The following is a 115,343-nucleotide window of genomic DNA, read 5'->3' as shown; positions in this document are numbered from 1 at the left end:
ATTTAATTCTCTCCTGAGGATATTGTGTATCCACAGGTACATAAGCTCCGCCTGCTTTCAGAATACCCATTATTCCAATAATCATTTCAAGACCTCTGTCCAGATAGATGGGTACCAGTGAATCTTCTTTAACCCCTTTATCTCTCAGATAATGTCCGAGATGATTGGCCAGTTTATCCAGTTCAAGGTAAGTCAGTTTAGTATCCTTATACCATACTGCAACAGCATCCGGAGCAGCGGTAACTTTTTCCGAAAATATATCAAGAATCGTTCTGTTTCTGGCCAGTCTGTTAACCGGAGGATTAAACTGCAGCAGCAGCTGATCTTTATCTTCAGGAGTCAGCAGGGTAAGCTGAGCAATCTGTTGTGAAGGTGATGCGGCTATTGCTTCCAGTAACTGAACATAATGTCCAGCCATTCTGGCTATTGTATCTCTTTCAAAAAGGTCTGTGCAATATTCTATACTCAATGTTAGACCGTCTTTCTTTTCGGTAATAATGAAAGACAGATCATACTTGGCAATAGCATGTTCAACATTTTCTGTTTCCAGAGAAACCCCTTCTAACTGTAAACCAGATAAATCCAATGGATTCTGTAAAAGGAACATCACCTGAAATACCGGAGTTCTGCTGATATCCCAGTTTTCTCCCGAGACCTTCACGACTTCATCAAAAGGAAGATCCTGGTGCTCATAACCTTCAAGTAAGGTCTCTTTAATCTGCTGTAACAGTTCAGTGAAAGGAAGTGTACCGCTGATGTTACTACGTATAGCAAGCGTATTCACAAAAAATCCGATCATGTCTGCTACTTCCAGCTGTTTTCTTCCGGTCATTGGTGTACCTACACAGATATCTTCCTGACCGGTATAGCGATATAATAAAGTCTGGCATACCGACATCAGCGTCATAAACAGGGTAACCTGATGTTCCTTGTTAAAATGATAAAGTTTTTGCAGCAGATCTTCCGCTATCTCCAGTTCCAGGATACTTCCCTGTTTACTTTGAACAGGAGGTCTGGTATAATCTGTAGCCAGATTCAGTGGTTCTATTCCAGAAAGTTGCTTTTTCCAGTAAGCCTGTTGTGACTGAAGAACAGCTCCAGTCATATAATTCCGCTGCCAGATCGCATAATCCGCATATTGTATCGGGAGTACCGGCAATGATGTCTGCTGCTGTCCTGCATAGTTATTATACAATACAGATAACTCACTGATGATTACCGGAGCAGACCATCCGTCAGCAGCAATATGATGAATAACAATGGCCAGTATATAGTCATCTCCACTGCAATGAACAACACTTGCGCGTAACATAAAATCAGCGGAAAGATCAAATGGACGATAAATAAAGGCAGTGATGGCATCCTGCAGATTTCCATCAGTCTTAATTTCTTCAGTCTGCCAGTTATCTGCAGACAGAATTTGCTGATATCCAACTCCATCCTGCTGACCAATTACAGTCCTCAGGATCTCATGACGGCTCACAATATCTTTCAGGGCAAGTTTTAAAGCTTCGCTGTTGACTTTCCCTTTCAGTTTCAGGATCAGTGGAATATGATAATGACTGCTTCCTTCAAGCTGATCGATAAACCAAAGTCCTTCCTGACTGAAAGATAATGGCATTCCGTCAGTTCTTGGTTGCGGAACAATACTTAATGATGAACCTTTTTCCTGTTGCTCAATATAACCTGCCAGTGTAGCAACCGTTGGATAAAGGAATAGTTTCTTTACTGTTAAATCAACCTGCAGATCTTTTGTTATAGATGCAATCAAACGCATTGCCAGCAATGAATGCCCACCCAGTTCAAAGAAGTTATCATAAATACCAACTTGTGCTACCTGTAATAAATGTTGCCATTGTGTAGCCAGAATATCTTCTGTTTGATTACGGGGAGCAATATATTCATGTGCAACTGCAATCTCAGCAGTCACATCAGGCAGTGCTTTCTTATCTATTTTACCGTTTGAACTCAGTGGTAAAGCATCCAGCTCTACAATTGCCGGTATCATATAAGCCGGCAGTTTTTCCTTCAGATAACTGATGACAGTTTCCCTACTATAATTTTCAGCAGGCACGACATAACCCAGCAAACGTTTGCTACCTGCAGCATCCTCTTTTGCTACTACCACAGCCTGGTTCACCAATCCTGATTGCTGTAAAGCATGATCAATTTCTCCAAGTTCAATACGGTACCCCCTGATCTTAACCTGGTCATCAATTCGTCCAAGATATTCAACAGAGCCATCAGGCAGCCAGCGTCCCAAATCACCGGTACGGTACATCCGGCCAGTTGAATCTGCACTGAAAGGATCTTTAATAAACTTTTCGCTGGTCAGTTCAGGTCTGCCAAGATATCCTCTTGAAACACCAATCCCCGATACGCAGATTTCACCTGGTACACCAAGCGGACACAACTGCATGGTTTCATCAACGATATAAATATTCAGATTTCTGACAGGTTTACCCAGCGGCACATTAATATTAAGCGGCGTATCATACATAATATGATGCGTAATATCATCCGAGGCTTCTGTAGGACCATAGGCATTGACTACCGGAATAGTACTGTAATAATGATGATTAAACCATTGCTTAAGCACGTGTTGCGTTACTGCCTCTCCGGTTACCATCAGATAGCGCAGTTTTTCAAGTGGAATATCCATATCCTCCTGCAACACTGCACCAAGATAAGAAGGCACCAGTTCGAGTATAGTTATCTGATCATGAGCTACTGCACTGATCAGTGCTGACGGTTTATAAATCAGTTCATCTGTATAAATAACTGTACGGCCACCACATAAAATCGCAGCAAACATCTGCCATACAGAAATATCAAAGGTATAGGATGCAGTAAAGGCCAGTATAGTATCCGCATCCATTTGCAGATCTTCAATTTTTGCAAATAAGTGATTGAGCATACCACCGTGCTCCACCATAACCCCTTTGGGCTTTCCGGTAGATCCGGAAGTATAAATCACATAACACAAATCGTTGTATACCGGTATATCTGCCGGTTTATCAGCAGACTGTCCGGAAAATATTGCAGAACCTTCCTCTATAGTAATGGTTTTAACATTACCAGGGATCTGTCCTTTGGTTTCATTACTGCAGATCACAATTTCTGCAGCCGTGTCTTCCAATATATAACTTATTCTTTCTGCCGGATAAGAGGTATCTATCGGAACATAAGCAGCTCCCGCCTTCATAATACCTATTATCGCTACCAGCATATCGATAGAACGTTCTATACACAAAGGAATAATCGTATCTTTCTTTACACCAAGACTATACAGGTAGTTTGACAGTTGATTGGAACGCTGTTCCAGTTGTTTATAAGTCAACAATGTTCCTTCCAGCTCTACAGCTATGGCATCCGGCGTACGGGCAGCCTGCTCATCAATCAGCACAGTCAGCATTTTCGGGTCTTTCTGGAAAGAAGAGTCTGCAGAATAACTTAATTTCTTAAGCAAAGTCTTTTCTTCGTCCGGCATTATACTGATCTCAGCCACATCGCTATCCAGCATATGATCAAACTGATTTAACATAAAAAGAATACGCTCAGTTAATAAGGCAATCTCTTTTTTGTCAAAATACTGAACCTGGAAATCTATTCTCAGTTGTAATGGCTGCTGTTTTCCATAGTCATACCAGAACATTTCCATTGGAAAAGGTAAATGACCACTCGGAATATTATTTAACAGACCGCTAAGGTTATCTCCAAAATCCAGCTGAAAATCTACAGGAGCATAATTCACTACAATTTCAATCAATGCATCTTCAACTGCATTGATTTTAAAATGGCGGCTAAGATCTCCAATCAGATAGTTCTGATAACGGTAATCTTCCCGTTGTGAAACAGCAATCGTTTTTAAAAGATCTATAACTTTTGTTCCCTCAGCACAGTTTCCTAAAAATGGTATTACACCAGTAAACATTCCGGGAATAGTCCGAAGTTGTTTCGTCCTTCTTCTGTGCAGTGGTATACCAAAAACAAATTCAGACTGATGTTGTATTCTGCTAAAATAAATCATCAGCGCTGCAAGAGTCAGCTGCTGAATAGTAGCATTGGTTTTTGTTTGCAGAGCTTCCAGTACAGCTCTCTCCTTTTCGCCAAACTCCATGACAAAAGTGTCGCACTTTGTGTTCCATTTATCTTCTGTAAGATATCTGCTGCTTAATACCTGAGACGGTCTGTTTTCCAGTTTCTTTTTCCAGTAATCTCCTTCTGCGGTATATTCCTCGGAACTGTAATAAGAAGAAGCCCTTGCTGCTTCTTCGATGTAGGAAGGGTATTTAAAAACGACATCTTCACCGGTTACCAGTGCTTTATATTTTTTTGCAATATACTGATGCAGTCCTGAAGCACCATAACCATCTGTAATCAGGTGGTGCAGTTTGAAATAGTACCAATGCTCATCAGCTTCAACTCTGATCAGGTATTGCTCCGTAAGAATATTTTCTTTTTTAATTTCAAATGGTGTAGCCAGACGGTCTTTTATCCACTGCTCAATTTCCGCTCTCTTTTCTTTACCCTCTTTAAAAGAAAGCTCTGGCAATTCAAACTTAACATAAGTATCATCCACATAAATAGCAGGAACGGGATCACTGAGATCAAATCTCATTTTCAGCGCGTCAAAAACTTCTAATGCAGAATTAACAGCGATGATAAACTTTTCTTTATCAAGCGAGCCTGTTAATTTAATGTATCCTCCCATATTATAATATGGAGCTTCATTATTGATCAATTGATCTATATACACATCTTGTTGTGCAGGGTGTAGCGGAAAAGTATGCAGTGACATATTTATTTTTTAATATTTGGTAAATCTGTAAAGGAAATTAATCCCCCCCATGTTAGAATTATTCAAATACAGGAGAGCGATATTTAGGGTTGGGTCATAGACAAAATTGCTGTTCAGATATGCATAAACCATCCGTAATAGCAGGTAGGGTTGCGTTTAATTCATCTTTAGCAAATGCCGGAGGTAAATCCAGTTCTTCAATTGTAATTCTTGTTTTCATAGTATGCTTAAATTATCACTAATGTTTTAATAGATTGCCCCAAAGTAAATAGCTTACATTAATTAATTAACAACTATTGGTTAATATTAATATTAAATAATATGAACTTATTGTTAAAAATCCAGGAAATTATGCAGCTTAAACTTTGAAGAAGAGAGGTCATTATTTTTATTTTATTTGCTCAGGAGAGCTTCACGAAACAGGATGAGAATAATTTTATTTTTTCAGAGAATTGACCCGAAGGTTCTGAAGAACAGCTAACCAATCAACTGATATGCTTTAAGTTGAGGATTAATCAGTTTTAGAATTGTACAACAACAATAGGAATTCAGGCTGGTTTTGTATTCCCAAATCCAGGCTCTGGCTTCCTGAATGGGTATAGCTTCAATTTTAACATCAGCTATAAACTGATCTTTCGCACACGCTATGTAACATAAGCTGACACATGAAGTAATGAATATCATAAACAAATCCACAAGAAGTAATAGTTTTCCCATAAAAACACTGTAGTAATCTACAAGTATAATTTTTTAAAACTAAAATCATTTTTTTATTACGTGAATCGACATATTATCGTGGTTAATATTAAATTATTGGTTTATGATGTCTAAAATGGATTTTGACGAAATAATTAACAATAGTTAATAATTCTATCATTTACAATTTGCAAATTCTGTAAGCTATACCCACATCACGCAAATTCAGCATTCCGTGATTTTACGGTACATCTGAGAATATTCTGTCTGGAAGAGATAATAATGGGATACTGAGAGGGTCAGTTCTCAGTCTAAGGACATAACAGGTAATTCTATTTGGTTGTCTGACCACCCAACCTGGTTAAAACACTATCAACCGGCTCCCAAAGTTCAATTTTGTTGCCCTCCGGGTCCATAATATGTACAAATTTACCGTATTCATAAGTTTCTATTTTATCTAAAATAGTTACTTTGTTTTCTTTCAGCTTTTTCACCAGCCTCTCTAAATACAGAACCCTGTAGTTGATCATAAATTCTTTCTCTGAAGGTGCAAAAAAACCAGTCCCTGCTTTTGACGGACTCCACCTCAGGTAATTGATTTTTTCAGGTTCATTCGCATTTCTAAACTCGAAAGGAGAACCATATTCATCAATGGCCAATCCTAAATTTTTCCCATACCATTGTCTTGCCTCTTTCGGATTCTTTGAGCCAAAGAAGATCCCACCTATACCAGTAACTCTTGGAGTAGTATCACTGACTATCTTTTGTTTAGTTTTATCGTTAATATGATTATTTTTATTTATCGCAGTATCGCAGCCTGCCACTGATACTACTGCAAGAAAAAATAATATACCTGGATAATTCATTTTCATATACTGAATATACGTAACTGTTTTCTAATCTGCTTTACTTTAGCATAAAATGCAATGCTCTGTTTATCAACCAGAAAACCCATAGTCTGAATAAGCTCTTCCTTAATCCAGCTGTGCCGCTCAGTCAGGTTAGCTAATATATTTAAGCAATGAGATTTTACGGCTACCGGAACTTTTGTATCTATCAGCCAGCTAAAAACAACCTCAACTAATATCGCAGTATCATAATCGGCTAAAGCTTTTTTAAGCTCCGGGGATGCTCTCCTACCGGTCATCAACGCCAGTATTTTACTGTAATGCCGGCGTGCAGACAAGTTATTCTGCTGTGGAAATCTGATCAGAAAACATTCCGCAGCCGGCAGAAATCTTTCGGGATATAAAGTATATATGTTTTCCAATATCCATGCAGCTCTGAACCCTATCTGTTCATCCTGATGAAAAGTTAAATTGATTAACTCTTGTACAGAGAATGCTTCTTCAGATGCGATTGAAGCAAGCTTTTCTATCTTATTTTTTTGAAGTGTTGTTTTTAAAATCTCAAGCAAGAAATTATATGCCATCTTTTCAGAATAAAGCTATGAAGTGTTTTTACAGATCGGATCTGATTATTTGAACATAATTACAAAATAATCTATAAATATTTTTATGTTTGCTGTCTAATAAAAAGGATATGAAAGATAATACAATACCAGCCCTTTTAGGCTTTTTCTACATTGGAGTATGGGCATTCATCGTTTTGGGAGTTTTATTCTGTTCTTAATCAAATAAAATCCAATAGCTATACCATGCTTTCTGCTTAAACCCTGGGGATGATTCAATCATTCCAGGGACAGCCTCATCTATGGTGGAATCCGGCTTAAATAATTATCTTCGCCTCCAAAATCCCCATAATGATTAAGCTGCTACCCCTTTTATTAGTCTGTATTTTATTTAGTTCCTGCGTTAAAACGACTGACGGCCCCTATTCTGATTATAACTTTGAAGTTTCCTGTGATAATTGCATTATCACTATTAAAAGCGGATTTGATCTCCAGAATTATCGCGTGAGCGGATTCAGATCAATCCCATATAATCATACCCTTCCATTAATCACTGTATCATTATGGACAGATAATAACGCAGATTATACTCGTGTCAGATTTGTTGGCAGTGGTTATGACCGGATATTATTTAATGATGATCTTTATTATAATGACCCCGCGGTTATAGTTGACCTGCATTTATAAGTACAGGACTGATTACTTCAATAATTGCCAGCGGTTCAGTTCATCTTTGATTGCCCCAAGAACTGCTCTGGCAATCATTCCTCTCAGTAGAATCCGCGTTCCTATCCATAACAGGAATTTATGGACTGGCTTGTATTTTACCAGATTAAGAATAATAGCCTGTATTCTTTTTTTCAAAGCGCCATTGAATTCACTGATTGCCGACCAGTTCAATACAGGCCAGTTACTGCCAGAACTGAAAGTCAGCTGAGGAAAGGTATAGTCCACCTCACCTACTATCGGAATAATCTGCCAGTTATGATCTACCTGAGAACGATATTTAGCAGAATCAATCCCCTCATAGCCAGCTTTGAAAATCGGATTCTCGTTTTTAGCACTATCGGGAATAGTAAAATAATCCCGCAGAAATATTTTACAGTTATGTCTGCCCAGAAAATAATCGTGTACTCTGAACTCTTTATTGAGAAAGCCACTAAATCCACCCAGTGCTCCACAGGCAATAGCACGCTCCCCCTGAATAGGAACTTTTGTACCGTCAGCCTTTCTGAACTCTCTTGAAGGATCTATAAGATATTGTCCTGCACAGCTTTCATTCATTGCATCTACAACCTGAGCCGCCTTTGACCGCATCTGACTGATCATGGCCGACAAAGTCAAGCCCATCACATGCATCAACCTGTCAATCAATTTTATATCAACAGGTTTGCTTCCGGGAAAAGGCGCTATCATCAGCACCGTAGAATTAAAAGTATTATAATTATTGTATAAAGCCGGATCAGCTTGACCGCACGCTTCACTCAGCACCTCTCTAACTTTATCAAAAGGCTCATTATTAATCATCCCCCCATCAATATTTAAAGACTGATAAGGATTAGCAGTGATCTGAATCGCCTCAAGCATTTTTTTATCAAAAAGCGGATTATTATTTACGATGTCATTAGGCCGGGTAACCTTTCTGGCTCTGAAAGCTATCGGAAAAGCACCGGTAGCCATTGCTGCATCTATTGCTGTTTGCGCATTAATTCCTGTTTTAATATCAAGTGGCATCCAGCCAGGGGTACCGGCTCCTGCCTGCCCATCAGCTGTCAATTCAAAACAAGCATAATCCTGATGAACCTGCATATAATAGGGCCGTTTTGAGCCTTGCGCATTAAAATTCACATTATAAGTAAAACCACCTACATTACTCAGTGTAGTAAATAATTTCAGTTTTGACGAAAAAAAAGAAGGCAACGGTTTCCAGGAAATTGTTTCCGGATCTTTAGGTTTTAATACTCTTTCTGCTACCCTGTCGATAAATCCGCAATTCAATGCTGATACAACAATCCCTTCAATATCGTCTGTTTTAAGCATTTCTCCAAACATATCCCTGCCAGTGAGATCTACCCACGAATGATATAAAATATGATCTTTATGTTCTGCCAGCAGATCTGCATTGGGTTTATCAATAGCATGCATTTGCTGCTTTATAGCAGCAGCTGTCAGCATAGCAGTCATTCCTCCGGCCGAAGCACCACCCATAACCGGTATTTCAATCTTGTGTTTTGGTATTCCGGGCTGTCCTCTGACTTTTTCATAAGCCTCCAGTGCTTCCAGTAAATAATCCATAACTCCGGCAGTATAAGCACCGGCAGATACTGCTCCGGCCATGCAGATACCTATATGAAATTTCTCCGGTTCGTTTGTTACATCCCTTTTATCTTCCATAATTAAAATCAGATTTAAGGTAATTATAAATGATGATAAATCAACTGTAAGATAGCCAGCAAAAAACCTGTAAAGGACAGTCCCCATTTCGTAATCTCCAGCAAACGGTAAAAAATAAAAAACCTTGCCGAAGCAGGGATTGGTTTTTTTAGTTGTCCTAAAAGGTAAATATTTTCTATAATATCACAAAACCAGGCCAAAGGTTGCAACCATGCCAGAGCCTTAAACAAATCACTGATATATCCGCTGCTTTCGCAGGATGCGGTCAGACAAAGCAATAGAACACCCACATAGACTCCAGGCATAAAAAAGAAATCAGTATAAAGATGCCCGCGTAAAGCGCTGAAAACCATTTTCGATTCTATAACAGGCAGTTTTTTGATTTGTCTGATCAATATACTGATCGATGAACGGCTTGAGGGAAACTCCAGATTCAAAATTGAAAACCTTTTCTTTGTTCCATCCAGGTAAAAGAAATTTCTGCTCTGCCGGATCATAATAGCTGAGGTGATGATAAAAATCAACAGGCAGATGCAAAACAAAAGCAGATGCTGAGAGATGCAAATGTTCATTGGATTATAATTATATAGCACAAATATAATGAAGGTATCAGCTTCACTATCCCTAACAATCTTCAGAAAAAAATCACCAGCCTATTCCATAATCTTCTCCATGATTACTCGACCCACCCCATAAACTACCATGTTTCCAATCAAAATAAATGGCATTAACCGGGCCGCTGGTTCTGGCACCAAAACTTAAAGTATAGCCCATCTTTTTCAACTCACTTCTTACCTCTTCACTTGTATTATCATTTAACAATATCTGACCCGGTTTAGGCTGACGATCTGCTGTTTTAGTCCCCCCCAGTGAAAGCCAGAGCTGATTGGTATTAAAATTTGCTGCTTCTGTTGCCTGCTGCACGTTCATTCCGAATTCTGTAACGTTTAAAAAGAACTGTAAAAGATTCTGATCCTGTGTATCTCCCCCCTGAACGGCAGAGGATAAAAATAATTTTCCGTCTTTTAATGCCATAGAAGGAGATAAAGTAACCCTTGGTCTTTTTCCAGGAGCAAGTACATTAAATGGATTTAAAGCAGAATCCAAAACAAAACTCTGCATTCGCTGACTCATACCGACTCCCGTTTTTCCGGCAATACAAGCAGGCAGCCAGCCACCACTCGGAGTCATGGAAACTACCCATCCTTCTTTATCCGCAGCTTCTACCGAAGTTGTCCCTAACCAAAGTCTTTCCATATAAGCAGTATCTGGCAAATTACTTGTCATATCATGCACAGGAGCAAAATTTCTGGATGTAAAATCAAGATCATATCCCCGCTCTTTTAGTAAACCTATATATGGATTCTTTTTTCCTTCAAACGGATATGGATCACCAGGACCAATATTAGGATCATTCTTGTTGTACTGTATTAATCCGGCACGCTGTTTAGCATATGCTTTACTTAATAAACCTTTCATAGGTTCACGAGGTTCTGCATAAGAATCGCCATAATAAAAATCACGATCTGCAAATGCAAGGTTCATTGCCTGGTAAAGGGTATGAATATACTTAGGACTATTGTATCCCATGCTTTTGAGATCAAAATTTTCCAGGATATTCAATGCCTGTAACATCACCGGTCCCTGTGTCCATTGCTGTAGCTTATACACATCAATTCCCTTGTAATTCACCATGAGCGGTTCTTCTTCAAGAGGTTTCCATTTAGCAAGATCATCCATAGTGATCAGCCCCCCCTGTTCCTGGCTGCCACGTACAAACTCCCGGGCAATATCACCCTTATAAAAACGATCATATGCGGCCATTATAGCCTGTTTTCTGTTTTTACCTTGTTTCAGTGCCTGCTTTTCTGATGCCACCATTTTCTGAAGTGTTGATAGCAAGTCTTTCTGAACAAAGATCTCACCTGCTTCAGGTGCTTCTCTCTTTTCGCCTGGATGAGTCAGAAAAACCTTTTTACTGTATGGCCATTGTTCAATCTTTGATTTACCACGCTCAATGCTACCAGCAGCCTGCGCTTCAATAGGATAACCCGCAGCCATTTCCATAGCAGGTGCAAGAACCTGCTCAAGACTCAGTGTCCCATAGCTGGCTAGCATATATAACAGTCCGCCGGGTGTACCTGGTGTGGTAGCTGCCAGCGGGCCAAATTCAGGAGGAAAATTATATCCTTTACTCTTAAAGAAGTCAACAGTTGCACCACCAGGAGCAACTCCCATAGCATTAATAGCAATTACTTTTTTTGTTTTCGGATTATAGATGAGTGCCTGGGTTTCCCCTCCCCAGCTCAAAGTGTCCCACATTGTACAGGTAGCAGCCAGCATAGCACAAGCTGCATCTACAGCATTTCCACCTTTCTGAAATATCATTGCTCCTGCAGTAGCAGCTAAAGGCTTTCCGGTAATTGCCATCCAGTTACGGCCATGTAATACAGGTTTTTGAGTTTGCTGTGCAGCTAAGGGCAGTACAGAAACTGCAGATAGAAATAATGCTGATACCAATTGCTTCATCATAATCCAAAATAGGAAAAAAAAGCTGAATTAGCTTGCGTCACCTGTAAGTTACTCATTACAAGAACACAAAACCTATCTGTCTGCTGAAAAACCGGTAACACAAAGCCCGATAAGGATTACGACATAAAATAATTATCTTCGCAGATTACTATAAAGAAAGATATGAAATTGGAAGAACAACTGCTAAAAAGAAGCGAAAACAAATGTGAATTATGTGAATCCGCAGAAGCTCTTACCTTATATGAAGTGCCACCACAATCAACCAGTAACGAGGACAATTGCATTATTATCTGCGGAAAATGTCTTGCTCAAATTGACAAGAAAGAAACACTGGACAGCAAACACTGGAATTGTTTAACCACCAGCATGTGGAGTGAAATACCAGGGGTACAGGTAGTTTCATGGCGCATGCTTAACCGTTTAAGTAATGAAAGCTGGGCAATGGACAGCCTTGACATGATGTATCTTGATGAAGAGAGAATGGCCTGGGCTAAAGCTGCCGGCGGCCTTGATCATGATACTGACACTGTTGAATTTCACAAAGATAGCCTTGGAGCTTTACTTCAGACAGGTGATACGGTGGTTTTAATCAAATCATTAGATGTAAAAGGTTCTCAGCTAAATGCAAAGATGGGTACTGTTGTTAAAAACATCCGTTTAGTAGATAATAATACCGATCAGATTGAAGGTAAAATTGAAGGACAAGTTATCGTGATTCTTACCAAATATGTAAGAAAACAAGGGTAATCCCGCTTATTTAAATGAATCAGGAGGGATCTGGTTTCAGAACCTCCACTTCATATATCAATACTGATCCTGCTGGAATATCCTGATTTCCTGCAGCCCCAAAAGCCAGTGAAGCAGGGATATACAGTATCCATTTGGAGCCCTCTGGCATCATCAGCACGCCTTCTCTTAAACCAGCAAGCGCCTTATCCAGATGGTGCACCCATGGCTTTTTATCCTCATAGGTACTCCATATTTTCTTTCCGTTAATGAGCATAGCCGTATAATGAAGACTTACTCTATCTTCTGAAGATGGTTTAGGTCCTTTACCCTGTCTGATAATTTTATACTGCAATCCTGACGGCGTAACCATTACACCAGGCCTGGTTTTATTCTTTTCTAAAAACATAGCGCTTTCCTGGGCTTCCGTAGTTTTTTTAGAATCATCCATATTAAACGCATCACGATAAGCCTGATTAGGTTTCATATAAATCATTTGATGTTTATAATCGAGAATCACATTAAAACGTCTGATAATTTCAATACCCAAAATCCCCAGATAGCCATCTTTAGCTTCTGCTTTATCATTTATTGTCAGCCTGATTTTCATTTTTCCAAAATCGAACCCATTGAATGACATTGCCTGAATTGTAGCCAGCTGATCTTGTGTGGTTGAATTCATTCCTCTGCCTCCAAGAATAGTGGTCTGGCCCAGCTTACTATTAAAATCGTGAAATTTACTAAATGGAGTACTTACAATTAAAGTAAAAACATTACCCGTATCAAACATTACCCTACCTGTAAACTTTTCGCCATTGGCGAGTGTAATTGAAACCGGAAAACGTGGAATTAGTATATCTTTATTGAATTCAAAAGGTATACCTGTATAGCCGGTAGTATCCACTGATTTAATATCATCGTATAAAGACATCTTTTTACGGTCGAAATCCAGCTGAGTTACGTACTTATTCAGTAATTCATAACCTATGATGCCATCCATCTTTTCTCCTGTGGCGGTAAATAACGGAGCAAAATTGATCAGAACCATGTTTACATCTTTCAACTCAACATTTCCAAGTTTGATATTTTGATGTAAAACCATAGCATAATTACGGGATCCGCCCGATCCGGTAACTGACGCCAGTTGTTTAGTAGCTTTACTTATTCCTGTACGTTCAGCAATTAAAGAGTCTATCGACATACCGGTTGCACCAGTGTCAAACACAAAATTCAAAGAATCGTTTTGATTAGTTTGTGCCTTAATATATAAATGGGTCCCGCTGAACTTAAAAGGAAATTCAGTAACCTGAGCCTTTAATTCGGTTTTGCTTAAAAGTATGAATGAAACAAATAATAAACTTTGTAAAAATCTCATCTGGTTATTTTTATGTTACCGCGAAGGTATCAAAGGGATTACGAATCTCTGTCATCAACAGTCTGTAAGAAAATCTATGAAATGAGACTGACCTGAGAACTATATATCACTCCCCGGATTCTTTCTGAGATCTTTAGGGCTGACACCTATTCTGTTTTTCATAAATTTATTCAAATGACTCAAATCTGTAAAGCCAAACTCATTGCTGATTTCTTTCAGCATCAAACCGCTATATCTCAGCCGGTTTTCAATCAGCTTAAATTTATAATCGTCAATATATTTTTTAATAGAAGCCCCCATTTGTTGTTTAAACAAGCTGCTTAAATGGTTTGGAGAGAGGTTAAATTGTTTTGATAAGGAACTTAACCGCAGCTTTTCAGGAATTTGAATATTTACATGGATATAGTTCATTATATCAATAAATAAATTCCCATTTGATAAATTGCCAGGAATCATCTGATGAAGAGCATTTCTTTTAATCAGTGCAAAAACACTGCGGATTAAATAAAAAATAACCTCATTTGAAGTATTACTATCCTCCCACTCTCTTACAACCATCCGTATAATATGATCAATTTTATCCAGTTCATCTGCAGACTTAACCAGACAGGAATCATAGGCGTTGCTAATTACCAGCAAATGATCAATCAGCTTATTCCATTCATTTTTAACAGACTCATCTGTTGCTCCATCCAGATAAACATTACTGAATTTCAAAACACTGAACTCCGTTTTTTCCTGAATATTCAGGATATGATAATCGGCCGGAGCCAATAAAAACATACATCTGCCATTATAAGGGTTAACTTCTCCATTCAGTTCATGATAACCACTTCCCGAATGGATATACATCAGTTCAAAGTGATTATGATTATGCACCGGATATGGCCAGACTTCTGTGGTAAAATGTCTGATAAAAAGTGGCTCATGCTGAATAAATCGTTCCAATTAATATTTTTTTTTACAAATATACCGGTTAAATATACAATTTGTTAACGCCTTCAAATGGTATGTTTGTATCCAGATTAAAAAACACATGACATCAGAAAAATCAAACCTGCATCCGGCTATTATTCCATTAATGGCGGTATCTGCAGGAGTTATAGTTGCCAATATTTATTATAATCAGCCTATCTTAAATGAAATCGGACAAGCCTTACACGTAAGTGAAAGCCAGATAGGCAAAATCTCTATGCTTTCTCAATTGGGTTATGGTCTTGGAATGTTTTTTTTACTGCCATTAGGCGATAAATTAAACCGCAAAAATCTCATTCTGCTTCTTTCAGGTTTGCTGACGCTTACGCTGATTCTTTTTGCTTTTTCGTCCACACTTACTGTAATCTGCGTACTCAGTTTCCTGATTGGCCTTTTCTCTACTCCCGCTCAGATTATCTTACCTATGGCTGCAACTTTAGGAAAACATAACCGGGGTAAAAATGTAGGACAGGTTTTTAGCGGTATACTGGTAGGTATACTGGGCGCCAGGGTATTGAGTGGTTTGATTACCGAATGGCTTGGATGGAGATATGTATACGCTATATCTGCTTTAATGGTATTGACCATGGGTATTTTGCTAAAATTATACCTGCCAGAGGTAACTCCTAAATTTAAAGGCAGTTATATCAGTTTGCTAAAATCCACACTTGCCCTGGTCAAAGAATACAGAGTTTTAAGACAGGCAGCATTGTTAGGTGCTTTTACCTTTGGCGTATTCTGTTCTTTCTGGACTACGTTAACCTTCCACTTAAGCAGTGCGCCATTAAATTATCATACCGGAACCATTGGTATGTTCGGCCTGATTGCCATTGGGGGAGCATTGGTAGCACCTTACTTTGGTAAACTTGCAGATAAAGGCAATGTTTACAATTCTCTGCTACTAACGGTCTCTATGATCATAGGAAGTATCCTGCTCATTAAAATCTTCCCCTATTCCATACCAGTTTTAATTGTTAGTGTATTCTTTCTGGATATTGGTGTTCAGGCTACGCAAATTACCAATTTCACAAGAATTTACAGCCTTCATGAGGATGCACACAGCCGCCTGAATACCATCTACATGACTATGTACTTTATAGGTGCTGCTGTCGGCACCTATTTCGGCCTGTTAAGCTGGAAACTGGGACAATGGAGTCTTTCAACTTCTCAGATGCTGTTATGGGGTTGTATCGCTATGTTAATTGTAATTATCTCCAAACGGTATAAATCATGAGTCTGATTGCAATTTTCAGTGATGTTCATGGAAATCTGCCCGCTTTACAAGCTGTGCTGAATGATATTGAAAAACGGAAAGCTGACCAGATATATTGTCTGGGTGATCTGGTAGATTTTGCTCCATGGACTAATGAGGTTATTGAAATAGTCAAGGGGCTGCAAATTTCCTGTCTGATGGGTAATCATGATGAAAGAATTGCATTCAATCATGAAATTATCCCTCTTGGTAAACACACCAAGGAGGAAACCAAAGCCAGAATTACTGCGATTAATTATACCAAAAACACAATCAGAGAAGAAAACAGAAAATACCTGGCTGGCCTGCCTGCTCAGATCAGTATTACTTTTAAGCTCCGTAAAAATCAGATAACTATGCTTTTGGTACATGGCAGTACAAGAAGTAACGAGGAATATATTTATGAAGATCATGATCCTAATGATATTGACGAAATGCTAACTTCACATCAGGCAGATATACTGGTTATGGGTCATACCCATCTATCTTATATCAGAACAATTCCTTCAAAAAATAACGATTCTGATCAGGTGGTAATCAATTGTGGCTCCGTGGGCAGATCAAAAGAAGGAAAACCTCTGGCGACTTATCTTTTAATAGCTATAAGTGAAGATGGAATAAAACCTGAACTGATTAAACTGGAATATCCGGTTAATAAAGTAATCAGCGGGATTCAGGAAAGTGGTATCCCTGATTTTTACGCCTCCTTTTTAATGGATTAATATTATTTCGATCAACCTGCCATTTTATAGCAGCCTGATTAAAATAATATATTTACTTTAGGTCAGTTAAAATCAGTTATAACCAGATGGAGAGTAGTAATCTAATAAGTATTATCAGTGTAATTGCTGTTTTCGTCTCCTTACTTTTAGCATTCTTTCTCTTAACAGTTCCTACTAAAAACAAACTGGGCAATTTCCTGCTGGCAGCTTTTATCATTCTTAATGCAATTGATCTTAGCGGATGGTTTATCTACCATATTACGAAAAATCACCCAGATCTGGAGGTATTCAGATGGTCGGTTTCCTGGCTGATCAATCCGGTGTTTTTTTTATATGCCCTATCTGTATGTTTTTCTGATTTCCATTTAAAAATCAAACACCTGCTGCATGCTATTCCTTTTCTACTTTATAATCTATTCTTATTACCAAAGGTATATCTTGCAGATTTGACGGCAAAGACCCATTTCATTACATATTATGGAGATTCCGAAGCACGAAAAATATTTTCTGTACTGGGGCATCTTCAGTTTATATTTTATGTTATTGCCATTTTACTGGTATTAAAAAAGTACAGAAAGATATATCTGGAAAATTATGCAGATAATACAACTATTACTTATAAATGGCTGTTTCAGCTTACTGTTGTTATAATTATAGTGCATTCAATAGTCACACTTAAAGACTTGTTAATGTATATCAGCAGTCGTGATATTTTTAACGGGGCACAGATTATTGTCGGGGTTAATGCAGTATTTATTTTATGCTGGTTTGTATTAAAAGCGCTGTATAGCCCGGATCTGTTCAGAGGTATAGACTCTAAAACTGAGCCGGCAGAAAGCCTGACACCAATATCTCCGAACAAAAAACAGCAGCCTAAAGAAGCAGTAATCCCGGAGAATAATAAAGATATTCTGAAAATCAGAAACTATATGACTCTGCAGGAACCATATCTGGAGCCATCACTGACCATTCAGGATCTCGCAGATCAGCTGGAAATGCCCGTACGCGATTTATCTATACTCATCAACAATCAGCTGGATCAGCATTTTTTTGATTTTGTAAATGAGTACCGTATTGAAAAGGCAATGCGGATACTGAAAGATCCGGCCAGAAGTAACCTGACCATTCTTGAAATTTTATACGAAATAGGTTTTAATTCAAAATCATCGTTTAATGCTTCTTTCAGGAAATATACCAGCCTTACGCCTACTGAATACCGCAGAAAACATCAGCAGTAAACTGGCTTTTACAGGCAGTAACTGAAATACGAAGCCATATCATCCATTTTACCCTATGCTCAGACCCCTTCCAACATAAATCTCTTTGCGTCCACCGTGTCCTGTTGTCCGTATCCGTGAATAGTCCAATCATTGCCAGTTATATACTATTGTCAGCAGATTATCCATTTATAGTTTTGAAGGATAAAAAACAATAAAAATGACAGACTATAAATCACGTTTAAAAGAGATTTTTTCGGAGGTTCTGGAGAATCCGCTATATCAGGAAGAGCTGATAAAAAAGCACTTTAGCCCGGACTATGTTCAATACGTTGATGGCAAAACATTATATTTTGAAGAGTTTAATCAACATATGAAAGTCCTGAAAAAAGATATGCCGGAGATTAAGATTGATGTGCTGACCCTGGTACAGGAAGATCATACAGTTTTTTCCAATCATCTGGTAAGCGGAACAACAAAAGAGGAAAGAAAAGGTCTGGTTCAGGTAATTGGCGAGTTTCGTTTCAGCGGGAACCGGTTATGTTACTGTAATGAGCTTACCTGTCTGCTCAGCGGAGATCCCAAAGACCGTGATCTGGGATCAAGAGTCTGATGCGCGATACCAGTTGTTAACTTACAAAAATATATCATGCGTTTTTGTAAGTTAACCCGGTATCTGTTAGTTCTCTCTGATTAGACAAGCCATTTTGAGATCCGGATGAATCAAAAAATGATCTTCATTCATTTTGATAAAGCTGTGATCCTCAAAAAAAGATAATAGTGGACTATCATTTTGTTCATTAAACCATATTGCTTCATAACTTTTTCCAATGGACAGACATTTATCCATTAAAGATTGTCTGGCAGCACCGGATAAGTGGCTTTGTAAAACACCAAAATCGGCAATACAGATGGCTTTTTTATTCTCCAGTAGCCTGGGGCGTTTTCCCTGAGTAGTCAGAAAAGCATATCCTGCCGCTAATCCATCAGCATAAACAACTAACCATTGATTGCCAAAACTGTTCATTTCATCAATTAATTGTTTATCATGATATCTGTCAGCTATATAACGCTCAATGACATCGCTGGCAACAAAACCAGCGTATTTTTCTATAGTGATTGCTTTGGTAAGGTATAATAATTCGTTAATGGCGTCATCAGTTGCTACTTTGAATTTTGTGATTATCTTTTGATCCATGGTGTAAAATTTATGGGAGCAAAATTAATCATCGCTGCAGACCCGCACCGATACACATTTTCACAAAATAACCCATACAGATTTATACAGACAAATCCTTATCAGAGGCTCCGCCAGCCAGCTTCAGTGCTTCAATACGCTTTGCTGAATATTGATCAGCAAATACGATTCTGAAAAATCTTTTATAATCAGCAGAGAAAGAAAAGGTTTCTCCTGGTGTAAATTTCACGCCTACCTGTTCGCAATGTAGATAAAATTCAGTTATACTAACATAATCAGGCAGTTTTACCCATAAATTATATCCCCCCGCGGGCATGATCATCTGTGTTCCTTTAGGAAAAGATGTAGCGAGGATATTAACTGTATGATAAGCATTTCTTGATAACTGAGTTTTTAATGTTCTGATATGTCTGTCATAACTAGTTGAGTTCAAGAGCTTATTTACCGTCTCCTGATATACCGGCGAAACTGTACTGCCTGTAGAAAATTTAACCTGTTCAGCCTGCCGGAAAAATTTGCCGGCCGACAGCCAGCCTAGCCTTATACCGGCTGCCAGAGTTTTAGCATAGGATGAATAGGTCATCACCAGACCGCTGTCATCAAAAGATTTAATATTTGAAGGCCGGTTACCATTAAAATTCAGATCTCCATAAACATCATTTTCAATGAGCGCAATTTCGTGCAACTGTGCAACTGAAAGCAATTGTTTTTTCTGGTCATCAGTCAATAAAATACCTGTGGGATTATGAAAATTTGGTGTAATGATGATCGCTTTAATCTTTGTTCCCGCGCATACTTTTTTCAGATAATCTATATCAAATCCTGTACTGAAATCGACCGGAATCTCCACCACTTTTAATCTTAAAGTATTGATTACCTGAAGAACAGAGAATACACACGGGCTTTCTACGGCAACGGTATCTCCGGCAAGGCAAGTGGACATCAATGCAATATACAGCGCCTGCAGTGCGCCGTCAGTGATAATTAACTCATCGGCCAGTAAATTGGCATTATAATGTGCAGCTTGTTTGCAAATACTGTTTTTAAGTGCTGCAGATCCGGTTGAAGGATAATATCTGAGTAAACCTGCACCCTGTTCCCTGATCACCTGCTGCATCGTTCGCAGAATCAGTTTCTGAGGTATCAGCAGATCTCCGGGCGCAGCAACATTGAAACCGGTTAAAGTATTCTGTGTCCTGCCGGACGAAGTAATCAATGACAGTTTATGTTTAAATACAGCATCTCTTACCACAGGTTTCTTCTTTACCGGGCTTATAATAAGCTGATGTTGTGGCGAACTGGAAACATAATAACCTGATTTATGAATACTTTCTACCAGGCCCCTTATCATCAGATATTCATAGCCCTGCTGAACAGTTCCGGTACTGACTGAAAACTTCTTCATTAATGCTCTTACTGAGGGAAGTTTGTGACCAGGTTGATAAATTCCCTGACTGATCTGAGCTTCAATGATACTAGTGAATGTTTCGTACCGGTATTGTTTCATAGTCAAACTGTATCTGCAAATATTCAATAGTAAACGACTGTATTCAAATGTAACTATTTTATATAATTGAGAAAAATGAAGTTTTTTCTCAATTATATAAACAATACGGCACGGCATTTGGTTAAACAATATAAAAATCCTAAAATCTTCGCGTATAATGCAAAAAACAATTTACCTGTTCTTCTTCCTTTTTATTACTTATCATGCCAGTGCACAAAATGCAAGTGATGCAATTTCAGCAAATAATCAGGTTCGTGACACTTCAAATAAGCGGGATTTAATAGATATCGCCAAGGTATTATTTAAAATAAAACCAGGAACCAAAACCAGAGAAAACCCTAAAAAGATCTTCTTTTCATTGCTGCCGATAGGTGCCAATGTTCCCGGTGGAGGCAGGGCACTGATCACTTCCACCAGTGCCGGTTTTTATTTGGGAGACCGTAAAACAACAAATATCTCTAACGCAACTTTTACTCCATACTGGAATTTCAAAGGCCGTTTTGGATTGCCTTTAAGGTCAAATATATGGCTTAAAAACAACACATGGAATATACAGGGAGACACCCGTTTCCTTGTTTACCCGCAGTATACCTGGGGTTTAGGCTCAGGACACGAAGATCAGAAGATGCTGATTGATTATAAATATGTCAGATTTTACCAGAGCGCACTGAAACAAATCAGGCCGTATTTTTATGCTGGTTTCGGGTATAACCTTGACTATTTTGTTAATATAAAAACACCTGAACCAGGCTTGCAGAAATTTAGCGGTTATAACGTGGGCACTGAACAGGGAAGCAATTCTTTTTCATCAGGAATATCTTTCAGCTTACTTTATGATACCCGTAATAATTCTATCAATCCATTACCAGGAAGTTATCTGAATATGACTTTAAGAACCAATCCGGAATTTATGGGAAGTCAGACCAGCTGGAAGTCTCTTTATATAGATGCCAGAAAATATATCTCTTTAAATACCAGACCGCATCAGCAGAATACGCTCGCTTTCTGGTCTTATTTCTGGACAGGTCTCAATAGTGGCATCCCTTATCTTAATCTGCCTAGTATCGGATGGGATCCTTATAACAGATCTGGCAGAGGTATGGACCAGAACAGATACAGAGGAAAAGGTTTATTTTATATAGAAAGTGAATACAGAAGGGATATTACTGATAATGGCCTGTTTGGTTTTGTCGTTTTTGCCAACGCAACTTCAGTGACTGAGCCGGAGAATAATATGTTTAAAAAGATTCATCCGGCAATTGGGGCTGGTATGCGAATCAAATTCAATAAAGGTTCCAATACCAATATTGCAGTTGATTATGGGGTGAGTAAAGGATACTCCGGACTTTCAATTGGTCTTGGGGAAGCCTTTTAGAATTATGGCTGTTTATTGGGCATAACCATTACCGTATAGCTATCATTACCTGTTATCGTTTGAAAGATATAATCATTTGATATATAATAGGTACTGATCTGCTTATTATCAATATCCTGTGTATCTTTCTTCTCTGTACCGGCAAGCTTGATTTCCTTCAGAATCAGATTATATGGTTCAGGTCCGTTCAGCTGATAGTATAACTGATTAATCACTTCATCATCGGCATGAATCCTGAACCAGGATAGTGCTTTTGATTTTTCAGATTCATGATTTCCGTAAGAAAATGTTTTATACAACTGTTTCCCCTGTTCACCTGATAATTCTGGTCTAACCACCCATTGATGATGTGTTAAGCTGTCGGTAACCGACGAAACCGGCTGACCTATAAATGATTTGAGCTGACTGAGTTTCAGCTCCTGCCCACGGCTAAATAAACCTGACAGACAAAACAAGAAGATTATTGCATATTTCATGAAAGCAAAGGTAATAAAATGTAAAAAGTAGAACCTTTGTTAATTCTGCTTTGTACACCAATTGTGCCCTGATGATTTTTAATAATTTCCATAGAGATATAGAGCCCCATACCTAAACCACTGACCATAAAATCCTTATCATCCACACGGTAAAATCTTTGAAAGATTTTATCTTTCTGACTGGATGAAAGACCTATGCCATAATCTGTGACTGAAATCCTGACCTGAGTACCTTCTTTGACAAATGACAACACAATATCTTTGTGCAGCGGAGAGTATTTTACAGCATTATTAATCAGGTTCATCATCACCTGCTCCAGCCGTTCTGTATTTCCACTGATGTTTACATCCGGTCCCGGCTTAAAAATGATATTGTAATCAGGGAACATATAACTGGCATTTTCAGCACAGACAGAGATCAGTTCAGTGACGCTCAATGGATAACAATTGAAATACAGCTTACCGGCCTGTATTTTACTCACATCCAGTAAATCATTGACAAGGATCTGCAATCTGCTTATCGAACTTTCGGCCTTCACAATAAAAGTTTTTATCTGGTCTGGTACCGGTTCTTTTCTGTAGTTGGAAATCAGCTGCAGATAGGCTTTGAGACTAGTAAGCGGAGTTTTAAGCTCATGACTCGCTATACCGATAAATTCATCTTTCTTTTCAATAGACTTCCGCTGATCATCAATATCCGTTGCTGTGCCTACCCAGAATAAGATTTCTCCGCTTTCCTGTTTCAACGGAATACTTCTGTTCAGATGCCAGCGGTAAGTGCCGTCATTACGTTTATAACGGTTTTCAATTTCAAAAACCTCCCCTGTCTGCATACAGCGGATGAATTTCTCTCTGGTGGCAGGAAGATCTTCTGGGTGAATGATATTATCCCAGGACTCTTCAAAAGTTGCATCAAATGATAAACCTGTATAATCAAACCAGCGTTCATTAAAAAAATTAAACTGTCCTGATGGCAGATTCGTCCAGGTGATCTGAGGAATATTATTAGCCAGCAGCATAAAATGCTCTCTGCTGACAGAAAGATCCTTTGTCCTTTCTTCTACTGTATCCTCCAATGCATCGTTCACCTGCAACGCCTTGTTCCTCGCTTCTTCCAGCTCTTCATTTTTATCTCTTAAAGCCTGCTGTGCTATTTTTTGCGCCGTTAAATCAGTTAAAAGAATACTAAATGCAGTACCATCTTCCAGGTTAAGATTAGTTATTGACATTAACACCGGCATACTGGAAAGATCAGAACTGATTAATGTCTCTTCTGTTTTATAATCTGATACTTCACCACTAATTGTAATATCATTCAGTTTAGCATCATTGTAACGGTTAATAAACTGATCAAAACGTTTACCCATTACCTGATGCAAGGGCAGGTCTACCATTTTAGCGAAACGGGAATTGCAATACAGAATAACTCCGCCTTTATTCAGCGTAGCCGCCCCTTCTCCCATTTTTTCTATAAGTACCCTAAAGGTCTGATCGGCTGTTTTAAGTGCATATAACTGGTGCCCCTCCTGTCCTTTAACCACAAAAGCGTCTACGGTACCCGCTTTGACAGCTTCAATAGTGTCATTAGCCTCTTCCAATTGAAGGCGCAGTTCTTTTATTTCAGCCAATAGCTGTTCCTGTGTATGCTGAGCACTCATTCTTTATCCTTAAAATTAACACCGAGTCCTCGTAATACTGCCGGGATATCAGATAAATCGCCAACTAATCTTTTATAAGTTTCCGCCCCTCTTCTGATCAGTGTGGGTAATACTGTAAGCTGCTCCTTAAGAACTATTTCGGGTATCTGATAGACATCAATAATATCCAGCGCATAATTTCCCTGCAAATATTTTTCACAAATAAATTTAATATTGTTGATTGCCTTTACCGAATTGTACGAAGCACCGGTAATGAATAATGTAAGCTGATAGTCTGTTCTTTTACCCACGCTGTATAACAATTAATATCTTTTTTATAGCATTGGTAAATTATGCCTCTAACTCTTTAACAAAAAAACGACCAGAAATTATTTTGTTGAACTTTCAAATGATACTATCTGTTCCTCCTTTATTAACTATTGCCCTGTATAACAGCTAAAACAGTTTTTCGTTTGAAAATAAACTATAATTTAATACCTTATTAATATTAATAAGTCATATTTGAAACCCAAAACAATCACCAAATTTTATAATATGATTTTTAGAAGATTACTTATTTACAGCAGTCTTGCCCTGGTTTTAGCTGGCTGTTCAAAGAAAACTACAGAAGACACCATTATTACTGACCCGATCGTTCCACCGGCAGTATATTCAATAAATGAAGGATTTGAAAGTTCAAATAAAGCACCTTACGCTGTTGGAAATATCACTTCTCCAACAGGAAGCTGGACCTTAGACGACGCACTTGTAGGTGCTACGGATGCAGATTTAAAAAATGGAACCAGGAGTATCCGGCTAAGAACAGGAAAAGTATCTATGAACTTTGATATAAAAGGCATGACCATGCTGTATATCAAACATGGTAAATACGGAAAAGATGCAGCATCTGCCTGGCAGCTGATGATCTCTACTGACGCTGGTGTAACCTATACACAGGTGGGTACAGATGTTGTTGAGGATAATGCAGTTTTAAAACTGGATTCATTTAAGGTAACTGCCACTACACCTGTTCGTTTCCAGATCAAAAAATCAGGCACAGCAAGGATAAACATTGATGATATTACTTTTAAAGGAACAGGTGATTCAGGTATTATTATCGGTACACCGGATACCAATCCTGTAGATACAGCAAACAACATAACAGCTGCACCTCCTCGTGGTATCACAGTTGGTACGGATGCACAACCGGCATCTGGTGATAACAGCAATTTATTATTTGGTAACCCTTCTAATGCAACTATGGTTTCTGCAGATAACTTCCTGATCAATCAGTCTTATTATGTAGAATCTTATAACAGCACTAAAGGTACACCAAACTGGGTAAGCTGGCATCTGGATGTCAATGACTTCAATGGTACATCACCAAGACTAGACAACTTTGCCGGATTTACAGGCCTTCCTTCAGGTGCTTTTCAGGTTCAGAGCAATACTTATGTAGGTTCTGGATTTGATCGTGGTCATAATATCCCTTCAGCGGACCGTACAAGCTCTTCCAATGCAAACAGTGCTACTTTTCTGATGTCAAATATGATTCCTCAGGCTCCGCTTAATAATCAGAAAACCTGGGCTAACATGGAAAACTACCTGCGTACGCTGGCTTCACAGGGAAATGAGGTTTATATTATTATGGGTAGTTATGGTTCAGGTGGTGTAGGCAGCAAAGGACTGGCAAGTACGATTGCTAATGGTAAGGTAACCGTTCCTTCTAATGTATGGAAAATAGCAGTAGTTATTCCTGCTGGTAATGGTGATCTGGACAGGGTTACTGCAACAACAAGAGTAATCGCGGTGGATACTCCGAATATTCAGGATATCAAAGAAGACTGGAAAAATTACCGTGTTTCTGTAAGACAAATTGAAAAAGCAACCGGTTATGATTTATTATCATCATTACCAAAGAATATTCAGGACGCAATTGAAACCACAGTAGACAAAGCGAACTAGCTCTTTTGTATTGATATTAATGTATATATTGATAATTTTAACCAGAATTACATTTCTTAAAATTATTCAATGACTGCAATTATTCAATTCTTATTAAGATCCGGCGAAAAATGGTAAGTAAGAAGCGTAAATATGTATACCCTTCTGTACTTACCATTGCAGGGTCTGACAGTGGTGGCGGCGCAGGTATCCAGGCCGATCTGAAAACAATTTCAGCTCTGGGCTGCTACGGAACTTCTGCAATCACAGTAGTTACTGCTCAAAACACGCTTGGCGTAACCAACCTGCACTATTTACCTCCTGCTATAGTTAAAGATCAGATCACAGCTGTACTGGATGATATCAAAACGCACGCGATCAAAATCGGCATGATCGGTAAATCAGAATTATTACAGACTATCGCTGATGTTTTGAGTTTATACCCGGAAATCCCGGTCATCCTTGATCCGGTTATGGTGGCAACCAGCGGACGTCAGTTAACTGACGAAAACACCATTAATCTGATGAAAATGCTATTATTTCCTGTGACTACCCTGGTAACACCAAATCTGAATGAGGCATCTGTTTTAGCAGAAACCGGGATCTCTACAGTTGAGCAGATGAAAACCGCAGCACAAAAAATCCTGAGTTTTGGCAGTTATGCGGTGTTAATCAAAGGCGGACATTTAACAGGCAGTAAACTTTATGATGTATATCTGGATAAAACCGGCAGGGAGTTTATCTATGAAAACGATGCTATTCTGAGTCAGAATACCCATGGTACAGGCTGTACTTTATCATCGGCTATAGCTTCATTCCTGGCCAGAGGTTTTGACTTGCCAGCTGCTATAGAAAATGCAGAGTTTTATGTTAACCAGGCTATCAGTCACGGTGTTGATAGCACAACCGGAAAAGGGAAAGGTCCTTTAAATCATTTTTATGCTCCCGTTCCATTAATCAGGAACTGAAAATCAATATATTTGGCCCATGGCAGATTTAAAAACAGAGTTTTCAGTAGAATTTGAAGGTGAAACCATTCCTGTGATCATCACTGAAATTGAAAATGATGAAGATTCAATTTTCATGGTTAACATTCCGGGGCATCAGGGCTTTGAAATCTTTCTTTCAGAAGATGACATGTGGGTAACCAACGACGAGGTAGCTGTCGATGAGGACTTTATATTTCTGATAGGAGATAAATTTGAAAGTCTGCAGCCTTAGCTTTCCTTATCTTTTTTTCCTACAAGCTTAAATTTAATCTTACCGTCCTCCCCATCTGTGGCCAGGACATGAATGACAATACCTTTCATTCTCCTTTCTTTTATTTCCTGCTTATCGGTAATATCCTCATCTTTTTTCGGGTTTCTCAGGGGTACATCAAGCAGTATATTGGTTCCTTTTCCTGTAGTTGCGTAAACACCCGCTAAATCCATATTCAGTACACTCGAATTAATCATCATCGGCCTGATAGTAACCAGCCGGCCATTAATATCAAATTTACCGTTAAGATTATCAAAAGTAATATTATCAAGATTTCTGAACGGGAAAGCAAACCTGCCTATATTTTTCACCGCATCAAAACTAACGAGTGCCCCTTTTTTAATCACGAAACTAACATTCCCGTTCATAGAACCCGGAATAAGTTTGCCCGCACCATTAACACTACCGGTCACATTTGTTCTGGCCGAAAAATTACCTCTCAGATTTTTAGAGGTAGGACTTTGCAGTCCGAAGTTCTCAAATGAATAAAAGAAGTCTCTGATATTTACATTGGAAACAACTGTATTGAGTGCAAAACTATTTAGACGGCCATTCTGCTTTAACTTTCCATCTAATTTAATAGCTCCTCCCCCATGTTTCAGACTGACATTTTTTAAACTCAGACCATTATGAGACAGAAAAATATCTGCCGTTGCATTTGTTCCTGTAAACCTGCTGTAATGTACTTTATCAACTCTTAAATTGATTTCAGCACTTCCTTTATCCAGTATGGTGTTGATCTGTGTGGCAAAGCTGTTACTCTTGCTTTTGGATTTAACCGGAGGGCTGCTTTTTCTGTCCCCCAGAAAACCCAGAAACTCACCCAGATAGATTTCCGGGCTGTGCATCTTCCAGTTTACCAGAATTTTCTCAGGATCATTATAATAAAGATTGAGGAAATTCTTAATACTTCCGTCCATATATACAACACTCTTGCCGCTTTGTAGTCTGATGTCTCTGATCAGTAAATCAGGACCTTTAAAGTCCAGCATAATGGATGTATTCTTAAAGTCAACTCCTCTGGGAACATAACTTACATCAGCATTTTTCACACTGATCAATCCGGCCAGCATAGGTTTATTGAATCTGAAATCTACAATATCAGCACTGTACTGTAACTTTAAATCGGCTGTACCTTTGGTAAAATTCAACACATCTTTACCCAGAACGTTACTCAGTTTAGCAACGTCAAACCTGGATTTAAAAATACCGGTAGCAACAGGTTTATCCAGATTATGAATAAACACTGTATCTGCTGTAAAAGGGAGTTCTTTATAACTGCCTGAAAAATGATATAGTTTGATAGCTGAATTAGCATCTGTAAAGCCTTTTCCGTTAATGAAATTATTGGTATAAATGCCGGAGAAATTGCACTGCTCTACAATCCCGCCAAATCCGGTCAGTACATTATCATTTACCTTTGCTTTAACAAAAATAGATGGATCTCCGCCTGCACCCATATTACCTTCTATAACGGCCTTGGCATAAATTGGTTTATCCAGACTAAACATATCCAGCTTTGAGGTGATATTAGGAGCCAGCAGAGCTGATGCATTTTTCCATAAAATATGTGGTGCTTCTACACTGATAGAAAACTCAACAGGATCTTTTGATATTTTAAATTTTGCACCCAGGACAAAAGGGTCAGAACCGATATTCAGTACATTGGGTTTAACTTCAATCATACCGGCTTTTTCATTATAGGCGATATTCATTTTCCCTTCCAGCACTTTATCCTTGACGAAACTTCCTCTTTTGGTATTAAAAGCAAGGCTGCGTACTAAAGTCTTTAATTTAATATCAGCATTCCATCCTGATGACGGATAATCTACTTTACCATTAAAGTCCTGAATGGCAAATAAAAACAGCTTATTTCCTTTTCTGTTATCGAGTATAAAACGTACATCATTAAGTTCAAAACGTCTGATCTCAGCTGGTGTTGAGCTATCATCCTTTACCACAGGTGCTTTTTCAGGTTTCTTTTTGAAGACTGAAGTGTTGCTATAACCATTACTGTCAGTATACAAATAGACTTCAGCATCATTAATTGTCACTTTTCTGATTTCTATAGTTCCTTTTAGCAGGGCCATCGTATTTACTGCAATGTCAAAACCTGTTGCCGTAAGTAAAGAGTGATGATGTACATTCCATAAACTGTCTTTGATTTCTACCTTTTTTAATGCGACAGAAACATTCGGAAAACTCTTCAGAAAAGTAGGTTCCAGACTGCCAACGGTCAGACTGCCATTCAGATTTTTATTCAGCTGTTTTGTAATGGAAGCCTGTAATTCTTTTTTATGAGCACCGACATAAATAGCCAGACCTATGAAAATTACAATAATCAATAATATTAGCGAAGCGAGAATCTGAACTGAGCGTTTTAACCAAAGGGGCATAGATGATAATTTCGTAATAAACGTTTAAAATATAGAAATTGTTTAAAGGTAGTTTTGTTCTATTAAATTGATTATTTTTATACCGATAAATCCATACGACGATGAGCACCACAAAATCATTCCCTAAAAACGCTTTAAGGTTCATTTTTGGCTTAGGCTGCATTACTGCTGTTAGTTGTATTACCCCACAAAATTCCAATGCGCAGTCAACGGAAGTCACTAAGGTAACCTTTCAAAAGGATAAGTACAACCGGATCTTTATACCGGTAAAGATAGACAAAGACAGTATGTCCTTATTATTTGGCACTTATTCCAAACCTTTAAGACTTGCACCTTATTTTCAGAGCACCAGAGCATTGACACCCAGCTGGGATATACTTACGCTGACTGCTCCAAATGGTAAACCACATGACAGGCTGCTTTTCTATTCTCCAAAAATCACTGTCGGGAATCTTAAATTCAGAAGTGAGCAGGCTATTGTTAATTACGCTTTCCCTGATTCTTTGATTACCGGATCTACAGGAACTGAAATGGTTTACAGATATAACTGGAAAATCAACAACGATCATAATGAGATTTCGATCTCTAAACTTCCTTTTACACCAGCTGAGGCATTTACGACTATCAATTATAAGAATGACTCCTATCCTAAAGTAGCCGTCGAGATTGAAGGAGTTAAAACATTCTTCGCACTGGACTTTGGTTCAGGAGCCTGTTTTCAGCTCAACTCCAGATCTGATTTAGGCCGTCGGTTAATTGCCACATATAAACTGAAACCAGTTAAAAGAATTATATCTGATATCCATGCAAGGAAATTAGCGGATACAATTTATGAAGTAAAAATCCCTTCCCTGTTATTTAACGGAATTGAGTTAACTCAGCAAAAAGTTCAGTTAAGCTCAGCTTTCCCTCAGAACATAGTCGGGACAGGGTTCCTGGGCGACTATAATGTTATCCTTAATAATTCCAGAAAACGTAAAATTGGTAACACGGTTATCTTAGAAAAGAGACTTGCCAAATAGACCTTCTATTTTCATTTTTACACAAACAAGACATAGCAAATTCTTGTAAGTAATTCTTTTGCATACATTTGTACTGTAACAATTATCATTACAGATGAATAACGCAAAGTTCGCAACAGCAATTCACATACTTACCCTGCTTGATTTAAGTGAAGGTGAAAAGTTATCTTCAGAATGGATTGCAGGCAGCATTAACCTGAATCCTGCATTGGTTCGTAAAGAGATCAGTAACCTGCGTAAACTAGGATTCATATTCAGTAAAGAAGGTAACGGTGGCGGCTGTACACTCGCACGCCCCTCAGCAGATATTTTATTATCTGATATCTACAAAGCAGTTCGTCAGGCCCCCCTTCTTGGACGCACCAATACACCAAATCCTGCCTGTACAGTTGGCCGGCAGATTAATCAGCATCTTGACGAGCTTTATACTGAGGCTGAACTTTCACTGACCAGTAAGCTGGAAAAAAAGACATTAAGGGAATTTAGCAGAAAATTTCAGACAGAATTATAAAATAAATTAGAATCATATGAATATAGCATTAATTGGAGCTTCCGGATTTGTAGGCTCAGCAATACTAAAAGAAGCATTGAACAGAGGTCATGAAGTAACGGCAATTGTCAGAAACCCTGAAAAAATCACTTTACACCATGATCATCTGGTTATTGAAAAAGCTGATGTTCTTGATGCCGGTCAGGTAACGAAAGCAGTTACCGGAAAAGATGCTGTTATCAGCGCATATAATTCAGGATGGACTAATCCTGATATTTATGCAGATTTTATCAAAGGATCAAAATCTATCCAGGCTGGTATTAAGGCTTCGGATGTAAAAAGATATATCGTAATTGGTGGTGCAGGAAGTTTAGAGGTTGCTCCCGGAGTACAGGCTGTTGACACACCTGATTTTCCTGCTGCCTATAAACCAGGTGCAACTGCAGCAAGAGATTACCTGAACATTATTAAAGAAGAAAAAGATCTGGACTGGACTTTCTTCAGCCCTGCTTTTGAAATGGGACCTCATACTTCAGGAAAACGTAAAGGTACATACAGAACAAGCCTGGACACACCAGTATTCAATGCTGAAGGCAGAAGTATATTATCTGTTGAGGATTTAGCCGTTGCTATCATTGATGAGCTGGAAAACCCAAAACATATTAAACAACGTTTTACGGCAGGTTATTAATTAAAATAAAAATCCAGCAGTGTATGCACTTAAAAAAGATTGTCATTAGCCAATGACAGCATACACAGTTGGATTTTTATTTTTTAATCAACTATTTTTATACCCAGACTGTCCAAAAAGGAAATGGCAGCCGGAAGTTGAAAAACTGCTCCTTTAATTTTGTTGCCAGACGGATCAATCTGATAGTGCTGAGCTGCTTTGAAATTAGTCATCCTGAGATCAGTATCTGAAAAAGTCGATCCCATAAAATCCGTACCGCTTAAATCTGCACTGCTCAGATTACAGGAAGTAAAATCAACTTCTCTGGCCGTACAATTGATCAATTTTGTCTTTTTCAGATTCTTACCAAAAAAACTGGAATAACTTAGGATGCTGTTCTTTGCAACTATAGAAAAAGGATTCAGCGCATCATACCATAGTATACCAATAGCTTTGCAGCTTACCAGAGTAAGGTTATTGATAAAAGTATCTTTAAATTTGATTAATGAGATATCGCTATCTTCGAAAATACAATTATTAAAAGTACAGTCTTCAAATAAACATCCTTTGATTGTTGATTTATAAAAAGTACAGTTATCAAAATAACGGCCTGCAAGGTGTTTATCCTCATAGTTTATATTTTCAAAGCGTTTATTATAATGCGCTCTCTGTTCATCGGCATTACTCAAAACCTTACTCCTACTGAGAAAGTTACACCATGAGGATTCACCTCAAGGTCATTTGTACTCATGTGATAGCCTTTAAAACCTGCGGTAACATAAGGTGCAATATGTTTGGTTGCAGCATATCTCAATCCTAAACCACCATATACATAAAACCCGGTCTCATTTACGCGGGTAGTAATCAATGGCTGTTCATCAGTTGCCCTGTCATATTTAACAAATGAGATACCAAGAGAAGTTTCAGCAAAAGGCTCAAATTTTGATTTCGTTGGGATCTCATAGGTCAGATTTGCATATACAGGAAGTACTTTCATCTTATAAAGTACAAATCCGTTATCATGATGCTTTTCTGTAGTCGCATAAGCGATTCCTATTCCAGGTTTAAAACGTCCTTTAAAATTCCTGCTCACTTTCAGTGAAGGACCATTAAAGAAATTACTATGCGTTGAACGCAGGAATTCAAAAGCAGGTGAAAAGTTATATAAAGGTTCTTTATCTACAGTTTTAGTTCCTTCCTGTGCCTGTGCAGCAATTGAAAAACCGCATACCAGCAGGAATGCTAAGTTAAAAGTTCTGATTCGTTTCATATTATACCACAAATCTAATACATTTTGAAATGCAGAGATATATAATACCCGATTAAATTGTCTCTGATAGAGAGGATCTGTTTTCGCATAATTTTATATTATTAATTTTCAATCTGTTCCATTCCTTTTTAAAAGTATTATTGAGTTGAGCTAGTGTATCACTCTTTGGCTAAGCTCAAATCTAGATGTTCGCCTAATCAAAAATCTTATCATATCGTAAGAATTGAATATAAAATGATAGCATAAAAAGAGTTGATAAAATATTTGATGTTAAGATGAAAAAATTGTTGCTTTGCATAATCTTTAATCAGTCTAAATAATCAACATATTGACACTACCGGCCTTATCCCCGTTTATAAATTTCAATGACCAGATTTCGTAAAATAATAGGTCAGATACATCTCTGGCTTGGATTAATAACCGGGATAATTGTATTAATTGTAAGTATTACAGGTTGTCTGTTTGTTTTTCAGAAAGAAATATCAGACATCGTTCATCAGGAAACATTCTTTGTTAAACCTCCAGCATCGGTCGTTACATTACCTTACAGTACGCTTTTAAAGAAGGCAGAGCAGACACTGGGTAAAGATCATACGGTGAATTTCTCTACAACCTATAAGGATCCTGAACGCGCCTGGGAGTTTATGACCTATAAACCAGGTGATGAAAAAGCGCTTACTTATTTTGGAACTCTTGACTATTACGAGTCAGTTTTCATTAACCCCTATACCGGAACAGTTACGGGTAGATATGACTATAAATACGATTTTTTTAATATCGTAAAATTCATCCACTGGAGTTTATTGTTAAATGATACTTACGGACAACCCATAGTTGGTTATAGTACATTGATATTTGTCATCATGCTTATCACAGGTATGATCATGTGGTGGCCTAAAAAATGGAGTAAAACCAATATCAATAAAAGTTTTAAGATTAAATGGAACGCAGGATTTAAAAGGATAACCTATGACCTGCACAATGTTTCCGGATTTTATGTAATGCTGATTACCTTGGTATTAGCATTAACAGGCATGGTATTCGCATTAAAATGGTTTCAGACTACGGTTTACGTAGTTTCTTCCCGCTCAATCACGCAACCAGTAATCAAACAGGAGAAATCACATCCGGCTACTCCTGTATTCAGTCCGGTTGATCAAGCTTTTGAAACAGCAAAAAAACTGCTGCCAGCTTCGGATAGGATTGGCGTCTCTTCTGCTTCCGGTGCTGATGGAGTGATTTATATTTCCGGAATCATTGGTAAAGAAACATATTATCATGCTGATGCTTTACAATTTGATCAGTATTCAGGGAAGCTGCTTAACAGAAGAAATTACGAAGAACAAAATGCGGGCGAAAAGTTAATCGGTATGAATTATGATATTCATGTCGGGGCAATCCTGGGCTTACCAGGTAAGATCATAGCCTTTATAGCCAGTTTAGTTGCTGCCAGTCTTCCGGTAACGGGTTTTATGATCTGGCTGAACAGGAAAAAGAAAAAAAAGAAAAAATAGATTTGGTTTTGACTTTTTGTTTTCTATCTTTGCAGCCCCGCAAGGGAGAAACGGACCGGTAGTTCAGCTGGTTAGAATGCCGCCCTGTCACGGCGGAGGTCGCGGGTTCGAGTCCCGTCCGGTCCGCAAGTTTAATCTTGAATATATTAAAAAAGGCTTTTGTCAAATGACAAAAGCCTTTTTTAATATATATATTTTATGAAATATTCAATCCCTCTCAATAAATCAGAAGTAAAATCCCATCATCTAATGACCCATCCGTTTAAGTAAGATATTTCTGATTTTCATAAATGGTTTTTCGATTAGTATATTTAGTATATATGCTACTGATATAGTTGCAAACAGGCCAATCGTAAACATTACCCAACTATCTTTTTCCACAGAAAAATACCCGGACTGCTCTTGAGAAAGATGCAAAACTATTTTATGACAAAGATAAATGGCAAATGACAGGTCCGCAATTTTTCGCATAAAGCCAGATCTGAAATTATATAACAAACTACCCGGACAGATTGCTCCGAGCAGCAGCATGCCGTACCCCAAACTTATTAATGGAAAACCAAAAACAGAAGCAGAGAATGATTCTTCATTTTCACATAGATAATAAGCAGCTGTCAGAACCAGAACACTAATGATTAACAAACGATTCCCAAATGGCTCGATTCTGCTCCTGTACATTGGCATGAATTCAAATATTGCAGCAATTAGTATGCCGGTAATCAGACCATCTAACCTGCATAAGGTCAGATAATAAATCCATTTATACCAGTAGAATACAAAATCTTCTGTTCCTATAAAAGGACTTACAAAATTTGTCCAGGTATATAGACGGAAAATAAAGCCAGATAAAAACAAAATAAGCAACAGTGTAAATATTTTATCTATACGTTTGGAATAAACAAGTATCCAAAGCATCAAAGGGAATAATAAGTAAAACTGTTCTTCAATGCATAGAGACCATGCGTGAGAAAATGTGCCCTGACTACGTAGGTCAAGCCCTATATTTTGAGTGAATGTAAGATATTTCCATAGTGGTGCAAGCGCTTCCCGTTCTCTGAAAGACGGAAACAGGAAATAAAGCAACAATATAACAAGATAGACCGGAATGATCCTGAAAATACGTTTAGTATAAAAAACACGGAAATTAATTCCTTTTGTTAAAATCCCTTTAAACAGATGTGATGCAATCAGGTACCCACTTAACACAAAAAAAAGATCAACTCCTGTCCATCCAAATTTACCAATGGATATCAAAGGCTGTGGCGCATAAAAAAGCCTGCCATAATGAAAAATAAAGACGAAAATAATAGCGAAGGCTCTTAAATGATCAAGACCATGGAGCCTGTCGGTAATTGCAGGGAGTGTCATTACTTTTTTCATTGCTTATTTTTTAAGTATTCTACGAATGTATTTATCGAAATAAAATTAAAAGCGGGATGAAGACAGAAACAAACATCCAATGCCGGATATCATGATTTTACACATAAGCCTGTTGATACCTCTTTTTCTACTTTTTATCATTGAATCAGGTCTTTCGGTCTTTTTTGAGATTCTTACTCTTTCAATTTGGTACATTTGTTAGCAATGAATTTCCTAAATAACCTCTTTCTCTATTTTAAAGGACATCGCCTGCAAGCACATCTTTTTTTCTGGATAATCATTCTGCTGTTTTCAATTAGCAGGAACGATATGGGTAGCGAAGACTGGTCTTTCGGTTACACGCTGGTTAATGCCATAGCCTTGTTAATTACGCGAATTCCAGCAGCATACTTTTTAAGTTATGTAACTATCCCGCAGCTACTCTACACGAAAAAGTACTTTTTAACTATATTATTTTTTTTCATTTTTGCTTATTTGATCAGCGTGGCATCAAGGGTAATTATTATTTATGGAGCAGAGCCATTTCAGTTCGAACATCACATTGTTTGTTTTGAATGCCCTGAACAAGAATCTCTCATGGAGATCTCTACTGATCTTTATAAGTTATTTAAGGTATATTTTTATGAAAATTTCTCCATAGCATTCCTCTTTCTTGCACTGAAACTTTTACTCATGCAAAATGAAATCCAAAAGAAAACACTATCCCTGGAGAAGGATAAAGTAAAAAATGAACTTAAACAACTAAAGGCACAGTTAAACCCACATTTTCTATTTAATACGCTTAATAATATTTACGCTCTATCTTTAAAAAACTCGCCCAAAACATCAGATTCTATTGGTCGCTTATCAGCCATTCTGGATTACATTTTATATCGTGGCAATTCGATATCAGTACCAATTAAACAAGAAATTGACTTGCTTAAAGACTACATTGAGCTTGAAAAGCTCAGATATAATGACAGGCTAATACTCAATTTTAATACCCGCATTACCTCTAATGTTATGATTGCACCGCTAATATTAATCTCTCTGGTTGAAAATGCATTTAAGCATGGGGCAGGAAGTGCTATAGGAAATCCTGAAATTCATATCAGTATCGCATCAACAGAGCACTCTATTATGTTTGAAATAATTAATACCACCGGACACAATAAAACAAATAGTAAATTAGAAAAAATTGGCCTGGATAATATTTCAAAACAATTGGATCTCTTATATGGGAGTGACCATGTTTTAACAATAAAAAGAATGGAAAATCAATTTTTAGTAAAACTGGATATCAATTTATGAAGGTAAAATGCCTTTTAGTAGACGATGAACCACTGGCAATAGAGTTATTGGAAAGACATTTAGCACACTTCGACAATTTTGAAATAGTTGCCACTTGTTCAAATGCAATCGAAGCATTGTCTATATTATCAAACAACACTATAGATCTATTATTTTTGGATATTCAAATGCCCCAGCTTTCGGGGATCGATTTCTTAAAAACAATAAAAAAACCACCACAAACTATTTTTACTACAGCTTATCGGGAATTTGCACTCGAAAGCTATGATTTAGAGATTGTCGATTACCTTCTTAAACCCATTACTTTCGATCGGTTTTTCAAAGCGGTGGAACGTTATCTCAGACAAAAACACAAACCCGTTAATATTGCTGTAACCGCTCCGGAAGTACCTTTCATTATATTAAAATCTGGAATCAAAAATTATAAAATTAACGTTGCTGATATAGTATATATTGAAAGTATCAGAGATTATATTAAGGTCTTAACCACCGAAAGTGAATTGACAATTAAATATAAAATCAGTAATCTGGAAATTGAGCTACAAAATCAACGCTTTCTTCGCGTTCACCGTTCATTTATTGTTAATACAGAAAAGATAACCTCCTTTTCTCCATCCATCGTTGAGATAGGTAAAAAGCAATTCCCTATTGGGCCCATGTACAAGCAAAGTGTAGATGCAGCCTTAAGATAATTGCACTGTTTTGATTTCTTTCTCTCAAAACCAGGATTTTTGTATTGCATCTGTACAGGAGTTAACATCTGGATGTCAAAAACCTCCTAAGTATGGTCTGCAAAAGCTCTTCAAAAATTCTGGGGAGCTTTTTTGTTTTCAAATACGACTTAAATTTCCCCTTTCACAATCAATATCCTTTTTGTATCGAAACCAGGTTCCTCACCTCTTTTCCATCCTTCAGATTTCTATAATTTTGCACAACCTGATTGATTGCTGAGTTAATATTGGTCAGACTTGCAATATGTGGAGTAATGCCTATTTTTTTTTGCTCCCAGAAAGGATGGTCTTTCGGAAGAGGTTCTTCCCTGAAAACATCCAGTCTTGCAGCTGACAGATGTCCGGATGCAAGCAAATCCAACAAATCATCTTCAACTAAATGTTCACCGCGCGCTACATTAATAAGACCTGCACCTTTATTAAGCTTAAGAAGATTTTTTGTATTAAGTATATTCTCTGTTTCAGGAGTCAGTGGAAGAATATTAATAAGAATATCAGCTCCGGTAAGCGTCAGATCCAGTTGTTCATTGCCATAATAACAATTTACACCTTCTATCTCTTTCTTCGTTGCCGACCATCCCCTTACCGAAAACCCAAGAACAGACAGTTTCCGCGCCGTCGCTGCTCCGATTTTCCCCAGCCCCAATACAGCAATAGTTGTCTGACCGATAGTGCTATAAGACAGCTGTTCCCATCTTTTTTCTTCCTGATTACTTTCGTAAGTAGAAAAAGTCCTGATCATACTCATGCTACCTGCCAGCAAATATTCCCACATATCATTCGATAGATTTTCATCTACAATCCTTGCCAGAAGCATCGTTTCACGAAATGACTGTGTCCTTATCAGGTGATCGACAGCAGCACCGGCACTCTGTACCAGCCTCAGATTTGGAAATTCACTAAGTACTCCCGGGACTGGTTTCCAGCATATAGCTAAAAGTACAGATTGAGGATCAGGCACATTGGGATAAACAAACACCTTATCTTCTGGTAAAAATTTCTCAAGAGCCTCTGCCCACGGTTTAGGATCTTTATTGTTGAATATAATAACTATGCTCATGCGATTTCGAATATGGCCTTCGATACGAAGATATATTTTATTATCTGGAATCAGTTATTCACGGCGTTCCCCTTTCATAAGTAAAGAAGCCTGCTATCATATGATAACAGGCTTCTTTTTTATCAGTAATAAACAGGTCTTCAGAAGACATCTTTGTTAAAACCAGCATAAGAAAATACTGGAAATAATTTATAGAACCCTATTTTAACTTCCTATTCTAACAAGATAAAGGTTAACTTCTCCAAAATCATAATGAGTTTGCGTAATCACCCATGTTTTGTTCATAGTGGGCACTTGAACGGTTACTCCAGTTATAACATCTCCCACACTTATATCTAATGTTGTCGATCCCTCCGCATCAATTATACCCCATTCACCAGTAGTTACATTTTGAATACTCGCCCATTTTAGCCATCCTCTAATACCATTAATCCAAATACAAGACCTGACTTTCATAGGTTTACTAACCCTCATGGGTATGGCTACAGTTTCATTTTTTCTTTCTTTGAGTAGATTTCCAACTGTTACCGGACTGGCATTTGTTAAAAATGCTGAAATAATTAAGAGGCTAAAAATAGATAGTGTTTTCATTCTTTGAAATTTACAGATAAATAATTGTTAACTAAACATTCATCCAAACAAAAGTTTGCTATCAGAAGACAGCAGGCTTCCGGAATAGTCATCTTAAAAGACTAATTCTTAAAACGATCAGACAATAAGCTAAGTTTATTGTCTGATCGTTTTACCACCTTCCATCCTGCTTAAGATGATGTTGCTTTTAGATTTGGGCTCTTACTATAACCTGATATTGAGCCTGAGCATATATTTCAGGTGTTACAACTACGTTCAGATTATTGTTTATACCCTTGGGATCATATGAACCTACAACATCTCCGACATTTACATTTAGCACTGCATCTCCTGCTGCATTTGCAACTGCCGTTTGCCCTGTTGTTTCATTTTTAAAAATTGCACCGGCAACCGGAATTCTGTGCCCCTTAAATGTCATCACTGCTCTCCAGATCTGAGTCTTGCTGACTCTTGCCGAAACTGTTAAAACTTCATTTTTTGCACCGCTTTTAACTCTTACGGATTCGGCGGTCGCTAAAAATACCGGAATAGTCATTAGGGTAAAAATAGATAGTGTTTTCATGTTATTAAGTTGTTTTTATAAGTAGATGATTAATTGTTCAGATTGTAGCTAATTTCAAGCCGGCACAACATGATATTTCCGGCCTTATCGAACCCAGAGGCTACCACTTCCGCGCTCATAATAATCTGCAGTAATAGTAAGATTACCCTTAAGCTGTCTGCCATCCTGATAATTATATTCCCCGCTTACGACATCTCCAATGTTTACATTGATCAGCAGAGGCGAAGATCCGTCACCCCCAACAATCTCTCCGGTATTCAGATTTTTAAGCACTCCGCCTGGTAATGGCATTCCTGTAGGAAGACTGGAAAGCCTGCGCATAAGAACCAATCTTATCGCCTTACTGTACCTCACTGGTACAGCAGCAACTTCATTCATTCTTTCTTTTACTGGATTCGCTAATTTGCGTGGTACAGCACTGGTTAAAACTGCTGAGAGAATTAAGAGACTAAAAACTGATAGTGTTTTCATGTTTTTCATTTATAGGTAAATAAGGTATTATGTTTTACGGTCTGTTATAAACGTAGATATTAGAGCGCCCCCGATCATAAGCTTGCTGAGTAACCTCCAATCTGTTTTTATAACCATTTGGAGCCAATGCATTAATGATATCCCCTACAGCTGTATCCAGTACTGCATTTCCTGATCCGTCAGTGACAACTACCTGACCAGTAGTTTCATTGTGAAGCGTTACATTAGCAACCGGAAGTATAACAGGCCCGATTAAACGTACTGACTGCCACGGCATTGGTTTACTGATTCTCTGTACAGCTACAACTTTATTTACTTTTTCTTTTACCGGATTTTCAACTGCAACCGGTTTAGCATTTGTTAAAGCCGCCGAAATAACCAGCGGCAGCAAAATAGATAGTGTTTTCATGTTTTTAATTTGTTTTTATAAGTAGATGATTGTAAACAGCATAAATCCAGAAAAAGATAACAGGCATTAACGAACCCAGAGATTACCACTGCCACGCTCGTAATATGCTTCTGTAATCACGACATACCCCTTTAACTTTCTGCCATCTGCATAATAAGGAACTTCCGCACTGATGACATCGCCTATACTTGCATTTATTGCGATCCGCGATCCACTTCCTCCTGCAATTTCTCCTGTATTTTCATTTTTAAGCCATCCCCCGGATACCGGAACTCCCAGTGGAGAAGTAGACGAACTGCGCACAACAACCAATGACATTGTTTTACTTAATCTCACCGGTGCTACCGCAACCTCATTGACTCTTTCTTTTACCGGATTTCCAAATTTCAACGGCTTGGCATTGGCTAAAGTCGCTGAAACAATCAGGCAACTAAACATAGATAGTGTTTTCATTTTTTTTGATTTATAATTAATAAGTAGACGATTAATTGCAAACTATAAACAAATGTGAACAAGTATTAAAACACAGATAAAATTCATATATTTCAATATGCAACAGCATGTTACGTAAATGTAAAACAAATATTTTTGTTTTACATTAATTAATTTTAATAAAAAAGTTAATTTATTCATAAAAAAACAAACATTATCATTTAATAGATTCAATCTATGTAATTATATTTTTAATAAAAACACAAAAATACTTTATAAGGAAAAATTACGATAAACATTTTATAAAAACTGAACATATCAAAACTAAGTAAGATAAAATTGCATCGCCGTTAAACCATTTCCTTTGATCATTGTTTTAGCCCTCAATAAATTTAAACCATGAAAAGAAAAAGGAATTTTATTGTTTCCGGGATTTTAATTTTGATTGCAGGCTTATTCGCCCACGTTGCTGCAATAAATTTCCTGGACACATTCGGCATTTTCGCGATCATTATGGGCGCAATTTTATTTATTGTGGGCACAATTGTTTTCGCTCTCAATTTCAGGGAATAATCAAATCCAATTCCGGGAGACGGTTAAATCAGCTCATTCCATTTAGGGAAACAACTGAATTATTTTTATGACAAACCATTTATAAAAGAGCTTGTTATAGCCAAAAAATCAAACCATAATTTATCAGATTATGAAAACAAAAATCAAAGCAAAAGACAAATTTGACCCGATCAAAACCTATTCTTATCGCAAACGCGGATACTATTTTCACGCAGACGAAGATTTTAGAGAAGATTGGAACTGGGGTAAACCCAAATCAGAAGAGCTGCATAAAAACCATCTTCCCAGGAAAAAAACTCCTGACAGTTTTATTTCTTAGAGATTACTAACCTTATATAGCCCGCAACAAAACAATCTATCAAACAAATGAGCAATTAATTTAAACATTATGACTACTGCATTCTCACCCGGTATTGATCCGCTAACAGGATTACCAGATAGCTATACTGATCATTCCATCTCACGGGAACAATCAGATAAAACAAAAAAAACGACCCAGTTTCATCAGCTCTTTGTTGAAGAATTGCAGGATATGCTGTGGGCTGATGAACATTTATTAAAATTACTCAGGGAGCTGGAAAAAGCAGCTGAAAATAGCTCGCTAAAAACAATGCTTAACAAGCATCTCACTCAAACTGTAATTCATGTGCAAAGACTCAGAGAGATGTTTGAAAAACTAAAACAGCAACCCAAACTGGAAAAATGCCAGGGTATGGCCGGATTAATCGCTGAAGCCGAATTACTGGTTGAACATACCGACAGGAACCCATTGGTCAGAGATGCTGCTATCATCATGGCCATGCAAAAAATAAATCAATATGAAATGGCCAGCTATGAAACTATGGTCACATTTGCAGAACAATGGGGCCACTTCTCCATCAAAGAGTTATTACTGGCCACACTTAAAGAAAAATGGCAGACGGATACAGAACTCGCAAATATTGCTGTTATAGTCATGGCTCCTTAATTATGTTCATAATTAATCGTGATGATCATGGAAAAGAAAAGAAAAAACATAAAAGAAAGTGACACTGACAAAGCTCTTGCAAAAGCAGGACGCACAAGACCGGAAAGACCAGCAACAGATCTGCCACTTGCCGAAAAAGATGAAGTAAAACAGGCAGAAGAAAAATTGCGGAAACGAACAAATAATAAGTTATCAAATAATAAAAAGGAGGAATGAATATGACCTTAATAAAATTCAATGAAAAAAGAGACAAAGACGTATTAAACCCGGGGTTTAATACCATCTTCGAATCATTCTTTAATGATTCATTTATTTCAGACCGGATGACTTCAAGAGTACCAGCAGTGAATATCTGTGAAACAGATGACCATTATCATATAGAACTGGCTGCCCCTGGTCTGAAAAAAGAAGACTTCAAGATCAGTCAGGAAGGGAATATGCTGAACATATCAGTCGAGAAAAAAACAGAGCAAACAGAGGACAATAAAAAGTATAACCGCAGGGAATACAGCTATAGTTCATTTGTACGTTCTTTCTCACTACCGGAATCTGCTGATGACGGAAATATCGAAGCAGCATATACAGATGGCGTATTGAAAATCGACGTAGCAAAAAAAGAAGAGGCAAAAATGCTGAGCCGGGAAATAACTATAAAATAACAGGTGAAATAGTTATCAGATAAGAGCTGCTCTTATTAACCTATCTCCATCAGACTATAATTAGGAGATAGGTTGATTCCCCTGTCCCCTAATTCTCTGTATGACCAGGATATTTATCAAACAGAATTTTCATTTCCCTCGCTATTTCAGGGTTTTCTTCAATGACATTACTTCTCTCGCCCGGATCATAGGAAAGATTGAATAATTCGATTCTATCTTCTACTGTTTTCTCTGATATCCCATTGGTGGATTTCCCTCCTTTAACTTCCCTGTATTTCCAGCTATCTTTTCTTACAGCTTCACAGATTCCACTGTTAACGATGTAAATTTCCCGATGGGCAGGATGTTTAGCTCCCTTTTGCAATAAAACATCCGCAATAACCTGTCCGTCGAGCGTACGGCCAGCCGGCAAAGGCGCACCGGACCATTTGGCTAAAGTAGGTAGCACATCAACGTTACTCATCATACTGGTAACCGTTGCCCCTACAGGAGTATGATTTTTCCAGTAGACAATAAAAGGTTCACGAATCCCCCCTTCATAACTCTGCCCCTTACTGCCGCGAAAAACACCAGCAGTTCCTGCATGCCAGCGTTTGGTAGCCCCATCAGCAGACATCCGGTCCGGGAAGTCTATCCACGGCCCGTTATCACTGGAAAACATAAAAATGGTATTATCGGCCAGCCCCTGTTTCTCTACTTCGGCCCAGACCTCAGCAAGACTTGCATCCAGCTCAGTAACCACATCACCAAGCGGCCCTCCTTCAGAAAGACCTTTATGCTTAGCAGGAGAACCAAATGCTACAGGTAAATGCGGCATATTATGAGCCAGATATAAGAAAAACGGCTTATCTTTTTTCTGTTTACTGATATATTTTACAGCTTCATTCTTATACAATTCTGTAAGAGATGAATCCGCTGGCCTGACTACCTCTGCTTTACGGTTTCTGAATATTTTCAAGGTAGTATCCGTTTTTACATAAGGCGCATGATAATCATGACTGTACAACATCCCATAATAAGAATCAAACCCCTGAGCATTAGGATGATTATAGAGCTCATGATCGCCAAGATGCCATTTGCCGATCATTGCCGTATTATACCCAACCTTTTTCAGCATTTCTGCAATCGTAACCTCCTGATCGTGCAATCCCTGAGATGATCCCGGGCCAATTACTACAGGTAAATCCATCCTCGTCGCATATCTTCCTGTAAGCAAAGAAGCTCTGGAAGGTGTACAAGACGGACTGGTAACCACATAATTTGTAGCCTTTACCCCTTTTTGAGCCATTTTATCAAGAAAAGGAGTCATGATCACCGGGTTACCATAACAACTCAGGTCGGAATACCCCATATCATCAGCCAGTACAAAAATAATATTGGGCCGCTGCTGTCCCTGTGCATAAATCTGCAGCGAAAAGAAAAGAGAAAAACAAATAAGAGTATAACTGACAGCGCGGATTTTATATTTCATATCAGAATCGGATTATATAGCATGTACTAATATAGCATTATAACATGAGCTGTCTTAATCACCCCCTTAAATTGCCTTATTTACCCCCGCATTCTTTAAACAAAAGACCATAAATTTAACTAACAAAATTAAATTCAAACCTCTAAAATCTTAAACAAGATGAATCCAGTTAGCAACAAAATGTATTCAATCATAGTATTATATGATATGCATACCACATTTTTCGCCAGAGCTCTTGAAGACATTTCAGAAAAAGACGCACATAGCAGATTAGACACCAGGGCAAATCACATCGCCTGGATTACCGGCAGTCTGGTAGAAGGAAGATACGAAATGGCGGCCATTCTGGGCAACAAACAGCAACAAGCTGCACATGAGCTCTTCAAAGACCATAAAGGTATCCAGGATGACGTCAGTTATCCATCACTGGAATCCTTTAAGCAGGACTGGATAAAAATCAGTGCAATCTTAAAAGATCTGCTACTCCAGATCACTGATGAAAAACTTGATACAGCCTTTGAAATGATGCCAGGCCATACCTTTTCTATTTACGAGCTGATTACCTTCACCACCTACCGCGAGGCCAGCTGTATCGGACAGATTGCTTTATGGAGAAGACTGCTGAACTATCCGGCAATGAAATATGATTAATTACCAGAACCGGGCATAAATAGCAATTAACAGCATCAGAATAGACACAATCAATATAATTGAAGACGGCTTCAGTTTAAACATATCTGTGTCCAGTTCAAAAGCTTTCGGATTGATTTTAGGCCCGGCTAAACTTGTTCCTGCCATAACTAATACCGTAATGATAAATGACCAGCTCAGACAGATGAAAAACGGAATCTCATAAATACCGTCCATATTTGGAAAAGCGGTATATAAAAGCGTTTCCGGGCCAAATACCCTGACAGCAAATTCATTAAAGAAAACTGAGATTACAAAACCAAAAATAATCCCTGTAAAAGCAGCCAGACTATTGGTTCGTTTCCAGAACATTCCTAAAATGAAAGTCGCAAAAACGCCCGGGCTGATATAGCTGGTATATTTCTGAACAAAGGTATAGCCCCCCGATCTGCCTATACCCAACAGGTCATTCCAGGTAAAGAGTACGGCAACCACCATTGAAATCACAATAGCTATACGCCCTATCCAGACCATCCGTTTTTCATCTGATAACTGATTGATATGTTTTTTATAGATATCCAGGGTAAAAATGGTAGAGATACTATTACATTTACCCGCCAGTGAGGCTACTATAGCTGCTGTTAAAGCCGCAGCAGCTAAACCTTTTAGTTCTGGTGGTAAAAGACCAAGAATTGCAGAATAAGCACTGTCTTTTCCTCCTGTTAACTGCAAATGTCCGCCTTTATACAACACATAAGCTATAATTCCGGGCAGCATGACAATTACCGGCATTAATATTTTAAGCAAACTGGCAAATAGAATTCCTGTACGCGCGGTTTGCAGATCTGCACCTAAGGCACGCTGTGTGATATACTGATTACAGCCCCAGTAGTTCAGGTTACTGATCCACTGACCGGCAGCATACATACCTACTGCTGGCAGAATAAGATATTTATTGATATCAGCCTGCGCTGCCCCTGCTTTTGGTTTTGCCAGCATCAGATGAAAGTGTTCCGGTGCCTCTTTAAGTAATACTTTAAAACCGGCGATAGCTTCACTTCCTACACCAAATCTTTCTCCGACAATAGTTAGTGCCATATAAGTTGTGGCAAGCCCGCCGATGATTAAAACGCCTACCTGAATCACATCTGTATAACCGATTACCCGCATTCCTCCAAGTGTAATTATAATTGCAAATACAGCCAGACAGACCATAACCACATGAAAATAATCACCACCAATTAATCCATTAATCGCTAACGCACCCAGATATAAAATGGACGTTAAATTGATAAAAACATAGAGAAAAATCCAGAATATACTCATAATAAGCGCGACACTCCCATTATATCTGTTTTTCAGAAACTGAGGCATGGTATATATCTTATTTTTAATATATACGGGCATAAAAAACACAGCGACAATAATCAGTACTGCTGCGCCCAGCCATTCATATACCGATACAGCGATCCCGGCAAAAAAGCCATCGCCGCTCATACCAATAAATTGTTCTGCCGAAATATTAGAAGCTATAATTGAGGCACCTATGGCCCACCAGGTCAGTGATCCTTCAGCTAAAAAGAAACTTTTGGAGTCATTAACTTTACTTTTCTTTCTGTAAACGTAGTATCCATATAAAGCAACTATGATAAAATAAATTATAAAGACGCTTATACCCCCTATGGAGAGTTTCGGGTTCATATCTGATAGTTAAGGGTTGAAGGCGATCAGATTCATTACATTTACAAACAAGACCGTCATCGATAAATGTAATAAATCTAAAATAAATTTGCTGCAGTAATTGTCTAAAACCGCAATTTAGCAGGCAGATATTTAGCCACCAGATTTTCATAATAAGGCTTCAGCTCTTTCCAGTTGGGAGGAACAGGGCTTTTGGAATACAGATCAAACGGATTAAACAGGTTTACCCATTTAAACATCTCTTTATCATGACTGTTCATCAAATGATCATAGGCATTTTCACGATGCTGAGGATAAAATGAATGATAACGAAGCATATATAAACCCTCTTCTGGCAGATAATCTTTTAGTAGATGATAAACATATTCATCATGTCCCCAGGTCATAATCACTTTATCCAGACCACAATTAGGTTCATAAATACCATATTTTGTACTGTATAACGGATGATGCACATCCGGATTTTTAGCAAAAAATTCAGAAAAAACTATCCGGTCAGAAAAAGCGCAGCCTACAGGATAACTATCTCCAACTACAGCCCATTGCGGCTCACCAAACAGACATAATACTTTGCCCATATCATGGAAAAGACCAACCAGAACCATCCAGTCAGGATGTCCCTGAAGCCGGATTGCTTCACTGGTTTGCAGCAAATGCTGAAACTGATCAAGGTCAGTATCAGGATCTGAATCATCCACCAGCTTATTCAGAAAATCGAAAGCTTCCCATACAGACATTTCCATTTGATCAAACTTCAGATAATCAGCCCTTTTCCTGCTGACAAAATCAAAAGTCTGATTGATATGCTGCAATCTGTAAAATTCCTTTACAGATGCTTTTTCAGAAGATTCATAATTTCGGAATTCTTCCGTGTCTTTTTCCTGATTAATTGTTTTCGGGTCCGGATAACGCGCTAATAAATCGTCTTCCCACTGGTCAAGCGAACTTAACGGATTTTGCTGATCTGATCTGATTACTTCTTTCATTTTTTTCTAAATAAATATGAAAACAAACGTTACGGACAACCAAGCTGATTACTAATTAATTACAACCATCTCTTTCATTCTAATTTAATTAAAAATCAGCAAATTATCTACAAAAATTATAAATCTTTAATCACACTATACCTTGGCACCAATGACTTCATAACCATCCAGGCAACCACATAAGTTACCGCGCAAATTGTAAACATGATGGTATAACCCGTCTGAATATGGCCCAGTGATTTATAATAATCGAACAGCCCACCACCTAGTTTAGACATAAATACGCCCCCTAAACCACCAGCCATACTTCCGATACCAATTACAGAACCAATACATTTTTTCGGAAACATGTCAGAAACAGTGGTAAATATATTTGCTGACCAGGCCTGATGAGCCGATGCGCCAATTCCGATTAAAATCACCGGAACCCAAACGCTGATATGCCCCAGTGGCTGCGCAAGCAATACCACAAGCGGGAAAAGTGCGATAATCAACATCGCCTTCATTCTTCCGTCATAAGGAGTATAACCCTTTTTCATAAAGTACATAGGGAACCAGCCTCCGCCTATGCTACCAATCATGGTCATGCTATACAACACCGCCAATGGCACCATAATATCCGTATTATCCATACCATACTGCACTTTAAGATAAGAAGGCAGCCAGAACAGGAAAAACCACCAGACACCATCGGTCATAAATTTTCCAAAGGTAAATGCCCAGGTCTGTTTATAGCCCAAAAGCTTAAACCAGGATACTTTTTCCGGTAAAACATCATGAACTGGCACAGCCGATGCTTCATCAGGCTCAAACTGAATATATTCCAGTTCAGTTTGACTTAAACGCTGCTGTTTTTCAGGCTTCTCATAAAATATAAACCAGAAAAACAACCAGATAAAGCCCACTGCACCAATAATCATAAATGCAGACTCCCATCCCCATTTTTCAGCGATCCAGGGAACCGTTAACGGAGCCAGAATTGCCCCAACATTAGCCCCTGAATTAAAAACCCCTGTTGCCAGTGATCGTTCTTTTTTAGGAAAATATTCGGCTGTAGCTTTAATTGCAGCCGGAAAATTTCCAGATTCCCCAAAACCCAGTACAGCTCTGGCACAAATAAATCCCAATACCGAAACGGAAATACCTGTAATTCCAAATACCGCCAGCATAGCCGAAAGTCCCTCTCCTAAAAAAATAGCTTTAGCATGCAGGATCGCTCCCAGACACCAGATGATTAAAGCTACCGCATAACCCCATTTTGTCCCTAACCGGTCCACTATCCGACCAGCAAAAAGCATCGAAACTGCATAGACCAACTGAAAAGCAGAAGTAATATTTGCATAATCACTGTTTGTCCAGTTAAACTCTGCTTCGAGCCTGGTATGCAAAAGACTAAGAACCTGTCTGTCAAGATAGTTAACCGTTGTAGCAAAAAACAACAACGCACAGATTGTCCAGCGGTAGTTACCCACTTTTTTTTCGTTCATTATATTTGGTTTGGTTTAGGTTTGGTTTGTGGTTGATTATATAGATCAGACTCCTCCAAAAACAGAGAATCCTCCGTCTACGCAGATCATTGCCCCGGTAACAAATTGAGAAGCATCACTTAACAACCATACCAGTGTACCTTTTAATTCATCAGGGTGACCAAAACGTTTAAAAGGAGTTTGTGTGATCACTAAACTACCCCTATCGGTATATCCACCATCAGGTTTAGTCAGTAAATCACGATTTTGTTCTGTAAGAAAAAATCCTGGTGCAATAGCGTTCATTCGGAGACGATCCCCATATCGGTTAGCCATTTCAACAGCGAACCACTGGTTATAATAGTCCACAGCAGCTTTACCCATATTATAACCCAGAACTTTGGTAATTGCTCTTTTGGAATTCATTGAAGAGATATTTACGATACTGCCTTTCCCTGTCTCTGCGATAGCAGCCCCAAATATTTGTGAAGGAATAATCGTCCCCCATAAATTCAGATCCATTACTTTTCTCATTCCGTCCAGGTTCATTTTAAAGATATCCTCTTCAGGTTTTAAAACACCTTCAGGCTGATTACCACCTGCCGCATTGACCAGTCCGTCAATCTTTCCAAAATGATCAAGCACCTGTGTTCTGCAATCCAGCAATTGCTTTTCATCCAGCACATCTGCTACCAGGGCCAGCGCATTCCCTCCCGCCTGATTAATGGCATCCGCACGTTCGGAGGCTACCTGAGCATTACGCCCTAAAATACCTACCGAAGCTCCGGCTTCTACTACTGCATTCACAAATGCACCGCCCAAAATACCCGTTCCCCCGGTTACTACAATGATCTTATCTTTTAATGAAAATGAATTCTCTGCTGACATATAATTTAATTTTGTGGATTTAAGCCGAAATAGTTTTTAGCGTTATGATAACAGATGTCACTGATCATCCCTCCCACCCATTTTTCATCATCAGGCAACAAACCCGTTTCCATTTCTGAACCTAAAAGATTACATAATATTCTTCTGAAATACTCATGACGGGAATAAGATAAAAAGCTTCTGGAATCAGTCAGCATTCCAATAAATGAACTGACAATCCCCATATTGGACAAGGCATTCAATTGCTTTTCTATCCCATCTTTCTGGTCTAAAAACCACCAGCCAGAGCCAAACTGCATTTTACCTTTTACCCTGCCATCGGCGAAATTGCCAAGCATGGTGGCTATCATCTCATTATCAGCCGGATTCAGGTTATAAACGACAGTGCGGGTTAACTGATCCGTTAAATTCAGATAGCTTAAAAACGCAGTCAGGTTCTCGGCATGCTTATAATCACCGATAGAGTCAAAACCTGTATCTGGCCCCAGTTTATGCAACATACCTATATTATTATTTCTGATTGCACCGATATGAAACTGCTGCACCCAGCCTCTTTGATGATACATTTTACAAAGTTCAGTCAAGATCAGACCTGTAAAAGCATCCGGATTGGAAAACACAGCCTGATCAGATTTCAGGAACACTTTAAACTCCTGCTCCTCTGCCGGACTCAATGTAAACCGGGATGGCAAAATGCTTAAACCATGATCAGAAATCGAGCAGTGGTGTAAGTCAAAGAAATCAACTCTGTTTTTTAAAGCATCCAGCAAAGAGCTAAGATCTGTAATGGCTATACCCGATTTTTCGGACAGTAATTTAAGATAATGCTTAAATGAATCCGGCTTGCTGATCGCAAAAACTTTGTCCGGCCGGAATGACGGTTTTACCCTGATTTCAAATCCCTCATTGTTTAACTGCTGATGATAGGTCAGATCGTCACAAGGATCATCGGTAGTACTGAGCATTTCAACCTTAAATTTTTTCAGCAAACTACGGGATGTAAACCCATCCTGACTTAAAAGCTCATTGGTACGCTGATAAATACTATCCGCAGAGCCCGCATTTAAATATTCATGAATACCAAATGGGTTTTTGAGTTCCATATGTGTCCAGTGGAACAGCGGATTTCTCAAAGTCGCTGGTACAATATCAGCCCATGCCTTAAATTTATCATAGTCGCTGGCATTACCGGTAATCAGCCGCTCATCAACTCCCAGAGCCCGCATTGCCCTCCATTTGTAATGATCACCTTTTAACCAGATTTCTGTCAGGTTGGCAAATTTCTTATTTTCTGCAATTTGCGATGGAGCTAAATGATTATGAAAATCGATAACAGGCAGGTTTTTAGCATATTCATGATAAAGCAAAACAGCCTTTTTGTTAGTTAATAAAAAGTCATCAGTAATGAGAGTACCTTCCGTCATATCTTTTTTTCTGTTTAATATTTATTCTTCAGTAAATATTCATTAAGGATGCCAAATTCAAGCCCTCTGAGTTCTGCCAGACCTTTCAATCTACCAATTGCAGAATAGCCCGGATTCGTTTTTTTATGCAGGTCATCCAGCATCTGATGTCCATGATCAGGACGTACCGGAATACTGATTTTTCTATCCTGCTGCAGCTTAAAGATCTCTTTAACTACCTGATACATATCAACGTCGCCTTCCAGATGATTATCTTCAAAAAAATCGCCGTCCTGATTCCTTTTGGTACTGCGCAAATGGATAAAATTAATCCGTTCAGCAAACTCACTAACCATTGCCGGTAAATCATTATCTGCACGGACCCCGAATGAGCCGGTACAAAAGCATAAACCATTACTTAAAGACGGAACAGCTGAAAAGACTCTTCTGAGCTGTCCCGCAGTGCTGACCACACGCGGCAAACCAAAAATCGGATAGGGCGGATCATCAGGATGCACCACCATTTTAATACCATTAGCATCAGCTACAGGTATAATTTCAGCAAGGAAATGGATCAGATGGTCACTTAGTTTTTCTTCATCAATACCCTGATACTGATCCAGAGCCAGTTGAAACTGTTCCAGTGTAAAACTTTCTTCGCTGCCGGGTAAACCAGCTATGACATTCCGTTGTAATAAAGATTTTGCAGCTTCATCAGCCTGATCAAACCAGGCTTTTCCCCGCAGAACTTCCTGCCCGGTATAGGCTGCCTGAGCATTGGGTCTTTTCAGTATAAAAACATCAAAGGCACAAACAGCAGCCTTTTCAAACTTCAATGCCTTAGCCCCATTCGGTAATTCAAAAGCCAGATTGGTACGTGTCCAGTCCAGCACAGGCATAAAATTATAAGTGACAGTTGTGATGCCACAAATAGCAAGGTTTGCTAAAGATTTTTTATAATTTTCAATATAGTGTTCAAAATTCCCGGTCTGTGTTTTAATTGCTTCATGTACCGGCAGGCTTTCAACCACATCCCAGGTCAAACCTGCCGCTGCGATCAGCTGTTTGTGCTTCCTGATCTCCTCAACTTCCCAAATTACCCCATTGGGGATATGGTGCAAAGCGCTCACCACACCACTACAGCCTGCCTGTAAAATAGCGGTCAGACTCACCGGATCATTCGGACCAAACCAGCGCATAGTCTGAATCATTATATATATATCTGATTTCTCTGCTGAACTCATTATTCAAATTCTTTCTATAAAATTATTCTTAAATTCTTTCCTTATGTTATCGCAATTTATAAAAGGCATGATGCATATTAGTTATGAAATCTGTCGCAATAGTCTGTCAAACGTTTGATTCTCCATTTCAAACGTTTGAAATAAAACTGCTTTTTGCCCTATTTTAACTGCTTCTGATATATTATTCAATATCACATTTATTTAACAATTAAAATCTGCAGATGGGGCGTAATTATTAAATTCCCGGCGATAAACTCCTTAATCATGCAAATCAAACGTTTGATATGATTATTATATTTATATTTAGAGGATCGTTAACTAACCTAATGAGTACAAAAACACCAGTCACGCTGAAACTTCTGGCACAAAAGCTGAAAATTTCTATATCCACAGTATCCAAAGCACTTAACGACTATCCTACTATTAATGCTTATACCAAAGAAAGGGTAAAGCAAATGGCTGCAGAACTGCATTTCACGCCAAATAAATCAGCACTTAATCTCCAGATTCAAAAGTCCTATACCATTGGTATTATCCTGCCCGATCTGATGGATCACTACTTTACCAGGAGTATTTTTGGAATTGAACAGCATGCCCGGCAGTATGGCTATAATGTAATTATTGGTCAGTCTTATGATGACCTGAAAAAGGAAGTCGATCTGGCTAACATGTTATTAAAAAGCCGCATAGATGGTTTAATAATTGCCATTTCCAAAAACACCCAGAATTTTGACCATCTGGATATGTTTGAAAATCTGGGTTTACCCATAATCTATTACGGCAGAAATCCCAGTTTTAACTTAAGCTGTCACAAAGTGTTGAGCAATACCTATCAGGGATGTTATAAAGCGACTGATTTTTTAATTAAACGCGGACATCAGCGGGTTGCCTACCTGGGAGGCCCAAAAATGATCAGCTTTACACACGACAGGTTCAAGGGCTATATTAATGCACTGAATGACAATCACATTCCTTTTGACGCCAGTCTGGTAGCCTATACTGATTTTGATCAGACCAATACCAATAATGCCATCAAAGAACTATTCTATCATAGCGAAAATCCGCCTACTGCACTGGTAGCCTTCAAAGAACAGATCTTATTTGATGCGATGAAATATCTTCGTGCCAATAAATATGAAAAAGTTGAACAAACCGAATTTATTGGGTTTGGAAATATGCCATTTATCAGATATCTGGATAACCCTCCTCTTGCTTCTATTGAAGAAAACCCCGAGTCAATTGGTGAAAATGCAATCAGACTGCTCTTAAAATTAATTGACCAGAAAACAGAGACAACCGAGTACCAGGAAGTCATGGTTGACTGCGAGCTTGTCTTACATTAACAGGCTTCAGGCATACTAACTACCTCTCTGAGTAAACCCATTGCTTTTTCTTTGACTGCAACAGCATTTGCCTGTGTCAGGAAATGTTCATCAGATGTGATGATGAAATCGAGCTGCCCTCTGAAAGTGGAGGCGATTAATGTGGATGGGTTCCCAAAAGGAAATATGGTTACAGGAGAATACAGTTTCTCCACTTCAATAACACCATAATTTTCTTTAATACAGGTCTTTCCAATATTTGAAAAGGTGAAATCATGAGCTCCGGAGTCTGCCCTGGCTAATTTGGTAATCCTGGACAGAGAAGGTAACAGCTGCTCACTTAGCAAAAATGCTTTATTGACATTGGTTTTATTTATCTTCAGGAGAAGCTCATCCCTGAACAAATGCACCTGATTCCAGAAGCTAATAGCCCCTCCTCCTTTAAGGCTTAATCCAACCATTTCCGGAAAAGCAAATAACATATCATTTTTTATACTGGTAAGGAATGTGCGCATATCTACCGCACAAAAAAGTTTGTTATATGATTTGATACTTTCAACACTATTAAAAGCCTTTAAAAATATAACTGCCAGTACCGCATTTGGAGAGACCCCTTCTTTTTTACACTTGTCCAGGATCAATGCAGATTCTTCATTATCCAGTTTCCAGTGCATCAGATAAGGTTTTACCCGCTTAATCTCCTTTTTTGAAGACGCTGCAAGCAAGGCCAGTTTAACCACATTTTTGGCCAGAAAAACCATCAGCAGATTGAGCTTGCTTTTTCTTACTGACTCCGGAATAAAATCATTCAGTGAACTGAATGATTCATAACTAGCCAGCTCTTTCTGAGGGTGCCCCAGCAGAGATAAAGTTTCATCCAGCAAATTGATAATAGCTCTTCCATCACATATACAATGATGACATACCACAATTAAATCTGAAGCTGTTGGCGATTTCAAATATACAACCCGCATTAACGGATCATTATTGATAACAAATGGGGTCTGGCATTCATAACTCGCTTCTTTTTTCCAGTCTTCATCAGTATAACGGTTAGCCATCCGGACAGGTATTTCAGCAATATACTCCCGGGTCACAAAATGCGGTATACCTGCCTCATCTTCCATCACATTAACACTCAGTAAAGGATGCCTGCCCTGAATCTTTATCAGGGCAGCGTGCAGTTCCAGCACATCAATACAGCCCCTGATTTTTACTGCAGCAACTACATTCACTGCCATACTCCCTCCACCATACATAGTCCCTTCAACTAATGTTAGCTTTCTATTCATAATATTTATACCTGGTTATGATAAAAATACTATTTGTGCCAGCAGACAAACAAGCGTGCTAATACGCAATAATTGTAACAATTATCTAAGTAAAAACCCCTCCTGTTACGCTTAATTTAATTTAAGTTCATGATATACAATTAGATTTGCTAGATTGTATTTGATTTAATCAATCAATTAAAACCCTCTTTAACAATAAATTAACCTTTAACCAAACCACATGAAATTTCAATTATTACTTCTGGCGGGATTAACCAGTCTTGCCGCCTGCAAAGATCAATCAGAAAAGACAGCTTTATCTTCAACAGCATTAACTAATCAGTCCATTAACGGTACATGGAAACTCATTTCCAGCAAAGTTACCACAGGTACAAAAACAGAGGTTACCTATCCGGTAAAAGGTCAGGAAATGATTAAATCTTTTAATGGCACTCACTTTTCTTTTTTCAACCATGATTTAGCAAAAGGTAAAGTACCAAATCCTGTTTATAACAGTGGTGCAGGAACTTACATATTAAAAGGTGACCAATACCAGGAACACCTGGAATATTGTAACCACCGTGACTGGGAGAACAGGGATTTCAAATTTACGCTGACTTTAAAGAATGATACTATTATTCAAAAAGGCATTGAAAAGATTGATAGCCTGAATATCAATCAGGAAATCGTGGAAATCTATTCCAGGTTAAAATAGGTTCAGTTCCCTTCCATTTCCGTTTAGCTGAACACTCCGAAAAAAATAATTAAACAACATACATAATTTTCCTATGTATATAGGAAAATTATATATTTGTACTATGAGTACAGCAAACGGAATGTTAAAAGGCAGTCTTCAAACTATCATTTTGAAACTCCTTCAGGAAAATGATAAGATGTATGGTTATGAAATCACACAGAAAGTAAAAGAAATCACGAGCGGTGAAATTAAACTTACTGAAGGTGCAATGTATCCCAGTCTGCATAAAATGGAGGCCGAAGGGATGTTGTCTACCAGTACCGAACTGGTAGATAACAGGGTACGCAAATACTATACACTCACTACCGCAGGAAAAAAAGAAGTAGAAAACAAACTCCAGGAAGCGGAGAGTTTTATCGGGAATCTGCAATTACTGCTTAACCTAAAATCCAAACTCTCATGAAGCTAACTGCCCAACAGCATTTGGAAATTCGTCAGCATCTTCTGGGCTTATCGCTGACAGAAAATATATTTGATGAATTATATGATCATCTGATTACTTCCCTGGAGCAAAAACCATCATCAGCCAAATTCAATATGACTGATGTACGTGAGCTGATTGATACAGAATTCAGTGATCTTATAAATACCCCGGAAGAAAAGAAGAAATACAACCGCATCAATGTCATTGCTGGTTTTATACTTTTTAGTATTGCTCTGCTTACCTACTGGTTAACCATGGAGCCTACCGCCAGTTTTTACGACTGCGGGGAGTTTATCGCTACTGCCAACAGATTACAGGTTGGACACCAGCCAGGCGCACCACTTTTTCTGATGATCGGTAAGTTATTCAGTCTGCTTGCTATGGGTAACACTGCAAATATTGCCTACTGGATCAATTTCAGTGCTGTTCTGGCCAGTGCGACTACGATCATGTTTTTATTCTGGACCATAACCGCACTGGCTGCAAAAGTTTACAGAAGAGAAAAAATCGGCAAAAAGACTTACAGTATTATAGCTGCCGGCGCAATAGGTGCCCTGGCCTATACCTTTTCTGATACTTTCTGGTTTTCGGCCGTAGAATCAGAAGTTTATGCGCTTTCCTCGTTATTTACCGCAGTTACCTTCTGGGCTATACTCCGGTGGGAAAGCGACACCAATAACCGTTGGCTGGTTTTTATATCTTTTATCGTAGGTCTTTCCATTGGCGTGCATTTACTGAGTTTACTGACCATCCCTGCGGTAACTTTAGTTTACTACTTTAAAAAAACAGAGAAACCAGGACTTATTGGTATCACCAAAGCTTTTCTGACAGGTTGTGTGATTGTTGGAATAGTACAGTTTGTACTGATCCAGTATTTTGTGCTTTTTGCTGCCAGAACCGACCTCCTGTTTGTCAATACTTTCGGCCTGTTTTTTGGCTCCGGAGCGCTATTCTTTGTCCTGATGTTTGCCATACTCATGTACCTGGCCATCCACTACTCAGTGCGCAGACAAAAATACAATCTGAATATGGGGCTGCTGTGTCTGGTATTTATTCTCTTTGGTTTCAGTTCCTATTTGATGATCCTGATCAGAGCTGATGCAAAAACCAACATTAACCTGAGTAACCCGGATCAGCCTTTCTCTCTTTACGAGTATCTGGGCAGAGTGAACTATGGGTCAACCCCACTGGTTTACGGGAATACTTTTGATGCTAAGGTAGTGGAGAATAAAGAAACTGGAAATACTTATCGCAAAGGGACTTCAAAGTATGAGATATCCGGCAAAACCTATAAGACCACTTATGACAAAAACATGTTGTTTCCGAGAACTTTCAGTCAGAAACCCGGACATGATAAATATTATCAGCAATGGCTGAACCTCAGCGAAGGACAAACGCCAACATTTACTCAGAACCTTACTTTTTTCACGTCATGGCAGCTTAACTATATGTACTGGCGTTATTTCTTATGGAATTTTGTGGGCAGACAGAACGATATACAGGGCCATGGAGGAATAGAAAATGGCAACTGGATATCCGGCATTAAAACACTGGATGCTATACGTCTGGGCAATCAGTCTGACCTGCCTGCAACTGTGACCACCAATGCCGCACATAATGTTTATTACGGTTTCCCGCTGATTCTTGGAATTGCCGGCCTGATCTGGTTATACCGCAGAAACAAAACTGATGTCATTGTAATTCTTACTTTGTTTTTCTTTACCGGAATAGCGATTATACTTTATCTTAACCAGGATCCTTTGCAGCCCAGAGAAAGAGATTATGCTTATGTGGGTTCTTTTTATGCCTTTGCCATCTTTATTGGTTTTGGTGTCCTCGCAGTCAAAGAAATCCTTTCCAGGGTTACCAGACAAAGACTGAGCCTGATTATGGCTACTGGTATATGTTTACTGACAGTTCCTGTATTAATGGGCATACAGGGATGGGACGACCATGACCGCTCGCATAAAAGTACTGCAACCGACTGGGCTAAAAACTATTTAAATTCCTGTGCTCCGAATGCTATACTTTTCACCAATGCAGATAATGATACTTTCCCGCTCTGGTACGCGCAGGAAGTTGAAGGATTCAGAACAGATGTAAGAGTAATCTGTATGCAGTTCCTTCCTGATGCTTCTTTTATTAATCAATTGAAGAAAAGGGTGAATAACTCCGCCCCTCTTCCTATCAGTATGGGAGAAGAAAAATATGTTTCCGGTGTCAGGGATTATCTTCCTTATGTAGATTATGGATTAACTGATAGTGTAGAACTCAAAGATCTGTTCTCTGTAATGACTTCCGATAATAAAGAAGATCAGGTACAGATGACTGACGGATCATTCATGAATTTCCTGCCGGCCAGAAAACTCAAACTGACAGTAGATGCGGAACAACTGGTTAAAACACATACCATCACTCCTGCCCAGAAAGCCAATGTCGCAAAAACGATGGAATGGAGCTTTAACAAATCATATGTAAGCAAAGGTGATTTAGCCTTGTTTGATATCCTGGTCCATAACAATTGGGAACGCCCGATATATTTTGCGACTTCAGTATCAGAAGATACTTATGCCGGGCTGGATAAATATCTTTACCTGGAAGGTTATGCCTACCGTCTGTTACCTTTTAAAAGCGAAACAAACGATCTCCGTGATAAAAGTGACAAAACAAATTCTGATGTCATGTATAGCAATGTCATGAACAAAATAGATTATTCAGGATTTCATAAAGCCTCGTATCTGGATCAGGAATCTAAAAGAATCGTATTTTCCACCTGGGGATTTAACAATACACTGGCTGCTAATCTGATTATGGAAGGAAAGCCAGCTCAGGCAACCCGATTGCTGCAGAAATGTTTAAAAGATTTACCATTAAACAATTATACGGTCAGAGATACGATTAACAGAATTTATACTATTCAGAATTTATATGCACTGAATCACCAGAAGGAGGCTAATCTGCTAACTAAACAAACTACTGATTTCCTGGCTCACGAATTCAATTATGTCTGTACACTTTCACCAGAATTTCAACAGGGCTATTTGCAAAATACAAGAATAAGTCTGTATGTGCTGGGTGAACTTGATAAATTGACTGCCGGCTACAAACAACAGGAGCTTAACAAAACGATTAAAAGTATATATAGTCAAATGATAGATCAGTCGGGTATCAGCAGGAGCTGATCTGTTAATGGATTACAAAATGAACATTGTTTTTTCAGACCATTCTGCTATAACAATAATTTTTGGTAAATAGATTTATGATTAGTAAGTCCTTCTAAAATCATCACTTTTTTCAAACATGCCGCTTGCAAACTTCTTCTGTTTTGCAAGTGGCAGATGAGTCCAGGAAAATAAAAACCGAGTCTGCTTTTCATAATTTCCTAACCTCATATATTAATTGCGAGCCTTCATGCCTTAAGCTTGAATCTTCAAGTTTTAGAACTCCGTTTTTTACCTGCTCAAAGTCATAACTCCATTTATACCCTAACGTTTTCCTTATAACCGATCCAATCATGGTTTCAGGAGAAGTAGTGAGGGAACCGGGATGCCTTCTCCGGATATATAAGAACTCATTTATATTCTTTATACTTTTCAAAATAAAAAAACTGTTGAACAAAAACTTGGTGTCATTCCCAAAAATTCTCACTTCTGATAGTTTCCCGCACTCATTGAATGCTTTTCTTGTGATTGCAGAAGTTGGATGAAGCAGTGAATGCCAGGGACCTGATTTTAATGCGGCAGTTACATCTGTCAGAAATCGAACTGCTTGAACAGTTCTATTATAATAATCCAATCTGAGTTCGTGAGAGCCACATAACTGGCAATCATGCTTTCTCATATAATCTGATATTCTTTCAAATCGATCTGAACAAGGCATATCATCCGAATCTTGAAAAAAGATAAGTTCATTGTCACTCAAATTGATCAGCCTATTTCTGATTACGTAAGGGCCAACCGGATTAGGTGTGAAATTATAAAAAGAGACGTTAGCATAGTCATTTTTGAGTTGAAATAGGTCTTCTGTTAATCCCTGGTCAATACCGACATATATTTCTTCTTCACTTATATGCGGTAAAAAAGAGAGGACATTTCTCAAATATTGATTATCTCCCCGATGAGGAATTATTACATCATAATCACTTATGGATGTAGCACTATTTATTTCAAAAGGGATTTGCCTGATTAAAATTCCTTTGTAATCGAAATTGTGTAAAATAGAAATGCCACATAAAATGGATAATTTGCTAATAGACTACTGTCAACCGCATCTATATACACCCCGAATTTTTGATTAAAATAATTATTTAACCAAGCGCAGATTATTGATCCATAATGATGATCATCAACATAACCCGTTGTTTGGAATCCGGTGCGGTACTCTGGATGAAATCCTGTAAAATTGGCCTCAATAACATAATATTGATCATCTTTTGTGAGTGCAATATCCCATGCGATCATCGTTCCCTGCAAAATCACATCAGGCAATTTTCGCAAAACCTCATTTACAAATCTCTCTACCTCAGTACGTTTGTCTGATGGTATTTGTCCTTGCATGACATAAACAAGACCGGGAATAATATCTTTAGAAAATGTATGTACCCTAAATTCGCATTTAAGGTCTAGTTTCTTTTGAAGCATATAGCTTTCATATTCAACACTACGTTCATTGTGGAGTTTTGCAATAGAATCAAATTCTGCTGTTTTATCCCAATTTTTATTAGAAAAGGACGCGTCACCTAAAGTTGCTTTAAGAAAGAACCCATTAGCAAATAACTCTTTGATTTGCCAAACCCCATTAGGTTGATTTAGTAGCTTAGAGAAACTAAGTGTTTTGGGCATACAGTCAGGAAAATAATAATTTAGGATTTGATACTGCCTAAATTTGTTTTCTAATCTCCATTTAAACACATGATGTTCATTGATATTTAATTTATGCAGTATAGATCTGACGATAAATGCTCCGTAATTTCCTGACAAATTTGACAATAAACTTGAATTAGCCTTTAGTTCAAAAGTTCCGGTTTCAGAGTTTCTTTTTACCTCAGGTAAATCATACCTTTCAATTCATAAATCACATTCCGTAAATCATCTGGTGCTATCATCGTAATAATCTGGTAGATAAATTTACGGACAATAGGATATAGAATTGGAGACACTAGTCCCAATGTTCTATTCACCGAATTCCAAATAAACATGATCGATTTTAATTTTAAAGTTTCAGACCAACACAGTATGTCATTTAAAAGCAATGTTAATCTATTTCTTAATATCTCGAATTCTATAATTTTCAGTATAAATCAATTTAGTAATAAGCACTTTCAAGAATGAGACAAATGACTTCGCTTAGAGAAGTCCAATATTATACATTTGAGATACAATCACTTAGTTCTTTTTTAAAAGCACAAGAATGAAGCTCCTGGATTAAATAAGGATATGGAATTGGCAAGCATGGATAAATAATGTATACCCCAATTTAAATTATCATGAAAAAGAAACAAATAAATTCGGAAAAGGCTAAAACATATTTAATTTTATTTGGATCTATTACTGATCCTGGAGGTGGTGGTGGAGATCCTGGTGGTGGTGGTGGAAATCCAGGCGGCGGCACCCAAAATTGTATTGACGAAATGGAAGCTGCGCTTGCAGGTCAAGCAGTTAATATTTCTGTATCAAGTGTGACTACTGATATAGATTCAGCTAACAGGTATATAATATATACGTGGACAGCTTATAGAGGCTTATTTAATTCTTATCAATTTAACAGCGTAGATGTAGGTTATCAGCAATTGGTAAGTGGGGCCTGGCAATTTACATCTATCGCACACCAAAACGTATATTTAACAGGGTCAACTGGTGGTTTTACAGTAGCTTATACTGATATATTACCTCCAAATGGTGTTGTCGTTGGTTCACATTTAGCAACGATGACATTAAACTTTAAAATAAGGGGAACTACTTATTGTTTTGGTTTACCTATTGAAGGAGATATTGATTAGCGGAGTTGCAAGCAAGTCATTCACAGTATAATTGATTAAAAATGAAGTTCTTTCTTAAAATAGCCTTAATAGTCCCTTTTGTCTTTGTTTATATAGGTTTTAACAGTTTTACCCTGAATGAAGATTTAAAAGACTTTAAGGCTATTCACATCACGAATACCTGGGAAGTCCCACAAAAAACTGGGGAACATATTACATTTACACGCTCTCCTGATCTTATTTATTCAAATAATTACACAATATTAAGAGAGCCTTACAAGGTTACTAATACTTATGTAAAAATAAACAATTCAGGACAAGAAGTTCCTGATCCAATGAGGCCGGCAACACTTGAAATTCGTTATCGATATTTCATTTCTAAAAAGGGTGAAAAATATGGCGTTTGTTATAATTCGATCTCTGATTCAACAGGTAAAATTTATCCATTAGATTCATTAATCAAAGACTTTTTACATTTCCCATCTCTTTTTTACTATGGAAGGGGTAAAGGAAAAGATTCTATTAAATTCATAAAAGATTATAAAAATGGTTATCTGACTGAAATAATTACAAACAGAAAGATGTCAGAGAGAGATCCTGATTCCTCCTATTTTTACTTTAGAAAAAAACCTCTTGATTATTCCTTTCTGATCAAAGATAAGCGGTCAGACAATATGTATCTCTATAAAGCCGTCATAATTTTCAATCATATTCCAAAGGCTGATCTTATCAATAATGTTAGCGAAGAAAAAACAAAATTTAAGCATTCATTTGAACTTAAAGAAGTCGATGTACCAGATAAAGAAAACCTAAAAATTCTTATTAAAAAATTCAAAAGATCATCCGAAGGTAAATGATACCATAACTGCCTCTGATCATCTCCTTCTTTTATTTTTAATTTAACCTGTAAATTATCATTACTATTTTAGTCTTTTGGTTCTTTTTTAAGGTGGTTTATTGATAAATAAATCGATAAATCCCTCTTAACTTCATCTTAGAAATCTAATAGCAGGCTGGTATAACACCTTTTTCTTATGATAACATCTAATACTATTAATGAGGATCATCACTCCATTGATTACATAAAATACAGGCATAATCATAATTATTTCCATTATCCCATTACTGTGTTCACTGAGATTTGGAAGTGGGATTGACACATTGAACATCACACTAATTAAAACGAGGGCATATAACAAGAATACAACTAAACACCATGTAATTTGAAAATTCACAAGACGTTTTCCAGTTTCGTTAATATTTCTAACCTTGTCTTTCTTTAACATCCAGATAACAAGCGGAACGATAATTCCTAACAAAGGAAATACAATAAAACACAGTGCAGATATATTTAGAAACACTAAAAATCCCTTGTCATCCTGTTCAGCCCGGTCTATCAATTCATCAGGGGCAACGTTTAGCGCATTTGCTATTCTTTTCAATGTATCACCCCTTGGTTCAGTTTCACCGGCTTCGATTCTCTGAACCGTTCTCAGATTAATATTAGCAGTCTCAGCCAATTGCTCCTGACTAAAACCTTTACGGTTACGCAGTTCCTTAATTTTTTGAGATATCTCTGTATTTTTCATACTTTATTATTTGGTATTATAAAGATAGGCTAAGACTCCATTTTTCCTTACGACTTGTTTACGGCATAATTACGACATGTTTGTCCAATCCTATTTAATAAGGTAAAATCAACTAAACTACATCCCTAACATGGAAATTCCAGTGATTTTGATCAGCTGATTCCCGTTTAAATATAATCATCAGTTTCTTGAATATGATGACCGTGCAGAGCGAACAATTCAAGCTAAAAAACACGCCAAAAACCATCGTTATAATCTATTGATAATAAGCATACTAGCCATACTTTGTTCAGACATCATTCAGACATTGTTCAGAGGTTATACAAACAAGGTTCAGCTTCCTTCGAATAAAGCTTGAATAAGGTCTTAATAATTAATTATTTAAACACTTATAGCTATAATTCTACAATACCATTTCCCCTATATTGTAACATCAATCAGATCGATTATGGCAATTATACAGGAAGGCACCGTACTGGCAGGTATCAGAGGAAGAATCGGAAACGTCGTTATTTATACCTGGAAGAACAAGGTATGCGCACGGTCATTACCTGCCAAACCCCGTAAAAAAAGACCTAGAACTATCCCTCAGCAGGCTCAGGCCAATAAAATGAAGGTATTAAGTCCGTTTTTAAATGCTGTTACTCCATTTTTGAGAACCGGCTTCAAACAAATAGCCGAAGAGCGGAACATTACGGCAAACAATGCAGCCAAATCCGTGAATATGCTGACAGGCGTTAAAGGTGAATTTCCTAACCAGGAGATCAATTGGGATACGATTCTGGTAGCCGATGGCCCACTCCAAAAACCAGAAAATGTAACCGTTCAGGTAGCAGAAAATGCCTTTCATTTCAAATGGGATAAGGATAAAACCGAAACGGGTAATCCGGGTGACAGGGCTATCATTCTGTTATACAGTAAAACCTACAGGCGCCCCCATATCAATTACAGTGGTGCCCGCAGAGACGAGTTAAAAGACACCTTTTACCTCGATCCTTTTTACCTGAAAAAGAATACCTACGAAGTATTTATAGCCTTTAAAGATGTCATGAGCGACGAAGTGTCCAAAAGCGTCTATTGCGGCAGATTCATAACCTGATCAGCTATATCCTGTCAAAAAAAATGGCTGAATAACTTATTTCCTGAGAAATGAGTCATTCAACCATTCATTTAAGGCAATGCAGTAACCATCAGCGACAAGTTAATTTGTCACTCTGGTCACCTCAACCCTGGAGCAGATTAAAACTCTGCTGCTAACAATTCTGCTTTTTCAACATCAGGAGCTGCTTCCGGTTTCTTTTTAGTCAGTTTGTTTACTCTGTACATCAGAAAAATACTGATTAAAGTAACCGCAACGACAACAAAACCAACAGTATCATAATGTTCTATCGGGCTGAATTTAGTTTGCTGAACAACTATCATTCCTGATGCTGCTGCAGCAATACCTCCGGCAATCTGCTGCATAGAAGAGTTAATACTCATAAATGCACCTCTGTCTGCCATGTCAGGAATTGCACTGGTTAAGGCCGAAGACGGAACCATCCTGCTCATTATTCCTATCATCATCAGCACATTCAGACCTATCACAATCCAAAATGGTGTTGCAGATAAATTGGTATAGGCCACACAGATAATCATCGTCCAGATTGAAGCAATACTGAAAATTCTAAATTTACTTACTGTATCACTTAAACGGCCGATCAGCGGCATAATGACCAGTGAACTTACTCCTGATACCATAAATAATAAGGGTAATTCTTCGGGAGTAACACGTAAATTGTTTACTGCAAACACACTACCAAAAGGCATCATCATAAAACCACCTATAGAAAGCGCTGCTGTTGCAGCAAAACCAATTCTGTAATTCTTCTTTGAAACCGTATGCCAGAGATGTTTGAATGCAGATTGATCACGCTGTAAACCAAGATGTTTGTTAATTGGCTTTAACACTGTTACAATTAGAACAGCTATAATGACTGCAACTATTGCAACCATAACAAATGGAGACTCCCATCCCCATTTATTGGCAATATATAAACCGATTGGAATACCCAGTACCTGGCTTGCACCAAAACCCATCTGTATAAATCCCATCACTCTTCCTCTCTGCTGTAAACTGAAAAGATCTGTAATAATAGCCATAGAGATAGAACTGATTACACCGCCAAATAAGCCTGTGATAATACGTGCAGCTACCAGCAGTTCAAAAGAATTGGCCAGACTGCATAAAAAGGTTCCTACAATAAAACCTGTGTAAAAAAATAAAAGCAGTTTTTTACGATCAAAACGATCCGCAAAACCTGCGGTTAATAAACCTGAAATCCCTGCGCTGAAAGCATAAGCAGAAACTGCAATCCCGAAAGATGAAGGTTTCATACTTAATGACTTAATCAGCATATCTCCTAAAGGAGACATCACCATAAAGTCAAGTATAACAGTAAATTGAGTCATTGCTAAAATAAAGATGACGATCTTTTGATAGCCTGAAAAAGGTATAGTTCCTTTAGTTTCCATAAAATTAAGTTAACTCACAGCAGCTATAGCCGTGATCCTGGACCATTTCTATGATGTCATCATGCTTTAAGCTGTAAGAAACAATTCTTAAAACATAATCTTCATCATCGAGATCCACATTCCATTGTTCGATATTTTTGTTTTTATCCAGTAAAGGCTGCAAAGCCTGTTTATCCTCTTCAGATTTTATATCTGTTCTAAAAAGCAGGATATGGTTGAAATTTTCCATTTTTTGTCATTTTAGGTTCTGTTTAAATTCGTTGTTAAAAAACTATTTACAGTTTATTCTCTCAATCCTCTCACAACAAGATGAAAAGCCTCCCATAACATAGCATCTGTCATTTTGAATGGTCTTCCTCCGAGACTTTGCCCCTCGTTGTTAAATTTGATTAGTGCATACAGCGGAGCAAATGCAACCGACCAGAAAACCTCAAAAGGCATTTCCTTTACTTCTCCCCTGGCTACTATATTCTCATTAAACTTTTTAAAAGGCACCAAAGCATTTTCCATCAAAGCTGAAAGAAATTGTTCCTGGTAAACAGAGGCTCTCATTTGTTCATTGAAACGAATCAGTGTAGGATTATTGATCAGGTAACGGTAACGATTCTCCCACTGCAGGCGCAATCCGTCTTCAAATGAGGCTTCCGTATCAAAATTGTAGAGCATTGATTCTCCCATTAGTTTACCATGTTCAAGTGCAAGCTGAGAAAGAAGATCATCTTTGTCTTTGTAATAAATGTAAAGTGTGGCTACGGAAATACCACAGGCTTTGGCAAGCTTATTCATACTAAAACTTTCAAAACCGCCTTCTGCAATAGTTTCTACAGCGATTTTTTTGACCAGATTCTCTTTCTCTATATCTCTTGTTCTCATAATAATCCAATGATAGTACAAATATAAGTGAATATTCATTCATTAATGAAATAATAAATAAAATATATCTTTGTACCCACACACATCTTAATCATCTACCAGATTGAAAAAAGTACTGAAAATCACCGGAATAAGTATTGTCTCCTTAATTCTGCTGATCCTGTTAGTCCCCTATCTCATACCGGGCACTATATCAAAAGAGATAGAGACACGCATAAATGATAATATTAATGGAAAAGTTGAATTTGAAAGCACGAGTTTATCTTTCTTCAAACACTTTCCTTCGCTAACACTCAGCCTCAATAATTTTACTTTAAAGGGCTCAGCCCCATTTGAAAAAGAGACGCTGATTCAGGCTAAGCAATTATCCTTCCGTCTAAATCTGAGTACTATTTTCTCCAAACAGGTCAGGATTGATCAGGTATTTCTGGATCAGGCTAATATCAATATTCAGGTAGACGAGAAAGGAAATGCCAATTACAATGTCTACAAAAGCAGTAACAGCCCTAAAAGCTCTCCCGACAGCAGCTCCGCAGCCATAAAGATTGAAGGAATTTTCATCAATAAAAGTAACCTGGTTTATAATGATAAATCAATTCCGATGAAAGTTAGTGCAAAAGGATTAAATTATACAGGTAACGGCGATCTGAGCAAAGCAATTTTCGACCTGAAAAGTAATGCCAGAATAGATTCACTGGATTTATATTATGATAATGCACCTTACCTGCTGCACAAAAAGATAGATGCAAAACTGCTGACCAAGATCAATACAAACTCACTTGACCTGATGTTCAATGAAAATGATCTGAGAATAAATACGCTGCCCATCCTTTTTGTAGGTAAATTTTCATTCCTGAAAGACGGATATGATATTAATTTCAGGACAGCTGCTAAAGAAACTGATCTTCATAACATTTTCAATGTATTGCCGCCATCAATTGCCAACCGGCTGCAAAAGACAACGGTTAAAGGTTATGCTGAGCTTAATGCGTCTTTAATAGGTAAGTACATTGCAAAACGCAGGATCATGCCTACATTATCTTTTAATATCAAAGTACGGGAGGGTGAGATCGCCAATGCAAAAGCACCGGAAGCCATCACTAAGCTGTATCTGAATTTGCAGATGAAGCTGCCCAGCTTAAATCCTGACAGTTTATATATTGATATGGACAGCCTGTATTTTAACATGGGCAAAGATTATGTAAAATCAGTGTTTAAACTAAACGGCTTAAAAAAACCTAAAGTCCATATTGATACCAGAGGATCAATAGACTTAACCAAATGGGGGAAAATATTTGAGGTAAGCAACTTAAGAGGCACTTACACTATAAATCTTAAAGCTGACGGACAGTTTACCAGAAGAATAGTCAGAAGTGGTATCAGACAGATAGATACGGTCAGTGTGATCCCAAAATTCACCCTGAAATCATCCCTGCGTAACGGATATTTCAAATATCCTTCGCTGCATGCTTCAATTGATCAGATCAACTTCAATATTGACGGGCATAACAACGACGGGAACTATAAACATACAGAATTGAATATCAGCGATATTAATGTGCAGGCATTAAGCAATTATATCAGAGGATCGGCCAGTATATTACCTGGTCAGATGGCTATAGATGTCAAGTTAAAATCGATGATCAATCTGGCCCAGATCAAAGAGTTTTATCCGCTGAAAGACCTTGAATTGAATGGTGAGCTGAACATGGATCTGCAAAGCAAGGGTGTTTACAATAAAAAAAGAAAAACTTTCCCGGTCACAAAAGCATTTTTCAAACTGTCAAACGGAAGAATTAAAACTGCTCATTTTGCGCAGCCTATGGAGCAGATTGTAGTTGATGGAACACTGATTAACAGGGATGGCACTTTAAGAGGTACTCAGGTCAATATCAAACCTGTCTCCTTTATCATGACCGGCCAGCCATTCCAGTTGAAAGCAGCAGTCAGAAACTTTGAAAATGTATCTTATAATATCACTTCAAAAGGCACCATAGATATCGGAAAAATGTATCAGTTTTTTGCTGTCAAAGGATATAATGTCAACGGAACGGTATTTACTGACCTGTCCTTAAAAGGGCTTCAGAGTGATGCAATGGCTGGAAATTATCAAAAACTTAATAACAAAGGCCGCCTGATCGTGAATAATATCAATCTTCAGTCTGATCTCTTTCCAAAATCATTCCTGATCAAAAATGGTGTCTTTTCTTTCGCGCAGGATAACATGAAATTTGAGAAATTCAAAGCCAGTTATGGAAAGTCAGATTTTACGATGGATGGTCAGCTGGGCAATATCATTAACTATGTACTGACGCCAAATGCAAAGCTGACAGGGAATTTCAATTTTCAGAGTAATCGCATTTTTGCTGATGAGTTAATGGTGTATAATACACCTCAGCCTATCCCGGGCACACCTGCAGGAAGCAATGGGGTAATCCTTATTCCTTCCAATCTGGATGTTACTTTATCTGCTGATGCGGGTACGGTATTCTATAATGATCTCCAAATCAAAAATGCAAAAGGCAGTCTGGTTTTAAAGGATGGGACATTAGCCTTAAACCAAACCAGCTTTAACCTGATAGATGCTGCAGTTAATATGGATGCTACTTATAAAAGTATAACACCTAAATCTGCAGTTTTTGACTATCATATTTCGGCCAAAGAATTTGATATTGCAAGAGCTTATAAGGAGATTAAAATCTTCAGAACGCTCGCCACTTCGGCTTCAAAGGTAAAAGGTGTGGTTGGTCTGGACTATCAATTATCAGGAAAACTGAATCAGGATATGATGCCGGTATATCCTTCACTTAAAGGAGCTGGTGTATTATCCTTAAAGAAAGTTAGCTTAAGCGGTTTTAAAATGATGAATGCAGTGAGTAAAGCAACACGCAGAGATAGTTTAAATAATCCTGATTTACGTGATGTACAGATTAAATCTGCTATCAATAAGAATATCATTACTATAGAAAGATTTAAGATGCGCATTGCTGGTTTCAGACCACGTTTTGAGGGACAGGTTAGTTTTGACGGCCGCTTAAATATGAGCGGAAGAATAGGCTTACCTCCTTTCGGCCTGATTGGTATTCCCCTGACAATTACCGGAACACAGGATAAACCAGTTATCACTTTAAAAAGAAACAAAGAGGCTAAACTCGAAGAAAAAGAGGAAGAATAGTATGCTTTGGCCAAAAGCTTCAAATAGAATAAGGGTGTCCAGGTAAACTGAACACCCTTATCTGGTTAAATTCCTCATTGGTATTTTTATAATTAATGAAACTGGGCAGTTTCGGTACTGTCTTTCATCGCTATAGTAGAAGCAGTCCCCTGCTGCACCGTGTTCTGCACACAATCAAAATAACCGGTACCTACAAAACTCTGGTGTTTTACTGCCTTAAATCCATGTTCCTGTAAGGCAAATTCCCTTTGCTGTAATTGTGAAAACCCCGCCATTCCTTTTTGTCTGTAGGCGTTTGATAATTCAAACATAGAAGTATTCAGTGCATGGAATCCTGCCAGTGTGATAAACTGAAACTTATAACCCAGCGCAGCCAGATCTTCTCTGAAAGTTCCAATTTGTTCTTCAGTCAAATGTTTACTCCAGTTAAATGAAGGTGAACAGTTATAGGCTAACAGTTTATCCGGGTATACAGCATGAATCGCCTCTGCAAATTCCCTGGCAATATTCAGATCGGGATTAGAAGTTTCCATCCAGATCATATCTGCATAGGGCGCATAAGATAAACCACGGGAAATACATTGTTCCAGGCCATTTCTTACCGTGTAAAACCCTTCGTTTGTTCTTTCACCGGTAATAAATTCACGATCCCTGATATCCACATCAGAAGTAATCAGGTTGGCAGCTTCGCCATCTGTACGGGCAATAATCAAAGTAGAAACATTCATTACATCTGCAGCCAGCCTGGCTGCAACTAATTTATTGATCGCTTCCTGAGTAGGCACCAATACCTTTCCGCCCAGATGCCCGCATTTCTTAGCAGATGATAACTGATCTTCAAAATGAACACCTGCAGCACCTGCTTCAATCATAGCTTTCATCAGTTCAAAAGCGTTTAGATTGCCACCAAAGCCTGCCTCAGCATCAGCAACTATCGGAGCCATCCAGTCTTTGGTATTATCGCCATTTACAGAGTCTATCTGCTCACAGCGTAAAAAAGCGTTATTGATACGTTTCACTACATCTGGCACAGAATTAACCGGATAAAGTGACTGATCAGGATACATCGTTCCCGATGAATTAGCGTCAGCTGCTACCTGCCAGCCACTTAAATAAATAGCTTCCAGTCCTGCTGCCACCTCCTGAACTGCCTGATTGCCGGTTAAAGCACCCAGTGCAGCCACATAAGCTTGTGAATTAAGTTTCACCCATAGTTTTTCTGCTCCTTTTCTGGCAAGGGAATATTCAATTTCCACTTTGCTGCGCAGTTTTAAAACCTCTTCTGCGGTATAAGGACGATTGATACCTGCCCATCTCGGGTTGGTCTGCCATTCGGTAATGAGCTGTACTGCTTTTGCTTCTGTTGCCATGATGATTGTTCTTTTAGGTTTACATTGGTTTTATAGCTGGTTGTTTATTTTTATAATTGAATTATCTTTCACTGCTCCGTTTGCCGGATTTTATCGTTCTGCGGATACAGATTCCGGCGGTGCCTGCTGCAACTCCGGCTCCTCTTCTTTACATATTTTTTTTTCATCATTCGAGAGGATAAGGTCATAAGCCGGCAGCGTAAGAAAATCAACCCACTTATTCTGTACGACCATTCTGTTAAAAATGCAGATGGCCTGAACGTAAGCACCTTCCTGATAAGCTTTAGCCCCTACCATATTTCTGATCTCCCAGATTTCATCATCGCGTAAGTCTTCATACAAACGATGGGTGATTTCCCTGCCATCATCTAATCTGGCTTTGTTATGTATCCACTGCCAAACCTGTGTACGGCAAATTTCTGCTGTAGCTGCATCTTCCATTAAATTATAGATAGCCGCTGCTCCATTTCCCCGTAGCCAGTTTTCCAGATATAAAATACCTACATTGATATTCTGTCTTAATCCTTCTTCTGTAATCGTACCTTCAGGTAATTCCAGTAAATCATTTTTAGTACAAGCAAAGTCCTCACGGCTTACATGGAGCTGGTTAGGTGTTTTCATCCCCTGGTCAAATATTTCTTTCGCTATAGCAACCAGCCCGGGATGAGCAACCCAGGTACCATCATGCCCGTCTGTTACTTCACGCAGTTTATCAGCTTTTACTTTTTTGATAGCGGCTTCATTAGCAGCTTCATTATTTTTAATAGGTATCTGTGCTGCCATTCCACCAATCGCATGTGCACCGCGTTTGTGACAGGTTTTGATTACTAACTGGGTATAAGCGCGCATAAAAGGCACCGTCATATTTACCTGTGCACGATCCGGAAAAACATAACCCGGAACATTCCTGAATTTTTTGATAAAAGAAAAGATATAATCCCAGCGTCCGCAGTTCATTCCTGCAGAGTGATCTCTCAGTTCATATAAAATTTCATTCAGCTGAAAAGGAGCAAGAATAGTTTCTACCAGCACGGTTGCTTTAATACTTTGCTGAGCGATACCACAATAATCCTGTGCAAAAACAAACACATCATTCCATAATCTGGCTTCCTGATAGCTTTCCAGTTTTGGCAGATAGAAATAAGGTCCCTTCCCATCTTGAATTAATGTTTTTGCATTATGAAAAAAGTAAAGTCCAAAATCAAGCAGGCTTCCGCTGATAGGTTCACCATCAATTTCTATATGTTTTTCTTCCAGATGCCAGCCTCTCGGGCGTACAAATAAGGTTGCAGTGGTTTCATTTAAGCGGTATATTTTACCATTATCCGGATTGGTAAAACTGATTGTCCTGTTAATTGCATCACGCAGATTAAGCTGACCACCAACTACATTATCCCAGTTAGGAGAATTACTGTCTTCAAAATCTGCCATAAATACATTGGCACCTGAATTCATCGCATTGATAATCATTTTACGTTCAACAGGTCCTGTGATTTCAACCCGGCGATCTTGAATATCATCAGAAACCGGAGCAATCTGCCAGTCACCTTCCCTGATTGATGCGGTTTCAGAAAGAAAATGAGGCTTCCACCCGCCATCAATTTTCTGCTGCACGACATCTCTCTCCCCTAACAGCGCTTTGCGCTGTATATTAAATTGCAGATGCAATGCCTTAATAAATTCAAGTGCTTCTGCTGAAAGCACTTCTTTGTAAGTTGCCCGGAACGGGGCATTTATGGTCATTCCCTCTGGGGTAGTGTACCATGTTTCTGTGTGATTCATATTTGACGTCATGGTTGTAAATTTTATACAATATACGGATTATTCTCAATTAGCGAATATTTCGCTAATATTTTTTTTTTCGTTGATTGACTCCTTTTAACTACTTTAGTGATATGATAACCAATAATGATAGTGTACGCCTCATTTTAGGCCTTAAAGTAAAATCCCTGCGTCAGGAAAAAGGACTGTCTTATCAGCAGCTTGCTGAACAAACAGGGATGTCACTTTCTTATGTACATGATATTGAGACGGGTAAGAAGTTCCCGAAGGCTGATAAAATACTATCACTGGCAAAAATACTGGGTGTGGATTATGATTACCTGGTATCCTTAAGAGCCAATAAAAAGCTTCAGCCTATTATAGATCTGATCAATTCCGACTTTATTAATGCTATTCCCTGGGAACATTTTGGTCTGACTCCGGCTGCTTTACTTGACTTATTTTCCAACACACCTGATAAAGTAACAGCCTTTATCAGCACACTGCTCAAAATTTCAAGAAGTTATCAGCTATCAAAAGAGAACTTTTATAATGCAGCGCTGCGTTCTTATCAGGATCTGCAGGACAATTATTTTGAAGCTATTGAAGACGCAGTAAGAAAGTTCAGAGAAGAATACGGTTGGGAAGAAATTTTACAGATTGACATTCCTTTACTGGAAACTATATTAACAGGAATCAGTATACAGGTAAACCGTAAACGGATGAATACAATGGACGCCCTGCATGGTCTGCGTTCTTTTTATTCTGCTGCCAATAAGATATTTTATATCAATAAAGGGATGACCGCAGCACAGGAAAAGTTTCTGCTGGCCAGAGAAATAGCTTTTCAATACCTTTCCATTACAGAAAGACCTTATGAGACTATCATTCAGCAGAGCGATTCATTTGATATGATGCTGAATAATTTTAAAGCTTCTTATTTTGCCGTCGCGCTGCTCATGCAGGAAGAAAGATTTGTTGAAGACGTGAAAAGCATCATGATACAGACAAAATGGGATGATAAAGCCTGGCTTAATCTCTGCAATGTATATGATGTAACTCCCGAAATGATGATACAGCGTCTGACTAACATCTTACCCAAACATTTCGGCATAGATCAGCTTTTCTTTTTGCGTATATCAGGTAATGTAAAAAAAGACGCTTATGAGATTACCAAAGAGCTGCATCTTTCTCAGCTGCATAATCCTTATGCCAATGCTACACATGAACATTATTGCCGCAGATGGGTTTCTATCACCTCTTTAAAACATACGGCAGATCTGGTAGACAGCAAAAAATACAAATATCCAGTTGTGGAAGCACAGATATCTCAGTACTGGCAAACGCATAACAGGTATTTATGTATTTCTATTTCTAAACCAGCACGTAAAAAAGACGAAATGATCAGTGTAACGATCGGGCTGTTAATAGATCAGAAACTGCTTCAGGCCATGTCTTTTGTCAATGACATGAGTATTCCTGTAAAAACTGTTCACACCACCTGTGAACGTTGTGGTATTATGGACTGTATGGAAAGGGCTGCACCTCCTGTGGAAATATTAAGAGAGCAGCAGCAGGAACAGATCAATAAGGCTTTAAAACAATTGGAATAAGGCTGTACCTGCTTAAAAACAGCACCAGTTTTCTTAAACACAAAGATGCCGTCATAACTGGTAACCAGCAGACGGCTTTTTTTATAAAATTAATTTATTAAATACTAATTAAGTGTATTGAAATCATAAAAAAAGCCGCCCTTTTAATGGCGGCTTCTTCAAGAATATTATATTTTATATACTTATAATTTAAACCCGTAAGCGATACGCAATGCGATCTGTCCTACGCTTTTGTTATCATAGTTATTCGCATAACGTAAGGCATCACCTTTACCAGTATTTTCATATCTGATACCCAGGTCTAAACCATTACTCCATGAGTAACCTAAAGTTGGTGCGTAAAGGAAAGTAGTTTTTGAATTTTTAGATACACCAAAAGCTGCACCTACTTCACCCATTGCATATATACCTGAACCAGTTGGGTCAAAGAAATACTTTAAACCAGTTTTTACCGGAATATAGGCATAGTCAGGAACTTTAATATTGTTTACTGCACCTGCACTATAAACACGGTCTTTTGCAAAATAGTGGTTATAACCTGTTGCAATTGGAACTGATAGCTGTTTAGTTACATCAAATTGCGCACGCACATCAATCCCTGCAGCAACACTATAATTATTGTTTGTAGGAACACCGATACTTGCACCAACACCTATTTTCTGAGCATTAACATTCGTTGTAAAGAATATTGCCACAGCAGCTACTGCCGAAGCAAGATATTTAGTAGAATTTTTCATTATTTATTATATTTATTCATGTGTTTCACGGCTGACAATCATTATCAGCCTTTCAAAGGGGTAAATACAAAAGGCATGCCATTACAGGAATCTCCGGCACTGCCCCCCCTTAAACGGGCATGAAACCGGTATAGATGGTGTTTTTCCAGAGACTGAAATATCTCCGTACTATAGCACCGGTTCAAATGCTGCGGAATAAAGTATAAAACGGCTGATATGCTTATCTGACAGACATTTATAGCTCAAAAGCCTGCTGATATAATTTGATAACCTCACGGGTTAAATGGGCAGGTTCCAGAGCAGAGTCCAGCCAGTTTATCATAATACCGTCTTTTTCCATCTTTCTGAAAAAAGTCATCTGTCTTTTGGCAAACTGACGTATAGCAATGTATAATTTTTCTTTCAATTCTGGCAAACTGAGCTTATTTTGAAGGTACTCAGTAATGAATTTATACTCCAGGCCATAAAACAGCAGCATTTCTGCACTTACTCCACGCTTTAAAAGCCCTTCTACTTCTTCTATAAGGCCATGAGCAAAACGCTCGTTCAATCTTTTATAGATCCGCTCTCTGCGCAGTCCAACCTCTCCATCTAAACCGATAACCAATGGCTGAACCCCGGGACGGTTTTCCTCCGTTAAAGTATGATGTTGTAAATATTCTGCAATTTCAATAGCCCTGACCAGTCTTTTAGCAGAGGAAAGATCTGCGTGTTCAGTTACAGCAGCTGGATAACCTGCAAGTAATTCCCTTAATAAATGAATATCATGTATGGGAAGACTATCTCTAAGGTCCTGATTTACCGGAACTGCCGTATACTCGTGATTTTGTAACAGACTATGAATATACATACCGGTACCACCACATAATACCGGGAGTTTGCCTTGCCGGGTCAATTGTTCGAATACTTTATAAAAGTCATCTTTAAAAGCATTAACATTATAGTTTTCTCCTGCTTCCCTGATATTGATCAGATGATAAGGAATTGCTTTTCCATTAATCATATACTCATGCAGATCTTTTCCGGTACCGATATCCATATCTTTAAATACCTGCCTGCTGTCCGCACTGATCACCTCTCCGTTTAATTCGCCGGCAACACTGACAGCCAGTCTCGTTTTTCCGGAGGCTGTGGGCCCTAATATAATTAAAAGAGGTTTTTTATCTATTTGCATGTTAAAATATACTTCAGGTTTCCCATATTAAAAACACTGATATAATGTAAGGAATTTAAATAAACTATTCTTTCAGCCTCAGTAAGCTGAGCTGCAGCTGTACTGATTTCATCAGGTAAACGATGTGGAAAATATCTTGTATTTGCAGCCTGGTCCAGCCATATTGCCGAAGGCGGTGTTTGTTCAACCAGCTCAAAGCCCAGTTTAGTATACCCTTTTCCATAAGACCAATCCAGATCTGCATAAGTCATTACATCATTTGGAAGAATGGTTTTGATTAAATGTTTAAGCAATTTGCTCAATCCGCCCTGCACGGTGAAACCATCGGCAGTAGCAAACCTGATCAATTCAACTGAAGTATAATCTGCGTGTCTCCTGGTCATTTTCCGCTTACCGCTGAAAGTAGCCACAGCAACATATTTATCTTCCACAACAAGCGCATACCTGTGTCTTGCCTTAGCTGAACCCTGAAGATGATGCTGATTTAGAAAAGTATCTGCCTGTGGCTGGGTTATACTGATTATCGCAGTTTTTCTGCCATGAATTCTTTTATTTTTACCGAGCAATGCATTAATACGACTTAGAATTTGCGCGGATCTGGTATACCAGATATCTTCCCAAAGCTGAATCAGCTGTTTGCCGGTTTGACTATATTGCTGTTGCAGCGCCAGTGTTTCTGCTGAATCAGGATGATCACCGGCACTTAACAGATTAAGGTATAACTCCTGATTATCCTTAAATCCGAGCAAAAGAAAAGAGTCAGAAATAATCCATTCTGACTCGATTCCAATATTTTGTAACTCTTGTTTAAGCTCTTGCTGCCAGCCCGTTTTTTTTATACTCACTCTTATTTTTTATTTATAGCAATTCCTGCTCTTTATCATCTCTCCTCACCTGGTTTTAGCCTGATTAAACCCATCCCCGCTCTTTGCATACCTTAAAACCAGCAGCTACTTTATCTTCTATCAGGTTCAAAGTTACATCATCAAGCTCTTTAATATATAGTGTTCGTTCATGTTGCGGGACAGACTCAGGAAGCAAATCAAATGCGACATGGTCATCCTTAATTTCCAAACTCAGGAAAAACACTTCCGGCTTTTCTTTGCCGTCAGCTCCGGCAGGTGGAATTGCCCAGAGATCATATTTCTGATCACTGTTAGTACCATCATTAAAACCTAAGGTAGTATAAGGTTGTAAAGCTGCTCTGATAGTCTGAAAAATTTCTATAAGATCCGTTTTCATATATTTGATTTTTTGAATGCATAGATATAACAAGCATTAAAACCTATTGTTTCTTATTCTCCATATTTAACCACCATTTAGTATCCGGATAGTTCGACCCTATCTGAAACGTTTCACCAGGCAAAGGTGTGGTAATAGGCTGATTGAATTCTTCAGCACTTTTTGTCACCCGCAAAACCGGATCATTCCAGTCATGCAAAGCTAAGGTAAACTTTGCCCAGTGTACAGGTAAAAGTACTTTTGCCTGTAAATCTTTTGCTGCTGTTACGGTTTGCTCAGGAAACATATGAATCAAAGGCCATAATACATTGTACTGACCACATTCCAGGATAGCCAGATCAAAAGGTCCGTGCGCATCACCAATAGTCTTAAAATGACTGTCATAGCCAGAGTCACCACCCAAAAACAATTTATGTTCAGGTGTCTCCAGAACAAATGAAGACCATAGGGTACGGTTACGCTTAAACTTCCTGCCGGTAAAATGTCTTGCAGGCTGGGCGGTAAATTGAAGTCCGCATAAAACTGCCTTTTCTTCCCATGCCAGCTCAGTAATTTTCTCTGCCGGAATTCCCCAGCGTAATAAATGTGAACCTGCTCCTGCTGAAGTTAAAAAATGCTTTACCCGGTCTTTTAGCTTTAATATAGTTTGATAGTCCATATGATCATAGTGATCATGTGAAATCAACAGGATATCAATTGCAGGAAAATCCTCGGCACTGATAAAATCAGTACCTGCATAGTTTTTTTTACCGATAAAAGAAAATGGTGAAGGTGTCCTGCTAAAAACCGGATCTACCAGTACTTTTAAAGATTCAATTTGTAATAAATAAGAAGAATGCCCAAACCAGGTCACTTTTGTACCGGATACAGAATCCAGTTCGGGTTTGACATGGGGTAAAACTGCCTTGGGTCTGCTATTTGGGTTACCTTTCAGCATGGCCTTTACAATAGCCCAATAGCCTTCATCCGGCACCATGGAGGTTGGAGACTGATTCTGCAGGACATCATCTTTCACGTTGGGCAATTGCCTGATACGTTCCAGACTGGCACCTTCCGGTAAACGGCCAAATACAGGCAGGTTTAAAATAATATAAACCAGTAAAACTAAAGCGCAGGTAATAAACAGTAAAATATACATATACAGGATAGCTAAGGATAACAGGTATGCAAAAGGTGATAATATCAGGTATTAAATGATAATAACCGCAATTCTGCAACGAATATAACAATTGCATGAAGGATAGGAACGAGGAATTTTATTAATATTGCAGCTTCTGATTAAATTAAGGGGTTCAGGTTATTTACGGCTTAATTTTAAAGGAACGAATCAGATCAAATGCACTGCAATTAGTTTCAGACCTCAAAAAAGACAAATAATGAGTACAAATACTGTTTTTTTAAATGATACTTTCATCGGGACCGATCAGGCTTCCTTATTAATTACAGATCTTTCTATACAAAGAGGGTATGGAATATTTGATTTCTTTAAAACAGTAAATGGTCAGCCTATTTTTCTGGATGATCATATAGAACGTTTTTATAACTCTGCAAAAAATATGCATCTGCATGTCAGTCAGAGCCCTGCGGAACTGAAAAAAATTATTGGTGAACTGATGCAAAGGAATAACCTGCCTGATTCGGGAATTAAAATAACCTTAACCGGAGGGTATTCTGAAGATGCTTACGCCCTTCCTCCTACGCAAAACCTCATTATTACCCAGGTACCTTTAATTATCCCACAGGGTCTTCAGGCTGAAGGCATAACCTTAGCAACTTACGTCTATCAGAGACAGTTATCTGCAATGAAAACACTGGATTATTCAATGGCGATCTGGCTACAACCTTTTATTGAAGAAAATAAAGCTGATGATGTATTATATCATTTTAATGGTTTAGTTAAAGAAACCCCGAGAGCTAATTTATTCATTGTGACTCATGAAGGGGAAGTTATAACTGCTAAAAGCGATATCCTGAGTGGGGTAATCCGCAAAAACATACTGAACCTTGAAGATTCAGGTTTCCAGATCTCAGCACGTGATTTTACTTTAGCAGAACTTTATAATGCAAGCGAGGCTTTTCTTACCAGTACAACAAAAAACATCCTTCCTGTCTTAAAAGTAGATGGAAAAGAAATTGGTAATGGAAAAGCCGGAAGAATTACGGCACAACTTTATACTTTGCTTCTGGACAAAATCCGCTAGTTGAATTTTATACTACCGCCGGGTCTTCTTTCTTTGGCACGAGTTTCTCCGCAAGACCAGCTCCTGCCGCAAGCAGTTCATGAGTAATTGATTTGGTATATTCAGATATTTCCGCTTTAAAGTCCGCAACTGAAGCACCGGATCTGATCTCTTCCAGTCTTTTTTCCCACGAACCGGTCAGTTCTGCCTGTGCAATCTTCTGATCTTTAACAACATCATAAACTGCCAGTCCTTTAAAAGTAGGTACCAGGTTACGTTTTTCCCGCATGATATAATCTCTGGTAATCAGCGTTTCAATAATTGCCGCTCTGGTGGCCGGAGTTCCCAGACCACTGTCTTTCATAGCATAGCGCAATTCTTCATCTTCGATCTCTTTACCTGAAGTTTCCAGCGCCTTTAATAAAGAAGCTTCATTATATAAAGGTTTAGGCTTGGTTTGTTTTTCCAGTAAAGCTTTTTCTACGATCGGCAGCATCTCCCCTTTTTTAACCTTTGGAAGAGATGGATTATCCTCATCTTTTTTATCTTCTTCCTTATCATTTAATACCGATCGCCATCCTGCAGAACGGATAACTGTTCCGTTAGCAATAAAAAGAGAACCGGATTCTATCGTTATTTTAGTTACTTCTTTAACACATTCCTGATGAAAAGCTTCCAGCATACGTCCGACAACCATATCATAAACAGCCTGTTTATCTGCACTCAGTTGATAAGGTACCTCACCGGTTGGTAAAATAGCATGGTGATCGGTCACTTTCTTTGCATTCACACTTCTTTTATTCAAAGGCACAGTCATCAGAAATTCGGCCTGTTTCCCGAAATCAGGATGTGTAGTCAGTTGAGTAATCAGCTGAGGAACACCGGCAAATACATCATCACCAATATAGCGGCTACCGGTACGTGGATATGAAACCAGTTTACTTTCATATAGATTTTGCAGTAAATTCAATGTCTGATCTGCAGTATAACCTTTCCGCTTATTTGCTTCCTGCTGTAAACTACTCAGATCATGCAATAAAGGTGGTGGTTCTTTTCTTGGCTTTGCTTCAACATCCAGAATCTTTCCTCCGTTCGGAAATCCGGAGCCCACATCTTCAATTTTATCAAATAAAACCTGTGCTTCTTCTTTTACATTAAAATTGACTGTAGAAACCGCTTTGAACAGTTGCCCGTCCTTATCCAGTTGTATACCGAGCTGATAGTATAACTGTGGTACGAAATTCTTTGTTTCAATATACCTGGAACAGATCATTGCCAGCGTCGGTGTTTGTACCCTGCCAAGAGACAGTACTGATCTTGCTCCTGCCGAGATGCTCAGTGCCTGTGTGGCATTCATTCCAACCAGCCAGTCTGATTCTGACCTGCAATGCGCAGAATTAAACAAAGTATCATAATCAGTACCTGGTTTGAGGTTTCTGAAACCTTCTTTAATAGCCTCATCAGTCTGAGAGGATATCCAGAGTCTTTTAAAAGGTTTTTTACACTTCAGAAAATAATAGATATAACGGAAAATAAGCTCGCCTTCCCTCCCGGCATCCGTCGCTACGATAATCTCGGTAGATTCATCAAAAAGCTTTTTAATAATATCGAGCTGCTTCCTTACTCCGGGATCTTCTACCAGACCATCTTTGGTTTTGATCTTTCTGATAGCCAGCTTAAATTTAGCGGGAAGCATTGGCAGATGCTGTCTTCTCCAGCCTATAAAGCCATATTCCTGTGGAGGTGCCAATTGCAGCAGATGTCCGAATGCCCAGGTAAATGAATACCCTTTACCTTCGATGTATCCGTCTTTCTTACCTGTTGCGCCAAACACTTTAGCTAATTCACGTGCAACGGAAGGCTTTTCTGCAATTACAATCTTCATCTATGATCCTTTTTTAAAGACCCTAAATTTCATCAAAATACTTCACATTAAAAAACCAGCTTGCCTTTTCCGGCTCGTAATTACCAGTCTGAAAGGGTATAACCTCGTCATGATACAAAATTGAAGGTTGATTTTTCACTGCTTATTCATTACAGGATTCTTTGCGTTACAAAGTGATAACTCCTAACTGTACAGCACATTAAGAAAAACATCAGGCTTTGGCACACTGAGACAGACAGGGTGGTTCCTGAAGCGTTCTGTTTTTTTATCCACAACTCTGATTTTATAGGTAACCGGCCTCTCTTACTCCTGCTGATTCCTGTGAAGATATTTATAAATTAAAAATGAACCGGACAAAAAAAACAAACGGAGATCAACACTCTTGCTATTATGGGAGAAACAATAGGGCCAGCCCGGCACTGAACAGATCAGGAATTATGAACAGCCGGTTAAAGACTCAGGACAACAAATCAATACCGGTTTTAAAGGTATTGCAATGCGCTTCAACAATGTCTTTAATTGCAGGAGAATACCCTCCGCCCATGCTTACCTGTACTGGCAGGCCATGTTTCCTGCAAAACTGAAAAACCAGACTGTCTCTTTCTTTACATCCGGCCTTGCTCATAGCGAGTTTGCCTAATTTATCAGTTGATAAAACATCTACACCGGATAAATAAAAAACAAAATCGGGCTGATGTTTTTGATACAATTCAGGGAGTGTTTCGGCCAGTAATGAAAGATAGGCATCATCGCCTGTATCTGCATCAAGGCCAATATCAAGATCAGAGATCTCTTTTCTAAAAGGGAAATTCTTCTCTCCATGCATAGAGAAAGTAAATACCCTTGGTTCATTCTCTAAAATCTGAGCGGTCCCGTTACCCTGATGCACATCTAAATCTATAATCAGTATGCGCTTAAACAGCCCTTTGTTCAAAAGATAATTGGCAGCGATTGCCTGATCATTCAACAGACAAAATCCCTCTCCCCAGTTAGAACCTGCATGATGTGTACCGCCAGCTACATTAAAAGCCAAACCGTATTCTTTGGCAAATAAAGCACCGTCAATAGTTCCCTGAGCAATCCTGAGCTCCCTTTCCACAAGTTGTGCATTCAGCGGAAAACCAATGCGCCGCTGTTCTCTTGGCGGCAGGGTAAAATCTCTCAGCTGAGCCCAGTAAGCCGGGTCATGTGATAATAAGACAATATCTTCACTCAGAGGCTCAGGCTCAAAAAGGTGATCAGGAGTAATTATGCCTTCATGCAGTAATTGCCCGGGTATCAGTTCATACTTTAGCATAGGGAAACGATGTCCCTCCGGTAAAGGATGCGCATATAAAGAATGATAAGCTATTTTTATCATTTAATTCAAAATCTCCCCTACGTGTTTTTCTATATTATTACAGATCTCATCTACTGGTAAATCATTGGCATCTTCTCCAAATGGGTTCTCTATTTCTTCAGCAATCAGTTCCAGACTGGCCAGCACATAAAGAATAAAAGGAACTATCGGAACCACAAAATAACCAAGACTGAATACCCATCCAAAAGGGAGTGTGATCACATAGATAAAAAGGAACTTTTTAATAAAAGCGCTATAAGAAAAAGGAATAGGTGTTTTTTTTATCCGTTCACATCCGCCACAGATATCTGTAAAGCGATTCAGGTCTCCACTGAGTACAATCAGCTGTTCACCTGAAATCTTACCCGCTACTTCCAGTTCAAAAACCCGGGAAGAAAGACTGGCTGCAACCTGGTTGGGAATATGTTTACCCCCATCTACCTCAACCAGAAAGCTGTTTTTACCAAAATACTGTTTTTCTCTCAAATGTTCTTTCAAAGCGAAAGCATATTTAGGAATAGCATAGCTGAAATACTCATACTCTTCTTTACCCAGTTTAAGCGATTTAATCTTGATCGCCAGGTTCCGGCTTATATTGGTCAGCTCTCCCAACAGCCTCCTGCCTTCCCACCAGCGGTCATAAGACGTATTGGTTCGAAATACCAGCAACATAGATATCACAAAACCCAGTAAACTATGCATCATCCCTATATTTTTAACTGTTGCAGTCTGGGACAATTTCAGAAAATGAAGTTCCATAAAAGCAATCACACCAGAAAAAACAGCTACGCTAAGCATTAGCGGCCATAATTTTCTAAAAGTATCTGCCTTATGGATATGGAAAATAAAAGTGAACCAATCTTTGGGATTGTAATTTATCATATAGCGATTTCTTTGCTTATTTTTAACAATAACTCACCAGTCAGGAAAACATCCTCAAAAGAGTTGTATAAAGGAACCGGACTCAAACGGATTACATTAGGCTCTCTCCAGTCGCCCAGTACATTATGCGCCACCAGTTTATCAAAAACACCCTTCGCATTTCCTGAGGCAATAATAGAAACCTGTGTACCCCGGTCATTTTCATGTTCAGGTGTAATCACTTTATACTGCTGATAACCAACAGCCAGATTTACCTGATCGATGATATAAATAAGATAAGCCGTTAATATTTTACTTTTTTCTCTCAGCGGTCCCATAAACCCGGCAGACTCAAAGATTTGCAGTGAAGCATGATATAAGGCCATTGGCATTACCTGCGAACAGCTGATCTGCCAGCCATCTGCTCCGGGCTCCGCAACAAAGCCTTTTTCCATTTTAAAACGGGTAGATTCTTTATAACCCCACCATCCTGCAAAACGGTTCAGCTGATCATTCTTGAAATGTTTCTCGTGGACAAAGATACCACCAATTCCCCCTGGTCCGCTGTTCTGATATTTATAAGAACACCAACAGGCAAAATCAATGTCCCAGTCGTGTAATTGTACGGGTACATTTCCTGCTGCATGTGCCAGATCAAAGCCTACGATTGCTCCCGCAGCGTGTCCTGCTTTGGTAATAGCCTGCATATCAAACCACTGTCCGGTAAAATAATTTATACCGCCGAACAATACCAGTGCCAGTTCAGCAGCATTTTCAGCAATACAAGCTTCAATATCTTCTGTTCTTAAAATATATTCTCCTGGTCTGGGTGCCACTTCAATAATAGCTGTCTGCGGGTCGTAGCCATGAAAACGTACCTGGCTTTCCAGTGCATACTGATCAGATGGAAAAGCACCCGCTTCCATAATGATTTTAAATCTCTTTTGATCAGGGCGATAAAAGCTAACCATCAGTAAATGAAGATTAACAGTCAGCGTATTCATTGGACAAACTTCGGCAGGAAGCGCCCCTACAACCGGAGCCATTAACTGCTTTAGTTCTTTATGATAAAACATCCAGGGACTATCTCCTTCAAACCAGCCATCTACAGCCAGGTTTTGCCAGTTATCCAGTTGTTTTCCAAGCACATTACGTGCTGATTTTGGCTGCAGCCCCAGCGAATTCCCACACAGATATATAAAAGGTTTACCATTTTGCTGTGGAAACAGGAATTCTTCACGGAATTCTCGCAGCGGATCCTGCTTATCCATTGTCCTTGCAAATGATAATGTATTCTCAAAGTTCATATTTTTGTAATTATGCTAATCAGGATAACTATTTTTACAATTTTAGCAAAAAAAAGCAGAATCAGACAATCTTATACCTGTTCTCTTCAGCTATTTCGTGCATCTCAAATCTCCTGATAAAAAGCACAATTAAGGCAATGATTACGGCCGCAATAGCCATAAATAAAGATACCTCTCTTAAAGTCAGTAACATTGCCTGTAATTCAATCTTTTTAGCAATCATTACCACAGCCGCACTATTAGCATGAATACTATCCATTCCATGAGATAAAAATCCTGCTTTGAACTGTTGTATTTCTGATGAATAAATGGAATTATTAAAAGTAATCCCTTCTGAAAGATAGCTATCATGCCTGGTGGTCCCCCGGAATAACCAGTTACTGAAAAGAGAATATCCGGCATAAGAACCAAGAATATAGCGAAATGATAAACTTCCCATAACCCGGTCTCCATTGGATTCCCGTGGAATATTTGTGGCCGTAAAAGTAGAAAGCGTAGTCAGCATTACACCATAAGCCATTCCCTGCATTAAATAAGCAGCAATCAGGTTATGCATAGAATTATAAGTCTGTACATCGAGGAAAAAGATAAACAGTGATGCGGCATAAAGTAAAAAAGCAATGCTGAGCATAATCCTTACTGGCATCCTCTTATATAATAAAATACCTGCAAGAGGAAAACTGATGGCATAGGCACATAAAGTAATCAATGCAATTACCGACAGATATCTTTCTTCTCCATGAAAAGTATAAGCAGCATATTTATTAAATAATAAACTGGTACTGTAAAAGGCATACATTAATACCATAAATGTAATACCCAGAGGAATCTGCTTATAATCCTTAAAAACCCGCAGATCCCAGAAAGGACGTTTAACATGATACTGTCTGAAAATAAACAAAAAGGTTAGCCCGCAAAAACCGGTAAATGCAGCCACAATCTGCTGATTATTAAACCAGTCTCTGGTTTGCCCGTAAGTCAGTACATAACAAAATAACAAAGACGCTCCGGTAAAAAACAGCATACTGGCCCAGTCAACCTGGTACAGCGGAACTTTTCTATGCATTCTTTCCCGGTGAAACAGCAGTAAACAGATCACGATACAAAGACCAGCTGCAATAGTAGCAATCAGATAAATAGCCTGCCATTCATGTTCTTCGATAGTTGGATTAACAAAAATGTCGGCAAGTTCTCCTCCTACCCTTGCGATAGTATAATATATACCATAAAATAAGGCTCTGTGACGCATCACAGGAAAACGATCTGTCAGCAATGATATAAAATCAAGCAGACAGATAAGTTTAAGGATACTTATAAAGAAATTACTGACTAATAATAACGGAGCATAACTGATCAGATAACAGCAGAGAGATAGTATCACCTGGCAAATCAGTGCGCCTGTTAACAAGTCAGATTTTTTAAAATACAGCTTTAACCTGTAATATATAGGTATCGCAGAAACCAGCCCCACGGTACCAATCTGTGAAAACCAGGTTACTGTTTCAGGCTCTACACCATAAAAGGCAGATAACCTTGAAGCAGTTGTACTGGTGATAGCCAGAACAAATGACTGTAAAAGAAGAAGCAATATAATGGCAGGTCCCTTAATCCAATCACTGATGTTTTTTCGGTATGGAGATAATTCGTACATCATATGTTTTAGCTTAACTTTTCAATCAGCTGCCCCAGCACTTTTCTGGCGATTTCCAGTTCATCCTTTTCTATATCGGCCGTAATGCCGGATAAGAAAGTGTCCAGTAAAGGCAGAACGGTCTTTTCCAGTTGCCGCCCACTCTGCGTAAGCATAATATTCTTATTTCTGGCATCTGAGGTATCACTGATTCGCTCTACCAGTTTTCTCTTTTCCAGATTATCAATAATCTTGGTAATTGATCCCTTATCCTTAAATAACTGATCTGCCAGATCCTTTTGCTTCTGCCCTTCTTTTTTCCAGATCAGGCGGAGTACGGCAAACATTTCGGATGTGAGATCTATATCATGCTGTATCAATAAAGAATTGATTCTTAAGCGGTAAAGACCTAAAGCCTGTGAAATTAACAAACTAATTCTGGTACGATCTTCCATAGCTAATTCTATTACAGAACAAAGTTAGTGTAAATTAGTTGAATATTCAACTAATTTACACTAACAAAGAGCTCTGACGCAATCACCCCTGTATAAAGTCATGAACAACACCTGCTGTCACCGGATAACTGAATTAAATTTGTATAGTAAATAACTCTAAAGACATGAGCACTTTAAACAAACAATTTACAGCTACTCTGCTGAAAAGTCCGGACAAAGGCGGATGGACCTATGTCATATGGCCAGACTCCGTTTCATTTTTCAAAACCCGTGGTCTGGTAAAAGTTAAGGGCACCATTGAGGGGCACCCTTTTCAGAGTTCATTTATGGCATTGGGTAATGGGACTCATAAACTTCCCATCAAAGCCGAGATAAGGAAACTTATCCATAAAGAAGAAGGCGACAGCGTCAGCATCTGTCTGGAAGAAAGGATCGAAAATAAGGTTTAACCCTATTTTTTAGTAAACTGATCTATGATTTCCATTACCGTCAGCCCATCTTCACCAATGCAGGGATTAAGCCCTTCATTTGAAAAATAGCGTACAGTAGCCCCGATCATAGGTTCCTGCACATGCTGTAGTGCATCAAAATCAAATACTTCAGTTACCCCTTTCACGGTAAGCTCAATTTTACCGGGGCCAAAAACAGGAAAAGTTAATGTTCCTGCCGATCCGGTAAGGATGCACAGATCTTTTTGTGCTCCCTCTGGCATATCAAAACACCAGGTTCCATTAAAAAATACATTGTTTTTAAATTTAAGCATTCCGGTCACCAGATCATCTGCCAGGTATAAACCGCCCTGATTTGCTGAAATTCCTGCAGCTTTTTCAATGGGTCCGAAAAAATACAACATCAGATCGAGCTGGTGCGGAGCGATATCATGAAAAAGACCACCACCAGCAATAGCAGGATCCAGACGCCATTGAATTTTTGGATCAGCCAGTTCCTTCTCTGTCAGTGAGGGCTGTAAATAGGTTAATGTAACTAGTTTAACATCGCCAATGGCACGCTCATCGATCAATGCTTTTATTTTCTTAAACACGGGCTGTTCGCGGCGATAATGTGCTATAGTCAGCTTTCCTTTGTAAGCTGCTGCTGCTTCAACCATTCTTTTTCCGGAATCTGCATTTACCGCCATTGGTTTTTCAACATAAACTGACTTACCTGCTTTTAGTGCCGCAATGGTCAGCTCTTCGTGCGATAAAGGCGGTGTAGCAATATATATCGCATTAACTTCAGGATCATCGATCAATTCCTGCGTATTGCTGTACCATTTTGATACCTGGTGTCTTCTGGCATAATCCTCTGCTTTGTCAGGATTCCTGCTCATTACAGCTACCAGTTTTGAACCCGGAACCTTGCTAAAGGCCGGCCCGCTTTTCACCTCTGTTACATCTCCGCAACCAATCATCCCCCATTTTATTGTATTCTGCATTTTATTCAGTTTAACTGGTAAATATGGTAAAAATCTGTCTGCTGTAAAGGTCTAAAAAACATAAAGCGTATAGCAGCTGTCAATATTGAACAGCCACTATACGCTTTTTTGCAGATCGCCTTCCGGCAAAAATTAAATGGTTTGCGCTGTATCCTGCACCGCTAAAGCAGCTGGATTAACCAAAGTTCCGATCACTTCCGGAACTGGTACATCAGTACTTTCACTATAGCCATGGGTCAGTAAACGTACACGGTTAATACAAACACGTGCAAATTCAGGCACAAACAGGTCAAATTTTGCAAATTTAGCAGCCAGTTCAGGATTCTCATCCTGGAATTCCAAAATAGTATTGGCAACATTTTTCCAGAAATATTCTTCTTCCAGACCGACATAAGAATGGAAAATATTACTCAGATATCTGAATACCGCATCAAAAATTCCGGAAAGAATAAATAACGGAGCCAGTTCATCATCAATTTCTCTTAAGACATTAACCAGGTCTTCAGGTAATTTTGCTTTTGATTCTTCAGTAAGTACAATTTCCTCAACAAAATCTTTAATAATGATGCGCTGTGGTACATAATCCTTCATGACCAGAATTGTGTTTTCTCCATGCGGGCTGAAGAAAAAAGCGTGCTTATAGAAAATTCTTAATATCGGCTTAAGATAGGCATCCAGATAAGCTTTAAGCCATTCACCAGGTGTAATACCCGATTTTTCAATCATCGCTCCTACTAAACTATTACCTTCATCATCAACATACAGCAGACTCGCCATCGTCATAATCTTTTCTCCTGGCTGCAGATAGTTCTCTGCACTTTCTCTCCAGATTACCCCTAAGAATTCCTGATACTGATAAGGAGATTGCGGAATCGCACTATATTGCGGATGCGTATAAGCAGCAGTAGCTACCTCTCCCAATAAAACAACCTTAGTTTCTTTCAGATAAACATCTCCATCGAGCATATCTTTTGCCCATTGTGTTACTCTTGGCGCAATAGCCAGTTTTTTAGGAGATAAGCCTCTGAAAATTGACGTATTTAAAATAGAAATAGCCGTTTTAACATAATGTTTACGCGGATTACTGATATTGAAGAAAGTACGGATACTTTGCTGACACATATACTGATCATTTCCTAAAGCCAGCGGCACTACATACTGACTGGCAATATCATGAGCCAGCTGCAAAACAATTTTATTGTTCCATTGCCATTCATGTACCGGGATAAAAAGGTAATCATCCGGATTCAGATTTTTACCGCTTAATATTTCATTAAACTGGCTAATCTGTTCAAAACCCAGCTCATCTTCATAAAATGCGGCCATATCAATAGATGCCAGAGATTTAAAGTCTGCACGTAATTTATGAACCGCCAGCCAGGCCAGCTGAGTGGACTGTCCTGCTTCAGGAGCATATTTTCCCTGATCACTATGATTAAACCCGATGCGGCCTTTATTAATTGTTGCCCATGGATGTCCGTCCATCTGATGCTCTATAGTCTGATAATCAGCATCAGCAAGCTGATCAGCAGTTAAACGTCCTTTTTCATGAATATAAGCATCAGCATATAAGGTGTTTAATGTTTCTTCTACGAAATGAGCAAGTGTAAACGATTTCACACCGAAAGTCTCCTGTGTTTCCGTAAAAAATGCAGGAGCATTGTTTAAAGGAACGGCTACACCGTCTGCAAACTTACGCAAAGACTCTTTCTGGATATGCCAGTAGTCCAGCATGCGGTGACTTGCAGAAAAAACATAATAGATATTTTCATGATCAGTATTTAAACGAAAATGAGTCAAACCGGATTCATCAGTACCTGTAATTTCAGGTTCAGCCAGCTTTTCGTGCATTAGCTCCACTATGGCTTTAGCTATATAATTTAGATTAACTTTATCCCAAACCGCTTTTTTAAGCGGTTTTATTTGGTCAAAATGATTGTAATTCATGTCAGGTTTTTAAATATTGATCGTTGCTGATAATGTGTTTGTTCCGGTCTCAAGAATATCTTTAAGTGGATTGCAGGGCTCATCAGTTGCTGCAAAACCAAAAGACTGGAAGGCAATTTTTTTCTCCACGATATAAGCTTCTCTGCCTAATACCGTATTAATGATTGAAGAATTCCGGTAAGCCCCCATTCCCAAATCGGGTGTAACAAAACCATGGGTATGCAATTCTGCATTCTGCACAAAAATTTCGTTGCCATTGCCATCGATAGAATAATTACGGCCTACAGCATATAAGTTATCTTCATTCCGGGAAATACGATGATTGATTCCTTTTAAGAAATGAGGTTCTTTGTATTTATATCCTGTTGCCAATACGACAAAGTCTGTTTGCTGAACAAATTCTTTTTCTACTTCTGTATGGTAAAAATGAAGATTGGAGCGTCCGTCTGCCGTAGTTGTAATGTCGTTCAACTGGCAGTTCGGGCTCAATTTCACGTTAGGCTCTTCCCCACCTACACTCAATTCATAGAGTTTATCAAAAATCTGATTAATCAAATCATAATTAATCCCTTTGAACAATGAATTCTGCTTACTCAAAACCTGTCTGCGTTTTTCATCCGGTAAATTATAGAAATGATCTACATATTCGGGAGAAGTTAACTCGAGTGTAAGTTTCGAATATTCCATAGGGAAGAAACGATCCGGACGGGTAAACCAATTTAATTGTAATCCGTTTTCTGTTTCCGGTAAAAGGTCATAGAAAATTTCTGCGGCACTTTGTCCCGATCCGATAATACTTATATTTTGCTGGTTTAATAGTTCACGTTTATAATTCAGATATGCAGAAGTATGAATAACCTGAGGATTTTTGCCAGGCTCAACAAAATCCGGCATCTTTGGTATTGTTCCCGTACCTAAAACCAGTTTACGGGTATAATAAGTCTGTTTTTCTAAACTCCGCTGATCTTCTACGATTAGTTTATAATATTGTTCTGCCTCATCATAGTCCGTACTGAGTACTTTCTGATTAAACTGGCAGGAAGGTAACTGCTCAATTACCCATTTGCAATACGCATTATACTCTTTACGTAAGATATAGAAATCTTCCCTGATATAGAATTTGTACAAACGGTCAGTTTGCTTCATAAAGTTCAGGAAGCTATATGGACTTGTAGGATCTGCAAGTGTAACCAGGTCAGCCATGAAAGGCACCTGTAAAGTTGCATCACTCAGCATCATACCAGGATGCCAGTTAAAAACTGACGCCTGATCGAAAAATATAACCGACAAATCTTCTAAAGGTGCTGCCAGAGCGGCCATTCCCAAGTTAAAGGGTCCGATACCAATACCTATAATGTCGTAAATCTTTTGTGTTTTCATTTATTCTCAGAATTTATATTCCGGCCACCTGGCCCAATAATGCGACATCTTTACTCTCAGGGAACTTTTCCCAATACCATTCACGATAACAAAATGTAAGATTTGCATCTTTAGTTGGCATTTTTATAATACGCTGGAACCTGAATCCCAATCTGGTTACGAAAATATGCATGGCTCTGGACTCCACAGCCGCCTCACCAATACACTTTCCTACCACAGGATTCATAAATACCAGATCCATGATCATCTGTCCGATACAGAAGCTGAATTTTTTGTTTTTATCTGTCGGTGCAATTAATAAATGTGCACCATAATCTGTTGCCAGAGCTTCATAATAGGCCCCTACTGTATCACGCATAGGCCAGTACGGTTCTATGGTAAAAGTTGGTTCTCCATTAATTTCTCCAATAATACTATGGGAGTGATCGCTTGGTATCAGCGTGCGGTAAAAGGTTTCCAGATCTCTGATCGGGCCATCCATTTTCCAGATAGGTTTGGCATGTTCCTGATTAAACCAGTCATGTACCATTTCCAGATCTCTGTCCACATCAAATGAACGTAAAGAAATAGTAATGTCCTCTTTAGGGAAATATCTGCTGTATATCACCTCACCAACCTTAGGTTTGATCAGATTATCACAGAAGAAATACTTATTCAGCGGATTAGGATAGTCCCTATAGATTGCCGGATTATCAATCGGCGCACTGGCTTCATCAATATTATACAGATTCGTTAACAGGTTTCCTTTCACTTCCCAGCTTCTGCTGTTGATTACATAATCAACAAAACCAGTAGTATCTGATTCTTCAAACTGCTTAAACTCAAGGTATATCAGATCGATCAATGTTCTTTCATCTGCCAGTCCGTTACAGCCCAGTGCATTGACAATACCTAATAAATTGTTAATCAACAGATAGTAAGTATATTTTGGAAAAATATAAGCTTCAGGAACAATAGACCCGCTTTCATCAGCTATACCAGGCAGATACTTTGCAAGCTCTTCTGCCTTACCTTCTCTGAAAAAGAAGCCCTGATTATCTCTGAAATACAGTTTTGCAGGAAAATTCTGACTATCCAGCTCAACCATAACGTTCTGCTGATGAAATTCAAAAGCCATTCCATACTTATTGAAAATCCCTATAACAGGCCCTACGCAGATATGAAGATATTGTTTGAACCAGTTAATAGCTACCTGATCTACCGGTTTATTTTTATGTTTTGCTGCCTGTCTGATAATATTTGCCATTCTGGGATTTTCACCCAGCAAACCATCCTGACAAAGCGCAGCAAGTAACGTTACGTTTTTATCTGCAGCTTCACCTTTAAATTTATTGTGACGGATGCTCGTATTAAAACCATCAATCACTTTTCCCTTATAACTTACCGCAAAAAATGCAGGATCTGTTATAAATTCAATTTCAGGAAACTCCTTTTTCAGAGATTTGCCCAGATCTGTTTTTAACAAACGACTTACGTCATAGCCGCGATGCAGCTCTCTGACTAAATTAACACGCTCCGAATTAGTAATTTTCACATGCAGCGAAAATTTATACATCCAGTCACTTTCGCGGTTATATACTGTACGAACAGAAGAAGTAGGTGTATATAGAGGTCCCCAGTTACCCAGGCTATACAGTAAACCTTCTTTTTCCATCTCTTTCACTTCAGGCTGATTCAGCAGATAGCCGGCTTCCCATGGATGCATGGGCAGTACTTTCCATCCCGGATGACGATCCAGTAATTCCCTCACCTGATGAGTTTCAGGAACAGCATTCAGCAATTCCTTTTTAAAAGTGCCGGTAATCTCAAATCCCTCTGCATTTTTCTCTGTCACCTGATCTGGTGCCACCAGAAAATACGCCAGCTGGAATTCTCCTGCAGTTTCAGGAGAATATTTCAATAACTCTTCATCATTCTTAAATCCCATCCTGCCTTTTGTCAGCGGATGTGAATTGTGTCCAAGAGCCAGAGATTGTTCTGCCTCAATGAAGCTCATGTATTCTTTATTAACGAGCTTTCCTGTACGATTAAAGTATTCCTGATATTTGGTCAAATTATCTATACTGTTCAGTAAACGTGATTTGACGAGTTCAGCATTAATTCCTGAAAATTCATCCTTAGCAGATAAAACAATCAGTTCCATAAAACGCAGCGCATCTATAGGCCTGATTTCATCAGTATTCAGATTACGCTCTATGACCGGAAAATTAAAGACGTGTCTTCCGCTTTCTGCATAATGTTTTAATGGAGCAAATACTTCAAATCCAAATTCAGAAAAGTCGAAGCGTAAATGTAACTCGTGACCTGTCAGTTTCAAATAGTCTGCCAGAGGCTGATCATACCGGGGAATTCCCTGATAGCGGCTCCAATTACTAAACTCCCGGCAATAACTATTTAAGAGAGAATTGAAGTTAATTTCTCCAGAATTCTTTTGTAGTTTTATTAAACTGTAGGTATTCGTTTCCATGTTGTTTGATGATGTTGAAGATGTTTTTAACGTGGTCAATTGTAGTCAGGGGGTTAAGCAAAGTAAATTTGAGATAGAATTGTTTATTAATTTTAGTGCCTGCAACCAGTGCTTCTCCTCCGTTGAACATACTTTTTTTGATAAACTGGTTCATTGCACAAAGGTCTGCCTGCCCGTCTCTCGGGTTGTAGCGGAAAACCAGTGCACTGATATCAGATTCGTTCATCAGTTCAAAAGAAGGATCTGCCTGGATCATAGCAGCTATCTGTGCTGCTGTATGAATGATTGTTTCAAAATAACTTCCTAATTTTTCTTTCCCCATCATTCTCAGTGTAAACCAGAGTTTCAATGCGTCAAAACGACGGGTAGTCTGAATAGATTTATTTACCTGGTTTGGTAAACCGTCATGATCATGATCCTTAGGATTCAGATAATCAGCATGATGGGTAATCAGGCCAAAAAATTTCTTGTCTTTAATTAAAAAGGCGCCACTACTTACCGGCTGGAAGAATGATTTATGATAATCAACTGTTACAGAATGTGCCAGTTCAATACCATTGATTAATTTACGGGACTTACTGGTTAACAGTAAACCGCAGCCATAAGCTGCATCCACATGGAACCAAAGGTCATATTTAGCACTTAAACGTCCTATTTCCTTTAATGGGTCAATATTACCAAAATCGGTAGTTCCTGCTGTACCTACTATAGCAATCGGGATATTTCCCTGTGCAATTTCTTCTTTGATTGCATCTTCCAGCAAGATAGAGTTCATTCTGAAACTGCGGTCAGTTTTAATTTTAACCACTGCTTTTTCTCCCAGTCCTAACAGAGATGCATTTTTCTGAATACTGAAATGAGCCATTTCAGAGACAAATATTCTGAAACGGGAAGCCTCGGCTGGTAAACCATCTTCCTTGATATTGTGATTTAAGAGTTTAAAGGCATAATGATCTCTGGCAAGTAATAAACCCATCAGGTTACTTTGTGTACCGCCACTGGTAAAGATTCCATCAGATAATGGACCAAAGCCAATCTCTTTACAGGTCCACTCAATCAGTTTCTGTTCCATTAAAGTTCCGCCGGCACTCTGATCCCAGGTATCCAGGGATGAATTGATAGAAGAAATCATAACTTCTGCTGCAATCGCCGGAATAACAAGCGGACAGTTTAAATGAGCAATATATTCCGGATGGTGGAATGCTACCGCATGGTTTGTATATAAATTCTCTACTTCGTTCAGTAAACTATCATAATCCTGCAGGGGTGTATCAAAATCTACCTTAGCAAATAAAGGGCGAAGCTCTGCCGGGCTTACACCACTGAATGGTTTTTTATTATTGTCAAGGAAACGCTTAACGGCCATACTCACCTTTCCTATAGCATCCAGATATTCTTCCTGATTGTCATGATGAAAAATATCCCTTTGGATATTACTTTCCAATAATGTTGTTAATTGTTCTTCTTGTAGGTTGATTGTAAGCATATCGATCTTAATTATTCACGGTTTTTATATAATTGAGGTTATTAACAAGCGTGTTTACGTGCTGCACAAATAGATTAGCAGGATGCACATTTAAATCAGAAAAAGAGGAACCAATAAGAGCGAAAACAGGTTTTAGAATCCTCTTCTTCATTACAGTTTAAATTTCTCCGCTAAGTAAGATGTTATTTAGAACAATTACAAATTATATTTAGACTAATTACCGATAATGTTGCAATTAACTGAAATTCAACTACATTCTAATATTAAATTTTAAGACAAATCATTAATACTTTTTTAACATAGCTATTCTGACCAACAGGATTAAGCCTGATCAGTAATAAAATACAAAAACACACCCGTAGCCTTCAGACTTTATCAGCCAGAGCTTTTCTTTTGTCCTTTCTCTTCCCTCTCCAGAATAGAAAACCGGTTACAGGTAGTGTTGTGCAGATCAGGCTGGACAGGAAAGCAATAATTTTTCCGGGCAATCCTAAAATCTGTCCGGTATGGAGATCATAAGACATTTCATTTAATTTTAGTCCATTACTTTTATGGCGATGAGCCAGTTCTTTTACCAATTCCCCATTATTGCCATTAAAGTAATAACGATCACTTTTATAATAGAACAATGCCTTCTGATAAACAGTTATATTCAATAAGCCTGATCCTTTTTCGACCGGTGCGATCAGAAACATATCAGATCCGGGAGAACGTTTTACACTTTCCAGGAATGAAATGTCCATTAGTTTAGCAGAATCCAGTGCTTTGGTAACTTTAATTGCCGGAAGTTTCTCTTCAAATTCATAGCTGGTACCCAGATTAACAGTTCTGTTCACGCCCTTTTTTAACCAGTCATAGCTGATGGATAGTCCGGTAAATGCGACAATAAAGGCGATTAAAAATGCATAAACTCCTAAAACACTATGCAAATCATAATTGACTCTGCGCCACTTTCCATTGAGTTTGATAGTCAGCGCGCGTTTCATCTGTGTTTTTCTTTTCGGCCACCAGATAAACACTCCGGTAATCAATAAAGCTAAAAATATAAAAACAGAGACACCAACGACCATTTTACCGATTGGTCCGGGTAATAAAAGATAGATATGGATAAACTGAACAATTGTAAAAAAATCCTTGCGCAGATTTTGATCATGGAGCACAGCTCCGGAATACGGATTGATATAAACCGTATAAAACTGTCCCTTCCCTGTTAAAAAGATCACCGCTGACCGGTCCTTACTGACATAGACTATTCTGCCTATCTGGAGTTCAGGATGAACTTTTTGTGCGATTGCACTCAGTGCAGAAGGCAATAGTACCGCCTTTTGCTGTACTTCTATTTTACGCCATGGTTCTGTTGCATCTCTTATTTCATCCTGAAACACATACATACAACCAGTAATACTTACAATAAAAACGACCAGCCCGGAGGTTAAACCTAACCACCTGTGTGCAAGACGAGCAATTTCTTTAATGTTCATTTTTAAAATTTGATCAAAAATATAAAAATATAACATTGTTTGGAATTAATCCAAATAAATCTTTGCTTTGCGCAATCAAACAATAAAAAAACACACATGAGAAAAAATCTATACTTAATTTTACTTCTTTTAATTGCCTTTGCAGCAGGTGCTAATGCACAAACTGTAAGCGGAATTATCAGTAATAATACCGAACCGCTAAGCGGTGCAAATGTCAAAATTGAAGGCAAAAAACTGGAAACCAGTACTGATAAGGACGGTCATTTCGAATTAAAACTTGAAGCAGGTTCTTACAACCTGATCGTCAGCTACATTGGCTATAACCCAACCATTCAGAAAATAACACTGGCTAAAGATCAGAACCTAAGTCTGAATCTGTCCCTTAATCCAAGTAACACTATGGATGAAGTTGTTGTTGTTTCTTCCCGTAAACCAAGTAAAGTGAGTGAAATTCCAGGAACTGTCTGGATTATTGATAATCAGCGTTTACAGGAGCAAATCAGAGGAGGTATAAGTCTGAAAGAAGCTCTGGCAAGACTTATTCCAGGTCTGGATGCCGGTCCTGAAGGCCGTACTAATTTTGGTCAGAACCTGAGAGGCAGAAATGTACTGGTCATGGTAGATGGCGTTTCTTTAAACAGTACCAGATCAGTTAGCAGACAATTTGACTCGGTTGATCCATTCAATATTGAACGTATTGAAGTACTATCAGGAGCAAGCTCAATCTATGGTGGTGGTGCAACTGGCGGTATCATCAATATTATCACTAAAAAAGGACAGGCAGGTCCTCCTGCTTTTACGACAGAAGCAGGTGTACGCAGTGGTTTACAGCAAAAATCAGATCATGATGTTCGTTTCGCCCAATCTATTTCAGGTGGAAATGAAAACTTCAAAGGAAGAATCGGAATCGCTTATCAGAAAAACAATGCTGCTTTTGATGCAAATAACAAGCAGATTTTTAGTGATATCACACAAACAGATTTACAATACAACCAGTCTTTTGACATTTTCGCCAATACAGAATTCAAATTAAGTCCTAAACAGACTTTAAAAGTAAATGCACAATATTATAATTCAGGTTATACCGGTGATAAAGACCTGTACCTGGGCAATAATTATGAAGCTTTATTTACCAAACCAGGATTACTGGAAATGAGAAATGGCTTTACTTCTTCAGTAACGCCAAAAACCACACGTGCATCTATCAATGCTGACTATCATGCCGCTGATATTCTGGGTGGTCAGGATCTGTATATCCAGGCATCTAGCAGAAATGAGAAATTCAGCTTCCACCCTTTCCCTGCACAGGTTGTCAATAAAGCAATACCTGGCGGTGGTTTCCTTTACAGTGGTTCTACTGTTCAGAGTACCCGCTACAGTGCAGCAAAATTAGTGTTGTCAAAACAATGGTCAGCATTCAACTTAACTTACGGTGTTGATGCGGATAACGAAGCATTTGTAGGTAATCAGACTATCTTTGACAGAGCACTGGCAGCATCAAGTGGTGGAATGATCAATAACGGAATAGCTACCGTTCGCCGTTATCCGGGTGTTAACATCAACAGCCTTTCAGGTTTTATGCAGGCACAATGGAACCTGACCAGCAAACTGACTTTATCAGGAGGTGTCAGACAACAGAGACTGTATGTAAAAGTTGATGATTTTGTTGGTATTAATGCTCAGGCCCCTATCATTTTTGGTATTGGTAAAACGGCTACACCAATTCCTGGCGGCAAAAGTCATTACGATGTAAACCTGTTAAATGGTGCATTAATCTATAAAATATCTTCTCCTGAGCAGGTATGGGTTAACTTTGCTCAGGGTTTCAACCTGGCTGACCCGGCTAAATACTATGGACAGGGTACTTATGCCTTAAATGGAACAAACTGGGATCTGGTTCAGGGAAGCAGTGTAGCCACTACTCCATTGACAGGATTAAAAACAAACCAGCTGGAAACAGGATGGCGTCACCGTGGTAAAGTAGTAAATGCACAGGTATCAGCATTTTATTCATGGTCAGATAAAGACATGAAAACATCTACTACCTTTGCTGTAGAATTAATCGACCGTAAACAACGTAATTATGGTGCCGAAGCTTCCGTGTCAGTTAATCTTCCAAGTGGATTTGAAATTGGCGGTAATGGTTTATATATCAAATCTCAGTTCAAACAGGATGATTCCTGGAAAGCTCAGGACATTGCCAATGCAAGTCCGTCAAAAGCTACTGCATTCATAGGATGGAGTAACAAAGCAATAGGATTCAAAGCACTGGGCTTCCGTTCATTTGATGTAAAAGACAATGCTGATAATAAACTGAAAGGATATACCACTTTAGATCTGTTGGGTCATGTTAAATTACCTCTTGGAACATTATCATTTGGCGTACAGAATTTACTGAACAAAGAATACCAGACTATCTGGAGTCAGCGTGCACAGGTTTTATACAAACCATTAAGAGTTGCTCCTGAATCATTAAATTACTTAGGCAGAGGACGTACCTACAATTTAAGTTACACCATTAACTATTAACAGCTAACTGCCCCGGTCTGAAAAAAGATCCCGGCAATAGTGATTAATTATAGAATTAAGTTTAAAAGGCTGGCCGATCAATTGATCGGCCAGCCTTTTTTTTATGATTTTCCTGAGATAAAACTGAATATTCGCTATCAAATTATAGCAACCGGATATATTATTCTTTAAAATTTTCGTTGTTAATGATAAAATCTCTACTCAATCCGGTAGCTTAGTCAGGGTTAATAAAATCAGCAGTTTTAAATCAAAAAAATGAAGTTTTACCAGCATTCCATCGTCCTTAAAGAAAGAAAAAGAGGCTTTCATCTGATTACCACTGATATTCTTGATGCCTTTCCCGAAATACGTGAACTAAAAACCGGTATCTGCCAGGTCTTTATTCAGCATACCTCTGCTTCACTTACGATTAATGAAAATGCTGATCCGACTGTCAGACATGATTTCGAAATATTTTTCAATAAGGCAGTCCCGGAGAATGATCCGGATTATCTGCATGATGAGGAAGGATCTGACGATATGCCTGCCCATTTAAAAACAGCTCTGCTGGATACTTCCCTGATGATCCCGATCCGGAACGGAAGATTAGCCCTGGGTACCTGGCAGGGAATTTATTTATGTGAGCATCGCAATTACGGTGGCTCCAGAGCAGTTATGCTGACTGCCTGGGGAGAATGATCTGATCAAAATACTGATGAATTATACAAGCTATTATGCATTTGAATATATTTGGAGACCGAAATACAAAATCGGATTATAAACAGGTATAAACCTCTCCATTCAAATTGTTCATATGAAAAAAATAATTGCGGTAAAATCAAAAAAAGAACTAAAAACATTTATTGATTTTCCACATGAGCTATACCAGCATGATCCAAACTACGTCCCGGAACTGTTTATTGCACAAAAAGATTTATTAACCACACACCCGTTTCACAAACATTCTTCCCTTCAGACCTTTTTGCTTTATGACGGGGATAAAGTTACCGGACGTATTGCCGCTATCTTAAATAATAACCACAATATCGCCAACCAGGCCAATGATGGTTTTTTTGGCTTTTTTGATTGTATCAATGATAACGAAAGTGCTTCATTGCTGATCGCAGAAGCGGAGAAATGGTTAAAAGAAAAAGGAGTGGAAACCATTATCGGCCCTGTCAATTTTTCTACCAACGAATCCTGCGGATTGCTGATTGAGGGTTTTGATTCTCCACCAGTAGTGATGATGCCATACAATGCCTCTTATTACCCGGCATTACTCGAACAAACCGGACTTTCCAAAAAAGTAGATCTGATTGCATGGAAATGGGATGGAGATAATTATGATGACCGTTCAGTACAATTACTTGAAAAACTACAGGATCGGTTAAAACGAAGTAATATCACGATCCGTAAGATCAATATGAAAAAATTCAAGGAGGAAGCAGAAAACCTTCGTGAAGTTTATAACAAAGCCTGGGATAAAAACATGGGTTTTGTACCATTGAATGATGAGGAATATGATTACCAGGCAAAAGATCTGAAAATGATTTTAGATCCTGATTTTTGTCTTGTTGCAGAACAGGATGGAAAGATTGTCGGCTTCGGTGCGGCCATACCAGATATCAACGAAATTCTGATCAAAATCAAAAAAGGAAGATTATTTCCTACCGGTCTGTTTAAATTGCTGATGAACAAAAAGAAAGTATCCGGAATCAGAATTTTACTGCTGGGCGTTATAGAAGGTTACCGTAAACTGGGTATCGAAGCTTGTTTATACGGCAATATTATCAAAGCCTATAAAGCTAAAGGATTAAAGTATGCAGAAGCATCCTGGACACTGGAACACAATGACTTAGTAAACAACGCAATCAAGGCAATCAAAGGTGATCCCTATAAAAAATACAGAATTTACGAAAAACGTATTCAAACCACAAAGGTATAAATGAAGATCAGCAGCTCTTTTTCAATTGCGCAGCGTCCGGGATTTTTAATCCTGCTGATGGTGCTGTTTTTTAATAGCACACAAATTTTAGCGCAGCAGAAAAAAGCTGTTAAAAGTACCAGTGATCTCTCCTACCTGACCGACTCAACTGTACTCAACCGAAGCGATTATCTGCTTCGCCTGGGTAAGGTATTTGAGACAATTAACCAGGTTGAGGTAACCACTTCTTCATTTTATCTGCTGGAACCCATAGCAGGACACCTGAAACAGGACGAAGCGGCAATTGCCCTTTTAAAAAAGCGTCTCAGTCAGGGTGACAGAACACTTAATGTCCAAAACCTGCAGATGTATCAGACGCTGCTGGATGAACTCGAGACTAACAACGTACGTTGTCTGGCAGATCTGCAGGATTATGAAAAAAAATTAAACGGACTTAAAACGCAGATTCTTAATCTGCGAAAAGATACTGTACTGATGAAAATATTCAGAACAGATTCTTTAAAGAGAAGTTTTAAAACAGAGTTTGCAGAGCTGGGCAAAAAACGGATAATTATGGATAGCCTGATTAAATCCAATACCAGCTTAATCAACAGTCTTCAGGCAAGAACATCCGCCAACATCATTAATATCAGAGAATTAACCTATACTGCAGACAACCAGCTCGAATCTGTAAGTATCAAAGCATTCAGCAAAGAAAGACGGTATCTCTGGGAATCTGTAGATAAAGCAGCCAATAAAAAAGTAGACTTTCAGCGCTTTATGGAAAGTGAGCAGCAGGTTTCCGGCTATTACTTTGAATATACCCGGGGCAGCCGTTTTTTACTGATAGTTTTAGGCGCCGCTTTTTTCTTCTGGTTGTATTTTAATTTTAAAAGTCTGAAACAAAGAAATAGACTGGACTCTGTAAACCACCTCAATTTCACATTTGTAAGACCTAAACCTTATCTGATCAGCCTGATTTTCATACTCACGCTGGCTCCTGTTTTTGACCTCTTAGCACCTGCACTCTATATAGAAACCATCCATGTATTACTGGCATTCAGTATCACAGCACTGTTTTTCAAAAGACTGCCAAGGGATATTTTTTACAAATGGTGTATTTTTGTTGTACTGCTGGTTTTTCCGATAATCCTGCGTTCACTGGGAATGCCTGCACGTTACCAACGCTGGTTACTGCTGATATTTGGTATAGCTTCACTGGTTTATGGCTTATACAGTTACAAGATTTTAAAAGAAAAAGCAGTAAAATACAGATTACTTAAAAGTGTTGGAATCATTTACATCATTTTTAACTTCCTGGCTATTATCTGTAATTTATTTGGTCGTTTTACGCTAACCCAGATTTTTTACAGCAGTGCTGTCAACTCTGCATTACATGCTATATCATTGATTATCCTTGCCGGAATGATCACAGAAGCCTTTTTACTGCAGATCAAAAGCAGCAGGGTCAGAAAAGACTATCCTGAGCATTTTGACTGGGAGCCTGTTGTCAAAAGTCTGCGTGGCTTATTAGGTATTGCAGTATTTCTGATCTGGCTGACGCTGTTACTGGTTAACCTGAACATCTTTGATAGTTTGTATACTTCGCTGATCGCCTTTCTGAATGAAAAACGCCAGATAGGAACCCTTATATTCACTTTCTGGGGTATAGGCCTGTTTCTGATTATTATCTGGATAGCCAACTTTCTGCAAAAATACATTGCTTACTTTTTTGGTGACACAGGTGATGACTCTCTTGATGACAATAAAAGCGAGCGTTCTAAACTGATAGTAACCAAATTAATTTTGCTCATAGGCGGCTTTTTAATCGCTGTAGCAGCTTCTGGACTTCCGCTTGACAAGATCACCGTCGTGCTGGGCGCACTGGGCGTAGGGATCGGCTTAGGGCTTCAGAACATCGTAAGTAATTTTGTTTCCGGTATTATCCTTATTTTTGATAAAACCGTACGTATTGGTGACGTAGTTGAGATCAGTGATAAAAAAGGCAAGGTAAAAGAAATCGGATTACGTGCAAGTACCTTACTGACAGATGACGGAGCAGAAATCATCATCCCAAATGGTGCAATTTTATCCAATAACATTATCAACTGGACACTGACCAATAACCAGATGCGTGTGGTCATAGAGTTTTCTGTGAGCAACCCTTTTCAGCGGGAAGAAGTAACAGAGACTATCAAAGAAATCATTGCCACCCATGATAATATTTTCGTGGCCAAAGAACCTAAAATCATCATTATTCCAAAAAACAAGAACAGCAGCGGAATTAAGATCTATTTCTGGTGCAAAGACATTTCACAGGCAGAGAACACAAAAAGCAGCATCAATTCTATCATTTTTGACGAACTCGAAGCAAAAGGTATAGAAGTTTTATAAGTTAATGCCGAACAGACTGTCGAGGACAGTTGCTAAGCATCAGTTTAGTTACTTTGAAAAAATCAACTATAACTTATAAATTCTATGAAACCAGTAAATACATTGTTGTTTACTTTAGGCGTGCTATTGCTTTCTAAAGCGGCCAGTGCTCAGCATTATGCAAATACCTGTATCCCCAACACCCTGGTGGAACAAAATATATTCATCAAAAAAAATGCGGACAAAACACCACCACCAACATTTGAAAGCAGCAAAGCAAAACTCCCTGAACCATTCTGGCCTGAAAGACAAAATGTAATCCGCTGTTACTGGAAAGCATGGGAAACAGCTTTTTCAAATCTGCATGGTGCAACCTCCGAAAATGGCTTTATCAAGCCTTTTATTGATCCAGCGTTTAACCAGCATATCTTCATGTGGGATACAAGTTTTATGGTATTATTCGGCCGCTATGGTCATCACGCTTTTGATTTTCAATCCAGCATGGATAATTTTTATGTCAAACAGGAAAAAGATGGATATATCTGCCGTGAAATATCAGAACTAAACGGGGATAAACTTTTTGAAAAATTTGATGTATCAAGTACGGGCCCCAATATTATGCCCTGGGCAGAATGGGAATATTTCCAGAACTTCCATGACATGGAACGGTTAAAAAACGTGTTCAGCCCACTTCTGGCTTATTATCAGTGGTTCAGAGATAACAGATCATGGCCTGATGGTTCCTATTATTCCAGTGGATGGGGTTGCGGAATGGATAATCAGCCCCGATTGCCGGCTGGCTATTCCGGCCAGTTCAGTACAGGTTTCATGTCCTGGATTGACACAACCCTTCAACAAATTTTTGCTGGTAAAACACTGATAGCAATGGCCGAAAAATTAAATCGTCAAAACGAGGTGAAAGATATCGTAACCGAAGTCGGCTTCCTGACCAGTTATGTACAGCAGCACATGTGGTCTGACAAAACCAGTTTTTTTTATGACCGTTATCGCGATGGAAAACTCTCTGATGTAAAAAGTATTGCAGCATACTGGGCTTTACTTGCAGGTGTTGTGCCAGATCAGCATTTAGCAGACTTCACAGCCCATCTGGAAAACCCTAAGGAATTTGCCCGCCTGCATCGAGTACCAACCCTTTCGGCAGATGACCCGGGTTATAGCGCAGATGGCGGATACTGGCGTGGTGGCGTCTGGGCTCCTACCTCGTATATGGTATTAAGAGGGCTTACGCAATACAAACAGGACTCCCTTGCCTTTGTTATAGCAAAAAATCATTTGGACAATGTAGTTCAGGTCTTTGACCAGACCGGATCACTTTGGGAAAATTACGCTCCTGATAAAGTTCTGGGCAAGGATCGTAAAGATTTGGTTGGATGGACTGGCCTGGTCCCGATTTCAGTACTTTTTGAATATGTATTTGGCCTTAAACCTGAAGTGCCGGAAAATATGATTACCTGGGACATACGCTTAACAGACGAGTTTGGTGTCAAAAAATACCCCTTTAAAGAAAACGGACTCCTTGACTTTTGGTGTGCTGCAAGAAAAAACAATACAGATAAACCAAAAATCAAGATTCATTCCAATATTCCTGTTGTAATTAAATTGCAGTGGAATGGGGGGAGCCAGATACTGAATATCAAACCAGATAAGAAATAAGAGACACCAAACCTGATAAGTATTAAGACATTAAGACCTGTTTTCCGGCTCCCACAGGTCTGAACACCGGTTAAAATAATCATTTACAATTTCCAGCGAATAATCCTTCAGAAGTGATTCTTTATATTTTGCTGCACCAATATTCAAATGATTATATATCAGGTTCTCCAGACTTTTAACAATTTTATCAGCTCTGTACTCTTTGGTTACTTTTCGTTTTGCAGATGCAGATAGTATCTCTCTTATTTTTTCATCTTCATACAGAAAGACAAGCACATCAGCAATCCTGTCTTTATCACGCTGTACAACAAAACCTGTCTGTCCATTATCAACCAGCTCAATCTGTGCATTATCCCGATCTAAAGTACTGATAGTCACAACAGGAAGACCCACGGTCATCGCTTCGGCGATGACCATTCCAAAGCTTTCTCCTATTCTGCTTGCAGCAAGAAAGACATCCATAGCTTTGTAATACATTAATAGCTGCTTAAAATCTGAAGTAGTATCAAAAACAATCAGCTTGTCCAGGATATTCAGCGCCGCGGCATAGGCCAGAATTTCCTGAGTTGCCCCTACCAGCAGAAACTTTGCATTACTAACTCTTTTTGCAAATGCTGCAAACCCATCCAACGCAATGATGTCAAACTTAGCAATATCCGCACGACCTATCCTACCTACCACAAAAGCCCCCTGCAAATTATGCTCCTGCTTAAACAGTTTCAGCTGACTATCAGATGGTAACAGACTATTAATATGCTTCACATCAACAGGATAGGGTAATGCCTTTCTTTTTGACGCAAAATTATCTTCCAGATGACTGTCTCTGAACATTCTGCGGATCAGAATCATTTTTGAGATAAACAAATCGTAATCCACAAGGTCATAGAATGGAGAATGATCATATAATCCAAAAACATTGGTCATCAGCACAAGCTTTGGTTTGTTTGCTTTCACTACACTAAATATTTCCGGAGTCAGCGTACCATCCCCATGCCAGTGAAACACATCTGTTTCACGAAGCAATTGTGCAAGCTTAACCATATCACCATTTAAAATCATCACATTGATTCCAAGATCCTGAATCAGTTTAACCCTGGCTCCACCTTCCCTGACTCCTACTACAGTAACTTCAAAATTTTCTTTATTGAGAAACTTACTGATTAATTGAATCGTGTATTCAGTACCGCCTAAACCAAGTTCATTTCCGGCTTCGATGATCTTTATTTTTTTCATTGCCCTTACAATTATTTTTAGTGATTATTGTTAACCAGGTGCCTATCTCCAATCCATTACCAGGCAGTAAAATCAGCATAATTTCAACTGGTTTTTTTCGTCACAATTTACAGACTTTGCGGCAGGCAGAAAGGGTCAGATGTCCCAAAAAAGAGAACACCGCCGGAGACATGTTTAAGGTATGCTAGAGTTCGGGGTTGGTATAGGGTTGGTATACCCCAGGGGTATACCAACCCTATACCAACATCAATCACTTACAGCTCTCTGGCTCCTCCGTTTTCCGGGAGCATAACCAGGAGCTGATCCGGATTTCCCGCAGCTGATCTGACAGGATAAGTCAGGAAAACCGGCTTTCTAAAGAGGAGCAGATTACCACTACATCTGTCATTTAAACGGTAAAATACGGCAAGATGAAACCTTATCTTTAAAACAAAAGAATAAATTCATATAAAATCCAAAATAACATTGAAAAACAGCAGATTAAAAAATTAATACTATCAAATGATAAGTCAATATTTTATCAAATTTTAACTCTCTTTTACTGCCTGGCTAAGTATACTCACAGCCTCTTCCAGCTCCCCCGAATTCAGATTTCCAAAGCCCAGTCTCATGGCCGTAAAACTATCAGTCTGGTACAATAATTCCTGAGGAAGATGCAGATTTCTCTTCAGACAATTTTTACTGATCCGCATCAGATTCAGCTGGGGATTCCATTTTGTCCAGACAGACAATCCTCCTGGTGGAGAAGAAAAACTCAGCTCCTCTCCCAGATGTTTTTCCAGTAAATCTGCAAAAACATCGCGGCGTTCCTGATAGATTTTCACTGCCTTTTTAAGGTGTCGCTGAATCTCTTTTTCCTCCAGTAATTCGGCCAGTGCCTGCTCCATCAGCATGTCGCCCTGCCTGTCTACCAGCCTGCGGAATTTGGCCATTTCCCGGATCAGATTTTCCGGAGCAATCAGGTATCCTGAACGAAAACCAGGGGCCAGGGATTTACAGAATGAACCGATATAAACTACCATCCCATTGGTATCCGCACTGGCCATCGGTAACACAGAATTACCGTTATAATGAAAGTCATAATCATAGTCATCTTCCAGAATAATGAAGCCATAGGTTTGTGCCAGCTGCAATAGTTCCACCCTCCTCTCAGCACTTAAAGTCACTGTAGTTGGATAATGATGATGAGGAGTCAGGTATAACATCCTTATTTTTTTTGTTTTGCAAAGCTCTCTGATGGCCTCTACAGAAATCCCATCAGCATCAACAGGTACAGAAATTATTCTGCCTCCTGACTGCTGAAAACACATATTAGCCAGATAATAACTTAAATCACCTACAATAACCAGATCACCGGGCTCAATCAGCATACTCGATGCCATATAAATACTCATATGAATCCCCCTGGTTGTCAGAATATTATTCTTATTGATATGCAGTCCTCTGGTATTATTAAGGTATGAAGCCAGTGTTTCCCTGAAATATTCATTTCCCTCCACATGAGAATAGCCGAAATGCTTATAATTCGTTTTGCTTTTTAAAATTCCGCCATAAACCTTTGATAATCTTTCCAGTGGAAGCAATCGGATATCAGGAAGACCATCATTGAATTCCAGCCCTGCAGCCGGCCCTACAGTTAATACATCCAGCAGAATACTTTGTTTAAAACGATAACCGGTCTCGGAAGGATAACTGGTCAGAAACTTTTCATCATAAGATTGCAGGGCGATATTCTCCTGCGGCCCCTTATTTCTCACAAAAGTCCCCTTATTTGGCCTGATTTCAGTCCATCCCTGAGCATCCAGCTCATCATATGCCGCAATTATCGTTTTCCGGTGCACATTCAGGGCTTCCGACAAACTACGGGTTCCCGGCAGCTGAACTCCGGCTAAAAGCACCCCTCTTTGTATCGCATTGATCATTTGATGGGCTATCTGAAGATATACCGGACGATCTAATGATCTGTCGATATGGATAACATTTGGAAAAGAAATCTGAACCGGACTACTCATAAACTTAAAACTGGTACACACCAACTATCCGGCAAGGTAATACTTTTGACTCAAACAAATGAAATCAATGGAATTAGAAACGCTTCTTGAACATATAGTCAGTGATGATCACACCCATGCCCGTTTCCTCAACACCCTGTCTTTACAGGAGAATATAGGGGCCAGAAAGATCTCAGCGAACGAAAGACCTGAAACAACCAGCTATATGGTTTTAAAACATGCTGCAGAAGAACACCGGCATGCTTACTATCTGAAAAAACAAATTGACCGGCTAAATATAGCTACCTGTCCTACCTATGAACCGGACTACCTTCTTGCACCCTACAGCAGTAAATACTACCTGAACAAGCTGGATCTGATGACCAGCCGTTATTTAAAAGACACGCTGCAGTTATCTGGCGCCGAACTGAAATTTGCTGCCTACCTGCTGGTTACCTATGCTATTGAAGTACGCGCAGATCTTATTTACCCTGTTTATCAAAAGGTATTAAACCAGCATAAGAGTAAAGTAAGCGTCAGGTCAATTATCATAGAAGAACAGGGACACCTGGAAGAAATGACTGCACAGCTTAAAAATTTCTCCACAACCTGGGAAACCCATGCAGAAAACATCACTACTATAGAAGCCGTATTATATAGCAACTGGATTAATGATTTAGCCCAGACTATATAGATGAAGCACGGCGCCAATGATATGATGTCTGAAAAAATAAGCAAAAGAAAAGCGGATTCGACTTTTCGTAGTCTTCAGTATGAGAATGACTTACACGATTTCAGTTCTAATGATTATTTAGGTTTCGCACGCAGTGCTGAATTGCGCCGGTTAGTTCATGAAACACTGAAAGAACATCCGCAAATACTTTCCGGTTCTACCGGTTCAAGGTTACTCAGCGGCAACACAGAGTTTGCCGAACAACTGGAAAAAGAAATAGCCGGCTATCATCATGCGGCAAATGGATTAATCTTCAATTCTGGTTACGCAGCCAATTCTGCTATTTTTTCCTGCCTGCCTCAAAAAGATGATACCATTATACATGATGAGCTTATTCACGCTTCAGTTATTGACGGATCAAGATTAAGTTATGCCACCAGAGTAAAATTCAGGCATAATGACCTGGAAGACCTGGAAAGAAAACTCAAAAAAAGCACAGGGATCTGTTATGTAGCAGTTGAAAGTATTTATTCAATGGATGGCGATCAGGCCGATCTGGCAGGGATTTCTTCACTTTGCCAGCTATATCAGGCACATTTAATTGTTGATGAGGCACATGCTTTTGGCGTAACAGGTACCGGCCTGGTAGATCAGCTGGGAATCCAGGACACAGTATTTGCACGCCTGATCACTTTCGGAAAAGCACTGGGTTTACATGGATCAATTATATTAGGTACTGATTTACTGAGAGATTACCTCATTAACTTCGCGCGCCCCTTCATATATACTACCGCCCTGCCCTATCCACAGCTTTTAGCTATCCAGCTCACCTATAAACACCTTTTAACTCACCCGGAGCTACAATCCAGCTTAAAACATAAATCATCGCTCCTGAAGGCTAATTTGCCGCAGCAGTATCAATTGCCATGCAAGGATAACCCCGGTGCTATACATTGCCTCGCTCTTCCGGGCAATGATCAGGCCATCAGATTTAGCAGGGCTCTGCAACGAAACGGGTTCGACGTTCGTCCTATTCTGAATCCTACAGTTCCAAAAGGAAAGGAAAGATTGCGGATTTGTATTCATCTCCATAATACCGATCAGGAAATTCTTCAATTATGTCATCATATCAAACTATTGAGTCAATAAACTATATGTATAACAAGCCCTTATTTATCACTGGAATTGGCACTGAGGTAGGAAAAACCATAGTCTCAGCCGTGCTGACTGAACAATTACAAGCCGACTACTGGAAACCTGTACAAGCCGGTGATCTCGACAATACGGATACCTTCAAAGTCAAACAGCTGATCAGTAACAGCAGAAGTATTTTTCATCCTGAAACATTTAAATTCAACATGCCGGCTTCACCGCATCGTGCTGCAAAGCACGAAGGTATTGAAATACGCCAGCAGGACTTCGTGCTGCCTGAGACCAGCAACCAGTTGTTAATCGAAGGTGCAGGAGGGCTATTTGTGCCACTTTCCTACCGTTTTCTGATGATTGACCTGATCCGTCTGCTGGGAGCTGAAGCTGTATTGGTCACCAGAAATTACCTGGGCTGTATTAACCATACGCTGCTTAGCATACACGCTTTACAGAGCAAAGGAATTCCACTAAAACATCTGGTGCTTAACGGAGATTTCGATTTTGACACCCTTAATATGCTGCTACACCATCTTCCCAGGAATTGTACCTGGAGCAAACTACCGGAATTTACCACAATTAACAAGGATGCTATTGCCAATGCACCTTTTCAACTAAGCCCCACTCCAATCACCACTTAAATTTAAATCGCATGAACAATAACACAACTATACGCAATAACTGGTCTATCCAGGAAATAGAGGACATCTATCATCAGCCGTTGCTGGAACTGGTATACCAGGCTGCAACGGTACATCGCCAGTGGCATAAAGCCGGAGAAGTGCAGGTTTGCACCTTACTATCAGTCAAAACGGGCGGTTGTCCCGAAGACTGTTCCTATTGCGGTCAGGCGGCCCGTTACCATACCGGAATTACCGTAAAGGCACTGATGTCTAAAAATGATGTGGTTGCCATAGCGCAAAGAGCTAAAGACGCAGGCTCATCCCGTTTTTGTATGGCTGCTGCCTGGCGCGAAGTAAGGGATAACAGAGATTTCGAAAACATCCTTGAAATGGTACAGGGCGTCAATGAGATTGGCCTGGAAGTTTGCTGTACCCTGGGAATGATTAACGAATCACAGGCCGCCAGACTACAGGAAGCCGGCCTGTATGCCTACAACCACAATCTGGATACTTCAAAGGAATATTATCAGGAAATTATCAATACACGTACCTATGATGACCGGTTATCCACCCTGAACAATGTCAGAAAAGCAGGAATTTCTGTCTGTTCTGGTGGAATTATCGGGCTGGGGGAAACTCATGCAGACAGAATCAATATGCTGCATACCTTATCAAATTTACCACAGCATCCTGAATCTGTACCGGTAAATGCATTGGCCAGAGTAAAGGGAACTCCTCTGGCGGATTTACCAAAAGTAGATTCATGGGAGATGGTCAGAATGATCGCCACTGCAAGAATCCTGATGCCAAAGGCAATGGTCAGATTAAGTGCCGGCCGTGCCGAAATGAGTACCGAAGAACAGTCCTGGTGTTTCATGGCCGGAGCCAATTCTATCTTCACCAGTGAGAGTGAAGAACTGCTGGTCACCCCAAATCCAAGACTGGATGATGACCGGAAAATGTTTGACCTCTTAGGTCTAAGACCTATGCAAAAAGAAAATAAAAATTAATAACCAGCAAATTATGAGTCCAATAGCTGAAGAAACCTTAAGTTTAACTGAAAGAGATTTAAGAGTCATCTGGCATCCTTATACACAAATGCTGAACGCAATAATTCCAACTGCCATTGTACGCGCAGAAGGATGTTATCTGTTTGATGAGGATAACAAACGTTACATTGATGCGATATCTTCGTGGTGGGTAATCCTTCATGGCCACTCCCACCCTTATATTGCAGATCGTGTAGCGGCACAAATCAGAAAACTTGATCAGGTAATATTTGCCGGCTTCACTCATGAACCCGCTGTGGAACTGGCAGAGAAACTCCTGAGCCTGTTACCTCAGAATCAGCAAAAAGTATTTTACACGGATAACGGCTCTACTGCTGTAGAAGTAGCAATGAAAATGTGCATGCAATACTGGCACAACCACGGACAATCCAGAAAAAAGGTATTGGCTTTTCATAACGGTTATCATGGAGATACTTTTGGAGCCATGTCTGTAAGTGGCCGCAGTGCATGGACAGCTCCGTTTGACGCCTATTTATTTGAAGTGCTTTACCTGGAGGTTCCGACAACTGAAAACATAGAACAGCTGAAAAAACAAATCTCAGCATGCAGTGATCAGCTGGCCTGTTTTGTTTACGAACCGCTTGTACAGGGCTCTGCCGGAATGCTGATGTATGGCGCTGCTGAACTCGATGAACTGATGAAGCATTGCCGTAATGAAGGAGTACTGATGATTCAGGATGAGGTTTTTACAGGTTTTGGACG

General features: G+C 38.8%; 100 protein-coding genes and 1 tRNA gene (2 of these 101 running past the window's edge). 43 read left to right on the top strand and 58 right to left on the bottom strand.

Going from position 1 to position 115,343, the window contains the following annotated elements:
* From PL_RS25585 to PL_RS25575, 3 genes are all read right to left on the bottom strand, one after another.
* A protein-coding gene (locus PL_RS25585) for a non-ribosomal peptide synthase/polyketide synthase (protein WP_041880560.1) crosses the window boundary here: on the bottom strand, positions 1-4,801 show its beginning. The gene continues 18,710 nt to the left of window position 1, outside the view; only the first 4,801 of its 23,511 coding nucleotides appear in the window; the start codon lies at positions 4,799-4,801; its stop codon lies off the left edge, out of view.
* A 1,028-nt stretch (positions 4,802-5,829) separates the two neighbouring features.
* Positions 5,830-6,369 (bottom strand): VOC family protein, encoded by a 540-nt coding sequence (locus PL_RS25580; protein ID WP_235324493.1) that lies wholly within the window; start codon positions 6,367-6,369, stop codon positions 5,830-5,832.
* Positions 6,366-6,929: a hypothetical protein gene (locus PL_RS25575; RefSeq protein ID WP_052496183.1), complete on the bottom strand. Its 564-nt coding sequence runs from the start codon at positions 6,927-6,929 to the stop codon at positions 6,366-6,368. Before PL_RS25575 ends, PL_RS25580 begins: the two co-directional genes overlap by 4 nt.
* A gap of 330 nt (positions 6,930-7,259) precedes the next feature.
* Between PL_RS25575 and PL_RS25570 the strand changes: the two genes are divergently transcribed.
* Positions 7,260-7,595, top strand: coding sequence for a hypothetical protein (locus tag PL_RS25570; RefSeq protein WP_041880564.1), 336 nt, complete (start codon positions 7,260-7,262; stop codon positions 7,593-7,595).
* Between the two features lie 12 nt (positions 7,596-7,607).
* On the opposite strand, the gene PL_RS25565 is transcribed toward PL_RS25570, so the two are convergent.
* The 3 genes from PL_RS25565 to PL_RS25555 all read right to left on the bottom strand — a co-directional run bounded on the left by PL_RS25565 (position 7,608) and on the right by PL_RS25555 (position 11,834).
* Positions 7,608-9,302, bottom strand: coding sequence for a patatin-like phospholipase family protein (locus PL_RS25565; protein WP_348620673.1), 1,695 nt, complete (start codon positions 9,300-9,302; stop codon positions 7,608-7,610).
* A 23-nt stretch (positions 9,303-9,325) separates the two neighbouring features.
* Positions 9,326-9,874, bottom strand: coding sequence for a hypothetical protein (locus PL_RS25560; protein ID WP_152620285.1), 549 nt, complete (start codon positions 9,872-9,874; stop codon positions 9,326-9,328).
* Positions 9,875-9,947: 73 nt separating this feature from the next.
* A complete protein-coding gene (locus PL_RS25555; RefSeq protein ID WP_235324494.1) occupies positions 9,948-11,834 on the bottom strand; it encodes a gamma-glutamyltransferase family protein in 1,887 nt (628 codons plus the stop codon).
* A gap of 162 nt (positions 11,835-11,996) precedes the next feature.
* On the opposite strand from PL_RS25555, the gene PL_RS25550 reads away from it, so the two are divergent.
* A complete protein-coding gene (locus PL_RS25550; protein ID WP_041880575.1) occupies positions 11,997-12,581 on the top strand; it encodes a PhnA domain-containing protein in 585 nt (194 codons plus the stop codon).
* A 19-nt stretch (positions 12,582-12,600) separates the two neighbouring features.
* On the opposite strand, the gene PL_RS25545 is transcribed toward PL_RS25550, so the two are convergent.
* Together PL_RS25545 and PL_RS25540 are read right to left on the bottom strand one after the other, a co-directional pair.
* Positions 12,601-13,935 carry an FKBP-type peptidyl-prolyl cis-trans isomerase gene (locus PL_RS25545; RefSeq protein WP_052496184.1) on the bottom strand — a complete coding sequence of 445 codons (1,335 nt, stop codon included), beginning with the start codon at positions 13,933-13,935 and terminating at the stop codon, positions 12,601-12,603.
* 99 nt (positions 13,936-14,034) lie between these two features.
* On the bottom strand, positions 14,035-14,883 hold the full coding sequence (locus PL_RS25540) for an AraC family transcriptional regulator (RefSeq protein ID WP_041880578.1): 849 nt from the start codon (positions 14,881-14,883) through the stop codon (positions 14,035-14,037).
* Positions 14,884-14,971: 88 nt separating this feature from the next.
* On the opposite strand from PL_RS25540, the gene PL_RS25535 reads away from it, so the two are divergent.
* The 4 genes from PL_RS25535 (at position 14,972) to PL_RS25520 (ending at position 18,714) form a co-directional block, all read left to right on the top strand.
* Complete coding sequence (locus PL_RS25535; protein WP_052496185.1) at positions 14,972-16,144, top strand: MFS transporter; 1,173 nt, start codon at positions 14,972-14,974, stop codon at positions 16,142-16,144.
* Complete coding sequence (locus PL_RS25530) at positions 16,141-16,884, top strand: metallophosphoesterase family protein (protein ID WP_041880580.1); 744 nt, start codon at positions 16,141-16,143, stop codon at positions 16,882-16,884. The genes PL_RS25535 and PL_RS25530 overlap by 4 nt, the downstream gene beginning before the upstream one ends.
* Positions 16,885-16,970: 86 nt before the next feature.
* Complete coding sequence (locus PL_RS25525) at positions 16,971-18,122, top strand: helix-turn-helix domain-containing protein (RefSeq protein WP_041880581.1); 1,152 nt, start codon at positions 16,971-16,973, stop codon at positions 18,120-18,122.
* Positions 18,123-18,321: 199 nt separating this feature from the next.
* Positions 18,322-18,714: a nuclear transport factor 2 family protein gene (locus tag PL_RS25520; RefSeq protein WP_041880583.1), complete on the top strand. Its 393-nt coding sequence runs from the start codon at positions 18,322-18,324 to the stop codon at positions 18,712-18,714.
* Between the two features lie 66 nt (positions 18,715-18,780).
* Here PL_RS25520 and PL_RS25515 read toward each other — a convergent pair whose 3' ends face one another.
* Both PL_RS25515 and PL_RS25510 read right to left on the bottom strand, forming a co-directional pair.
* Positions 18,781-19,299, bottom strand: coding sequence for a hypothetical protein (locus tag PL_RS25515; protein WP_052496186.1), 519 nt, complete (start codon positions 19,297-19,299; stop codon positions 18,781-18,783).
* 82 nt (positions 19,300-19,381) lie between these two features.
* Positions 19,382-20,806: a PLP-dependent aminotransferase family protein gene (locus tag PL_RS25510; RefSeq protein WP_041880585.1), complete on the bottom strand. Its 1,425-nt coding sequence runs from the start codon at positions 20,804-20,806 to the stop codon at positions 19,382-19,384.
* 157 nt (positions 20,807-20,963) lie between these two features.
* On the opposite strand from PL_RS25510, the gene PL_RS25505 reads away from it, so the two are divergent.
* On the top strand, positions 20,964-22,181 hold the full coding sequence (locus PL_RS25505; protein ID WP_041880586.1) for a BamA/TamA family outer membrane protein: 1,218 nt from the start codon (positions 20,964-20,966) through the stop codon (positions 22,179-22,181).
* 2 nt (positions 22,182-22,183) lie between these two features.
* Here PL_RS25505 and PL_RS25500 read toward each other — a convergent pair whose 3' ends face one another.
* The 3 genes from PL_RS25500 to PL_RS25490 are packed head-to-tail and all read right to left on the bottom strand — an operon-like array spanning position 22,184 to position 24,605.
* Entirely contained in the window at positions 22,184-22,657 is a 474-nt protein-coding gene (locus PL_RS25500) for a hypothetical protein (protein WP_041880589.1), read from the bottom strand.
* On the bottom strand, positions 22,654-24,315 hold the full coding sequence (locus PL_RS25495; protein ID WP_052496187.1) for a PAS domain-containing sensor histidine kinase: 1,662 nt from the start codon (positions 24,313-24,315) through the stop codon (positions 22,654-22,656). Before PL_RS25495 ends, PL_RS25500 begins: the two co-directional genes overlap by 4 nt.
* Positions 24,312-24,605, bottom strand: a complete 294-nt coding sequence (locus PL_RS25490) for a circadian clock KaiB family protein (protein ID WP_348620669.1) — start codon at positions 24,603-24,605, stop codon at positions 24,312-24,314. The genes PL_RS25495 and PL_RS25490 overlap by 4 nt, the downstream gene beginning before the upstream one ends.
* A 244-nt stretch (positions 24,606-24,849) precedes the next feature.
* Between PL_RS25490 and PL_RS25485 the strand changes: the two genes are divergently transcribed.
* The 3 genes from PL_RS25485 (at position 24,850) to PL_RS25475 (ending at position 27,459) form a co-directional block, all read left to right on the top strand.
* Complete coding sequence (locus tag PL_RS25485) at positions 24,850-26,259, top strand: DNA/RNA non-specific endonuclease (RefSeq protein ID WP_041880595.1); 1,410 nt, start codon at positions 24,850-24,852, stop codon at positions 26,257-26,259.
* Between the two features lie 110 nt (positions 26,260-26,369).
* Positions 26,370-27,206 (top strand): bifunctional hydroxymethylpyrimidine kinase/phosphomethylpyrimidine kinase, encoded by an 837-nt coding sequence (gene thiD / locus PL_RS25480; RefSeq protein ID WP_041880596.1) that lies wholly within the window; start codon positions 26,370-26,372, stop codon positions 27,204-27,206.
* A 19-nt stretch (positions 27,207-27,225) separates the two neighbouring features.
* Positions 27,226-27,459: a hypothetical protein gene (locus tag PL_RS25475; protein WP_041880598.1), complete on the top strand. Its 234-nt coding sequence runs from the start codon at positions 27,226-27,228 to the stop codon at positions 27,457-27,459.
* On the opposite strand, the gene PL_RS25470 is transcribed toward PL_RS25475, so the two are convergent.
* The gene (locus tag PL_RS25470) at positions 27,456-29,894 is read right to left on the bottom strand and encodes an AsmA-like C-terminal region-containing protein (protein ID WP_041880601.1); all 2,439 of its coding nucleotides are present in this window, start codon (positions 29,892-29,894) and stop codon (positions 27,456-27,458) included. The two genes, PL_RS25475 and PL_RS25470, sit on opposite strands and share 4 nt — an antisense overlap.
* A gap of 101 nt (positions 29,895-29,995) precedes the next feature.
* Between PL_RS25470 and PL_RS25465 the strand changes: the two genes are divergently transcribed.
* The 3 genes from PL_RS25465 (at position 29,996) to PL_RS25455 (ending at position 32,097) form a co-directional block, all read left to right on the top strand.
* Complete coding sequence (locus PL_RS25465) at positions 29,996-30,916, top strand: hypothetical protein (RefSeq protein ID WP_041880603.1); 921 nt, start codon at positions 29,996-29,998, stop codon at positions 30,914-30,916.
* Positions 30,917-31,010: 94 nt separating this feature from the next.
* Complete coding sequence (locus PL_RS25460) at positions 31,011-31,427, top strand: Rrf2 family transcriptional regulator (protein ID WP_041880605.1); 417 nt, start codon at positions 31,011-31,013, stop codon at positions 31,425-31,427.
* 16 nt (positions 31,428-31,443) lie between these two features.
* Positions 31,444-32,097, top strand: a complete 654-nt coding sequence (locus tag PL_RS25455) for an NAD(P)-dependent oxidoreductase (protein ID WP_041880606.1) — start codon at positions 31,444-31,446, stop codon at positions 32,095-32,097.
* An 83-nt stretch (positions 32,098-32,180) separates the two neighbouring features.
* On the opposite strand, the gene PL_RS25450 is transcribed toward PL_RS25455, so the two are convergent.
* Together PL_RS25450 and PL_RS25445 are read right to left on the bottom strand one after the other, a co-directional pair.
* Positions 32,181-32,765, bottom strand: a complete 585-nt coding sequence (locus PL_RS25450; RefSeq protein ID WP_041880609.1) for a pentapeptide repeat-containing protein — start codon at positions 32,763-32,765, stop codon at positions 32,181-32,183.
* Entirely contained in the window at positions 32,762-33,346 is a 585-nt protein-coding gene (locus tag PL_RS25445) for an outer membrane beta-barrel protein (RefSeq protein WP_041880611.1), read from the bottom strand. The genes PL_RS25450 and PL_RS25445 overlap by 4 nt, the downstream gene beginning before the upstream one ends.
* Positions 33,347-33,711: 365 nt before the next feature.
* Between PL_RS25445 and PL_RS25440 the strand changes: the two genes are divergently transcribed.
* Both PL_RS25440 and PL_RS25435 read left to right on the top strand, forming a co-directional pair.
* Positions 33,712-34,860 (top strand): PepSY-associated TM helix domain-containing protein, encoded by a 1,149-nt coding sequence (locus PL_RS25440; RefSeq protein ID WP_041880614.1) that lies wholly within the window; start codon positions 33,712-33,714, stop codon positions 34,858-34,860.
* A 52-nt stretch (positions 34,861-34,912) separates the two neighbouring features.
* Positions 34,913-34,986 (top strand) — tRNA-Asp (locus tag PL_RS25435).
* A 120-nt stretch (positions 34,987-35,106) separates the two neighbouring features.
* Here the strand turns inward: PL_RS25435 and PL_RS25430 are convergent.
* The gene (locus PL_RS25430) at positions 35,107-36,240 is read right to left on the bottom strand and encodes an acyltransferase family protein (RefSeq protein WP_200890712.1); all 1,134 of its coding nucleotides are present in this window, start codon (positions 36,238-36,240) and stop codon (positions 35,107-35,109) included.
* Positions 36,241-36,549: 309 nt separating this feature from the next.
* Here PL_RS25430 and PL_RS25425 point away from each other — a divergent pair, with 309 nt between their 5' ends.
* Both PL_RS25425 and PL_RS25420 read left to right on the top strand, forming a co-directional pair.
* A complete protein-coding gene (locus tag PL_RS25425) occupies positions 36,550-37,530 on the top strand; it encodes a sensor histidine kinase (RefSeq protein ID WP_160292087.1) in 981 nt (326 codons plus the stop codon).
* Positions 37,527-38,222, top strand: a complete 696-nt coding sequence (locus tag PL_RS25420; protein ID WP_041880615.1) for a LytR/AlgR family response regulator transcription factor — start codon at positions 37,527-37,529, stop codon at positions 38,220-38,222. The genes PL_RS25425 and PL_RS25420 overlap by 4 nt, the downstream gene beginning before the upstream one ends.
* Positions 38,223-38,391: 169 nt before the next feature.
* Here PL_RS25420 and PL_RS25415 read toward each other — a convergent pair whose 3' ends face one another.
* The 6 genes from PL_RS25415 to PL_RS25390 form a co-directional block, all read right to left on the bottom strand.
* Entirely contained in the window at positions 38,392-39,321 is a 930-nt protein-coding gene (locus PL_RS25415; RefSeq protein WP_041880617.1) for a 2-hydroxyacid dehydrogenase, read from the bottom strand.
* 204 nt (positions 39,322-39,525) lie between these two features.
* On the bottom strand, positions 39,526-39,912 hold the full coding sequence (locus PL_RS25410; RefSeq protein ID WP_041880618.1) for a hypothetical protein: 387 nt from the start codon (positions 39,910-39,912) through the stop codon (positions 39,526-39,528).
* A gap of 187 nt (positions 39,913-40,099) precedes the next feature.
* On the bottom strand, positions 40,100-40,474 hold the full coding sequence (locus tag PL_RS25405; RefSeq protein ID WP_152620286.1) for a hypothetical protein: 375 nt from the start codon (positions 40,472-40,474) through the stop codon (positions 40,100-40,102).
* A gap of 84 nt (positions 40,475-40,558) precedes the next feature.
* Positions 40,559-40,945 carry a hypothetical protein gene (locus PL_RS25400; protein WP_152620287.1) on the bottom strand — a complete coding sequence of 129 codons (387 nt, stop codon included), beginning with the start codon at positions 40,943-40,945 and terminating at the stop codon, positions 40,559-40,561.
* A gap of 34 nt (positions 40,946-40,979) precedes the next feature.
* Positions 40,980-41,354 (bottom strand): hypothetical protein, encoded by a 375-nt coding sequence (locus tag PL_RS25395; RefSeq protein ID WP_041880624.1) that lies wholly within the window; start codon positions 41,352-41,354, stop codon positions 40,980-40,982.
* Between the two features lie 66 nt (positions 41,355-41,420).
* Entirely contained in the window at positions 41,421-41,807 is a 387-nt protein-coding gene (locus PL_RS25390) for a hypothetical protein (RefSeq protein WP_152620288.1), read from the bottom strand.
* 682 nt (positions 41,808-42,489) lie between these two features.
* Between PL_RS25390 and PL_RS25385 the strand changes: the two genes are divergently transcribed.
* The 4 genes from PL_RS25385 to PL_RS25370 all read left to right on the top strand — a co-directional run bounded on the left by PL_RS25385 (position 42,490) and on the right by PL_RS25370 (position 43,985).
* Positions 42,490-42,678 carry a hypothetical protein gene (locus PL_RS25385; RefSeq protein ID WP_041880628.1) on the top strand — a complete coding sequence of 63 codons (189 nt, stop codon included), beginning with the start codon at positions 42,490-42,492 and terminating at the stop codon, positions 42,676-42,678.
* Positions 42,679-42,747: 69 nt separating this feature from the next.
* The gene (locus tag PL_RS25380; RefSeq protein WP_052496189.1) at positions 42,748-43,326 is read left to right on the top strand and encodes a DUF892 family protein; all 579 of its coding nucleotides are present in this window, start codon (positions 42,748-42,750) and stop codon (positions 43,324-43,326) included.
* A gap of 27 nt (positions 43,327-43,353) precedes the next feature.
* Positions 43,354-43,542, top strand: a complete 189-nt coding sequence (locus PL_RS25375; RefSeq protein WP_041880630.1) for a hypothetical protein — start codon at positions 43,354-43,356, stop codon at positions 43,540-43,542.
* A gap of 2 nt (positions 43,543-43,544) precedes the next feature.
* A complete protein-coding gene (locus PL_RS25370) occupies positions 43,545-43,985 on the top strand; it encodes an Hsp20/alpha crystallin family protein (RefSeq protein WP_041880695.1) in 441 nt (146 codons plus the stop codon).
* Between the two features lie 88 nt (positions 43,986-44,073).
* On the opposite strand, the gene PL_RS25365 is transcribed toward PL_RS25370, so the two are convergent.
* The gene (locus PL_RS25365) at positions 44,074-45,456 is read right to left on the bottom strand and encodes a sulfatase-like hydrolase/transferase (RefSeq protein ID WP_041880632.1); all 1,383 of its coding nucleotides are present in this window, start codon (positions 45,454-45,456) and stop codon (positions 44,074-44,076) included.
* A 180-nt stretch (positions 45,457-45,636) separates the two neighbouring features.
* Between PL_RS25365 and PL_RS25360 the strand changes: the two genes are divergently transcribed.
* The gene (locus PL_RS25360; RefSeq protein ID WP_235324495.1) at positions 45,637-46,107 is read left to right on the top strand and encodes a DinB family protein; all 471 of its coding nucleotides are present in this window, start codon (positions 45,637-45,639) and stop codon (positions 46,105-46,107) included.
* Here the strand turns inward: PL_RS25360 and PL_RS25355 are convergent, their stop codons facing one another.
* From PL_RS25355 to uxuA, 6 genes are all read right to left on the bottom strand, one after another.
* Positions 46,108-47,787 carry a sodium:solute symporter family transporter gene (locus PL_RS25355; RefSeq protein ID WP_041880635.1) on the bottom strand — a complete coding sequence of 560 codons (1,680 nt, stop codon included), beginning with the start codon at positions 47,785-47,787 and terminating at the stop codon, positions 46,108-46,110. It lies immediately after the preceding gene.
* Positions 47,788-47,891: 104 nt separating this feature from the next.
* On the bottom strand, positions 47,892-48,773 hold the full coding sequence (locus PL_RS25350) for an inositol oxygenase family protein (RefSeq protein ID WP_041880638.1): 882 nt from the start codon (positions 48,771-48,773) through the stop codon (positions 47,892-47,894).
* A gap of 116 nt (positions 48,774-48,889) precedes the next feature.
* Positions 48,890-50,260 carry an MFS transporter gene (locus PL_RS25345; RefSeq protein ID WP_348620658.1) on the bottom strand — a complete coding sequence of 457 codons (1,371 nt, stop codon included), beginning with the start codon at positions 50,258-50,260 and terminating at the stop codon, positions 48,890-48,892.
* A 45-nt stretch (positions 50,261-50,305) separates the two neighbouring features.
* Complete coding sequence (locus tag PL_RS25340; protein ID WP_041880641.1) at positions 50,306-51,127, bottom strand: SDR family oxidoreductase; 822 nt, start codon at positions 51,125-51,127, stop codon at positions 50,306-50,308.
* Positions 51,128-51,132: 5 nt separating this feature from the next.
* Positions 51,133-52,551 (bottom strand): glucuronate isomerase, encoded by a 1,419-nt coding sequence (gene uxaC, locus PL_RS25335; protein ID WP_041880643.1) that lies wholly within the window; start codon positions 52,549-52,551, stop codon positions 51,133-51,135.
* Positions 52,552-52,565: 14 nt separating this feature from the next.
* Complete coding sequence (gene uxuA / locus PL_RS25330; RefSeq protein WP_235324496.1) at positions 52,566-53,774, bottom strand: mannonate dehydratase; 1,209 nt, start codon at positions 53,772-53,774, stop codon at positions 52,566-52,568.
* A gap of 326 nt (positions 53,775-54,100) precedes the next feature.
* Here uxuA and PL_RS25325 point away from each other — a divergent pair, with 326 nt between their 5' ends.
* On the top strand, positions 54,101-55,117 hold the full coding sequence (locus tag PL_RS25325; protein ID WP_041880644.1) for a LacI family DNA-binding transcriptional regulator: 1,017 nt from the start codon (positions 54,101-54,103) through the stop codon (positions 55,115-55,117).
* Here PL_RS25325 and PL_RS25320 read toward each other — a convergent pair.
* Complete coding sequence (locus PL_RS25320; protein WP_348620657.1) at positions 55,114-56,388, bottom strand: condensation domain-containing protein; 1,275 nt, start codon at positions 56,386-56,388, stop codon at positions 55,114-55,116. The two genes, PL_RS25325 and PL_RS25320, sit on opposite strands and share 4 nt — an antisense overlap.
* 220 nt (positions 56,389-56,608) lie before the next feature.
* Here PL_RS25320 and PL_RS25315 point away from each other — a divergent pair, with 220 nt between their 5' ends.
* The 3 genes from PL_RS25315 to PL_RS25305 all read left to right on the top strand — a co-directional run bounded on the left by PL_RS25315 (position 56,609) and on the right by PL_RS25305 (position 60,730).
* Positions 56,609-57,082, top strand: coding sequence for a hypothetical protein (locus PL_RS25315; RefSeq protein ID WP_041880652.1), 474 nt, complete (start codon positions 56,609-56,611; stop codon positions 57,080-57,082).
* A 103-nt stretch (positions 57,083-57,185) separates the two neighbouring features.
* Positions 57,186-57,527, top strand: a complete 342-nt coding sequence (locus PL_RS25310) for a PadR family transcriptional regulator (protein WP_041880653.1) — start codon at positions 57,186-57,188, stop codon at positions 57,525-57,527.
* Positions 57,524-60,730, top strand: a complete 3,207-nt coding sequence (locus PL_RS25305; protein ID WP_052496190.1) for a glycosyltransferase family 117 protein — start codon at positions 57,524-57,526, stop codon at positions 60,728-60,730. Before PL_RS25310 ends, PL_RS25305 begins: the two co-directional genes overlap by 4 nt.
* Positions 60,731-60,920: 190 nt before the next feature.
* Here the strand turns inward: PL_RS25305 and PL_RS25300 are convergent, their stop codons facing one another.
* Positions 60,921-61,646, bottom strand: a complete 726-nt coding sequence (locus tag PL_RS25300) for a glycosyltransferase family A protein (protein ID WP_041880655.1) — start codon at positions 61,644-61,646, stop codon at positions 60,921-60,923.
* Between the two features lie 86 nt (positions 61,647-61,732).
* Positions 61,733-62,527: a hypothetical protein gene (locus tag PL_RS25295; RefSeq protein WP_041880656.1), complete on the bottom strand. Its 795-nt coding sequence runs from the start codon at positions 62,525-62,527 to the stop codon at positions 61,733-61,735.
* 506 nt (positions 62,528-63,033) lie between these two features.
* Between PL_RS25295 and PL_RS25290 the strand changes: the two genes are divergently transcribed.
* Together PL_RS25290 and PL_RS25285 are read left to right on the top strand one after the other, a co-directional pair.
* Positions 63,034-63,546 carry a hypothetical protein gene (locus tag PL_RS25290; protein ID WP_041880658.1) on the top strand — a complete coding sequence of 171 codons (513 nt, stop codon included), beginning with the start codon at positions 63,034-63,036 and terminating at the stop codon, positions 63,544-63,546.
* 41 nt (positions 63,547-63,587) lie between these two features.
* On the top strand, positions 63,588-64,382 hold the full coding sequence (locus PL_RS25285; protein ID WP_041880660.1) for a hypothetical protein: 795 nt from the start codon (positions 63,588-63,590) through the stop codon (positions 64,380-64,382).
* A 132-nt stretch (positions 64,383-64,514) separates the two neighbouring features.
* Here the strand turns inward: PL_RS25285 and PL_RS25280 are convergent, their stop codons facing one another.
* A complete protein-coding gene (locus PL_RS25280; RefSeq protein ID WP_052496191.1) occupies positions 64,515-65,114 on the bottom strand; it encodes a helix-turn-helix domain-containing protein in 600 nt (199 codons plus the stop codon).
* 448 nt (positions 65,115-65,562) lie between these two features.
* On the opposite strand from PL_RS25280, the gene PL_RS25275 reads away from it, so the two are divergent.
* Positions 65,563-66,213 carry a DUF6266 family protein gene (locus PL_RS25275; protein WP_348620653.1) on the top strand — a complete coding sequence of 217 codons (651 nt, stop codon included), beginning with the start codon at positions 65,563-65,565 and terminating at the stop codon, positions 66,211-66,213.
* 140 nt (positions 66,214-66,353) lie between these two features.
* Here the strand turns inward: PL_RS25275 and PL_RS25270 are convergent, their stop codons facing one another.
* From PL_RS25270 to PL_RS25260, 3 genes are read right to left on the bottom strand one after another with little or no spacing between them, the layout of a single operon-like run.
* Positions 66,354-67,628 carry an MFS transporter gene (locus PL_RS25270; protein ID WP_041877359.1) on the bottom strand — a complete coding sequence of 425 codons (1,275 nt, stop codon included), beginning with the start codon at positions 67,626-67,628 and terminating at the stop codon, positions 66,354-66,356.
* Positions 67,629-67,632: 4 nt separating this feature from the next.
* Positions 67,633-67,857: a hypothetical protein gene (locus tag PL_RS25265; protein WP_041877361.1), complete on the bottom strand. Its 225-nt coding sequence runs from the start codon at positions 67,855-67,857 to the stop codon at positions 67,633-67,635.
* 53 nt (positions 67,858-67,910) lie between these two features.
* The gene (locus PL_RS25260; RefSeq protein ID WP_041877363.1) at positions 67,911-68,501 is read right to left on the bottom strand and encodes a TetR/AcrR family transcriptional regulator; all 591 of its coding nucleotides are present in this window, start codon (positions 68,499-68,501) and stop codon (positions 67,911-67,913) included.
* 103 nt (positions 68,502-68,604) lie between these two features.
* Here PL_RS25260 and PL_RS25255 point away from each other — a divergent pair, with 103 nt between their 5' ends.
* A complete protein-coding gene (locus PL_RS25255; RefSeq protein WP_041877364.1) occupies positions 68,605-71,676 on the top strand; it encodes an AsmA family protein in 3,072 nt (1,023 codons plus the stop codon).
* 92 nt (positions 71,677-71,768) lie between these two features.
* Here the strand turns inward: PL_RS25255 and aceA are convergent, their stop codons facing one another.
* Both aceA and aceB read right to left on the bottom strand, forming a co-directional pair.
* A complete protein-coding gene (gene aceA, locus PL_RS25250; protein ID WP_041877366.1) occupies positions 71,769-73,046 on the bottom strand; it encodes an isocitrate lyase in 1,278 nt (425 codons plus the stop codon).
* A gap of 90 nt (positions 73,047-73,136) precedes the next feature.
* Positions 73,137-74,828, bottom strand: a complete 1,692-nt coding sequence (gene aceB, locus PL_RS25245) for a malate synthase A (RefSeq protein ID WP_348620649.1) — start codon at positions 74,826-74,828, stop codon at positions 73,137-73,139.
* Positions 74,829-74,941: 113 nt separating this feature from the next.
* On the opposite strand from aceB, the gene PL_RS25240 reads away from it, so the two are divergent.
* Positions 74,942-76,420 carry an XRE family transcriptional regulator gene (locus PL_RS25240; protein ID WP_041877368.1) on the top strand — a complete coding sequence of 493 codons (1,479 nt, stop codon included), beginning with the start codon at positions 74,942-74,944 and terminating at the stop codon, positions 76,418-76,420.
* A gap of 182 nt (positions 76,421-76,602) precedes the next feature.
* Here the strand turns inward: PL_RS25240 and PL_RS25235 are convergent, their stop codons facing one another.
* The 5 genes from PL_RS25235 to PL_RS25215 all read right to left on the bottom strand — a co-directional run bounded on the left by PL_RS25235 (position 76,603) and on the right by PL_RS25215 (position 80,711).
* Positions 76,603-77,157: a hypothetical protein gene (locus tag PL_RS25235; protein WP_041877369.1), complete on the bottom strand. Its 555-nt coding sequence runs from the start codon at positions 77,155-77,157 to the stop codon at positions 76,603-76,605.
* Positions 77,158-77,392: 235 nt separating this feature from the next.
* Positions 77,393-78,331, bottom strand: a complete 939-nt coding sequence (gene miaA, locus PL_RS25230) for a tRNA (adenosine(37)-N6)-dimethylallyltransferase MiaA (RefSeq protein WP_041877370.1) — start codon at positions 78,329-78,331, stop codon at positions 77,393-77,395.
* Positions 78,322-79,176 carry a hypothetical protein gene (locus PL_RS25225; RefSeq protein ID WP_041877372.1) on the bottom strand — a complete coding sequence of 285 codons (855 nt, stop codon included), beginning with the start codon at positions 79,174-79,176 and terminating at the stop codon, positions 78,322-78,324. Before PL_RS25225 ends, miaA begins: the two co-directional genes overlap by 10 nt.
* Positions 79,177-79,240: 64 nt before the next feature.
* Positions 79,241-79,573: a hypothetical protein gene (locus PL_RS25220; RefSeq protein ID WP_041877373.1), complete on the bottom strand. Its 333-nt coding sequence runs from the start codon at positions 79,571-79,573 to the stop codon at positions 79,241-79,243.
* A gap of 43 nt (positions 79,574-79,616) precedes the next feature.
* Entirely contained in the window at positions 79,617-80,711 is a 1,095-nt protein-coding gene (locus PL_RS25215) for an MBL fold metallo-hydrolase (RefSeq protein WP_041877375.1), read from the bottom strand.
* A 238-nt stretch (positions 80,712-80,949) separates the two neighbouring features.
* On the opposite strand from PL_RS25215, the gene PL_RS25210 reads away from it, so the two are divergent.
* Entirely contained in the window at positions 80,950-81,774 is an 825-nt protein-coding gene (locus PL_RS25210) for an aminotransferase class IV (RefSeq protein ID WP_041877397.1), read from the top strand.
* 7 nt (positions 81,775-81,781) lie between these two features.
* On the opposite strand, the gene PL_RS25205 is transcribed toward PL_RS25210, so the two are convergent.
* The 6 genes from PL_RS25205 to PL_RS25180 all read right to left on the bottom strand — a co-directional run bounded on the left by PL_RS25205 (position 81,782) and on the right by PL_RS25180 (position 89,230).
* Complete coding sequence (locus tag PL_RS25205) at positions 81,782-83,638, bottom strand: DNA topoisomerase (protein ID WP_041877376.1); 1,857 nt, start codon at positions 83,636-83,638, stop codon at positions 81,782-81,784.
* A gap of 457 nt (positions 83,639-84,095) precedes the next feature.
* Entirely contained in the window at positions 84,096-84,998 is a 903-nt protein-coding gene (locus PL_RS25200) for a histone deacetylase family protein (RefSeq protein ID WP_041877377.1), read from the bottom strand.
* A complete protein-coding gene (locus tag PL_RS25195; protein WP_041877378.1) occupies positions 84,999-85,859 on the bottom strand; it encodes a bestrophin family protein in 861 nt (286 codons plus the stop codon).
* Positions 85,856-87,145, bottom strand: coding sequence for a kynureninase (kynU, locus tag PL_RS25190; RefSeq protein ID WP_041877380.1), 1,290 nt, complete (start codon positions 87,143-87,145; stop codon positions 85,856-85,858). Before kynU ends, PL_RS25195 begins: the two co-directional genes overlap by 4 nt.
* A 61-nt stretch (positions 87,146-87,206) precedes the next feature.
* On the bottom strand, positions 87,207-88,799 hold the full coding sequence (locus PL_RS25185; protein WP_082035764.1) for an MFS transporter: 1,593 nt from the start codon (positions 88,797-88,799) through the stop codon (positions 87,207-87,209).
* 5 nt (positions 88,800-88,804) lie between these two features.
* On the bottom strand, positions 88,805-89,230 hold the full coding sequence (locus PL_RS25180) for a MarR family winged helix-turn-helix transcriptional regulator (protein WP_052495958.1): 426 nt from the start codon (positions 89,228-89,230) through the stop codon (positions 88,805-88,807).
* Positions 89,231-89,394: 164 nt separating this feature from the next.
* Between PL_RS25180 and PL_RS25175 the strand changes: the two genes are divergently transcribed.
* The gene (locus PL_RS25175) at positions 89,395-89,679 is read left to right on the top strand and encodes a DUF1905 domain-containing protein (protein WP_041877383.1); all 285 of its coding nucleotides are present in this window, start codon (positions 89,395-89,397) and stop codon (positions 89,677-89,679) included.
* Positions 89,680-89,681: 2 nt separating this feature from the next.
* Here PL_RS25175 and PL_RS25170 read toward each other — a convergent pair whose 3' ends face one another.
* The 6 genes from PL_RS25170 to PL_RS25145 all read right to left on the bottom strand — a co-directional run bounded on the left by PL_RS25170 (position 89,682) and on the right by PL_RS25145 (position 99,426).
* Positions 89,682-90,665, bottom strand: a complete 984-nt coding sequence (locus PL_RS25170; RefSeq protein WP_041877384.1) for a Gfo/Idh/MocA family protein — start codon at positions 90,663-90,665, stop codon at positions 89,682-89,684.
* Positions 90,666-90,797: 132 nt separating this feature from the next.
* Positions 90,798-92,612, bottom strand: coding sequence for an IucA/IucC family protein (locus PL_RS25165; RefSeq protein WP_052495959.1), 1,815 nt, complete (start codon positions 92,610-92,612; stop codon positions 90,798-90,800).
* Positions 92,613-92,621: 9 nt separating this feature from the next.
* The gene (locus tag PL_RS25160) at positions 92,622-93,992 is read right to left on the bottom strand and encodes a lysine N(6)-hydroxylase/L-ornithine N(5)-oxygenase family protein (RefSeq protein ID WP_052495960.1); all 1,371 of its coding nucleotides are present in this window, start codon (positions 93,990-93,992) and stop codon (positions 92,622-92,624) included.
* 13 nt (positions 93,993-94,005) lie between these two features.
* Positions 94,006-96,459 (bottom strand): GNAT family N-acetyltransferase, encoded by a 2,454-nt coding sequence (locus PL_RS25155; RefSeq protein ID WP_041877385.1) that lies wholly within the window; start codon positions 96,457-96,459, stop codon positions 94,006-94,008.
* Positions 96,404-97,945, bottom strand: coding sequence for a pyridoxal phosphate-dependent decarboxylase family protein (locus PL_RS25150; protein ID WP_052495961.1), 1,542 nt, complete (start codon positions 97,943-97,945; stop codon positions 96,404-96,406). The genes PL_RS25155 and PL_RS25150 overlap by 56 nt, the downstream gene beginning before the upstream one ends.
* 365 nt (positions 97,946-98,310) lie before the next feature.
* A complete protein-coding gene (locus PL_RS25145) occupies positions 98,311-99,426 on the bottom strand; it encodes a PepSY-associated TM helix domain-containing protein (protein ID WP_041877409.1) in 1,116 nt (371 codons plus the stop codon).
* A gap of 96 nt (positions 99,427-99,522) precedes the next feature.
* Here PL_RS25145 and PL_RS25140 point away from each other — a divergent pair, with 96 nt between their 5' ends.
* From PL_RS25140 to PL_RS25120, 5 genes are all read left to right on the top strand, one after another.
* Positions 99,523-101,955, top strand: coding sequence for a TonB-dependent receptor (locus PL_RS25140; RefSeq protein ID WP_082035765.1), 2,433 nt, complete (start codon positions 99,523-99,525; stop codon positions 101,953-101,955).
* 255 nt (positions 101,956-102,210) lie between these two features.
* Positions 102,211-102,633, top strand: a complete 423-nt coding sequence (locus tag PL_RS25135; protein WP_041877386.1) for a secondary thiamine-phosphate synthase enzyme YjbQ — start codon at positions 102,211-102,213, stop codon at positions 102,631-102,633.
* 115 nt (positions 102,634-102,748) lie between these two features.
* A complete protein-coding gene (locus PL_RS25130) occupies positions 102,749-103,879 on the top strand; it encodes a GNAT family N-acetyltransferase (RefSeq protein WP_041877388.1) in 1,131 nt (376 codons plus the stop codon).
* Positions 103,880-106,252, top strand: coding sequence for a mechanosensitive ion channel family protein (locus tag PL_RS25125; protein WP_041877390.1), 2,373 nt, complete (start codon positions 103,880-103,882; stop codon positions 106,250-106,252).
* An 84-nt stretch (positions 106,253-106,336) separates the two neighbouring features.
* The gene (locus tag PL_RS25120; protein WP_052495963.1) at positions 106,337-107,905 is read left to right on the top strand and encodes an MGH1-like glycoside hydrolase domain-containing protein; all 1,569 of its coding nucleotides are present in this window, start codon (positions 106,337-106,339) and stop codon (positions 107,903-107,905) included.
* Between the two features lie 30 nt (positions 107,906-107,935).
* Here PL_RS25120 and PL_RS25115 read toward each other — a convergent pair whose 3' ends face one another.
* Positions 107,936-109,138 carry a glycosyltransferase family 4 protein gene (locus PL_RS25115; protein WP_041877393.1) on the bottom strand — a complete coding sequence of 401 codons (1,203 nt, stop codon included), beginning with the start codon at positions 109,136-109,138 and terminating at the stop codon, positions 107,936-107,938.
* A gap of 527 nt (positions 109,139-109,665) precedes the next feature.
* Positions 109,666-111,150, bottom strand: a complete 1,485-nt coding sequence (locus PL_RS25110) for a PLP-dependent aminotransferase family protein (RefSeq protein WP_348620639.1) — start codon at positions 111,148-111,150, stop codon at positions 109,666-109,668.
* Between the two features lie 67 nt (positions 111,151-111,217).
* On the opposite strand from PL_RS25110, the gene PL_RS25105 reads away from it, so the two are divergent.
* The 5 genes in view from PL_RS25105 to bioA are tightly spaced (at most 13 nt apart) and all read left to right on the top strand, a layout consistent with a single transcriptional unit that may run on beyond the window.
* The gene (locus tag PL_RS25105) at positions 111,218-111,823 is read left to right on the top strand and encodes a hypothetical protein (protein ID WP_041887160.1); all 606 of its coding nucleotides are present in this window, start codon (positions 111,218-111,220) and stop codon (positions 111,821-111,823) included.
* Positions 111,824-112,951 carry an aminotransferase class I/II-fold pyridoxal phosphate-dependent enzyme gene (locus PL_RS25100; protein ID WP_041887159.1) on the top strand — a complete coding sequence of 376 codons (1,128 nt, stop codon included), beginning with the start codon at positions 111,824-111,826 and terminating at the stop codon, positions 112,949-112,951.
* Positions 112,921-113,589 carry a dethiobiotin synthase gene (bioD, locus tag PL_RS25095; protein ID WP_235324739.1) on the top strand — a complete coding sequence of 223 codons (669 nt, stop codon included), beginning with the start codon at positions 112,921-112,923 and terminating at the stop codon, positions 113,587-113,589. The genes PL_RS25100 and bioD overlap by 31 nt, the downstream gene beginning before the upstream one ends.
* 11 nt (positions 113,590-113,600) lie before the next feature.
* Positions 113,601-114,581 carry a biotin synthase BioB gene (bioB, locus tag PL_RS25090; protein WP_041887155.1) on the top strand — a complete coding sequence of 327 codons (981 nt, stop codon included), beginning with the start codon at positions 113,601-113,603 and terminating at the stop codon, positions 114,579-114,581.
* A gap of 13 nt (positions 114,582-114,594) precedes the next feature.
* Positions 114,595-115,343, top strand: the 5' portion of a protein-coding gene (gene bioA, locus PL_RS25085; protein ID WP_041887153.1) for an adenosylmethionine--8-amino-7-oxononanoate transaminase. Its footprint extends 541 nt past the window's final position; the window shows 749 of its 1,290 coding nt (coding positions 1-749); its start codon is at positions 114,595-114,597; the stop codon falls past the right edge of the window.

The sequence above is a fragment of the Pedobacter lusitanus genome (genome assembly GCF_040026395.1).
Taxonomy (GTDB): Bacteria; Bacteroidota; Bacteroidia; order Sphingobacteriales; family Sphingobacteriaceae; genus Pedobacter; species Pedobacter lusitanus.
The sequence above is the reverse complement of the archived record's forward strand: the minus strand, read 5'-3'. Positions and strand labels throughout refer to the sequence as shown.

Coding starts and splice junctions, on each gene's coding strand:
- PL_RS25420 (WP_041880615.1), top strand. CDS start 37,527: ATGAAGGTAAAATGCCTTTTAGTAGACGATGAACCACTGGCAATAGAG.
- PL_RS25170 (WP_041877384.1), bottom strand. CDS start 90,665: ATGCAGAATACAATAAAATGGGGGATGATTGGTTGCGGAGATGTAACA.
- PL_RS25380 (WP_052496189.1), top strand. CDS start 42,748: ATGACTACTGCATTCTCACCCGGTATTGATCCGCTAACAGGATTACCA.
- PL_RS25130 (WP_041877388.1), top strand. CDS start 102,749: ATGAAAAAAATAATTGCGGTAAAATCAAAAAAAGAACTAAAAACATTT.
- PL_RS25460 (WP_041880605.1), top strand. CDS start 31,011: ATGAATAACGCAAAGTTCGCAACAGCAATTCACATACTTACCCTGCTT.
- PL_RS25535 (WP_052496185.1), top strand. CDS start 14,972: ATGACATCAGAAAAATCAAACCTGCATCCGGCTATTATTCCATTAATG.
- PL_RS25545 (WP_052496184.1), bottom strand. CDS start 13,935: ATGAGATTTTTACAAAGTTTATTATTTGTTTCATTCATACTTTTAAGC.
- PL_RS25505 (WP_041880586.1), top strand. CDS start 20,964: ATGCAAAAAACAATTTACCTGTTCTTCTTCCTTTTTATTACTTATCAT.
- PL_RS25520 (WP_041880583.1), top strand. CDS start 18,322: ATGACAGACTATAAATCACGTTTAAAAGAGATTTTTTCGGAGGTTCTG.
- PL_RS25525 (WP_041880581.1), top strand. CDS start 16,971: ATGGAGAGTAGTAATCTAATAAGTATTATCAGTGTAATTGCTGTTTTC.
- PL_RS25110 (WP_348620639.1), bottom strand. CDS start 111,150: ATGAGTAGTCCGGTTCAGATTTCTTTTCCAAATGTTATCCATATCGAC.
- uxuA (WP_235324496.1), bottom strand. CDS start 53,774: ATGAGTTCAGCAGAGAAATCAGATATATATATAATGATTCAGACTATG.
- PL_RS25580 (WP_235324493.1), bottom strand. CDS start 6,369: ATGAAAATGAATTATCCAGGTATATTATTTTTTCTTGCAGTAGTATCA.
- PL_RS25320 (WP_348620657.1), bottom strand. CDS start 56,388: ATGAATAGAAAGCTAACATTAGTTGAAGGGACTATGTATGGTGGAGGG.
- PL_RS25375 (WP_041880630.1), top strand. CDS start 43,354: ATGGAAAAGAAAAGAAAAAACATAAAAGAAAGTGACACTGACAAAGCT.
- PL_RS25350 (WP_041880638.1), bottom strand. CDS start 48,773: ATGAAAGAAGTAATCAGATCAGATCAGCAAAATCCGTTAAGTTCGCTT.
- PL_RS25145 (WP_041877409.1), bottom strand. CDS start 99,426: ATGAACATTAAAGAAATTGCTCGTCTTGCACACAGGTGGTTAGGTTTA.
- PL_RS25515 (WP_052496186.1), bottom strand. CDS start 19,299: ATGGATCAAAAGATAATCACAAAATTCAAAGTAGCAACTGATGACGCC.
- PL_RS25165 (WP_052495959.1), bottom strand. CDS start 92,612: ATGAATTACAATCATTTTGACCAAATAAAACCGCTTAAAAAAGCGGTT.
- PL_RS25205 (WP_041877376.1), bottom strand. CDS start 83,638: ATGAAGATTGTAATTGCAGAAAAGCCTTCCGTTGCACGTGAATTAGCT.
- PL_RS25410 (WP_041880618.1), bottom strand. CDS start 39,912: ATGAAAACACTATCTATTTTTAGCCTCTTAATTATTTCAGCATTTTTA.
- PL_RS25310 (WP_041880653.1), top strand. CDS start 57,186: ATGAGTACAGCAAACGGAATGTTAAAAGGCAGTCTTCAAACTATCATT.
- PL_RS25360 (WP_235324495.1), top strand. CDS start 45,637: ATGTATTCAATCATAGTATTATATGATATGCATACCACATTTTTCGCC.
- PL_RS25415 (WP_041880617.1), bottom strand. CDS start 39,321: ATGAGCATAGTTATTATATTCAACAATAAAGATCCTAAACCGTGGGCA.
- PL_RS25185 (WP_082035764.1), bottom strand. CDS start 88,799: ATGATGTACGAATTATCTCCATACCGAAAAAACATCAGTGATTGGATT.
- aceB (WP_348620649.1), bottom strand. CDS start 74,828: ATGAATCACACAGAAACATGGTACACTACCCCAGAGGGAATGACCATA.
- PL_RS25275 (WP_348620653.1), top strand. CDS start 65,563: ATGGCAATTATACAGGAAGGCACCGTACTGGCAGGTATCAGAGGAAGA.
- PL_RS25455 (WP_041880606.1), top strand. CDS start 31,444: ATGAATATAGCATTAATTGGAGCTTCCGGATTTGTAGGCTCAGCAATA.
- PL_RS25440 (WP_041880614.1), top strand. CDS start 33,712: ATGACCAGATTTCGTAAAATAATAGGTCAGATACATCTCTGGCTTGGA.
- PL_RS25500 (WP_041880589.1), bottom strand. CDS start 22,657: ATGAAATATGCAATAATCTTCTTGTTTTGTCTGTCAGGTTTATTTAGC.
- PL_RS25365 (WP_041880632.1), bottom strand. CDS start 45,456: ATGAAATATAAAATCCGCGCTGTCAGTTATACTCTTATTTGTTTTTCT.
- PL_RS25180 (WP_052495958.1), bottom strand. CDS start 89,230: ATGGAAGATCGTACCAGAATTAGTTTGTTAATTTCACAGGCTTTAGGT.
- PL_RS25220 (WP_041877373.1), bottom strand. CDS start 79,573: ATGAAAACGGATCTTATAGAAATTTTTCAGACTATCAGAGCAGCTTTA.
- PL_RS25560 (WP_152620285.1), bottom strand. CDS start 9,874: ATGAACATTTGCATCTCTCAGCATCTGCTTTTGTTTTGCATCTGCCTG.
- PL_RS25370 (WP_041880695.1), top strand. CDS start 43,545: ATGACCTTAATAAAATTCAATGAAAAAAGAGACAAAGACGTATTAAAC.
- PL_RS25555 (WP_235324494.1), bottom strand. CDS start 11,834: ATGATGAAGCAATTGGTATCAGCATTATTTCTATCTGCAGTTTCTGTA.
- PL_RS25395 (WP_041880624.1), bottom strand. CDS start 41,354: ATGAAAACACTATCTATTTTGCTGCCGCTGGTTATTTCGGCGGCTTTA.
- PL_RS25125 (WP_041877390.1), top strand. CDS start 103,880: ATGAAGATCAGCAGCTCTTTTTCAATTGCGCAGCGTCCGGGATTTTTA.
- PL_RS25430 (WP_200890712.1), bottom strand. CDS start 36,240: ATGAAAAAAGTAATGACACTCCCTGCAATTACCGACAGGCTCCATGGT.
- PL_RS25140 (WP_082035765.1), top strand. CDS start 99,523: ATGAGAAAAAATCTATACTTAATTTTACTTCTTTTAATTGCCTTTGCA.
- PL_RS25565 (WP_348620673.1), bottom strand. CDS start 9,302: ATGGAAGATAAAAGGGATGTAACAAACGAACCGGAGAAATTTCATATA.
- PL_RS25265 (WP_041877361.1), bottom strand. CDS start 67,857: ATGGAAAATTTCAACCATATCCTGCTTTTTAGAACAGATATAAAATCT.
- PL_RS25465 (WP_041880603.1), top strand. CDS start 29,996: ATGAGCACCACAAAATCATTCCCTAAAAACGCTTTAAGGTTCATTTTT.
- uxaC (WP_041880643.1), bottom strand. CDS start 52,551: ATGACGGAAGGTACTCTCATTACTGATGACTTTTTATTAACTAACAAA.
- PL_RS25155 (WP_041877385.1), bottom strand. CDS start 96,459: ATGGAAACGAATACCTACAGTTTAATAAAACTACAAAAGAATTCTGGA.
- PL_RS25105 (WP_041887160.1), top strand. CDS start 111,218: ATGGAATTAGAAACGCTTCTTGAACATATAGTCAGTGATGATCACACC.
- PL_RS25175 (WP_041877383.1), top strand. CDS start 89,395: ATGAGCACTTTAAACAAACAATTTACAGCTACTCTGCTGAAAAGTCCG.
- PL_RS25210 (WP_041877397.1), top strand. CDS start 80,950: ATGAGTACAAATACTGTTTTTTTAAATGATACTTTCATCGGGACCGAT.
- PL_RS25510 (WP_041880585.1), bottom strand. CDS start 20,806: ATGAAACAATACCGGTACGAAACATTCACTAGTATCATTGAAGCTCAG.
- PL_RS25305 (WP_052496190.1), top strand. CDS start 57,524: ATGAAGCTAACTGCCCAACAGCATTTGGAAATTCGTCAGCATCTTCTG.
- PL_RS25550 (WP_041880575.1), top strand. CDS start 11,997: ATGAAATTGGAAGAACAACTGCTAAAAAGAAGCGAAAACAAATGTGAA.
- PL_RS25495 (WP_052496187.1), bottom strand. CDS start 24,315: ATGAGTGCTCAGCATACACAGGAACAGCTATTGGCTGAAATAAAAGAA.
- PL_RS25270 (WP_041877359.1), bottom strand. CDS start 67,628: ATGGAAACTAAAGGAACTATACCTTTTTCAGGCTATCAAAAGATCGTC.
- PL_RS25200 (WP_041877377.1), bottom strand. CDS start 84,998: ATGATAAAAATAGCTTATCATTCTTTATATGCGCATCCTTTACCGGAG.
- PL_RS25385 (WP_041880628.1), top strand. CDS start 42,490: ATGAAAACAAAAATCAAAGCAAAAGACAAATTTGACCCGATCAAAACC.
- PL_RS25400 (WP_152620287.1), bottom strand. CDS start 40,945: ATGAAAACACTATCAGTTTTTAGTCTCTTAATTCTCTCAGCAGTTTTA.
- PL_RS25425 (WP_160292087.1), top strand. CDS start 36,550: ATGGGTAGCGAAGACTGGTCTTTCGGTTACACGCTGGTTAATGCCATA.
- PL_RS25325 (WP_041880644.1), top strand. CDS start 54,101: ATGAGTACAAAAACACCAGTCACGCTGAAACTTCTGGCACAAAAGCTG.
- PL_RS25120 (WP_052495963.1), top strand. CDS start 106,337: ATGAAACCAGTAAATACATTGTTGTTTACTTTAGGCGTGCTATTGCTT.
- PL_RS25150 (WP_052495961.1), bottom strand. CDS start 97,945: ATGCTTACAATCAACCTACAAGAAGAACAATTAACAACATTATTGGAA.
- PL_RS25575 (WP_052496183.1), bottom strand. CDS start 6,929: ATGGCATATAATTTCTTGCTTGAGATTTTAAAAACAACACTTCAAAAA.
- PL_RS25235 (WP_041877369.1), bottom strand. CDS start 77,157: ATGAAAAATTCTACTAAATATCTTGCTTCGGCAGTAGCTGCTGTGGCA.
- PL_RS25280 (WP_052496191.1), bottom strand. CDS start 65,114: ATGAAAAATACAGAGATATCTCAAAAAATTAAGGAACTGCGTAACCGT.
- PL_RS25285 (WP_041880660.1), top strand. CDS start 63,588: ATGAAGTTCTTTCTTAAAATAGCCTTAATAGTCCCTTTTGTCTTTGTT.
- PL_RS25445 (WP_041880611.1), bottom strand. CDS start 33,346: ATGAAACGAATCAGAACTTTTAACTTAGCATTCCTGCTGGTATGCGGT.
- PL_RS25470 (WP_041880601.1), bottom strand. CDS start 29,894: ATGCCCCTTTGGTTAAAACGCTCAGTTCAGATTCTCGCTTCGCTAATA.
- PL_RS25135 (WP_041877386.1), top strand. CDS start 102,211: ATGAAGTTTTACCAGCATTCCATCGTCCTTAAAGAAAGAAAAAGAGGC.
- thiD (WP_041880596.1), top strand. CDS start 26,370: ATGGTAAGTAAGAAGCGTAAATATGTATACCCTTCTGTACTTACCATT.
- PL_RS25345 (WP_348620658.1), bottom strand. CDS start 50,260: ATGAACGAAAAAAAAGTGGGTAACTACCGCTGGACAATCTGTGCGTTG.
- PL_RS25340 (WP_041880641.1), bottom strand. CDS start 51,127: ATGTCAGCAGAGAATTCATTTTCATTAAAAGATAAGATCATTGTAGTA.
- PL_RS25390 (WP_152620288.1), bottom strand. CDS start 41,807: ATGAAAACACTATCTATGTTTAGTTGCCTGATTGTTTCAGCGACTTTA.
- kynU (WP_041877380.1), bottom strand. CDS start 87,145: ATGAACTTTGAGAATACATTATCATTTGCAAGGACAATGGATAAGCAG.
- PL_RS25405 (WP_152620286.1), bottom strand. CDS start 40,474: ATGAAAACACTATCTATTTTTACCCTAATGACTATTCCGGTATTTTTA.
- bioD (WP_235324739.1), top strand. CDS start 112,921: ATGTCATCATATCAAACTATTGAGTCAATAAACTATATGTATAACAAG.
- miaA (WP_041877370.1), bottom strand. CDS start 78,331: ATGCAAATAGATAAAAAACCTCTTTTAATTATATTAGGGCCCACAGCC.
- PL_RS25195 (WP_041877378.1), bottom strand. CDS start 85,859: ATGATAAATTACAATCCCAAAGATTGGTTCACTTTTATTTTCCATATC.
- bioB (WP_041887155.1), top strand. CDS start 113,601: ATGAACAATAACACAACTATACGCAATAACTGGTCTATCCAGGAAATA.
- PL_RS25100 (WP_041887159.1), top strand. CDS start 111,824: ATGAAGCACGGCGCCAATGATATGATGTCTGAAAAAATAAGCAAAAGA.
- PL_RS25160 (WP_052495960.1), bottom strand. CDS start 93,992: ATGAAAACACAAAAGATTTACGACATTATAGGTATTGGTATCGGACCC.
- PL_RS25570 (WP_041880564.1), top strand. CDS start 7,260: ATGATTAAGCTGCTACCCCTTTTATTAGTCTGTATTTTATTTAGTTCC.
- aceA (WP_041877366.1), bottom strand. CDS start 73,046: ATGGCAACAGAAGCAAAAGCAGTACAGCTCATTACCGAATGGCAGACC.
- PL_RS25315 (WP_041880652.1), top strand. CDS start 56,609: ATGAAATTTCAATTATTACTTCTGGCGGGATTAACCAGTCTTGCCGCC.
- PL_RS25355 (WP_041880635.1), bottom strand. CDS start 47,787: ATGAACCCGAAACTCTCCATAGGGGGTATAAGCGTCTTTATAATTTAT.
- PL_RS25290 (WP_041880658.1), top strand. CDS start 63,034: ATGAAAAAGAAACAAATAAATTCGGAAAAGGCTAAAACATATTTAATT.
- PL_RS25240 (WP_041877368.1), top strand. CDS start 74,942: ATGATAACCAATAATGATAGTGTACGCCTCATTTTAGGCCTTAAAGTA.
- PL_RS25115 (WP_041877393.1), bottom strand. CDS start 109,138: ATGAAAAAAATAAAGATCATCGAAGCCGGAAATGAACTTGGTTTAGGC.
- PL_RS25260 (WP_041877363.1), bottom strand. CDS start 68,501: ATGAGAACAAGAGATATAGAGAAAGAGAATCTGGTCAAAAAAATCGCT.
- PL_RS25485 (WP_041880595.1), top strand. CDS start 24,850: ATGATTTTTAGAAGATTACTTATTTACAGCAGTCTTGCCCTGGTTTTA.
- PL_RS25475 (WP_041880598.1), top strand. CDS start 27,226: ATGGCAGATTTAAAAACAGAGTTTTCAGTAGAATTTGAAGGTGAAACC.
- PL_RS25530 (WP_041880580.1), top strand. CDS start 16,141: ATGAGTCTGATTGCAATTTTCAGTGATGTTCATGGAAATCTGCCCGCT.
- PL_RS25215 (WP_041877375.1), bottom strand. CDS start 80,711: ATGTATATTTTACTGTTTATTACCTGCGCTTTAGTTTTACTGGTTTAT.